The organism is Burkholderia sp. SCN-KJ (assembly GCF_024656005.1).
Classification (GTDB): Bacteria; Pseudomonadota; Gammaproteobacteria; order Burkholderiales; family Burkholderiaceae; genus Burkholderia.
The window spans coordinates 1-112,929 of the sequence record NZ_JANKOG010000005.1; the positions used below are offsets into that span (position 1 = coordinate 1).

Annotated in this window: 101 protein-coding genes and 1 pseudogene (1 of these 102 only partly in view); 61 read left to right on the plus strand and 41 right to left on the minus strand. The window is 68.0% G+C overall.

The features are described from left to right. Nucleotides 1–460 precede the first annotated feature (460 nt). The 3 genes from NQV17_RS09985 to NQV17_RS09995 all read left to right on the plus strand — a co-directional run bounded on the left by NQV17_RS09985 (nt 461) and on the right by NQV17_RS09995 (nt 3,531). Nucleotides 461–1,978 (plus strand): hypothetical protein, encoded by a 1,518-nt coding sequence (locus tag NQV17_RS09985; protein WP_124891799.1) that lies wholly within the window; start codon nt 461–463, stop codon nt 1,976–1,978. Between the two features lie 31 nt (nt 1,979–2,009). Next, complete coding sequence (locus NQV17_RS09990; RefSeq protein ID WP_044848119.1) at nt 2,010–2,336, plus strand: hypothetical protein; 327 nt, start codon at nt 2,010–2,012, stop codon at nt 2,334–2,336. 139 nt (nt 2,337–2,475) lie between these two features. Beyond that, nucleotides 2,476–3,531, plus strand: a complete 1,056-nt coding sequence (locus NQV17_RS09995) for an AraC family transcriptional regulator (protein WP_257771866.1) — start codon at nt 2,476–2,478, stop codon at nt 3,529–3,531. 53 nt (nt 3,532–3,584) lie between these two features. Here the strand turns inward: NQV17_RS09995 and NQV17_RS10000 are convergent, their stop codons facing one another. Both NQV17_RS10000 and NQV17_RS10005 read right to left on the minus strand, forming a co-directional pair. Then, on the minus strand, nt 3,585–4,991 hold the full coding sequence (locus NQV17_RS10000) for a 3-deoxy-D-arabino-heptulosonate 7-phosphate synthase (RefSeq protein ID WP_257771868.1): 1,407 nt from the start codon (nt 4,989–4,991) through the stop codon (nt 3,585–3,587). Between the two features lie 118 nt (nt 4,992–5,109). Next, nucleotides 5,110–5,871: a 2-keto-4-pentenoate hydratase gene (locus NQV17_RS10005; RefSeq protein WP_257771870.1), complete on the minus strand. Its 762-nt coding sequence runs from the start codon at nt 5,869–5,871 to the stop codon at nt 5,110–5,112. 264 nt (nt 5,872–6,135) lie between these two features. Here NQV17_RS10005 and NQV17_RS10010 point away from each other — a divergent pair, with 264 nt between their 5' ends. The 5 genes from NQV17_RS10010 (at nt 6,136) to NQV17_RS10030 (ending at nt 10,108) form a co-directional block, all read left to right on the plus strand. Continuing rightward, nucleotides 6,136–6,615, plus strand: a complete 480-nt coding sequence (locus NQV17_RS10010) for a universal stress protein (protein WP_257771873.1) — start codon at nt 6,136–6,138, stop codon at nt 6,613–6,615. 12 nt (nt 6,616–6,627) lie between these two features. After that, entirely contained in the window at nt 6,628–6,819 is a 192-nt protein-coding gene (locus NQV17_RS10015; protein WP_124485744.1) for a DUF2964 family protein, read from the plus strand. 149 nt (nt 6,820–6,968) lie between these two features. Further along, nucleotides 6,969–8,705 carry a site-specific integrase gene (locus tag NQV17_RS10020; protein WP_257771879.1) on the plus strand — a complete coding sequence of 579 codons (1,737 nt, stop codon included), beginning with the start codon at nt 6,969–6,971 and terminating at the stop codon, nt 8,703–8,705. Nucleotides 8,706–8,804: 99 nt separating this feature from the next. After that, nucleotides 8,805–9,128 carry a TfoX/Sxy family protein gene (locus NQV17_RS10025; RefSeq protein WP_044848126.1) on the plus strand — a complete coding sequence of 108 codons (324 nt, stop codon included), beginning with the start codon at nt 8,805–8,807 and terminating at the stop codon, nt 9,126–9,128. Between the two features lie 59 nt (nt 9,129–9,187). Beyond that, nucleotides 9,188–10,108 (plus strand): hypothetical protein, encoded by a 921-nt coding sequence (locus tag NQV17_RS10030; RefSeq protein ID WP_257771883.1) that lies wholly within the window; start codon nt 9,188–9,190, stop codon nt 10,106–10,108. A 175-nt stretch (nt 10,109–10,283) separates the two neighbouring features. On the opposite strand, the gene NQV17_RS10035 is transcribed toward NQV17_RS10030, so the two are convergent. The 6 genes from NQV17_RS10035 to NQV17_RS10060 all read right to left on the minus strand — a co-directional run bounded on the left by NQV17_RS10035 (nt 10,284) and on the right by NQV17_RS10060 (nt 23,272). After that, complete coding sequence (locus NQV17_RS10035; RefSeq protein ID WP_257771885.1) at nt 10,284–11,630, minus strand: hypothetical protein; 1,347 nt, start codon at nt 11,628–11,630, stop codon at nt 10,284–10,286. Beyond that, on the minus strand, nt 11,627–17,941 hold the full coding sequence (locus NQV17_RS10040) for an AAA domain-containing protein (protein ID WP_308235947.1): 6,315 nt from the start codon (nt 17,939–17,941) through the stop codon (nt 11,627–11,629). Before NQV17_RS10040 ends, NQV17_RS10035 begins: the two co-directional genes overlap by 4 nt. A gap of 17 nt (nt 17,942–17,958) precedes the next feature. Continuing rightward, complete coding sequence (locus NQV17_RS10045; protein WP_257771889.1) at nt 17,959–18,603, minus strand: 4Fe-4S single cluster domain-containing protein; 645 nt, start codon at nt 18,601–18,603, stop codon at nt 17,959–17,961. Nucleotides 18,604–18,606: 3 nt separating this feature from the next. After that, nucleotides 18,607–20,430, minus strand: coding sequence for an AAA family ATPase (locus tag NQV17_RS10050; RefSeq protein ID WP_257771891.1), 1,824 nt, complete (start codon nt 20,428–20,430; stop codon nt 18,607–18,609). A gap of 424 nt (nt 20,431–20,854) precedes the next feature. Beyond that, nucleotides 20,855–22,006 carry a branched-chain amino acid ABC transporter substrate-binding protein gene (locus NQV17_RS10055; protein WP_257771893.1) on the minus strand — a complete coding sequence of 384 codons (1,152 nt, stop codon included), beginning with the start codon at nt 22,004–22,006 and terminating at the stop codon, nt 20,855–20,857. A 36-nt stretch (nt 22,007–22,042) separates the two neighbouring features. Then, complete coding sequence (locus NQV17_RS10060) at nt 22,043–23,272, minus strand: FAD-binding oxidoreductase (protein WP_257771895.1); 1,230 nt, start codon at nt 23,270–23,272, stop codon at nt 22,043–22,045. Nucleotides 23,273–23,503: 231 nt separating this feature from the next. On the opposite strand from NQV17_RS10060, the gene NQV17_RS10065 reads away from it, so the two are divergent. Both NQV17_RS10065 and NQV17_RS10070 read left to right on the plus strand, forming a co-directional pair. Further along, nucleotides 23,504–24,916: a PLP-dependent aminotransferase family protein gene (locus tag NQV17_RS10065; RefSeq protein ID WP_044848130.1), complete on the plus strand. Its 1,413-nt coding sequence runs from the start codon at nt 23,504–23,506 to the stop codon at nt 24,914–24,916. Nucleotides 24,917–25,450: 534 nt separating this feature from the next. After that, entirely contained in the window at nt 25,451–26,875 is a 1,425-nt protein-coding gene (locus NQV17_RS10070; RefSeq protein WP_257771897.1) for a PLP-dependent aminotransferase family protein, read from the plus strand. 65 nt (nt 26,876–26,940) lie between these two features. On the opposite strand, the gene NQV17_RS10075 is transcribed toward NQV17_RS10070, so the two are convergent. Next, nucleotides 26,941–27,558, minus strand: a complete 618-nt coding sequence (locus tag NQV17_RS10075; RefSeq protein ID WP_257771900.1) for a LysE family translocator — start codon at nt 27,556–27,558, stop codon at nt 26,941–26,943. Nucleotides 27,559–27,625: 67 nt separating this feature from the next. Between NQV17_RS10075 and NQV17_RS10080 the strand changes: the two genes are divergently transcribed. Further along, the gene (locus NQV17_RS10080; RefSeq protein WP_257771903.1) at nt 27,626–28,549 is read left to right on the plus strand and encodes a LysR family transcriptional regulator; all 924 of its coding nucleotides are present in this window, start codon (nt 27,626–27,628) and stop codon (nt 28,547–28,549) included. 131 nt (nt 28,550–28,680) lie between these two features. On the opposite strand, the gene acnB is transcribed toward NQV17_RS10080, so the two are convergent. Beyond that, nucleotides 28,681–31,266, minus strand: coding sequence for a bifunctional aconitate hydratase 2/2-methylisocitrate dehydratase (acnB, locus tag NQV17_RS10085; protein ID WP_257771905.1), 2,586 nt, complete (start codon nt 31,264–31,266; stop codon nt 28,681–28,683). Between the two features lie 483 nt (nt 31,267–31,749). Between acnB and NQV17_RS10090 the strand changes: the two genes are divergently transcribed. Beyond that, nucleotides 31,750–32,130: a nucleotide pyrophosphohydrolase gene (locus NQV17_RS10090; protein WP_044848135.1), complete on the plus strand. Its 381-nt coding sequence runs from the start codon at nt 31,750–31,752 to the stop codon at nt 32,128–32,130. Between the two features lie 85 nt (nt 32,131–32,215). Here the strand turns inward: NQV17_RS10090 and NQV17_RS10095 are convergent, their stop codons facing one another. From NQV17_RS10095 to fdhD, 5 genes are all read right to left on the minus strand, one after another. Beyond that, nucleotides 32,216–32,473: a MoaD/ThiS family protein gene (locus NQV17_RS10095; RefSeq protein ID WP_044848136.1), complete on the minus strand. Its 258-nt coding sequence runs from the start codon at nt 32,471–32,473 to the stop codon at nt 32,216–32,218. A 61-nt stretch (nt 32,474–32,534) separates the two neighbouring features. Further along, nucleotides 32,535–33,098: a molybdenum cofactor biosynthesis protein MoaE gene (locus NQV17_RS10100; RefSeq protein ID WP_257771908.1), complete on the minus strand. Its 564-nt coding sequence runs from the start codon at nt 33,096–33,098 to the stop codon at nt 32,535–32,537. A gap of 45 nt (nt 33,099–33,143) precedes the next feature. Further along, nucleotides 33,144–34,262: a GTP 3',8-cyclase MoaA gene (gene moaA / locus NQV17_RS10105; protein ID WP_257771910.1), complete on the minus strand. Its 1,119-nt coding sequence runs from the start codon at nt 34,260–34,262 to the stop codon at nt 33,144–33,146. Nucleotides 34,263–34,452: 190 nt separating this feature from the next. Then, nucleotides 34,453–35,667 carry a gephyrin-like molybdotransferase Glp gene (gene glp / locus NQV17_RS10110; RefSeq protein WP_257771912.1) on the minus strand — a complete coding sequence of 405 codons (1,215 nt, stop codon included), beginning with the start codon at nt 35,665–35,667 and terminating at the stop codon, nt 34,453–34,455. Next, a complete protein-coding gene (gene fdhD / locus NQV17_RS10115) occupies nt 35,667–36,536 on the minus strand; it encodes a formate dehydrogenase accessory sulfurtransferase FdhD (protein ID WP_124485757.1) in 870 nt (289 codons plus the stop codon). The genes glp and fdhD overlap by 1 nt, the downstream gene beginning before the upstream one ends. Before the next feature lie 407 nt (nt 36,537–36,943). Here fdhD and NQV17_RS10120 point away from each other — a divergent pair, with 407 nt between their 5' ends. The 3 genes from NQV17_RS10120 (at nt 36,944) to NQV17_RS10130 (ending at nt 40,458) form a co-directional block, all read left to right on the plus strand. Next, nucleotides 36,944–38,344 (plus strand): cytochrome ubiquinol oxidase subunit I, encoded by a 1,401-nt coding sequence (locus tag NQV17_RS10120; protein WP_257771915.1) that lies wholly within the window; start codon nt 36,944–36,946, stop codon nt 38,342–38,344. A gap of 3 nt (nt 38,345–38,347) precedes the next feature. Then, nucleotides 38,348–39,355 (plus strand): cytochrome d ubiquinol oxidase subunit II, encoded by a 1,008-nt coding sequence (gene cydB, locus NQV17_RS10125; protein WP_257771917.1) that lies wholly within the window; start codon nt 38,348–38,350, stop codon nt 39,353–39,355. Between the two features lie 182 nt (nt 39,356–39,537). Continuing rightward, nucleotides 39,538–40,458, plus strand: coding sequence for a bestrophin family protein (locus tag NQV17_RS10130; RefSeq protein WP_124485759.1), 921 nt, complete (start codon nt 39,538–39,540; stop codon nt 40,456–40,458). Nucleotides 40,459–40,615: 157 nt separating this feature from the next. Here NQV17_RS10130 and NQV17_RS10135 read toward each other — a convergent pair whose 3' ends face one another. Both NQV17_RS10135 and NQV17_RS10140 read right to left on the minus strand, forming a co-directional pair. Next, a complete protein-coding gene (locus tag NQV17_RS10135; RefSeq protein ID WP_257771920.1) occupies nt 40,616–41,056 on the minus strand; it encodes a nuclear transport factor 2 family protein in 441 nt (146 codons plus the stop codon). 128 nt (nt 41,057–41,184) lie between these two features. Beyond that, nucleotides 41,185–41,538, minus strand: coding sequence for a DUF1493 family protein (locus tag NQV17_RS10140; RefSeq protein WP_257771922.1), 354 nt, complete (start codon nt 41,536–41,538; stop codon nt 41,185–41,187). Between the two features lie 98 nt (nt 41,539–41,636). On the opposite strand from NQV17_RS10140, the gene NQV17_RS10145 reads away from it, so the two are divergent. Continuing rightward, nucleotides 41,637–42,050, plus strand: coding sequence for a VOC family protein (locus NQV17_RS10145; protein ID WP_257771924.1), 414 nt, complete (start codon nt 41,637–41,639; stop codon nt 42,048–42,050). 114 nt (nt 42,051–42,164) lie between these two features. Here NQV17_RS10145 and trpS read toward each other — a convergent pair whose 3' ends face one another. Beyond that, complete coding sequence (gene trpS / locus NQV17_RS10150) at nt 42,165–43,178, minus strand: tryptophan--tRNA ligase (protein ID WP_124521659.1); 1,014 nt, start codon at nt 43,176–43,178, stop codon at nt 42,165–42,167. Between the two features lie 210 nt (nt 43,179–43,388). Next, nucleotides 43,389–43,544, minus strand: coding sequence for a hypothetical protein (locus NQV17_RS10155; RefSeq protein WP_257771928.1), 156 nt, complete (start codon nt 43,542–43,544; stop codon nt 43,389–43,391). Between the two features lie 534 nt (nt 43,545–44,078). Between NQV17_RS10155 and NQV17_RS10160 the strand changes: the two genes are divergently transcribed. The 5 genes from NQV17_RS10160 (at nt 44,079) to argE (ending at nt 48,967) form a co-directional block, all read left to right on the plus strand. Continuing rightward, entirely contained in the window at nt 44,079–45,023 is a 945-nt protein-coding gene (locus NQV17_RS10160) for a sel1 repeat family protein (protein WP_257771930.1), read from the plus strand. A 193-nt stretch (nt 45,024–45,216) separates the two neighbouring features. Beyond that, a complete protein-coding gene (locus NQV17_RS10165) occupies nt 45,217–46,563 on the plus strand; it encodes an NAD(P)/FAD-dependent oxidoreductase (protein ID WP_257771932.1) in 1,347 nt (448 codons plus the stop codon). A 124-nt stretch (nt 46,564–46,687) separates the two neighbouring features. Beyond that, the gene (locus NQV17_RS10170) at nt 46,688–47,125 is read left to right on the plus strand and encodes a RidA family protein (protein ID WP_124891813.1); all 438 of its coding nucleotides are present in this window, start codon (nt 46,688–46,690) and stop codon (nt 47,123–47,125) included. A gap of 8 nt (nt 47,126–47,133) precedes the next feature. Further along, nucleotides 47,134–47,811, plus strand: coding sequence for a DUF1028 domain-containing protein (locus tag NQV17_RS10175; RefSeq protein ID WP_257771934.1), 678 nt, complete (start codon nt 47,134–47,136; stop codon nt 47,809–47,811). After that, nucleotides 47,804–48,967, plus strand: coding sequence for an acetylornithine deacetylase (argE, locus tag NQV17_RS10180; protein ID WP_257771936.1), 1,164 nt, complete (start codon nt 47,804–47,806; stop codon nt 48,965–48,967). The genes NQV17_RS10175 and argE overlap by 8 nt, the downstream gene beginning before the upstream one ends. Before the next feature lie 168 nt (nt 48,968–49,135). Here the strand turns inward: argE and NQV17_RS10185 are convergent, their stop codons facing one another. Next, nucleotides 49,136–50,059, minus strand: a complete 924-nt coding sequence (locus NQV17_RS10185) for a LysR family transcriptional regulator (RefSeq protein WP_257771938.1) — start codon at nt 50,057–50,059, stop codon at nt 49,136–49,138. 405 nt (nt 50,060–50,464) lie between these two features. Here NQV17_RS10185 and NQV17_RS10190 point away from each other — a divergent pair, with 405 nt between their 5' ends. Then, nucleotides 50,465–51,886, plus strand: coding sequence for a cytosine permease (locus tag NQV17_RS10190; protein ID WP_044848152.1), 1,422 nt, complete (start codon nt 50,465–50,467; stop codon nt 51,884–51,886). Nucleotides 51,887–52,039: 153 nt separating this feature from the next. Here the strand turns inward: NQV17_RS10190 and NQV17_RS10195 are convergent, their stop codons facing one another. The 5 genes from NQV17_RS10195 to NQV17_RS10215 form a co-directional block, all read right to left on the minus strand. After that, the gene (locus NQV17_RS10195) at nt 52,040–54,319 is read right to left on the minus strand and encodes an FdhF/YdeP family oxidoreductase (protein ID WP_257771941.1); all 2,280 of its coding nucleotides are present in this window, start codon (nt 54,317–54,319) and stop codon (nt 52,040–52,042) included. Between the two features lie 125 nt (nt 54,320–54,444). Continuing rightward, complete coding sequence (locus NQV17_RS10200) at nt 54,445–57,276, minus strand: ATP-dependent Clp protease ATP-binding subunit (protein WP_257771943.1); 2,832 nt, start codon at nt 57,274–57,276, stop codon at nt 54,445–54,447. A gap of 552 nt (nt 57,277–57,828) precedes the next feature. Continuing rightward, the gene (locus tag NQV17_RS10205) at nt 57,829–58,098 is read right to left on the minus strand and encodes a hypothetical protein (RefSeq protein WP_257771945.1); all 270 of its coding nucleotides are present in this window, start codon (nt 58,096–58,098) and stop codon (nt 57,829–57,831) included. Nucleotides 58,099–58,196: 98 nt separating this feature from the next. Next, nucleotides 58,197–59,012 carry a family 1 encapsulin nanocompartment shell protein gene (locus NQV17_RS10210; protein WP_257771947.1) on the minus strand — a complete coding sequence of 272 codons (816 nt, stop codon included), beginning with the start codon at nt 59,010–59,012 and terminating at the stop codon, nt 58,197–58,199. Continuing rightward, nucleotides 59,005–60,084 (minus strand): Dyp-type peroxidase, encoded by a 1,080-nt coding sequence (locus tag NQV17_RS10215; protein WP_257771949.1) that lies wholly within the window; start codon nt 60,082–60,084, stop codon nt 59,005–59,007. Before NQV17_RS10215 ends, NQV17_RS10210 begins: the two co-directional genes overlap by 8 nt. Nucleotides 60,085–60,501: 417 nt before the next feature. Here NQV17_RS10215 and NQV17_RS10220 point away from each other — a divergent pair, with 417 nt between their 5' ends. From NQV17_RS10220 to NQV17_RS10245, 6 genes are all read left to right on the plus strand, one after another. Next, the gene (locus tag NQV17_RS10220; RefSeq protein ID WP_257771951.1) at nt 60,502–60,876 is read left to right on the plus strand and encodes a LysR family transcriptional regulator; all 375 of its coding nucleotides are present in this window, start codon (nt 60,502–60,504) and stop codon (nt 60,874–60,876) included. Continuing rightward, nucleotides 60,873–61,325: a phosphate-starvation-inducible protein PsiE gene (locus tag NQV17_RS10225; protein WP_044848158.1), complete on the plus strand. Its 453-nt coding sequence runs from the start codon at nt 60,873–60,875 to the stop codon at nt 61,323–61,325. The genes NQV17_RS10220 and NQV17_RS10225 overlap by 4 nt, the downstream gene beginning before the upstream one ends. A 355-nt stretch (nt 61,326–61,680) precedes the next feature. Continuing rightward, on the plus strand, nt 61,681–63,093 hold the full coding sequence (locus tag NQV17_RS10230; RefSeq protein ID WP_257771954.1) for a PLP-dependent aminotransferase family protein: 1,413 nt from the start codon (nt 61,681–61,683) through the stop codon (nt 63,091–63,093). Nucleotides 63,094–63,411: 318 nt separating this feature from the next. Further along, the gene (locus NQV17_RS10235; protein WP_257771956.1) at nt 63,412–64,947 is read left to right on the plus strand and encodes an FAD-dependent oxidoreductase; all 1,536 of its coding nucleotides are present in this window, start codon (nt 63,412–63,414) and stop codon (nt 64,945–64,947) included. Between the two features lie 396 nt (nt 64,948–65,343). Next, nucleotides 65,344–66,549 (plus strand): zinc-dependent alcohol dehydrogenase, encoded by a 1,206-nt coding sequence (locus NQV17_RS10240; RefSeq protein WP_257771958.1) that lies wholly within the window; start codon nt 65,344–65,346, stop codon nt 66,547–66,549. 29 nt (nt 66,550–66,578) lie between these two features. Then, the gene (locus NQV17_RS10245; protein WP_257771960.1) at nt 66,579–66,911 is read left to right on the plus strand and encodes a four-helix bundle copper-binding protein; all 333 of its coding nucleotides are present in this window, start codon (nt 66,579–66,581) and stop codon (nt 66,909–66,911) included. A 4-nt stretch (nt 66,912–66,915) separates the two neighbouring features. On the opposite strand, the gene NQV17_RS10250 is transcribed toward NQV17_RS10245, so the two are convergent. Continuing rightward, nucleotides 66,916–68,505 carry an ATP-binding protein gene (locus NQV17_RS10250; RefSeq protein ID WP_257771962.1) on the minus strand — a complete coding sequence of 530 codons (1,590 nt, stop codon included), beginning with the start codon at nt 68,503–68,505 and terminating at the stop codon, nt 66,916–66,918. 307 nt (nt 68,506–68,812) lie between these two features. On the opposite strand from NQV17_RS10250, the gene NQV17_RS10255 reads away from it, so the two are divergent. From NQV17_RS10255 to NQV17_RS10305, 11 genes and pseudogenes are all read left to right on the plus strand, one after another. After that, nucleotides 68,813–69,178 (plus strand): chemotaxis protein, encoded by a 366-nt coding sequence (locus NQV17_RS10255; protein WP_257771964.1) that lies wholly within the window; start codon nt 68,813–68,815, stop codon nt 69,176–69,178. A gap of 314 nt (nt 69,179–69,492) precedes the next feature. Next, entirely contained in the window at nt 69,493–70,329 is an 837-nt protein-coding gene (locus NQV17_RS10260; RefSeq protein WP_257771966.1) for a BON domain-containing protein, read from the plus strand. A gap of 180 nt (nt 70,330–70,509) precedes the next feature. Then, nucleotides 70,510–70,710 (plus strand): annotated as a pseudogene (locus tag NQV17_RS10265) (response regulator); the annotation flags it as partial. Then, on the plus strand, nt 70,652–71,179 hold the full coding sequence (locus tag NQV17_RS10270) for a hypothetical protein (RefSeq protein WP_257771969.1): 528 nt from the start codon (nt 70,652–70,654) through the stop codon (nt 71,177–71,179). The pseudogene NQV17_RS10265 and the gene NQV17_RS10270, both read left to right, overlap by 59 nt. 175 nt (nt 71,180–71,354) lie before the next feature. After that, nucleotides 71,355–72,107: an SDR family oxidoreductase gene (locus tag NQV17_RS10275; protein WP_257771971.1), complete on the plus strand. Its 753-nt coding sequence runs from the start codon at nt 71,355–71,357 to the stop codon at nt 72,105–72,107. Beyond that, nucleotides 72,098–72,709, plus strand: coding sequence for an HAD-IIIA family hydrolase (locus tag NQV17_RS10280; RefSeq protein ID WP_257771973.1), 612 nt, complete (start codon nt 72,098–72,100; stop codon nt 72,707–72,709). The genes NQV17_RS10275 and NQV17_RS10280 overlap by 10 nt, the downstream gene beginning before the upstream one ends. Continuing rightward, nucleotides 72,706–73,917 carry a glycosyltransferase family 9 protein gene (locus tag NQV17_RS10285; RefSeq protein ID WP_257771975.1) on the plus strand — a complete coding sequence of 404 codons (1,212 nt, stop codon included), beginning with the start codon at nt 72,706–72,708 and terminating at the stop codon, nt 73,915–73,917. Before NQV17_RS10280 ends, NQV17_RS10285 begins: the two co-directional genes overlap by 4 nt. Before the next feature lie 3 nt (nt 73,918–73,920). Continuing rightward, nucleotides 73,921–75,666 carry a carbamoyltransferase C-terminal domain-containing protein gene (locus NQV17_RS10290; protein WP_257771977.1) on the plus strand — a complete coding sequence of 582 codons (1,746 nt, stop codon included), beginning with the start codon at nt 73,921–73,923 and terminating at the stop codon, nt 75,664–75,666. After that, nucleotides 75,663–76,664, plus strand: coding sequence for a glycosyltransferase family 2 protein (locus NQV17_RS10295; RefSeq protein ID WP_257771979.1), 1,002 nt, complete (start codon nt 75,663–75,665; stop codon nt 76,662–76,664). Before NQV17_RS10290 ends, NQV17_RS10295 begins: the two co-directional genes overlap by 4 nt. After that, the gene (locus NQV17_RS10300) at nt 76,661–77,737 is read left to right on the plus strand and encodes a glycosyltransferase family 9 protein (protein ID WP_257771981.1); all 1,077 of its coding nucleotides are present in this window, start codon (nt 76,661–76,663) and stop codon (nt 77,735–77,737) included. The genes NQV17_RS10295 and NQV17_RS10300 overlap by 4 nt, the downstream gene beginning before the upstream one ends. Further along, entirely contained in the window at nt 77,727–78,677 is a 951-nt protein-coding gene (locus NQV17_RS10305) for a glycosyltransferase (RefSeq protein WP_257771983.1), read from the plus strand. Before NQV17_RS10300 ends, NQV17_RS10305 begins: the two co-directional genes overlap by 11 nt. Before the next feature lie 26 nt (nt 78,678–78,703). On the opposite strand, the gene NQV17_RS10310 is transcribed toward NQV17_RS10305, so the two are convergent. Then, nucleotides 78,704–79,786: a sigma-54-dependent Fis family transcriptional regulator gene (locus NQV17_RS10310; protein WP_257771985.1), complete on the minus strand. Its 1,083-nt coding sequence runs from the start codon at nt 79,784–79,786 to the stop codon at nt 78,704–78,706. Nucleotides 79,787–80,134: 348 nt separating this feature from the next. Here NQV17_RS10310 and NQV17_RS10315 point away from each other — a divergent pair, with 348 nt between their 5' ends. Continuing rightward, complete coding sequence (locus NQV17_RS10315) at nt 80,135–81,502, plus strand: sigma-54 dependent transcriptional regulator (protein ID WP_044843358.1); 1,368 nt, start codon at nt 80,135–80,137, stop codon at nt 81,500–81,502. A gap of 17 nt (nt 81,503–81,519) precedes the next feature. Here NQV17_RS10315 and NQV17_RS10320 read toward each other — a convergent pair whose 3' ends face one another. Both NQV17_RS10320 and NQV17_RS10325 read right to left on the minus strand, forming a co-directional pair. After that, complete coding sequence (locus tag NQV17_RS10320; RefSeq protein WP_257771989.1) at nt 81,520–82,443, minus strand: glycosyltransferase family 2 protein; 924 nt, start codon at nt 82,441–82,443, stop codon at nt 81,520–81,522. Beyond that, nucleotides 82,422–83,129 (minus strand): PIG-L deacetylase family protein, encoded by a 708-nt coding sequence (locus NQV17_RS10325; RefSeq protein WP_257771992.1) that lies wholly within the window; start codon nt 83,127–83,129, stop codon nt 82,422–82,424. The genes NQV17_RS10320 and NQV17_RS10325 overlap by 22 nt, the downstream gene beginning before the upstream one ends. A 103-nt stretch (nt 83,130–83,232) precedes the next feature. Between NQV17_RS10325 and NQV17_RS10330 the strand changes: the two genes are divergently transcribed. Continuing rightward, nucleotides 83,233–85,539, plus strand: coding sequence for an ATP-binding protein (locus NQV17_RS10330; protein ID WP_257771993.1), 2,307 nt, complete (start codon nt 83,233–83,235; stop codon nt 85,537–85,539). Between the two features lie 73 nt (nt 85,540–85,612). Here NQV17_RS10330 and NQV17_RS10335 read toward each other — a convergent pair whose 3' ends face one another. Both NQV17_RS10335 and NQV17_RS10340 read right to left on the minus strand, forming a co-directional pair. Then, complete coding sequence (locus tag NQV17_RS10335; protein WP_257772377.1) at nt 85,613–86,659, minus strand: UDP-glucuronic acid decarboxylase family protein; 1,047 nt, start codon at nt 86,657–86,659, stop codon at nt 85,613–85,615. Continuing rightward, nucleotides 86,659–87,975, minus strand: coding sequence for a glycosyltransferase family 1 protein (locus tag NQV17_RS10340; RefSeq protein ID WP_257771996.1), 1,317 nt, complete (start codon nt 87,973–87,975; stop codon nt 86,659–86,661). Before NQV17_RS10340 ends, NQV17_RS10335 begins: the two co-directional genes overlap by 1 nt. A 241-nt stretch (nt 87,976–88,216) precedes the next feature. Here NQV17_RS10340 and NQV17_RS10345 point away from each other — a divergent pair, with 241 nt between their 5' ends. The 7 genes from NQV17_RS10345 (at nt 88,217) to NQV17_RS10375 (ending at nt 92,964) form a co-directional block, all read left to right on the plus strand. Then, nucleotides 88,217–88,639 carry a BON domain-containing protein gene (locus NQV17_RS10345; protein ID WP_044843364.1) on the plus strand — a complete coding sequence of 141 codons (423 nt, stop codon included), beginning with the start codon at nt 88,217–88,219 and terminating at the stop codon, nt 88,637–88,639. Between the two features lie 25 nt (nt 88,640–88,664). Next, the gene (locus NQV17_RS10350) at nt 88,665–89,693 is read left to right on the plus strand and encodes an SDR family oxidoreductase (RefSeq protein ID WP_257771999.1); all 1,029 of its coding nucleotides are present in this window, start codon (nt 88,665–88,667) and stop codon (nt 89,691–89,693) included. Nucleotides 89,694–89,731: 38 nt separating this feature from the next. Next, nucleotides 89,732–90,031, plus strand: a complete 300-nt coding sequence (locus tag NQV17_RS10355; RefSeq protein WP_044843366.1) for a DUF2795 domain-containing protein — start codon at nt 89,732–89,734, stop codon at nt 90,029–90,031. A gap of 67 nt (nt 90,032–90,098) precedes the next feature. Continuing rightward, entirely contained in the window at nt 90,099–90,665 is a 567-nt protein-coding gene (locus tag NQV17_RS10360; protein ID WP_257772001.1) for a hypothetical protein, read from the plus strand. Between the two features lie 127 nt (nt 90,666–90,792). Next, nucleotides 90,793–91,650, plus strand: a complete 858-nt coding sequence (locus tag NQV17_RS10365; protein ID WP_257772003.1) for an SDR family oxidoreductase — start codon at nt 90,793–90,795, stop codon at nt 91,648–91,650. Between the two features lie 28 nt (nt 91,651–91,678). Beyond that, nucleotides 91,679–92,293: a DUF4142 domain-containing protein gene (locus NQV17_RS10370; RefSeq protein ID WP_257772005.1), complete on the plus strand. Its 615-nt coding sequence runs from the start codon at nt 91,679–91,681 to the stop codon at nt 92,291–92,293. Between the two features lie 59 nt (nt 92,294–92,352). Next, nucleotides 92,353–92,964 (plus strand): DUF892 family protein, encoded by a 612-nt coding sequence (locus tag NQV17_RS10375; protein ID WP_257772007.1) that lies wholly within the window; start codon nt 92,353–92,355, stop codon nt 92,962–92,964. A gap of 131 nt (nt 92,965–93,095) precedes the next feature. Here the strand turns inward: NQV17_RS10375 and NQV17_RS10380 are convergent, their stop codons facing one another. The 4 genes from NQV17_RS10380 to NQV17_RS10395 all read right to left on the minus strand — a co-directional run bounded on the left by NQV17_RS10380 (nt 93,096) and on the right by NQV17_RS10395 (nt 96,916). Further along, complete coding sequence (locus NQV17_RS10380) at nt 93,096–94,418, minus strand: NRAMP family divalent metal transporter (RefSeq protein WP_257772009.1); 1,323 nt, start codon at nt 94,416–94,418, stop codon at nt 93,096–93,098. Continuing rightward, nucleotides 94,415–95,074, minus strand: coding sequence for a UdgX family uracil-DNA binding protein (locus NQV17_RS10385; protein ID WP_257772011.1), 660 nt, complete (start codon nt 95,072–95,074; stop codon nt 94,415–94,417). The genes NQV17_RS10380 and NQV17_RS10385 overlap by 4 nt, the downstream gene beginning before the upstream one ends. 334 nt (nt 95,075–95,408) lie before the next feature. Beyond that, the gene (locus NQV17_RS10390) at nt 95,409–96,614 is read right to left on the minus strand and encodes an MFS transporter (RefSeq protein ID WP_257772013.1); all 1,206 of its coding nucleotides are present in this window, start codon (nt 96,612–96,614) and stop codon (nt 95,409–95,411) included. A gap of 41 nt (nt 96,615–96,655) precedes the next feature. Further along, a complete protein-coding gene (locus tag NQV17_RS10395; protein ID WP_257772015.1) occupies nt 96,656–96,916 on the minus strand; it encodes a hypothetical protein in 261 nt (86 codons plus the stop codon). A 222-nt stretch (nt 96,917–97,138) separates the two neighbouring features. Here NQV17_RS10395 and NQV17_RS10400 point away from each other — a divergent pair, with 222 nt between their 5' ends. The 3 genes from NQV17_RS10400 (at nt 97,139) to dctA (ending at nt 100,399) form a co-directional block, all read left to right on the plus strand. After that, nucleotides 97,139–98,032 (plus strand): LysR family transcriptional regulator, encoded by an 894-nt coding sequence (locus tag NQV17_RS10400; RefSeq protein WP_257772017.1) that lies wholly within the window; start codon nt 97,139–97,141, stop codon nt 98,030–98,032. Nucleotides 98,033–98,120: 88 nt separating this feature from the next. Next, nucleotides 98,121–99,080: a LysR family transcriptional regulator gene (locus NQV17_RS10405; protein WP_257772019.1), complete on the plus strand. Its 960-nt coding sequence runs from the start codon at nt 98,121–98,123 to the stop codon at nt 99,078–99,080. Beyond that, complete coding sequence (gene dctA, locus NQV17_RS10410; RefSeq protein WP_257772021.1) at nt 99,077–100,399, plus strand: C4-dicarboxylate transporter DctA; 1,323 nt, start codon at nt 99,077–99,079, stop codon at nt 100,397–100,399. Before NQV17_RS10405 ends, dctA begins: the two co-directional genes overlap by 4 nt. A gap of 24 nt (nt 100,400–100,423) precedes the next feature. Here dctA and NQV17_RS10415 read toward each other — a convergent pair whose 3' ends face one another. From NQV17_RS10415 to NQV17_RS10435, 5 genes are all read right to left on the minus strand, one after another. After that, complete coding sequence (locus NQV17_RS10415) at nt 100,424–101,206, minus strand: substrate-binding domain-containing protein (RefSeq protein ID WP_257772023.1); 783 nt, start codon at nt 101,204–101,206, stop codon at nt 100,424–100,426. A 56-nt stretch (nt 101,207–101,262) separates the two neighbouring features. Then, the gene (locus tag NQV17_RS10420; RefSeq protein WP_257772025.1) at nt 101,263–102,558 is read right to left on the minus strand and encodes an MFS transporter; all 1,296 of its coding nucleotides are present in this window, start codon (nt 102,556–102,558) and stop codon (nt 101,263–101,265) included. A gap of 284 nt (nt 102,559–102,842) precedes the next feature. Beyond that, nucleotides 102,843–103,319, minus strand: coding sequence for a PRC-barrel domain-containing protein (locus NQV17_RS10425; protein ID WP_257772027.1), 477 nt, complete (start codon nt 103,317–103,319; stop codon nt 102,843–102,845). A 91-nt stretch (nt 103,320–103,410) separates the two neighbouring features. After that, nucleotides 103,411–103,842, minus strand: coding sequence for a CBS domain-containing protein (locus tag NQV17_RS10430; protein ID WP_257772029.1), 432 nt, complete (start codon nt 103,840–103,842; stop codon nt 103,411–103,413). A 120-nt stretch (nt 103,843–103,962) separates the two neighbouring features. After that, a complete protein-coding gene (locus NQV17_RS10435; protein WP_257772031.1) occupies nt 103,963–104,217 on the minus strand; it encodes a hypothetical protein in 255 nt (84 codons plus the stop codon). A 181-nt stretch (nt 104,218–104,398) separates the two neighbouring features. On the opposite strand from NQV17_RS10435, the gene NQV17_RS10440 reads away from it, so the two are divergent. The 10 genes from NQV17_RS10440 to ligD all read left to right on the plus strand — a co-directional run bounded on the left by NQV17_RS10440 (nt 104,399) and on the right by ligD (nt 112,709). Further along, entirely contained in the window at nt 104,399–104,704 is a 306-nt protein-coding gene (locus NQV17_RS10440) for a hypothetical protein (RefSeq protein ID WP_044843382.1), read from the plus strand. Nucleotides 104,705–104,948: 244 nt separating this feature from the next. Then, nucleotides 104,949–105,305: a hypothetical protein gene (locus NQV17_RS38035; protein WP_374692687.1), complete on the plus strand. Its 357-nt coding sequence runs from the start codon at nt 104,949–104,951 to the stop codon at nt 105,303–105,305. After that, nucleotides 105,302–105,613, plus strand: coding sequence for a hypothetical protein (locus NQV17_RS10450; protein ID WP_044843383.1), 312 nt, complete (start codon nt 105,302–105,304; stop codon nt 105,611–105,613). The genes NQV17_RS38035 and NQV17_RS10450 overlap by 4 nt, the downstream gene beginning before the upstream one ends. Before the next feature lie 57 nt (nt 105,614–105,670). Continuing rightward, nucleotides 105,671–105,985 (plus strand): hypothetical protein, encoded by a 315-nt coding sequence (locus NQV17_RS10455; RefSeq protein ID WP_257772033.1) that lies wholly within the window; start codon nt 105,671–105,673, stop codon nt 105,983–105,985. 252 nt (nt 105,986–106,237) lie between these two features. Further along, nucleotides 106,238–107,668: an RNA polymerase factor sigma-54 gene (locus NQV17_RS10460; RefSeq protein ID WP_257772035.1), complete on the plus strand. Its 1,431-nt coding sequence runs from the start codon at nt 106,238–106,240 to the stop codon at nt 107,666–107,668. Nucleotides 107,669–107,742: 74 nt separating this feature from the next. Continuing rightward, nucleotides 107,743–107,931 (plus strand): DUF3008 family protein, encoded by a 189-nt coding sequence (locus NQV17_RS10465; protein WP_044843386.1) that lies wholly within the window; start codon nt 107,743–107,745, stop codon nt 107,929–107,931. A 54-nt stretch (nt 107,932–107,985) separates the two neighbouring features. Next, complete coding sequence (locus NQV17_RS10470; RefSeq protein WP_044843387.1) at nt 107,986–108,147, plus strand: DUF1328 domain-containing protein; 162 nt, start codon at nt 107,986–107,988, stop codon at nt 108,145–108,147. Next, nucleotides 108,144–108,530: a DUF3022 domain-containing protein gene (locus NQV17_RS10475; protein ID WP_044843388.1), complete on the plus strand. Its 387-nt coding sequence runs from the start codon at nt 108,144–108,146 to the stop codon at nt 108,528–108,530. The genes NQV17_RS10470 and NQV17_RS10475 overlap by 4 nt, the downstream gene beginning before the upstream one ends. Nucleotides 108,531–108,656: 126 nt before the next feature. Then, the gene (locus tag NQV17_RS10480; protein ID WP_257772040.1) at nt 108,657–109,703 is read left to right on the plus strand and encodes a Ku protein; all 1,047 of its coding nucleotides are present in this window, start codon (nt 108,657–108,659) and stop codon (nt 109,701–109,703) included. A gap of 24 nt (nt 109,704–109,727) precedes the next feature. Next, complete coding sequence (gene ligD / locus NQV17_RS10485; RefSeq protein ID WP_257772042.1) at nt 109,728–112,709, plus strand: DNA ligase D; 2,982 nt, start codon at nt 109,728–109,730, stop codon at nt 112,707–112,709. Nucleotides 112,710–112,717: 8 nt separating this feature from the next. On the opposite strand, the gene NQV17_RS10490 is transcribed toward ligD, so the two are convergent. Continuing rightward, nucleotides 112,718–112,929, minus strand: the 3' end of a protein-coding gene (locus NQV17_RS10490) for a sodium:proton antiporter (protein WP_257772044.1). 1,111 nt of this gene lie beyond the right edge of the window; the window shows 212 of its 1,323 coding nt (coding positions 1,112–1,323); its start codon lies off the right edge, out of view; the stop codon is at nt 112,718–112,720.

Here is a 112,929-nt window from a genome sequence, read left to right on the forward strand (position 1 = left end):
CCCCCCCCCCCCGCCCCCCGCCCCCCCCCCCCCGCCCCCCCCCCCCCCCCCCCCCCCCCCCGCCCCCCCCCCCCCCCCCCCCCCCCCCCGCCCCCCCCCCCCCCCCCCCCGCCGCGGCCGACGCGGCAATCCGCATCCGCGCATCACCGGCTCATGCGCGTGCCGACACCCGGCGAAATGCATCTCCACTCACTGTAGACGCAACCCCACCTTGATTCCGGATCGTATGAATTAAGATGCAGCCGGCACTTCGGGGTGTCCGGCGTTGGGCGACAGAGGCAGTAAGCAAGCCGTCGTCCGTACCGGAAGCAAAGGCCGTCCGCGCGATCGAACCGGGCGAGGCTCGACGAAAGCGCGGCATTCCATATCCATTGAATGGCACTGCTTATCAATATGCACGGCGGGTTCGACCTGCTGCGCATGCAAGCACATGCCGTCGATCCAGAACAAGAGGATTGTGATGAAACCCGTTACCTGGACGGCCATGGCCGTCGTTCTCGCGTTGACCGCATGCGGCGGCGACGACGTCTCGACCAAGAGCGGTGCGTCGCAGTCGACGCCGACCTCCCCCGGATCACCTTCCGGCACGACATCGCCCGGCGGCGGCTCGAACGGCGGCTCGAATGGCGGGCCGACGGGCGGCGGAACCACGCAGCCGCAGGCCGGCTGGTCGACGGCCGTCGCGGTGGACGGCAAGGGGCCGGAAGGCGACCCGAGCGTGACGATCGACGCGAGCGGCAATGCGCTCGCCACCTGGATGACCGTCGACCCGGCCAGTCCGTACGGCAACGAAATGTGGGGCGCGCGCTATGTCCCCGGTTCGGGCTGGCAAAGCGCGACGCGGCTCGACACGAGCGACGGTACGCATTCGATGAACGGGTTGACCGGCGTTCCGCCGCAGCTGGTCGGCAATGCGAGCGGCCAGGCGGTCGCGTTCTGGACCGAATGGATGCCGGGCCCCAACACGTACGCATTGTGGGCGCGCCCGTACAGCCCGGGCGCCGGCTGGGGCACGGCGTCCGAACTGGCAGCGGACATGAGTGGGTCGTCCTATACGGCCGGGATCGACAGCCAGGGCAACGCGCTCGTCGCCTGGACGCAGTCGATCAGCCTGCTCGATACGCGCATCGCCTGGACGCGCTATACGCAGGCGGGACAGTGGTCGCCCACGGCGCTGATCCAGATGCCGGTGCAGACCGGGCCGGGTGCGGTGACCGGCGATACCGACAACGTGAGGCCGATGATGTCGGTCCTGTCGTCCGGCCGCGCGGTGCTCGCGTGGCGGCAGACCAACCATACGCATTCGGCGCTGTGGACGGCCACGTACGACCCGACCAACGGCTGGACCGACGTCAACCAGGCCGTGTCGAACACGAGCCTGTTTACGACGATCATCTCGCCCGCGGCCGGCATGGACGCGAAGGGCAACATCACGCTGGTGTGGGGGCAGCTCGACGTGACCGGCGGGCATCTCGAGACGACCACGATGGCGCAACGCTTCGTCGCCGGCACCGGGTGGCAGCCGGCCGCGCCGGTGGCGCCGGCGATCACTGAGCCGACCGGCTTCATCGCGACGCCGATGCTGACCGTCAACGACAACGGCATCGCGGCCGTGATGTGGGCGGAGGGCGGCGCGGTGCTGCAGGCGAGCGTGTCCGATGCCGGCGGAAACTGGGGGCCGCTGCAGCGGCTGACGGAACACCTGAACGGGGCGGCCGCCCAGTACCCGCCGCTGGTGATCGACGCGGCGGGCCACGTGACGGTCGCATGGCAGGACACGGGCTTGCCGGGCGCGTCGGCCGTCATCGCGGCCCGCTACCGGGACGGGGCGTGGAGCGCGTCGACGGTGGCGCCACAGAGCGCATCGTGGCCGGCGCTGGCCGTCAACGCGACGGGGTCGATGGCACTCCTCTGGCAATCGTACGTCGCGAGTATCGGCAGCCAGCTGCAGTCCAGTTTCTATACCCCGGGCTCGTGATCGCGTTGCGCGGGAAACCGAAGGAGAAGCCATGAAGAAGACCTTGCTTTGCACCGTACGGACCGCGCTGGGCGCCGCGGCCGCCGGCCTCGCGCTGGCCGGTTGCGGCACGACGCAGATGAACATGACCGACGTGCAGACATCGACCGCGAAGACGATCGGCCTTGCGTCGTCGGACGAAATCACGATCGCCAACGTGCAGTACGGAAAGAAGAACGGGCTCGGCGGCCAGCAGGTGAGTTACGACGCGACCACCGGCAAGGGGCGGCGCTTCACCTGCACCGTGTTCATGATTCCCGGCCTCACGCCGATCGACCGGCCGACGTACAACGACTGGGAATGCCATCCGCGTCGCTGACGTCCGCGCTGCCCGCCGCGCGCCTGTCGATCGACGGCGCGGCGGGCACTGCGACGAACCCGCTGTCCACCGCCGCATTTTGGTCCGATAATCGACGAACCGATCCCTTCCTTTCCTGTCGGCTCGAATGAAAACTGCCATGGATCAAGCGGATGCCATCCCCGTCTTCAAGTTTCGTACCACCGACTATCCCGTTCGGGACCGATTCCACGTGTGGGTCAAGGACATGCTCTGCGACTACCGGCTGGACGACGTCGGCGGCTACGGCGCGTTCAACGCGGAAGCGACCGGCGCGGCGCTCGGCCCGCTGATCTTCTCGAGCCGGCGCTGGCGGTCGCGCGCGCCGACCTACTCGGTGCACCGCACGACGCGGCGGATCCGGCTCGACGGCCAGGATTCGATCCGCTTCACGCTGCTGCTGGGCGGGCATCTCACGTGCCGCACCGGCGGGCCGGAGCTGGTCAAGCGCGCGGGCGACCTGTTCGTCTATGACGTCGCGCAGGTCAATGACTGCCGGGTCGAGGCCGGCGACGTGATCAGCCTCGTGGTGCCGCGCTATCTGCTGCCGGCCCATGCGGCGAACGCGCACGGGCAGACGCTGGCGAGCGGTGTCGGGCGGCTGCTCGGCGACCAGATGCTGTCGCTGCACCGCAACCTGCCGAACCTGCGCACGCACGAATTGCCGAGCGTCGTGCAATCGTTGCTGCTGCTCCTGAGCGCGGCGGTCGCCCCGAGCGCACAGGCGTTCGACGAGGCGCGCGGCCCGATCGACACCGCGCTGATCGAGCGCGTGCGGCGCTATATCGACGCGCACCTGCTGGAGCCCGACCTCGCACCCGAGCGGATCTGCCGGGACATCGGCGTGTCGCGGGCGCGGCTTTATCAGCTGTTCAAGGAAGAGGGCGGCGTGATGCGGCAGCTCACGCGCAGGCGGCTGCGTCACGCGTACCACGTGCTCGGCGATCCGCAGCGCCGGCACCAGCGCATCGCGGAGATTGCATGGGCGCACGGTTTTCCGGACGAGAAGTACTTCCATCGGCTGTTCAAGGCCGAGTTCGGCCATACGCCGAAGGAAACGCCGGCATGCGCGGCGGCGCCGGTTCTGCTGCCGTTCGGCGCGGACGATGAAAGCCGCTGGGGAGACGGCGGGCGACTGAAGGGGTGGACGCTACCGTTCGGGGTACTCAACAACTGAGCGGATCACGCGTGATGATTCAACGCGAAAGTCGTGCCATTCGCGCTCGCACGTCACGCCTCGTTCGCAGCGCTGTCGTCCAGGTCGCCTTCGATCGCGGCCATCAGATCGTCGACGCTCACCATCAGCGCCCGAACCTGCCGCAGCGATTCGTACTGGTGCAGCACCGTGCGCCATGACGGTAGTTCCAGCAGCGCTTGCCAGACGGCGCCGAGGCCGTGCGGATCGGCATCCGTGCATTGCGCGAGCGCGCTCGCGTATTCGAGGCTCGCCGGCGCCGACAGCAACTGCATCCGGCTCGCGGCACCCAGCAGGCGCGGCGCCGGGTCTGCCGACGCATCGCAGCAGTACAGCACTTCGCGCTGCAAGGCCGCGTCGTCGATCGTCAGCGCGCGCAGCGACGCGCCGTGCAGGCGTACCGTGCCTTCGCGCGTGTCGAACGCATAGACGGTGTCCGGATCGGCTTGCGCGAGCAGGCTCAGGCCGCGCAGAAGGCGCGGCAGATCGGTCGTCGCGGCATCCGCGGACGCTTTCGCTTCGACGAGAAACACGACGTGCCACGCGGCCGACGGATCGTCGCCGCGCGCGCGCCCGAGCAGCACCGCATCCCACTCGGTTTTCGCGCGGTCGTGCTTGGCCGGTATCGAAGCCGGCACGCGCATCGACGTGACCACGCGATACGTGCGCTGCGCATCGCTCGCGTCGAGCTGCGCGGCCAGGGCGTCGAGCGCCTGCGCGGCCAGCGCTTCGACGGCCGCGCCCCGCTGTTGCGAGGTGACGCCTTGCGCGACGGCGAGCGCGCTGCCTTCGAGCGGACCCTGGCGGCTCCACAGCGTGCGGTACTGCCGGACGTCCGGATCCGGCGCCAGCGCATCGAGACGCCGCAGCCGCGCGAGCGCGGCGCTGTCCTTCAGTCTGGCGACGTCCTGTTCGAACGCGGTGTCGGTCGCCATCTCCGGCCGCGCGAGCAGCTGCCGCAGCGCGGCGTCGAGATCGTCCCACGACGCGCCGGCCGCGGCCGCATGCAGCCGCGCGAGCGGTTCGCGTTGCCATGCCTGCGCATGCCGTTCGAGCCGGGCCGGATGCGCGATCGTGTTGACGGCCGAACGCAGCGCGCGCCGGTCCTGCTCGGCATGCGCGGCGAGCGATGCGTATTCGCGCACGGCCGCCGCGCGATGCCGAAGCACCGCGGCCTGGAAGGCGGGGTCGCCGGATTGCGGGTCCATCGCGTCGCCGATCATTCGCGCGAGCGCATCGATGAAGCGGCGTTGCAATGCGGGGTCGGGCGTGCGGCCGTCGGCCTGCATCCGGCGCGCTTCCTCGATCGCGACGGCGATGACGACGGCCGGGTTCGCGGCGTCGGCCAGCGACGGCGCGCGCACGAGCGGCGGCAACCGGTAGCGGCGATCGACGGTGCGCAGGACTTCGTCCAGCAGGGCGGGCAACGGTGTCGGCGGCATGGCGAATGTCGGGAGGGCACGCGGTTCAAGCGTGACGGGCGTTGTGCAACGGTATCACGCAGCGTCGGCAGGCGGGGCAGGCGCCGCGTTCGTCACGAGCCGCACCCGCCGCTGAACGTCAGGCCGTCAGCGTCACCGACAGGCTGCCGAGTTCGCCGAAGCGCACCGTCAGCGCATCGCCGAGCGGCACGTCGATCGCACCCGCATACGAACCGGTCGTCACGATCTGGCCGGCCTGCGCGCCGTCGCCGCGCGATGCGAGGAAATTGACCAGCCATACCAGCGGCTTGAGCGGATCGCCGTCCGGATGACGGCCGTCGATCGTGCGATTCAGCGCACCCTCGAACGACAGCGCGAGCGTCTCGAGCGGCACGTTCAATCCGTCCGGCACGACGGGACCCACGCACAATCCCTGGTTGAACTGCCCGTCGGCGAGCAGTTCGAACTTCGATGCGCGCGCGGGCTCCGCATAGCGGCAACCCAGCACCTCGAGCACGATGCGCACTTCGCGGATCGCGCCGCGCACGTCGTGCTCGTCGTACGGCTGCGCGCGGGCGGGCAGGTCGCGATCGAGCACGAACGCGATTTCCGGCTCGATCCGCACGATCGGGCCGCCGACGACGCGGTACGGCGCATCGGCTGCGCGGATCGTCGACGCGAAGATCGGCGCGACGATCACGCGGTCGGGCGGCGGCAGCGCGCATTTCCATCCGCCGATGGATTCGCCGAGCAGGTCGGCGACGCGATGCTGGATCGCGAGTGCGGTATCGACGTTCTCGGGGCGCAAGGCGTCGGGCAGCAGCGGGCCGGGCGTGCCGGCATGGCGGGCGGCGACGAGATGCTGGGCGGCGCCGTCCACGCGTTCGGTAGTCGTTGTCATGTCGGTTGAGCGAGTTGAAAGTGAGCCGGCAAAAAAGGGCCGGACGAAGGTCGTAACGTCGATGATAGCGCCTTCGGCGGCATGGCCGCTCGGCAGCACGGTTCGGCCACCGGGACGACGCCCCGGCTTTTCGCGTGGCGCTTTGCCGCACGACCCGCTTTCGGGGAATCTTGATCGCCGTCAACCTTCGAACCGGCCGTCCGCCGATGATGGGCACATGACCGCGCGCGACCGCGCCCGGCAACTCACCCCAGCGAGGTTCGCATGTACAAGAAGATCATGGTGGCCGTCGACGGCAGCGCTTCGTCGAAACAGGCGCTTGCCGAGGCAGTGAAGGTGGCACTGGCGGGCGATACGCACGTCAGCGTCGTCTATGTGGTCGACAAGTCGGTGCTGTTCACGTACGCGGGCCGTTTCGACCCGCACGCGCTCATCGAGGAAATCCGCGACGACGGGCGCAAGGTGCTGCGTGAAGCCGAACAGATCATCGCACTGGCCGGCGCGAAGGGCGAGGCCGAGCTCGTCGAAACCGAGAGCATCGGCGAGGATGTCGCGGAACGCCTGCAGCGTTACGTGACGGAGCGCGGGATCGACCTCGCGGTGGTCGGCACGCACGGGCGGCGCGGCATCCGGCGCGTGCTGCTCGGGAGCGTCGCCGAACGCTTCGTGCGTGGCTCGAAGTGCCCGGTGCTGCTGATTCGCGGCGACGATGCCGGCGAGCCGGCGTCCGCCGCGGCAGCCTGACGCGAGCGCGCGATGATACGTCGCCAGTACCGGATCGTCGTCGCGGCGATCGCCGTGTTCGTGTCGCTCGCGGGGATGATGGCCGTCGTGACCGGGCTGCTGTTCGACACGACGATCGCGCTGCGCGGCGGCGCGATCGCGTTGATCGTCGGCGTGGCCTGCTTTGTCGTGATGCTCAACCCGGGGCCGAAGGGCGAGGGGTGACGCGCGGCCGGCGTCGGTTCTGTCCGTGCGGCGCACGCCTGTGACAGGCTGACCGTTCCCGCGCGAAGCCGCAGACCCCGGCATCGCGCGCGTGTCTCGCAGCGCTCGAGGCGTTTTCGAGCGTCGGCAGTTCTGTCAAACTGGCGCCCATGATACCGCGCCTCGCCTCACCGCCTTCCTCCGAATCCGCGCCCGCGCCCGCGGGCTTTCCCGATGCCGACGAACTGGCCGCGCTGCGAGCGTGGTATGCGGGCATGACCGTGCGCCAGGCCGTCGAGCGCTATCTGCCCGATCGTCTCGGCGACGGGCGGTCGGCGCGCGGCGTGATCGGCGCGATTCGTCGCGGCCTCGTGCGCGTCGCGCGGCAGGCCGGGCGACCCGACCTCGCGGAGCAGCTCGGGCATGCCGACAGCGCGCGCATCCAGATGGCGAAGGCCGCGACCGATGCGATCGGCGTGTTGCGCCATGCGCGCGCGCCGGTGCCGCAGATCAGCGACGACGTCGGCTTGTGGCTGCCGGCGCGCGCCGTTGTCGCGCTGCGTGCGCACGGGATCGTGACGCTGGCCGACCTGACCGTGCGGATTCCGCGGCGGCGTCAGTGGTGGCGCGCGATCGCGGGGCTCGGCATGGCGAGCGCGCGGCATATCGAGGCGTTCTTTTCCGCGCATCCCGACCTGACCGAACGGGCGCGCGCGCTGATCGCGGCGACCCCGCGCAGCGGCATCGTGCCGTGGGAGCAGCTGAAGCTGCCGCACGAAGTCGACGGATCGAACGGCACGTTCCGCGCGCCGCGCGCGACCAGCACGCTCGACGCGGACAACGATTACGCGGCCGTGCACGCGTGGCTGTCGCTGCACGAATCGGCCGCGACGCGCCGCGCGTACCGGAAGGAAGCCGAGCGGCTGATCCTGTGGGCGATCGTCGAGCGCGGGCGCGCGCTGTCGTCGCTGACCACCGAGGATGCGGTCGCGTATCGCGCATTCCTGCGCAACCCGGCGCCGCACGAGCGCTGGGTCGGGCCGGTGCGGCCGCGCGGCGCGCCGGACTGGCGGCCGTTTTCGGGCGGGCTGTCCGCGCGCTCGGCCGCGTACACGCTGTCGGTGCTCGGCGCGCTGTTCCGCTGGCTGATCGAGCAGCGCTACCTGCTCGCGAATCCGTTCGCGGGCGTCAAGGTGCGCGACACGCGCGGCGCGAATGCGCTCGACACGTCGCATGCGTTCACCGAAGGCGAGTGGCTGCTCGTGCGCACGATCGCGGACGGGCTCGAGTTTCGCAAGGACAAACCGTCCGGCGCGCCGCAGTCCGGCTGGACGCCGGCCGCCGCGCAACGGCTGCGCTTCATCCTCGATTTCGGCTATGCGACCGGGCTGCGTGCGAGCGAGCTGGTCGGCGCGACGCTCGGCGACATCGAAACGGACGCGCACGGCGATGCATGGCTGAAGGTGATCGGCAAAGGCAGCAAGGCCGCGCGTGTCGCGCTGCCGCCGCTCGCGCGCACGGCGCTCGACCGGCATCTGGTCGCGCGGCGGCTGCCGGTGACGCCGGTGCGCTGGCGCCCGGATACGCCGCTGATTGCGAGTCTCGCGGAAGACGGCGCGGCCGGCATCACGAGCGTGCGGCTGTGGAAGGTGATGCAGCGGTTCTTCGCGCAGACGGCCGCGCTGGTCGATGACGACAATCCTGCGCTCGCGCAGAAGCTGCGGCAGGCCAGCCCGCACTGGATGCGCCATACGCATGCGACGCATGCGCTCGCGCGCGGCGCGGAGCTGACGACGGTGCGCGACAACCTGAGGCATGCGTCGATCTCGACGACGTCGATTTATCTGCACGGGGACGACGTGAAGCGGGCGCGGCAGATGTCGAGTGCGTTTTCGGCTGACAAATGAGCTGGGGGAGCACGGTGCACGAGCGATTGCGCGACGATTGAACGGAACGACACCGCATCGGTGACGGTCAGAACGGTTATTCGATCACGGAGCGCATGAATGGCATCGAGTCAGGGAACCGTCGATTTCATCGTCGAGCAGATGGCTGCGGCGGGCGCCGTGTCGGCCCGCAAGATGTTCGGCGAATACGGCATCTACTGCGACGGCAAGATGGTCGCGCTGGTGTGCGACGACCGGTTGTTCGTCAAGCCGACGCCCGACGGGCGTGCGTTTCTCGGTGCGTGCGAGGAAGGTCCGCCGTATCCGTCGGCGAAGCCGCATCTCGTCATCGGAGGAGAGCGCTGGGACGACCGCGAATGGCTGTCGACGCTGATCCGGATCACTGCCGCGCAACTGCCGGTGCCGGTGAAGCGGAGCCGATAGCGGTCGGCGTATTCTGTGAACCATGCGCGCTTTCCCCGCGCCCCCGCTGGAGCACAAGAATGGAGACATCCACAAACCCGCAAGCCCCGCGCTACGCCCGCCGCGCCTGGCACGCGCTCGTCGCGGCGCTATGCGTCGGCTGGAGCGCGCTGTCGTTCGGCGCGGACGGCGCCGACGGCGCGGCGGCACTGCTCGACCGTTACCACAGCCTCGGCGAGCAACTGAAGAACAACCCGTTCCACCGCCCGCTGTACCTCGAATCGTCCGAGGCATCTTCATCGCTGAAGGGCGATATCTACGCGGTCGTCGACTATCCGTTCGCCGTGGTCAACGGCAAGCTGAACGATCCCGCGCAGGGCCCCGCGAACTGGTGCGCGGTGCTGATCCTGCACCTGAACACGAAGTACTGTCACGCGTCGACCGGCGGCAACGGTCCGGTGCTCGACGTGAACCTCGGCCGCAAGATCGAGCAGAAGCTGTCGGACACCTACCGCGTGCAGTTCCGCTACCGCGTGGCCGCCGCGACGCCCGACTACTTCCAGGTCGACCTGACCGCCGACAGCGGCCCGATGGGCACGAAGGATTACCGGATCGCGCTGGAGGCCGTGCCGGTCGGCGCGTCGCGCACGTTCCTGCACCTCACGTATTCGTACGGCTTCGGCACGGTCGGCCGCATGGCGATGAAGACCTACCTCGCGACGGTCGGCAGCGACAAGGTCGGGTTCACGGCCGCGAGCGGCGCATCGGCTGCGCAGCCGCAATACATCGGCGGCGTGCGCGGCTTGCTGGAACGCAACACGATGCGCTACTACCTCGCGATCGATACGTATCTCGCGACGCTCGACAAGCCGCTCGACCAGCGTCTCGCGCGCTGGTTCGACGCGACCGAGCAGTATCCGCAGCAACTGCACGAAGTCGAGCGCGGCGCGTATCTGCAGATGAAGGCGCAGGAGGTGCAGCGGCAGCAGACGGCGCGGTAGGCGGCGCGCATGCGTGGGGCGCGGTGGAAGGGTGCTTGGATGTGAGTTGTGGACACGATCAGACACCGTTTTTCAAGAGTCTGCCGGGGCGATCGTTCTCGACCACTGTCCGGAAATCGCCCGCCTCGCGCACGACCTGTTTTTTTCAGTGCCGGGACACCTTCTCCAGCATGACTTACCTCAGTGTGCGCATGGCTGCTTCCGTGCCAGACGTATGGTCCATGTCGGAAACAACCTTGAGCGGTACCTCGCCAACGCCCATCGCGCGTTCGATCAGCAGGTCGTCGCCGTGCTGTGCCAGCAGCGCCTGCAATCGACCGAACTCGCCACACCAGAGCGTTTCGACATCCTTGTCGCGGGCAACGTCACGATTCGCGACGAAGGATACGGCCCGAACCTGCAGGCGACCGGATTGCGCCGGACCGCCGACTTCGACACCATAATCCGGCATGGAAGGTTTCTTTACAACAACCCGGCCGTCCCTCGCCCATGCGGTCGTCATGCCCTCATGCACTTCATAGCCGAGTCGCGCCAAGCCGCTCAGAATTGCGTTGCGCCGAGCCTCCGCTGCTTGTTGCTGCCGCACCCGCACGATCAGGTCCTGTCCGGTTCGGGTCAGCTCGGCCACGACGTCAGGCGACGTGGCGATATCGCACTGTCGAGCGCGTTCGATAAAAATTGCCGCGTCTGCCGTATTGGAAGCCCGAATCTCCGCCGTCACTTCCTCCAGTACCGAGATGGCCGTGCGACGTGCACGGGCCGCCTCGATTGCACTCGACAGGTCGAGGATCAGGCTGTCGAGCAACAGGCTTCTTCGCGCGTCGCTCTCCTCGTCTTCGAGGGCGTCCAGTCGCGACAAGAATCCCTGGACCTCTTGTGGTTCCAGGAATACCCGTGCTTCGCCGATCCATCGATCGAGACGCTCGATCGACGGATCACGAGACGCAGCCAGTCGCGCTGCTTTCCAGGTCTGGAAGTCCGCCGATGCTTCCACTGGCAGCAGCCGATTCGCTAGCGCCCGTTGCGCATCGTTGAGTGTTCGTTCTACAGCAGGCGTTAGAAGGGCGAACCCTTGCGCTAGCAGGGCATCGGCATTTTCGGGCATGTTGCCCGAGCGCAAGCCCTCAAGCTGGCCATGGAGTTCAGCCGGAATTTCGATGCCTTTCGCTTTCAGTGCGCCGAGCAATGTCGTTGCGCTGTGCCGTCCTTGCCGTCGCCTTTTCGCTGCCTGCTCGGCCTGGTCTATCGCTACCTGTTGGCGCCGGGCGAGATCCGTCTTCAGGAAAGCGATCTCGTCGGGCACTTGCTTCTGCAAATCCATAAACGCGTCGGCGGCGATCAATGCTCCCAGCGCGTCACGGCGTGCCTGGGTCGCCGCGATCTCTTCGTCTGACAGCTTGCCGGTACCTCGACCTTCGGCAATCCATGTGGCGATTGTCTGGTCAAGGCGCTGCAGATGTCCCTCGCAGATCGCGACGATTTCCTCGCGCGTCACGATCCGGACCACTTTCGGGCCGCTCATGCCATTACCTCCTGGCTCAGGGCTAGCTCTACGGCTGTTTTCAGGCGTGCCTTCTCTGATTCCGGTTCGTGGTACCAGGCCTGCGATGAGACGCGATGCAGTGTCGGAATGGCTCGTCCCAGCACGGACGGCCGCCAGATTTCCCGGGCACGCGCATGTTCGAGCAACGGGTGACGCGGCGCATCGCACTCGATGCCGATCGCATAAAGACCGGTTTCCGGATTTGCGATCGCAAAATCAAGCCCGAAAGCATCGCCTTCCTGGGCCGGCACCGGTGATAGACCGAGGCCCTGCAGATATGCAAGCACATCTGCCGCGAATCCGTCAGCGACACCGGTCTGCCGCAGCTTCGCGTGCGCGCGTTCGCTACTCATGCGGCCAAGCAATGCACGCCCGGTGGACAGCTCACCGTTCGACATTGCGCGTGCGTATTCCATATAACCCTGAAGATAATCGCGTGGAATCGCCGGCTTGCGCTGTGTCGTGAGCATATCGGAGATCTCACGGATAGGCATCGACGTAATGAGCACAACTTTATGGCGGGCACGCGTCACTGCCACATTGAGCCGCCGCTCGCCACCGCTCTGGCCAAGCACGCCAAACATGCGCCGGAAGGTTCCCTGGCCGTTTCTCCCGAAGGTCGTGGAAAAGACGATGATGTCGCGTTCATCCCCTTGGACATTCTCGACGTTCTTCACGAATACGGCCATGTCCTCGCCACGATCGGTTCGGTCGAGTTCCTCGCGATAGGCATCGCGGAATGCTTCGTCCACTTCCGCCCGCTGCTCCAGGCGCTCGAGGATGAGGTCTGCTTGCTTGCGGTTGAACGTGACCACGCCGACGGAAGGGCGCTGATCGTAGGGCTGTTGCCACAGTTGCGCTAGATAGGCGACCACGCGATCTGCTTCGTCGCTGTTGGTCTGCTGCTCGTAAAGACCATTCACCTGGACGAGTTCTAGCGGCTTGATCTCGCGGACCGTGGCATCCGGATGGCGGACCGGCACGCTGAGGTTGTTCTCATAGAACGCGGCATTTGAATAGCTGATCAACTCTCGATACGACGAACGATAGTGAATCTGCAGCGTCGACACGGGTAGTGCGCTACGTGCCAGTTGCAGCAGGTCGGGGCAGTCCTTGATTTCGCGTCGGTTCCAGGTTTCCTCGAAGCGCTCGCGTTCGTCTTCCGTCGCCGCCTCGTCGGGTTGTTCGCCGTCGAAAATTTCCGTCTCGTCGCTATCCGTCCGGCTCGAAAAGAACGCCGTTGGCGGCATTTGCTTTTCGTCGCCGCTGACGATCGACAGGTTGCCGCGGAACAGGGTCGGAATTGCGTACTCCACCGGCATCTGCGATGCCTCGTCGTAGACGACGGAATCGAACAGCCCTGATTTCAGCGGCAGCACGCGGCTGGCGACATCGGGGTTCATCAGCCAGACCGGCCGCAGCGCCATCAGGCCTAGCCCCGTCCCGAGTTCGATGAATTCGCGCAGACGCCGAGAGCGCCGACCGGTCAAACGCGTAACGTCTTCCCAATCACGCGCTGAACCCAGTTTGCCGAGGTCGATACCGTTGCGAAGCGTCTCGCGGTTCAGACGACGCATTTCCGCGTCGGCAGCCGCGAGCGCGTCGATCTTTGCGGTCGTTTCGCTTTGGTCGAGCAGCAACTCGGGATTGTCCTGCTCCATGCGCCGCTTCCATCCTAGGCGCGCCTCGCGGTTGATCACGCGTCGCACTGCGTCGTCGAGATGTTCAGGAGGCAGGCACGTCAGCGCATCTTCGCGGTCGCGCATGATGGCAAACACGTCGAGTCCGTCGCTCGAGACGTGCCGGGCTCGGGTCCGGAATTGCTGATATGCGGCCAATGTCGGCAACGCATCGCTGATTCGGTTCAACGGTGCCTGATAGCTGATGTTCTCGGCAATCGCCTGTCGACAGGCGGCGACGAGTTCTGTCGAGAGCCACTCATCGAGCGGTCGCAATGCACGAAGACTATGCTGGCGTGCGTTGTGCCGCACGAACGCGGTTTCAAAACCGTCGAGCAACTGTTCGACGGGCGCTCGATCTCCGGTCATCACGGCCGAGTCGAACTCGTCGCCGCGTGGCGCGATCGCAAGATGCTGCGCGAGTTCGCGGATTTCCTCGAGTTGGCGCAAGCGGGTCAGGCAGGCATCGGCGAGTGCCGGCCCGCAGGTAGGCTCGACTGTCTCGAGATGCAATGCACGGCTGATCGTGTTCAAAGCGTCGCGTAGCGGCCTCCAGGCCTTTTCGAGCCGGGTAGCAGTCAATAGCTTGCGAAGCGTCTCGTCTGTCGCGGGAGCACCGCAGCCAGTGACGAACTTCATCAAGCGACCACGCCGCAGATACGTGACCGGGTTCAGGCGACCCAATAGAGAGGGGGCGCGAGTTGCCAACGTCGCCTGAGTCTCGAGCTTGCGGAGCTCTGGATCCGGCAAGCGCGCAACGGTATCCGACAGCACGGCATCAAAGCCGCTGGCCTCGACGGCCAACAGATCGCGATGTAGTCCGCAGAGCGCCGTGTAGTACCGATGGCCTTCAGCATCGGCATGATCGGCCGGTCGAAACAACGGCAGCCATTGTGCAAGCCGCTTGCGTTGCGTGTCGTCCAGCGTGACAAGGCGGGCGGCATTGGCTTCGAGCCAGGCCCGATACGGGGCAGGGTCGTCGACATCGAATCGCGCGGGATGCGCGGCGAGCGTCTCGATTCGCAGTCGCTCCGCCTCGCAGAAATCCGCGAAAATCGCATTGAACGTTTCGAGCGTGGCAGCATCCGTCGCGAAGGACTTCAATTGCACCAGCGCACTGCCCTCGAACTTCGCTGGTAACCAGTAGCGGGCGAGCGGTGCGCATTGTTCTTCCAGCGTTGTCAGCGCCGAAATATCCAGCGTGGCAAGCCGTGTACGCAATTGCGGCATGTTGACAGGCGGAGTGCCGGCTTCGAGCTGGATCAGCTCGCCGAGCAATGCCCGATAACTGAGACCGGTTGATTCATCGACGCGATGCAGTGCTGCATGCTGGCGATCGAGTTCGCCCTCGAGGGTCTCGATTCTCGCAGCCATGCGTTCACGCTGGCGTGCCAATCCGTGGTCGAACACGGTGCTGCGATAGATCGCATCCAGTTGCTCGCGGACTGCTCGGATGGTTGGCTCGCGGTCCTTGTTGACGTCGTTGAGCATCACGATGCGGTCGCCAAGGCCTTCCGCGACGAGACGTTTGCGAACGACTTCCAGTGCGGCATGCTTCTGGCAGACGATCAACAGGCTTCGCCCTTGTCCGATCGCGTCGGCGACCATGTTGACGATTGTCTGACTCTTGCCGGTACCGGGCGGCCCTTCGACCAGCAGTCCGGGACCCTGACGTGCCTGCAGGATTGCTGCTTCCTGCGATGGATCGCTTGCCACCGTCAGGAATCGGTCGAGTTCAGTCGGAGCCGCCTCAGATGCCTGGTAGGCGGATTTGTCCTTGAGCCGCAGCATCGATTCGAGCGCCGTGCCGGAAGGCGACAATTGCTTGAGCTGGCGCAGATCCTCGCCGATGGCTTGGCCGGCGAAGTCGACGTGAAAGAGTACGCCGGCGCAGGCGACACGCGCCGCGCCGACGGGGACGTCGACGGTCGGCAACGGTAACGCACCGAGTTTCCGACTTTCCACATCGGCCAGCAGACCGAACGCATCGACCACGTCGGCCGCTTTCAACGCGGAACGTCCGAGCACTTCGTCGGCTGCGACACGCCATGCCTTGACGGCCTCGCGTCCCAGCAGGCCCTCGAGTGCCGGATTCAGACGAACCTCCTCACGCTCGCCGTCGAAGGCCATCGCGACCTGGCCTCGCGTGCCGAGTTCCATCAGCAGTTTGACCGGCCACAACAGGACGGGGGCGATACGCGGGCGCGTCGTGCTGCGATGATCCTTGTAAAGCAGGAATGGGAAGCCGAGATAGAGGCCGTCGATACCGGTATCCCGCTTGTAGAGCGAGGTCTGCCGGTACAGCGTGTTTAATCGGCCTTCGAGCGTTCCGCTTGTACCAAACACGGCCGGGTCCACCGATACCGCCTGTACATTGCGCTGGAGCAGATGGTCGAGTAGCGCGGTGCTGGCAAATCGTTCGCCGTTCAGTTCGTGAAGATCGACCCGACCCGTGGTTTTGCCGATGGTCATCCGTACCAACGGGCCACGCAAAACAGCTGTGGCGACTTTTTTCTCGAAGAAGTCGAGGATTTGCGACACGTATTGCTGCTTCTGCGGCTCAAGCCACTGCTCTGCGGGCAGGGACAACAGAACGACCACTTCGTGCAGCGGCAAGCGACGTTCTAATCGGAACTGCTCCGCCCATTCATCGACTGTCTGGTTTCCGGTCCGAGCAAATCCGGCGATTCGGTCATCGATCGCGTGGAACAGCTCGACGCGTGGCAGTGCAAGCGCGGTCCGGGCAGCCTGGCGGTCGAAGACCTGAATCTGCTCTCGCTCTGCGATGGCCGCCGCTTGGTCGAGAATTGCATCGACCGAACGAAACTGTGAAATTGCCGCGCTCAGCAGAACGATCAGGTCTTCCTCGCTGAGGACGCGGCGCTCCGACAGCGACAACAGGCCGTGATGGTCCGAATCCGGCAACAGCAGGCGTCGCTCTTCCCATTGCGCGGCCAATTGAGCACGTGAGGTGGAAAGCAGCGCGATGCGCACCATGTCCTCGTCCAGTTCGATGCCAAGATGAGCGGCACGGTGTCGTACTTCATCGGCCCGAGAGCGTAGCCTGGATAGCCAGCTTTCCGTGCCCAGCCGTTCCAGGAGCGTTGGTACCGGCCCGGTCACCAGGTCGTAACCCTCCAGCGGGTTTTGCAGCAACCAACCGGGCGTGACAATATCGCCGCGCAGAATAAGCGGCATGTCAGGATTCAACAGCTTGAGCGCGATCATCAGACGGCAATCATCATCAACGCCGTCGAGTTGAGCAACCTGACGCAGGCCGGCCAGCGCTTTTGCACTGGCGCCGGCTTGTTCTGCCCATGTCAGCACTACGCCGCGATGCAGGTGGTCGCGTGCCGCTTCCCAATTCTCGCGCTCCGCAGCGGCGAGCGCGAAGACCGCCGGCTTGCGATATTGCCTGGCGCCCAATGCGATGCTGGCACCTTCGTTGCCATCTGAATCAACCATCACTGCCGACGGCGCATCTACCGGTTGGCCGTCCAGCCAGGCTTTGACTTGGGGCCATTGCCAGCGTTGATGTCGGTCACGCGCCAGCAGGCCTCGTAGTAAGAGGTGAAGCGACGGATCCAGATCGTCCGGCAGAGTGACGCCGTTGGCCAGCACGTGAATCAGAAACGCGCGCGGGTTGATGCCCTCGAAGCAGCGGCCGTCGGTCAGTTGCTCGAGCAGGATCATGCCGAGGCTCCACCAGTCGGACGCTGCAGCAACACCGCCTGCAATGGCTTCGGGCGCCATATAGCGCGTCGTTTCGAGCGGTGAGACGATATCGAGATCGAATTCGGACAGCCGTGCCGAACCGAAGCCGCTGATGACGAGGTCCAGAGGTTCGCGACTGCGCACGAGCAGCGTTCCGGGCCGCAGGTCCCGATGCCGAAGACCTGCGTCCGAAAACGCTTGCAGGGCCTGGCCAAGTTCATCGACCACGTGGCGAATCGTCTCGATATCGCGTACTGCCATGCCGAGATCCGCCAGCGTCCCGCCACTCATCTCTTCGGCAACTTCGTAAGCACGTTGATCCCAGCGTCCGGTAGCGATGATGTCCGGCACGTGCTCGCGCGGTAGGCGGCGGACCACATCGTAGACCGCCGGATCCGGTTCCGCGCCCGGTCGATAAAGCGTCAGGACTGCCGTCCGGCCGGTCTCGTCCTGCTGGGCCACGTAGCGTTCGCGCACACCGTCCGTGCTGGAAATCTGACGCAATAATCGCCAGCCGTCGATCCGCGTTTCTTCGACGGGCGCCGGAGGTGAACTCTCTGTCGAGCGATCTGCGGAAACCTCAACGTCGATACCGAGAAGCTGCGCGTCAATCGGCACGGCCGGATCCGCGCCACATTCGAGGCACATGAGGTCGCCGTCGTTCATCGGATGGCCGTTCGTGCACGACAACAATGTCCGCACGGTGGATTCGGGTGTCTCCGAAACCACTTGCTGGCTGACAGTCTCGACCGTGATCACGTCCTGGGGGCGCCAGCCGGTCGCCCGGATCGGGACGCTTGACAAGTCCCAGTTGCACATGGCCTCGCCGACAGAGCCGGCACAGAACCACTCGTCGACTGATCGCTCGGTTCGGCAATTCGGGCAAAAACGCATCATGGCTGACATTTCCTGTCTTATCTATTTCTCGCCTTGTCGGCACTGGTCAGGACGTGATGGCCCTGATCGTTCAATAGGTCTCTCAATCGGTGAAAATCGTCACGGTCCGGTATCCCCGCGAACCAGACGCTACCATCCTCGTCGAACATCACATCCAGTGCCTTGCCGTCGTTCCGTGGCATATGTTCGTACTGTGCAAAACGCGTGTGGCCGAGTGCCGTAAGGCAATGCAGCCGCTGATTGTCGCTGCCGCGCAGCGGGCGCGTCTGCGGGGCGTCGATGTCGAACGGATCAGAGATCAGCGCATCGATGAGGCCGTCGGCACGGGCCAGCGTGTCGGCCAGGGATTCGATCGTGTGGCCGCTATAGACGAGTATGTCGCCTGCCGATAGCCGCCGTAGGCCATGCAGAAGTGTAATCAGCGCATCGGCTTGATCGAACGGTTCTCCACCCGAGATCGTGATGCCGGTGGATTCGGGCAGCCAGATTCGGACCTGCGCCAATATGGCTTCTACAGTCGTTTCGCCTCCGGCGTTTACCCAGGTATCCATCGAAATGCAGCCTGGGCATCGGATCGTACAGCCCTGAAACCAGATGCCGATTCGCTGCCCCGGCCCGAGCGTCGTCACGGGATAGTGCAGGCGCGAAACGCGGATTTCCATGGCCTAGCGCTTTTGCAACTGGAACGAACCCGAGCCGATGCCCGAGATGACAAACCGATCGCCGGCGTTCGCATCCTGATCGAACAGGCCGCGTGCCAGCGGGTTGAGCAGGTGCGCTTCGATCTGGTTTCGGATGCCGCGGCCGCCGTTGGATAGATCGCTGAGGCATTTCGCTTGCAGCGCTATCTTGGAACTGTCGTCCAGATCGACGGCGATGCCCTGGGAGGCGACATCGTCGAGCACGGCGCGGACCATCTGCTCGAAAATTTCCGTCGCGATATCCTCGCGGATGAAGTCGAACACGATGATGTTTTCGCCGATGCGGTTCAGGATTTCGGGCCGGTTCAGGATCAGCTTGAAATGCTGCTGGATTTCCCCGAGTACTTTCTTCTGGATTTCCGCAAAGTCGTTTCCTGGTTGGACGTTCGCCACGCGCTGACCCGATTCGTCCTGGCGGTAAATGCCGAGGTTCGATGTGAAAACGATCAAGGCTTCGGAAAAGTACACGCGGTCGCCGCGCCCCGACGTCAGCACACCGTCATCCAGGATTTGCAGAAACTTGTCGAGAATGCGCGGATGCGCCTTTTCGATTTCGTCGAAGAGCACCACGCTGAACGGGCGTTCTCGAATCGCATTCGTCAATTCTCCGCCTACGTCGTAGCCAACGTAGCCGGGCGGAGCGCCGATGAGCCGCTGGTCGGCGTGTTCCGCGCTGAATTCAGACATGTCGAAGCGGATGTAGGCGCTTTCGTCACCGAACAATAGGCTCGTGATTGTCTTGGCGAGTTCCGTTTTCCCGACGCCGGTCGGGCCGGCGAGGAATGCGACGCCGCGCGGCCGGTTTCCTTTCCGCTGAGAACCCACACCGGTCATGGCACGCTTGACGAGGTCAAGCATGTGCGTGACTGCGTGCGCTTGCCCTTTGACACGTCGGCGGATGAAGGCGTCGGCGTGACGGATCTTGTCGCGGTCGATTTGCTGCCACGGATCCTCGGTGACGCCCACTTTATAACGCCGTACGGCATCGGCAATTTTATCGAGGGGAACTTGCTCGACGCGGGCGAGCGTGGCGATTGCATTCATGTCGGCGAGCAGCAATCCCTCGGAACCGTCGACGAATGCGGATTCTGCCTCGGAAAGACTTTCCGGTGTAGCGGCCTGGGCACCAGGTACGCCACGCAGCAATGCGCCGGCCAACGCCCGACGCGCGGCGCTATCGGGTTTTGACACGGGAATATGCCGTATGCGCGGATTGTCGATCAGCAACCAGTCTGGCAGATCGCCTTCCTTGTCGACGATCCAGATCACGGTATTGAAAAACGGACGTCGCAGTTCTCCCGCGGGGCGCGGTGCTGCCATATGCGCCAGCACCAGTGCGCGCGTGAACAGCGTGTGCTCGGCAGGGTTCAGCGTTTCGGTTCGAATCGCCAGTCGAGAAGCAAAATCGACGACGATGGCAATTGGCGGGCCGGGCAGCGTTACATGGCGTTCAAGGCATGCAGTGAGCACGTCGATGCCGCCCGGCACCTTGCCATCGACTGGTGTCAGACCAAGACGTCGCAGGGTTTCATCGGCAGGCTCTGTTGGTGGCACGCGACTGTCGGGTACCGTGAAGCCTGAAATCGGGTTCCAGACGACCACCTGCGCATAGCCCGTCTCCCGGAGATTATCGCCGAGCGTACTCACCAAAGGCTGCGCTGTAACGATTTCGGGGGCAACTTCACATGCCTGTAAATCGCGTACGTTTCCCGATAGCACGAACTGGCTTTTCAACGGAAGGAAACGAAGCAGATCCCGTAACCATCTTGGTTTGACGTAGGCAGGCATGTCGTGAAGGCTTGCAAAGAATGCGAAAGCAAAACGTTATCATAGCCGCCCAGTCGATATATGCCGAATGAATAGGGGTACCGGAAACGAATCGCGATATTTTTACCCGACGAGAAATGAATATCGACGATCACGCTTATTTTTCTGTTCAGCGCCCAACAAGTTCGCGGCGACATCGACGAACTGCAGCAGCAGTGCTTTGACATATGACAGTCACGGTACGCGCAGCGGCAATGGTGATGGCTCGCCTAGCGCGAGTTCGGTAGGTTTCAGGTTGCATGCGCGCTGGTTCGACGCGACCGAGCAGTATCCGCAGCAACTGCACGAAGTCGAGCGCGGCGCGTATCTGCAGATGAAGGCGCAGGAGGTGCAGCGGCAGCAGACGGCGCGATGACGCCGCCTGCCGCGCGCTGCTCGGCGTCGATCAGTTCGACGCGCCGCCGACCGTGCGAATGCTGTGCCACTGCCCCTGTTCGACGCGGAACAGCGTATAGGGCGGCTTGATCAGGTCGCCGCGCTCGTCGAACGAGATCTTCCCGGTCACGCCCGTGACCGACACGCCCGGCAGGCTCGCGACGATCTTGCTGCGGTCGAGCGAATCGGCCTTGCGGATCGCCGTGATCATCGCGAGCGTCGCGTCGTACGCAAACGGCGCATACAGCTCGACGTCCTGGTTGAAGCGCGCCTTGTAGCGCTGCGCGAACGCGATCGCCGACGGCAGCTTGTCGAGCGCCGGCCCCGGCTCGAGATCCTGCGTGCCTTCGCCCGCATTGCCGGCGATCTTCAGGAACGCATTGCTTTTCAGCGCGCCGGCGCCGAACAGCTGCGCGCGGATGCCGAGCGAGCGCATCTGCTTGACGAGCATCGCGCCCTGTTCGTCGAGGCCGCCGAAGAACAGCAGGTCGATGTTGTTGCTCTTCATCGTGGTCAGGATGCCGCGGAAATCGACCGCCTTGTCGTTCGTGTATTCGCGGCCGACGATGGTGCCGTGCGCGTCCTTCACGCCTTTCTCGAATGCGTCCGCGAGCCCCTGGCCGAATGCGGTGCGGTCGTCGATGATGCCGATCCGCTTGGCCTTCAGCTGCTCGACCGCGAAGCGTCCGGCGACCACGCCGCCGACGCCGTCGTGCCCCATCGTGCGGAACACGTTCTTGAAGCCCTGCATCGTCAGTTGCGGGTTGGTCGAGCCGGGCGTGATCATCGCGACGTTCGCCTGCTTGTAGACGGCCGACGCGGGGATGCTGCAGCCCGAGTTGTAGTGGCCGACCACGCCGACCACGCCGTCGTCGACGAGCTTCTGCCCGACCTGGATCGCGATGCGCGGATCGGCCTGGTCGTCCTGCACGTCGAGCACGAAGCGCACGGGCTTGCCGCCGATGGTTGGATGTTTCGCGTTCTCCTCGTCGAGCGCGAGCTGCGCGCCGTATTGCAGGTCCTTGCCGACGCGCGCGACCGGGCCCGTCAGCGGGCCGGCGAAGCCGATCTTGACGGTTTCCGGGTCCGCGGCCTGCGCGGACGCGGTGACCGTGCCGATCGAGCAGACGGCCAGCCATGCCAGCCAGTTACGACGATTCATGATGCCTCCTTGCAGTGGTGGAAGTGGCGGCGCGCGTCAGAATCGCGCGGCCCGGTAGGGGGTGAGATCCAGCGGCGGCGCGCGTTGCGCGACGAGATCGGCGACGATCCGCCCGGTGATGCCGGCGAGCGTGACGCCGAGATGCTGGTGGCCGAACGCGTGGATCACGCGCTCGCTGCGCCGCGCGCGGCCGATCACGGGCACGCCGTCCGGCAGCGTGGGCCGAAAGCCGAGCCAGCTGCGCGTCGGCGCGCCGAGCGATGGCAGTGCCTCGCGCGCGGAGCGGGTGAGCAGCGCGACCAGCGAGCGGTTCATGCCGGCGTCGAAGCCGCCGAGCTCGACGGTGCCGGCCGCGCGCAATCCTTCGTCGAGCGGCGTCATGTAGAACCCGCGCTCGGCCCAGCCGACCGGCCGCGTGACGATCTGCTCGTGCGCGGCGAACTGCACGTGGTAGCCGCGCTCGGTGTCGAGCGGCACTGTGTCGCCGCACGCGGCGGCGAATGCGCGCGAGCGGGCGCCGGCGGCAATCACCACATGATCGAAGCGGCGCACGGTGCCGCCCGCATGCAGGCTCACGCCGTCGCCGACGGGCTCGATCCGTTCGACCTGCGCGCGTTCGAGCGTCGCGCCGCCGGTTGCCAGGTGCGCGAACAGTTCGCCGAGGAACCCGCAGGGATCGGAGAAATGCCAGCTCCCGTGGAACAGCACGCCGCGCGTGAAGATCGGCGCGAGCGCGGGCTCGAGGCGGCGGATCGCGTCCGCGTCGAGCGTGTCGAACGGCACGCCGAGCCGGCGCCGCAGCGCGAGCGACGGCTGCGCGGCGTCGAACGACGCCTGCCGTGCATACAGGTACAGGCATTCGCGCGGCCGCACGAAAGCCGCGAGCCGCGACGGTGCGAGCAGCGGCGCATAGGCGTCGGCGGCGCGCGTCAGCAGCGCGGCCAGCGCGCTCGCGCTGCGCGCGTGACGCGCGGGCGTCGACGCGACGAGGAACCGTGCGAGCCACGGCGCGCCGCGCAGCAGGTAAGGCCAGCGGATGCGCAGCGGGCTGTCGGCGGCGAACAGGAAGTGCGGCATGTCGCGGAACACGGACGGGCCGTTGACGGGCACGCAGCCATACGGCGCGAACGTCGCCGCGTTGCCGAACGACGCGCCATGGCCGACGCCGGCCGGATCGAACAGCGTGACGCGGTGCCCGTCGCGCTGCAGCCAGGCCGCCGCGCCGAGTCCGATGAAACCTGCACCCACGATGGCGATGTTCGCCATGTCGCCTCTCCTCCGGCACGCGTGATTCACACAAAGATGGGATAAAGAATCACACAGTAATTTTTTGTGTGCAATCAAAAAGCGATTGTATGGCGCTAGCGTTTACCCGATTTTAACTGGCTGTTTTGACTGACCTTTCGGCTGACGTTTGACCGGAAGGGGATGTCATATACAATCGCTGGGCAGGCTTGAACGGCAGACAAACGCTTTTTGTGTGGATACAGGCGACGAATGGCAGCAGACAAATTTTCCGGTGAGCGCGACGGCGACGCGCCGGCGCAGGCGAAGCGGCCGACCTATGTCGAGGTATCGAGCTCGATCGAGGCGGAAATCCGCAACGGCATGTACCCGCCGGGTAGCCGCCTGCCGCCGCAGCGCCAGCTCGCGACCGAACTCGGCATCAACGTGTCGACCGTGTCGCGCGCGTACAAGGAGCTGCAGCTGCGCGGCCTCGTGATCGGCAGCAAGCGGCGCGGCTCGCTCGTCACCGGCGGCGCGATGCCGAGCATCGAGCCGGCCCGCGCGTCGCTCGCGGCGGGCAACGGGGTGATCGACCTGACGGTGAACCGGCCGGCGACCGGCGAGTTTCTGGCGTGCCTCGCGCAGACGTTCGGCACGCTGCCGGCCGATCCGCGGTTCGCCTCGCTGCAGGAATACCAGCCGCCGCAGGGCCCCGACTGGGCGCGCGCCGCGGGCGCGCAGTGGCTGGCCGCGCCGGGCTTCACGCCGTCGCGCGACCAGGTGGTCGTCACGAGCGGTGCGCAGCACGGGCTTTATGCGGTGCTGAACAGCCTGATCGGCACCGACGGCGTGATCGTCGCCGATCGGCTTACGTATTACGGCCTGAAGGCGCTCGCGCCGGTGTTCCAGTTCGAGATCGTCAGCGCGCCGGCCGACGACGACGGCCTGCTGCCCGACGAGATCGAGCGGATCTGCCAGCGCATGCCCGTCAAGGCGATCTTCGTCGTGCCGAACCTGCAGAACCCGACCGTGACGACGATGAGCCTTGCGCGCCGCATGGCGCTCGTCGACGTCGCGCGCCGCCATCACGTGACGATCATCGAGGACGACGTGTACGGGCCGCTCGTGCGCGACCGGCTGCCGGCGATCGCGGGCTTGTGTCCCGAGCTCACGTTCCATATCGGCGCGACGTCGAAGATCCTCGCGCCCGGGCTGCGCCTCGGCTACCTGAGCTGCCCGCGCGACAGCGTCGCGCTGTGCGCGGAAGCGGTGCGCACCACCGCGTGGATGCCCGCGCCGACGTCGATGCTGATCGCGACGGTGTGGATCGAGAACGGCACCGCCGAGCGGATCATGAGCGCGCAACTGGCGGAGATCCGCGCGCGCGTCGATCTGGCGCGGGAACTGCTGCCGGCCGGTCACCTGAAGTCGGATCCCGCGTGCATGTTCGTGTGGCTGCGGCTGCCGCCGCCGTGGCGGGCCGACGACTTCGCCGCGAACGCGAAGGCGCGCGGCGTGATCGTGATGCCGTCGTCGACGTTCGCGGTCGATCGCGCGGAAATCGAGCACGGCGTGCGCATCAACCTCGCGTGTCCGGCGACCCGCGACGAGCTCGTGAACGGGCTGCGGATTCTGGCCGGCACGCTGAAGGACCGGCCGCGCGCGCTGTTCGGGTCGATCTGACGCGCGCCGTTCGCGTCGAGCGAACCCGCGACGACTTCGACGATCCGCCGCGGCAGCGGCGCTGTGCCGTCATGCAGGCGCGACACCGCGTGCGGCGGTGGCGACTGGCGGTTCGCTGCGTGTACTGCATCGCAGGATGCCGCAGACGCAACCGCGAACTGCGCGATCACACGGTACCGCCCTCGAATCCCCGGCCACCGCATCAATTTCCCGGCCTCTGCACCAATTCATAAGACGTACAGTTCGCCCGGAATCGCCAATTCGCGCCGAACTGTACTCTTTTGCGCGTATCCGATGTGTGTACTCCGCGCCAACTGTTCTGCTTTTAAGATTCGTGCATCAAGTGCACAGTGCCGCAAGCCCAGACGTCACGGGCCGCCCGGCGCATCTTCAAAAGCGAGCCACGGCGATGGAAAAGGCAAAACCGGAGGGAGCAATCAGGCGTCACGACAGCCCGGTCGGCGGGCAGAACACGCGCGCTTCGGACGCGCACGGAGCAGCGGCGCGCATGCGCAGGCCGGCGGGGAGCATCCGATGAAGCTCTACGAAAAACTCGCGGACGACATCGAACGCCTGATCCGCCAGGGCGTGTACCGGCACGGCGACCGGATTCCGTCGGTGCGGCAGGCAAGCCAGCAGCACCGGATCAGCATCACGACCGTGCTGCACGCGTACCTGCTGCTCGAAAGCCGCGGGCTGCTGGAGAGCCGTCCGCAGTCGGGCTACTTCGTCAACCTGCGGCGCAACGACAACCATGCGCCGGTGCGCGAACTGCGCCCGTCGAAGCCGATCGCGATCTCGTCGTCGGTAGACATGAGCCGGCTCGTGCTGTCGACGCTGCGCTCGATCGGCACCGACGACGCGGTGCCGATCGGCTCGCCGTATCCGGACCCGAGCCTGTTCCCGTTCGAGAAGCTGAACCGCTACGCGTATGCGGCCGGCCGCGACAAGTCGCTGTGGGGCGTGACCGACGGGCTGCCGCCCGGCCATCCGCGCCTGATCCGGCAGATCGCACGGCGCTACCTGGAAAACGGGATGTCGGTCGATCCGAACGAGATCATCGTGACGGTCGGCGCGACCGAGGCGATCAACCTGTGCCTGCAGGCGGTCGCGAAACCGGGCGACACGATCGCGGTGGAGTCGCCGACGTTCTACGCAATGCTGCACGCGATCGAGCGGATGGGGATGAAGGCGATCGAAGTGGCGACGCATCCGGAATACGGAATCGACATCGCGGCGCTGGCGGCGATCGCGAAGTCTCAGCCGATCGCCGCATGCATGGTGATGCCGAACTTCCAGAATCCGCTCGGCTTCCAGATGCCCGACGAGCGCAAGCGCGAACTGGTGGAGTTCGCAACTAAAATCGACATGCCGATCATCGAGAACGGTGTGTACAACGAACTGTATTTCGGCGAGTCGCATCCGAGCACGCTGAAGTCCTACGACCGCAGCGGGATCGTGCTGCACTGCGCGTCGTTCTCGAAGAGCCTGACGGCCGCCTACCGGATCGGCTGGGCGTTGCCGGGCCGCTATCGCGATCAGGTCGAGAAGCTGAAGTTCCTGAACACGCTGGCGACGCCGTCGCTGCCGCAGCTGGCGATAGCCGAGTTTCTCGAACGCGACGGCTACGAGCATCATCTGCGGCGCCTGCGCAAGGCGTATGCGCAGCAGGCGAACCTGATGCGCGCGATGGTGTCGCGGTTCTTCCCGGAAGGCACGCGCATCTCGAGCCCGGCGGGCGGCTACGTGTTGTGGGTCGAGTTGCCGGCGCAGGTCGATGCGATGCGCCTGTACCAGCTCGCGCTGGAGCAGGGGATCACGATCGGTCCGGGTTACATGTTCTCGATCACCGACAACTACCGGAACTTCATCCGGCTGAACTACAGCAGCCCGTGGTCGCCCGAGATCGAGCAGGCGGTGATCGCGGTCGGCAAGCTCGCGGCGTCGTGCATGCGGTGAGGCGCCGGCCCGCTCGATGCCGATATCCGGGCTGAACCACGCGCCCGGGTGTCGGCGTGCGGCGATCAGCGGCTGCCGCGCGCGATGGCCAGCATCACGCCGAAGCCGACGAGCAACACGCCAAACGTGCGATCGATCCAGTGACGCAAGGACAGCAGGCGATCGCGGACGGCGTCGGCGGAAAAACAGAGCGCCACGAGACTGAACCAGCCCGCGTGCGCCAGCGCGATGAACAGGCCGTAGCCGATCTGCACCGGTAATGGCGTGTCGGGGCGGACCGCCTGCATGAACAGGCTGACGATGAACACGGTGGTTTTCGGATTCAGCGCGTTCGTCAGAAAGCCGGTGCGCAGCGCCGCCAGATCCGACAGGGGCGCGGCCTGCGTCGCGGGGCGGCCGTCCACGGGTTTGGCCGCGAGCATCCTCGCGCCGAGGTAGATCAGGTAGAGCGCGCCGACGAGCTTCACGGCATTGAAGAGCCACAGCGACTGGCGGATCAAGAGGCCGACGCCCAGCAGCGTGTAGCTCACGTGAACCGTCACGCCCAGCCCGATTCCCCACGCGGTGAGCAGGCCCGAGCGGCGCGACAGCATCAGGCTGTTGCGCGTGACCATCGCGAAATCCGGCCCGGGGCTGATGACGGCCAGCAGCGTGATGGTGACTACGACTATCCATTCCGTCATTGCATCGTCCTTTTGAAATTCATCGTGATGAGCGAATATTAGGGATCACGATTCGCGAGGAAAAGCGATGTTTTCTGACCAGGGTGGTGAGTTTGACTCACATGAAGTTAGAGCCAATCTGCCATCGTTGATGGCCCTGCGCTGCTTCGAAGCGGCGGCGCGCCATGAGCATTTCAGCCGCGCCGCCGATGAACTGCATCTGACGCACGGCGCCGTCAGTCGCGCGGTGCGTCTGCTCGAAGACGATCTCGGTGTGGCGTTGTTCGAGCGGCGCAGTCGTCGGGTCTTCCTGACCGACGCGGGCCGCAAGCTGGCGCAGGCCGTTCATGACGGCCTGCATCTGATGAAACAGGCCGCTCATGAATTGCGGACCGAGGCGGCCCGCGCGCAGCGTTGGGTGCTGTCGTGTGAACCGACGCTGCTGATGCGCTGGCTGATTCCGCGCTGGCCGGATTTTCAGGCGGCTTACGCGGGCGTCGATATCCATCTCGCCGCGGCGGGCGGCGCGTTCTCGTTCGACAACGGCATCGACATGGCGATCCGCCGCAATGACTTTGCGTGGCCCGCCGGCTATCACGCGGAGCGACTGTTCGCGGAGAAGGTCGGTCCGGTGTGCCGACCCGACAAGGTCGATGCGTGGTTTTCAGGCAGTCGGCATGACCGCGCGTTGAAGCGGGGCGCGCCGCGACTGCATACCCGGACGCGGCCGGACGCATGGAAGGAATGGGCGACGGCCGCGGATCAGCCGGCGGGAAGCGGACGCGGGCAGGTGTTCGACCATTTCTATTTCAGCCTTCAGGCGGCCGTCGCGGGGCTGGGTGTCGCGATCGGGCCGTGGCATCTCGTTCGCGACGACCTCGAAAGCGGCGTGCTGGTCGCGCCGATGGGTTTCGTCGAAGACGGCTCGCACTATTGCCTGCTGACGCCGGAGCCCGTGAAGGACGGAAGCGCACAAGCGGATCTGCTCGGCTGGCTGAAGGCGATGGCCTGACGTGTGAGCCGGACCGCTTTTAGCGCCGGCGACATCCAGAAATCCAAAAAAATGGCGCCGCGGCCATTCAGCCCGCGGCGCCATTGCGTATCGCCACGACGGGCATCACCCGCCGTAGCGCGACAGCATGCTTAGATCTGCACGGTGTCGGCGACTTCCTTGAAGTCTTCGATCTGGTCGAAGTTCATGTACTGGTAGATCTTGTCGCCGTTTGCCGTGAGCACGCCCATGTCGGCCATATACTCTTCCTTGGTCGGGATCTTGCCCAGACGCGAGCAGATCGCCGCCAGTTCCGCCGAGCCGAGGTACACGTTCGTGTTCTTGCCCAGGCGGTTCGGGAAGTTGCGGGTCGACGTCGACATCACCGTCGCGCCTTCGCGCACCTGCGCCTGGTTACCCATGCACAGCGAGCAGCCCGGCATTTCGGTGCGAGCGCCGGCCGTGCCGAACACGCCGTAGTGACCTTCTTCCGTCAGCTGCTTCTGGTCCATCTTGGTCGGCGGTGCGACCCACAGCTTGACCGGAATGTCGCGCTTGCCTTCCAGCAGCTTCGACGCCGCACGGAAGTGACCGATGTTGGTCATGCACGAGCCGATGAACACTTCGTCGATCTTGGCGCCGGCCACGTCGGACAGCGTCTTCACGTCGTCCGGGTCGTTCGGGCAGGCGACGATCGGCTCGTGGATGTCGGCGAGGTCGATCTCGATGACGGCCGCGTATTCGGCGTCGGCATCCGGCGCGAGCAGTTGCGGGTCGGCCAGCCACTGCTCCATCGTCGCGATACGGCGCTGCAGGCTGCGCGGATCCTGGTAGCCCTGCGCAATCATCCACTTCAGCAGCGTGATGTTGCTGTTCAGGTATTCGATGATCGGTTCCTTGTTCAGGCGCACCGTGCAACCGGCGGCCGAACGCTCTGCCGACGCATCCGACAGTTCGAACGCTTGCTCGACCTTCAGGTCGGGCAGGCCTTCGATTTCGAGGATGCGGCCCGAGAAGATGTTCTTCTTGCCTTGCTTGGCGACCGTCAGCATGCCTTGCTTGATCGCGTACAGCGGAATCGCGTTGACGAGGTCACGCAGCGTGACGCCCGGCTGCATCTTGCCCTTGAAGCGGACCAGCACCGATTCCGGCATGTCGAGCGGCATCGTGCCGGTGGCGGCCGCGAACGCGACCAGGCCCGAGCCTGCCGGGAAGCTGATGCCGATCGGGAAGCGCGTGTGCGAGTCGCCGCCGGTGCCGACGGTGTCGGGCAGCAGCATGCGGTTCAGCCACGAGTGGATCACGCCGTCGCCCGGACGCAGCGCGATGCCGCCACGCGTGCTGATGAAGTTCGGCAGCGTCTGGTGCGTCTTCACGTCGACCGGCTTCGGATAAGCGGCGGTATGGCAGAACGACTGCATCACCAGGTCGGCCGAGAAGCCGAGGCATGCCAGATCCTTCAGTTCGTCGCGGGTCATCGGGCCCGTGGTGTCCTGCGAGCCGACCGAGGTCATCTTCGGTTCGCAGTACGTGCCCGGGCGCACGCCCTGGCCTTCCGGCAAACCGCATGCGCGGCCGACCATCTTTTGCGCGAGCGAGAAGCCCTTGCCGCTGTCGGCCGGCTGGTGCGGCAGGCGGAACAGCGTCGACGGTGCGAGGCCCAGCGCTTCACGCGCCTTCGCGGTCAGGCCGCGGCCGATGATCAGCGGAATGCGGCCGCCGGCGCGCACTTCGTCGAACAGCACGTCGGACTTGACCTGGAATTCGGCGATCACGTTGCCGTCCTTCAGCGCCTTGCCTTCGTACGGACGCAGTTCGACCACGTCGCCCATGTTCATCTGCGACACGTCGAGTTCGATCGGCAGCGCGCCGGCGTCTTCCATCGTGTTGTAGAAGATCGGGGCGATCTTGCCGCCGAGGCACACGCCGCCGAAGCGCTTGTTCGGCACGAACGGGATGTCTTCGCCGGTGAACCACAGCACCGAGTTGGTGGCCGACTTGCGCGAGGAGCCGGTGCCGACCACGTCGCCGACGTAGGCGACCAGGTGACCCTTTTCCTTCAGCGATTCGATGAACTTGACCGGGCCGCGCTTGCCGTCTTCTTCCGGCGTGATGCCGGGGCGCGCGTTCTTCAGCATCGCCAGCGCGTGCATCGGGATGTCCGGGCGGGTGGTGGCGTCCGGGGCCGGCGACAGGTCGTCGGTGTTGGTTTCGCCCGTGACCTTGAACACCGTGATGGTCAGGCTTTCCGGCACTTCCGGACGGCTCGTGAACCATTCGGCGTCGGCCCAGCTCTGCAGCACGGCCTTCGCGTGCGCGTTGCCCTGGTCGGCGAGTTCCTTCACGTCATGGAACTGGTCGAACATCAGCAGGGTTTTCTTCAGCGCGTCGGCAGCGACGGCCGCGACCGCTTCGTCGGACAGCAGCTCGATCAGCGGCTGGATGTTGTAGCCGCCGAGCATGGTGCCGAGCAGCTCGGTCGCGCGCTCGCGCGAGATCAGCGGGCAGGCCGTCTCGCCCTTCGCGACGGCGGCCAGGAAGCCGGCCTTCACGCGCGCGGCTTCGTCGACGCCGGCGGGCACGCGGTGGGTGATCAGGTCGAGCAGCGTCTGCTCTTCGCCTGCGGGCGGGTGCGCCAGCAGTTCCACCAGTTCGGCGGTTTGCTGGGCCGTCAGCGGCAGGGGGGGAATACCGAGCGCGGCGCGGGCGGCCACGTGAGCACGAAAGTTTTCAAGCATGGGGGGACCTGCTGAGATTGCGTTTCAGGGGAAGGGCTTTCCAGGCACGCCGAGGCTGCTGTTCCGGACACTGCTTCACTGCTTGGACGGGATTCTAGTCGCAATATGGTCAGGCGTCAAATGTCTTATGTCTTATATAAGAGTTGCGGCGCATGGCGGCTGAGCCGTCTTGCCGGGTATCCGGCGGGGCGCATCGAAGCTGGATGCGAAGCGGGCGGAAAATCGCGAACTGCGTGGGCCGGAGCGGGACGGTTCGACGAAGGGGCGTGATCGTGAATTTGGGCCGTCGCTCCGATGCCCTGACGGCGGGACGGCATTTCGCTTGCCCTTGGTGCGACGCTTGCCGGGGCAGCTTCCAGCTCCTATATCATTCGGGTCTGTCCGTGCGGGGGCGCTGTACTTGCAGGCCGAAGGGCGGATTTCTCATGCCCGCATGCCGTCGAAGGCATCGATAGATTTTGGATATGCACCAGGAGTCGCTACGTGGAAAAGTCTGAGTTGCGGAATGATCTAGTGGAGTTGCGCGAACTCGTCCGCCAGTTTGTCGACGAGCGCGACTGGGACAAATTCCACACGCCGAAGAACCTGGCGACAGCGCTCAGCATCGAAGCGAGTGAATTGCTGGAGCCGTTTCAATGGCTCGTTTCGGGCGACAAGAGCGAACTTGGCGAAGCCAACCTGACGGCCGTTCGTCACGAGATGGCCGACGTATTGGTGTATCTGGTTCGCCTCGCGGACAAGATGGATGTCGATCTTTTTCAGGCGGTGCTTGAGAAGATGGAGCTCAACCGGGCAAAGTATCCGGCTGACAGAGTGAGGGGCGACTCGCGAAAATACTCTGAATATAAAAATCAGGAGAAATGAGGCTGGATGCAGGTCACGGCAAGCCGCGCGGCTTGATGATCCATTTGCCTGTTTCGTGGGCGGGTCGCCGCTCGATGCGAACGGATCACCCACCCGTCACCGGCGGGAAAAACGCCACCTCGCTATCCTCCCGCACGACGAACCCACCGGTCACCATCTCGAGATTCACGGCCGCCCGCACGGGCCGGTCCATCCGCAACGCTTCGCCGCTGCGCGCGTCGCGTGCGGCGAGCGTGCCGCGCAGCGCGTCGACGGTGACCTCGTGTGCATCGATCTCGACGACTTCCTGATCGATATGCAGCTGTTCGCGAATGCTCGCAAAGTATTTGATCGTCAGTTTCATTGAAATGTCCCGGGCGAAATCGGCGAAATGGGCGGAATCGGCAACGCATTGACCGGCACGCTCAACCCCACCGCCGCATCGCCTGATCGTCGTGCGCCTTCGGCTCGACCCAGCCGGCCACGCCGTCGTGCCGGATCTCCTTCTTCCAGAACGGCGCATGCGTCTTCAGGAAGTCCATGATGAATTCACACGCATCGAACGCCGACGCACGATGCGCGGCGGCCACCACGACGATCACGACCGGCTGGCCGAGCGGAATGCGCCCGACGCGATGCACGATCCTGACCGCTTCTAGCCGCCAGCGCGCGCTGGCTTCCTCGACGATGCTCCAGAGCGCCTGCTCGGTCATCGTCGGATAGTGCTCGACTTCGAGCGCGATCACGTCGTCGACGTCGCCTTCGTTGCGCACGACACCGATGAAATTCACGACCGCGCCGACATTCGGATTCCGAACGATCGGTGCGATCTCGGTGCCGGCGTCGATCGCCGCGTACTGCACACGCACCTCGAAGCCTGCGGCAATCGCCGGCGGCGGCTCGGCGTGCGGGTCGGCGGGTTCGGCATGGGTGGCGTCACGCGACGGATCGTCGGGTGACGCGGCACGGGATTCGGTGAAACTCGTCATGACGGTTCTCCAGTAAGCGGTGCGCGCCGCCAAACGCGGCAGCCGTCAGCCGCCGACGAGCGACATGCGCACGGTCGGATAGGTCTTGCCCGACGGCCGGGCCGCACACGTGGCGCGCCGCTCGGAATAGCGGTCGTCGCGCCGCGTCCATCGCGCGCGCACGGCGTCGGCGAGGTGGTCGACCGATGCGCCGTCGTCGAGCCACGGCCGCAGGTCGGTGCCCTGCATCGCGAACAGGCACGTATAGAGCTGGCCGTCGGCCGACACGCGGGCGCGCGAGCACGTGCCGCAGAACGGATGCGACACGCTCGCGATGAAGCCGACCTCGCCCGCGCCGTCGATGTGCCGGCAGCGAATGGCGGTGGCGTCGTGGCCCGGTTCGCCGACGAGCACGAGCGGATAGCTCGCGTCGATGCGTTCGCGCATCCGCGCGGCCGGCACGACCTTGTCGCCGGACCACGCGCTCGCGCCGCCGACGTCCATGTATTCGATGAAGCGCACGGCCACGCCGCTATGACGGAAGTGGCGCACGAGCGGCAGGATCTGGTCGTCGTTCGCGCCGCGCTCGATCACGGCGTTGACCTTCACGGGCGCGAGCCCGGCCGCCTGCGCAGCCTCGATGCCGGCCAGCACGCGCGCGACCGGCACGTCGGTATCGGTCATCCGGCGGAACACGGCATCGTCGATCGCGTCGAGGCTCACGGTCACGCGCGACAGGCCCGCATCGCGCAGCGTGCGTGCCTTGGCGGCGAGCAGCGAACCGTTGGTCGTCAGCGCGATTTCGACGGGCTTGCCGTCGACGGTCGTCAGCGTCGCGAGCCGTTCGATCAGCGCTTCGAGATTGCGGCGCAGCAGCGGCTCGCCGCCGGTGAGGCGGATCTTCTCGACGCCGAGCGAGACGAACGCGCGCGCGATCTTCTCCAGCTGCGCGAACGACAGCCGCTCGGACGACGGCATGAACGCGTAGTCGGGCCCGAAGCTGTCGCGCGGCATGCAATAGCCGCAGCGGAAGTTGCACTGGTCGATGACGGACAGCCGCAGATCGCGCAGCGGCCGCGCGAGCGTGTCGAGCGGGCGGGGGAAGGCGCCGGGCGATGCGCCGCCGGATGCAGTGGCGGCCGGTGCGGAAGCGATGGCATTCACGATCGGTTTTTCGACCTGCATGAAGTGAGCGGAACGGCGTCGCCGGTCGGCCGCCTGTGTGCCGACGTGTCGGCGCACGGGTCGTGACGAGCCTCTTCGTGAGGATAGTCCGCCGGATTTTCCCGACAGGGACACAATCCCGCCCGAAATGCAGGAATACAGTTCGTGCTCCTGCCTGCACGCAAGGCGGACATGACACGCATCGGCATGCTCACGCGAGCCAGTGCGCGAAATCGTAATACGGCACCGCGTCGCCGCGCGCGATGCGTCGGCCGGCCGGCAGCCGCGCGAGCCCGCTCGCCTGAACGAGCGATTGCAGCGTGCCGGCGCCTTGTTGCCGCAGCGTATCGAGTACGGGCGCGCCGTTGGCGTCGAGGGTGCGGCGCACGCGGACGAAGCGCTCGCGCTGCGCATCGGGTTCGACGTCGATGTCGATCGGCAGCGACGGCACGGCCGGCAGGCAGTCGTCGCGCCCCTGCAGGCAGCGGATCAGCGGCGCGACGAACAGCGCGAACGCGGTCATCGCGGCGCCCGGATTGCCGGGCAGCAGCACCACGGGCCGTTCGTCGAGCCGCGCGAGCGCGACCGGCTTGCCGGGTTTCATCCGCACGCCCGACACCACGAACGCGGCGCCGAGCGCGGTCAGCGCGGGACGCAGCAGGTCCTTGTCGCCGACCGATGCGCCGCCGACGCAGACGACCAGGTCGCAGCGCGCGGCCATGCCGCGCAGCGCCTGATCGACGGCGGCCGGCGTGTCGGCGGCATGCTCGCTCGCCGCGACGCTGGCCCCGGTTCCCGACACCAGCGCGGCGAGCATCGGCGCATTGCTGTTGTAAATCTGCTGCGGCGCGCGCGGCTGGCCGCACGGGACGAGCTCGTCGCCGGTCGTCAGGATGCCGACCCGCAGCGGCGGCCGCACGTCGATGCGCGCGCAACCCTGCGCGGCGGCGACGCCGACGTGCATCGCGCCGAGCCGCATGCCGGCCGGCATCAGCAGGGCGCCCGCGCGCACTTCCTCGCCGCGGCGGCGGATATGCGATCCGCGGCGCTGCGGTGTGTCGAACGCAACCCAGCCATCCTGTTCGTGCGCGTGCTCCTGCATTACGACGGTGTCGGCGCCCGGCGGAATCAGGCTGCCGGTAAAGATGCGCGCGGCCGTGCGCGGCGCGAGCGGCGACGGCGCGTCGCCCGCATAGCAGCGCTGCGCGACGCGCAGCGGCTCGCCGTGTTCGAGGTCCGAGTGACGGACCGCGTAGCCGTCCATCGCGCTCTGGTCGGCGGGCGGCTGGTCGAGCACGGCGGTGAGCGGCGTGGCGAGCACGTGGCCGGCCGCCTGCGCGACCGGGATGGAGACGGCCGCATGCGACGGTGCGAATACGCCGGCGAACTGCCGTTGGGCGGTGTCGAAATCGGTCAGGGGTTTCATCAAGCGGTGAGCGCCTGCGCTTGCGCAGGCGTCGGTTCGGGTAACGGGAGCGGGTCGGGCGACACGTATTCGACGAAGCCGTCGTTGCGGCAGAAGCCGAGCAGCCGCACGCCGGCTTCGCGGGCGACGTCGATCGCGAGCGAGGTCGGCGCCGAGATCGTCGCGATCATCGGGATGCCGACGCGTGCCGCCTTGCGCACGAGCTCGTAGCTCGCGCGGCTGGACAGGAACACGAAGCCCGCGCCCAGGTCGGCGCGGCGCCGCGCGAGCCGGCCGATCAGCTTGTCGAGCGCGTTGTGGCGGCCGACGTCCTCGACGACTTCCAGCACCGTGCCGTCGCGCTCGCACCACGCGGCCGCGTGGATGCCGCCGGTCGCGTGCATCAGCGGCTGCCGCTGCGGCAGCGCGCGGGCGGCGCGCGCGACGGCGTCGGCGCCGATGCCGGCCGCCGCGCCCGCGGCCGCGATGCGCGGCGGATGCAGGTCGAGCTGCGCGATGCTCTCGATCCCGCAGACGCCGCAGCCGGTGCGGCCGGCCAGCGCGCGCCGGTGCGCCTTCAGCGCCATGAACGCCTGCTGCGCCACGGTGAGCCGCACTTCGGCGCTGCCGGGCCGGCATTCGCTTTCGATATCGAAGACGTCCGACGCGCGCTCGACGATGCCTTCGCTCAGCGCGAAGCCGAGGCCAAACGCGTCGAGATCGATCGGCGTCGCCATCATCACCGTGTGCGCGATGCCGTTGAATACGAGTGCAACCGGCGTTTCGTCGACGACGCGATCGACGGTGTCCCGCGCGTCGCCGGCACGATGACGCGTCACATGACACGCGCGGGTGCCGGCCGGATCGTCGGGGCGGTCGCTGGGCTCCATGCGGGTTTCTCCAGGGGGAACGGCCGGCGCGGGCGCCGGGCGATCGAAACGGATTCTGCGGGGGCGGTGCGCGGGGTCGCGCTCGCTCGCCACGGGCAGGCCAGGAGCCGATGGTACGGGCGTTCGGCCGTGCCGCGGATGCACAGCGTTGCGGTGCGGAAAGCAGTACAGCTGAGGGCCTCGCGGCGCCGAAACGGGGTTTCCGTACACACATCTTCGGCCCCGGGGAAAGCACAGTTTCAGCGCACGTCCGCGCGATTGCGAGTATCGTCTGAAACGCGATATCGTCATTCACGCTTCGTTGTCGTGCACTGCGATCCGTCGTTGTGTGCACGTGCCGTCGCGAAGCCGTCGCGCGATTTCCTGCTTCGAGCTGACGTCCTCACAACCACGAGCAAATTACGGTCATGGAAATCTTCGATGCGTTCCATCTCGCCCGATTGCAATTCGCGTTCACGGTGTCGTTCCACATCGTGTTTCCGGCGATCAGCATCGGCATGGCGAGCTTCCTGGCGGTGCTGGAATGGCGCTATCTCGTCACCGGCGACGCCGCCTACAAATCCATGTTCCAGTTCTGGTCGAAGATCTTCGCGATCGGCTTCGGGATGGGCGTCGTCTCCGGCGTCGTGATGGCCTACGAGTTCGGCACGAACTGGGCGGGCTTCTCGCGCGTCGCGGGCAACATCACGGGCCCGCTGCTCACGTACGAAGTCCTGACGGCCTTCTTCCTCGAGGCCGGCTTCCTCGGCGTGATGCTGTTCGGCTGGCAGCGCGTCAGCCCGCGTGCGCACTTCTTCGCGACGCTGATGGTCGCGGTCGGCACGCTGATCTCGACGTTCTGGATCCTCGCGTCGAACAGCTTCATGCAGACGCCGCAGGGCTACAGGATCGAGAACGGGCTCGTCGTGCCGGTCGACTGGTTCAAGGTCATCTTCAACCCGTCGTTCCCGTATCGCCTCGTGCACATGACGATCGCCGCGTTCATCGTCGCGGGCTTCATCGTCGCCGCGTGCGGCGCGTGGCACCTGCTGAAGGGGCGCCGCGACGAGCCGGTCAAGCGCAGCTTCTCGATGGCGCTGTGGATGCTGCTGCTGCTCGCGCCGGTCCAGATCGTCGTCGGCGACGCGCACGGGCTGAACACGCGCGAATACCAGCCGGCGAAGATCGCGGCGATCGAAGGGCTGTGGGAAACCGAGAAGGGCGGCACCGCGCTGAACCTCGTCGGCCTGCCCGACATGCAGGCCGAGACGACGCGCTATGCGATCCAGGTGCCGCACCTCGGCAGCCTGATCCTCACGCACAGCTGGAGCGGCGAGATTCGCGGGCTGAAGGAATTCCCGCCGCAGGACCGTCCGTATTCGCCGATCGTGTTCTGGACCTTCCGGATCATGGCCGGCCTCGGGATGCTGATGCTGCTCACCGCGCTGCTCGGCCTGCTGCTGAGAAAGGGCGGACGCCTGTATGAAACGCGCTGGTTCCAGTGGTTCGTCGTGTGCATGGGGCCGTCGGGCATCGTCGCGCTGCTGGCCGGCTGGATCACGACCGAGGTCGGGCGGCAGCCGTGGACCGTCTACGGCGTGCTGCGCACCGTCGATTCGGTCGCGCCGCTCAGCGCGCAGCAGGTCGGCGTGTCGCTGCTGATCTTCGTGGTCGTGTATTTCCTGGTGTTCGGAACGGGTATCTACTACATGCTGAACCTGATGAAGCGCGGACCGGCTGCCCACGCCGGATACATCGAGCTGCACCGGCATCCGGGGCTGCGCAAGAGCGCGCTGTCCACGCCGCTGAACGTCACCGAAGCGGAGTAAGCCATGCACATCGATCTTCCTGTCGTGTGGGCCGCGATCATCGGCCTCGGCGTGTTCATCTACGTGATGCTGGACGGCTTCGACCTCGGCATCGGCCTGCTGTTTCCGTTCTTCGACGCAAAGGTCGAACGCGAAGTCATGCTGAATACCGTCGCGCCGGTGTGGGACGGCAACGAGACCTTTCTGGTGCTCGGCGGCGCGGGCCTGTACGGCGCATTCCCGGTCGTCTACTCGACCCTGTTGCCGGCGAATTACCTGCCGCTGATCCTGATGGTGGTCGGGCTGATTTTCCGCGGCGCGGCGTTCGAGTTGCGCGCGAAGGCGAACCGCACGCAACACCTGTGGGATCTCGCGTTCATCGGCGGCTCCGCGCTGGCCGCGTTCTGCCAGGGCGTCACGCTGGGTTCGCTGTTGCAGGGCATCCGGATCGTGAACAACCAGTTCGCGGGCGGGCCGTTCGACTGGCTGTCGCCATTCAGCCTGTTCTGCGGGATCGGCGTGCTCGTCACCTATGCGACGCTCGGCTGCGGCTGGCTGATCCTGAAGGTCGACGGCGAACTGCAGCGCAAGATGCGCGTGCTGATGAAGCCGCTCGCGGGCGTGCTGCTCGCCGTGATGGGCGTGGTCAGCCTGTGGACCGTGATCGGGCTGCCGGCCGTCGCGCACCGCTGGTTCGGCAGCGGCTACCTCGGCTGGTTCCTGCCGGTGCCGGTCCTCGTCGTCGCATGCGTGTGGGGCATCTTCCACACGCTGAAGCGCCGGCACGAGGCGACGCCGTTCCTGCTGACGCTCGCGCTCGTGTTCCTCGGCTATACCGGGCTCGTGATCAGCATCTGGCCGAACATCGTGCCGCCGTCGCTGACGATCTGGGATGCGTCGTCGAGCCATTCGAGCCAGCTGTTCGCGCTCGTCGGCACCGTGATCGTGCTGCCGATCATCCTCGTGTACAACGCGTTGCAGTACCGCGTGTTCCGCGGCAAGGTGCGCGAGGGCGACGCCGGCTATCACTGACCGGCGCGGCCGGTGACGGCGCGCGGTGTGCGGCGTGCGCGGGCGTATCATCTCGCGCAGCCGCCGTGCGTCTCGTCACCCGGCCCGGTATCGATCGGACAGCGGCCCGCCACGCGCGGGCCGTCGCACATCGGGCGGCGGCGCGCCGCATTGCGTATTCCCTTGGCAGTCGAGACAACACCATGATCGTCAGACCACGACAAAACTGGCTCAGGATGCTGTTCGTATGGAACGGCTCCGTGCTGCAGTCGATCATTCCGCAACTCGTGTTCATGGCGGTCGTCAGCACGCTGGCGGTCTTCACGAACGGGCGCATCTTCGGCGAGAAGATTCCGCTGAACACCGCGCCGTTCACGCTGTTCGGGCTCGCGCTCGCGATCTTTCTCGCGTTTCGCAACAACGCGAGCTTCGAGCGCTTCAAGGAGGCGCGGCTTCTGTGGGGCAACCTGCTGATCGCCGCGCGCACCGTCACGTCGCAACTGCGGCGCTACCTGCCCGACAGCGTCGGCGACGCGGAGCGCAACCGGCTCGCCGATCTGCTGATCGCGTTCACGTATGCGCTGAAGCATCAGCTGCGTCATACCGATCCGGCGCAAGACCTGCAGCGCATCCTCGGTGCCGAGCGCGCCGCCGCGTTCGCGCACAAGTGCTACCAGCCCGTCGCGATTCTCGACGAACTGCGCGGCGGGATCGTCCGCGCGCTGGGCCGCGCGCCCGGCAGCGATGCGACGTGCTGGATGTTCGATGCGCAGCTGGTCGAGCTGGGCAAGGCGGTGGGCGGTTGCGAGCGGATCCTGACGACACCGATTCCGTTCTCGTACAGCGTGCTGCTGCATCGCACCGTCTATGCTTATTGCGTGCTGCTGCCGTTCGGCCTGGTCGATTCGACGGAGTTTTTCACGCCGCTGATTTGCGTGTTCATTTCGTACACGCTGATCGCGCTCGAAGCGATCGCGAACGAGGTCGCGGAGCCGTTCGGCCTCGCGCCGAACGCGCTCGCGCTCGATGCGATGGCGCGCACGATCGAACGGTCGGTGCTCGAGCTGGGCGATCGCGCGATGCCGGAGGAATTCGTGCCGGCATCGACGTATCAGATCACGTGAGCGGCACGGCGACGACGCGCGCTCGGCGTGCGCTTCACGCTGGCGCCGATGGACGCGGGGCCCTTGCGCGTCGCGGTGCTCGACGATACGTGCGGCAACCTCGTGCAGCTGATGCAGATGAAGTGACGCGTGGCGGGCGCGGTGTTCGACGTGCCGATCAAAGCGCCGCGACGGGCGGCGCGTTCTGCGTCCAGCTGCGCTCCTGCATGCGGCTCTGGATGCGCCAGCCGCATTCGGTCCTGACCAGCAGGTCGCGATACCACAGCCCGACGAAGCACACGCGGTCGTCGCCCGATGCGTCGGCCGTGATCATCATCACTTGGCCGGCGGTGCGTGCTGTTGCGGCGTTGCCGTCGACGACCAGCAGCGACGTCGAGATCGTGTGCTGCGTGCCGCGCATCGCCGACGTCGCCTGTTTCAGATAGCGCGCGATGTCCGCACGGTCGCCGACCGGGCCGCCGAATGCGGCGTAGTCGAGCATCGCGTTGTCGGCGAACAGGCGTTCCAACTCGTTCCAGTCGCGCCGGTCGACGGCGTGGCAGTAACGCGTGAGCAGATCCTGGATTTCCAGCCGGTCGATCGTTTCCTGGGGTGTCATGATGGCGCGGACGGTGGGGATGGCGGGGAAACGATAGCGGGCGGGGGCGAGTGCGACATCGGCGGAGTGGACTAATCGAGCGCGAGTGTCGGGCTCGCACGTGATGTGTCGGTGACGCTGCGTGAGGATCAGTTCCTGATCGCATCCGCGTCCCACGCACCCAGCGCTATGGCTTTGCCCAGCATGCCGACGGTCAGCGCGTCTCGATCGAACGTATGGGGCTTCCTGAGAATGAACTTGCGAACCAGGTGATACAGGAGCCCTTCACCCTCCATCAGGAAGTAACGCCCGAAATCGTAGTCGCCGCGATCCACACCGAATCGCGCGAAGAAGCGCTCCATGAAGATGTCCGCGTCGTCTCCGGTTTGTCCGAGATCGTCGGCGATCGAGGTCTCCGCGGTAATCCGCTGTTTGCCCGATACTGCCGCCTCCTCGCGAACGAATGCTTCCAGTGCTTCCCAAATGTGGCGGTCGTCCGTCATGGAATCCTGTCCTCCGGTTTTGCGATCTGGTTGTACCGGTAGCCGGTTCGAAGTGACATGTGTGTGTAGACTCGTACTCGTTCAACGGAGCCAATCCCATGCAACTTCTCGACCACGTGTCCATCGGCGTTCCTGATATCGACCAGGCACGCCCGTTCTACGACGGCATCATGGCCGCACTTGGCGCGGCCAAGGTTTACGACCGGCCCGCCGCACTCGGTTACGGCGAACGCTGCCATGCAAACGACACCGCCTCGACTTTCCTGGCCGTGTATCTCGATCCCGCCGAAGTCGGGACGAGCAAGCGGCACTGGTGCTTCAAGGCCGCTTCTCGCGAACACGTACATGCATTTTTCGAGGCAGGGCTCTGCGCGGGCGGCCAGTCCGACGGCGATCCCGGATTGAGGCCGCATTATCACGCCGACTACTACGCGGCGTTTCTCGTCGACCCTGCCGGCAACCGGATCGAGGCCGTGTGCCACGCAGCGCCGTCGGCGCACGAGCGGTCGTGACGGTGCTTGCGGACGACTGACCGCGGCTTCGCGGTGTGCCGGTGGGCATCGGGGTAGGCGCGGCGCCGGCATCGCGCCACGCCACGCCGCCCGGCCGCGTTTGCCGCGCACGGCTCAATCGAAATACGTGAGCCCCATCGCGCCTTTCACCTCGGCCAGCGTCGCGCCGGCCACCTCGCGCGCATGCATCGTGCCGCGCTTCAGGATCGCCATCACCTCCGCCTTGTCCGCCTCGAATTCGCGGCGGCGCGCACGGATCGGCTCGATCAGCGCCTGCAGCCGCTCGTTCAGCACGCGCTTGACGACGCTGTCGCCGAGGCCGCCGCGGCGATAGTGCGCCTTCAGTTCGTCGACCTTCTGCACGTCGGGCTCGAACGCGTCGAGGAACGTGAACACGACGTTGCCTTCGACCTGGCCGGGATCGCTGACGCGCAGGTGGTTCGGGTCCGTGTACATGTCCTTCACGGCCTGCGTGATCTCGTCCGGCGTCGAGCCGAGCGTGATCGCGTTGCCGAGCGACTTGCTCATCTTCGCCTTGCCGTCGATGCCCGGCAGCCGCGTGACCGCCGACAGCACGGCCTCGCATTCCACCAGCACCGGCTTGTCGACCGTCGCGTTGAAGCGGCGCACGAGTTCGTTGGTCTGTTCGATCATCGGCAACTGGTCGTCGCCGACCGGCACGTGCGTCGCCTTGAAGGCGGTGATGTCGGCGGCCTGGCTGACGGGATAGGTCAGGAAGCCGGCCGGGATGTCGCGCTCGAAGCCGCGCAGGCGGATCTCTTCCTTGATGGTCGGATTGCGCTCGAGGCGCGCGACCGTGACGAGGTTGAGCAGGTATTGCGACAGTTCGGCGAGCTCGGGCACCTGCGACTGGACGACGATCGTCGAGATCGCCGGGTCGATGCCGACGGCCAGGTAGTCGAGCGCGACCTCGATCACGTTCTCGGTGACGCGCTGGCGACGGCCCATGTTGTCGGTCAGCGCCTGCGTGTCGGCGAGCAGCAGGAACTGCGTCGCGTCGTGCTGCATCTGCACGCGCGCGCGCAGCGAGCCGATGTAGTGGCCGAGATGCAGCGGGCCGGTCGTGCGGTCGCCGGTGAGGATGGTCGGTCGGGTCGGGTGCGTCATGGTGTGGATTGGCTCCGGGTTATCGAAGCCACCAGCCATGATTCGGGCGCAGAAACGACAATGCCGCCATGGCTGGCGGCATCACGTTCGGGACATGCAAAAGGAAACGGGCCGCCTGGGTCAGGCGCGCCACCAGCGATGCACGTTCGGCGAGGCAGGTTTGGTTTCCATTGCGCGAGTATAGCGTAGTGCGGGGACGGGCGTGCTGCGTCAGCGTATGACCGACTCCATCGCGAGGTAGGCGGTTTCGGCCGACGGCCACAGCAGGTACAGCAGGCCGGCCATCAACAGCAGCGCGCCGGCGCGTAGCAGCGGCGTGCGGTCGATCTCGCCCAAGATGCGGATGTGCTGCTTCAGTTTCTTCATGCTTGCAGGCGCAACGTGCGCTACTCCAACGGTTGCTGCAACGGGTCGGGTGGGGCCGACACCGGGGTGTTGCGGGGTTCGACGGGGGCTGAGCCGGTGGCTCGGCGCGGCAAGGGGATCGCGTGCGGGAGATCGAAAAGGGGAACGATCAGGTGCGCCGGATGCGTCTCGCCTAGTGACGCGCATCCTACCAGTTCGACGGCGTGCGCATAGTCAAGAATTGTGGGGTGCGGACAGGTTAAAGGGACGCAACGTAAAATCGGCGGCTTATGAACGGAGATGCTGTCCCGACTGCGGGCCATTGCCGACGGCCCATGAAATTGCCGGATGAGGGCCTTGTCAGCAGGCCGTTTGTGCCGTTCCATATTGCGCACGTGACCGTGCATTCATTTCTTGTCGTGCAAGGTATTCGATATCGTGCGAATTCGATTGCGTCTGATTACCGTGGACCGTGGCCGGCTGATCCGATTGGCTTCCGTTCTTCTGATCGTTGGATGTGCCGCCTGTTCAAGGAACGATTCGCTTCCTCGCAACATGTCGCTGACTGCGTTCAATCCGCACCGCGAAGCGTTCGAATGCAAGCATGAAGCCGACGTTGTTCCTCGGATCGATCCAGAGGCAGATCGTTGGAATACGCGAGCGATCGCGCTCACCAGTTCGTTGCTGTGGCCGAATCAGCGCGACTATAGGGGAGCCGTCGAGTTATGGGCGAAGGCCGCCGAGCGCAAACACTGGAAGGCGATGTTGAATCTGGCGAATGCGTACGCTCGAGGCGAAGGCGTGGATCGTGATTCCGAACATGCCGTTCAGATCACTGAACAGGCGATGAAACTCGGCATTCCGGAGGCCTACGATCTGATGGGCACGTATTACATGGACGGGGTCGGTGTGAAGCAGGATGCGAGTAGAGCCTATGCATTCTGGCAACTGGCTGCCGATAGGGGCAGCCCGAATGCGATGGCCTATCTGGGCGGCAAGATGGATGCGATTTATGACGATCCCAAAGCAGGCTTTTGGGGTAATCGCAAGATTGCGCTTCAAATGCTGGAATGCGGATATGCACAAGGTAGCGGGGATGCCGCCCATGCGCTCGGGACAACACTCGTGGGCGCGGACAAGTCGCTTGGCGAAGACAACGACCGAGCCCTCAAGATTCTGCATGATGGCGTGAAATACGGGAGCGCCAAGAGCGCCGGGTATTTGTTCGGCGCATTCGACGATGGTGATCCGGTGGTTGGTAACGTGAAGGATCGTGCTCGTGCCGAGCGTTACAGCGTACTCGCCGACCGCCTCGAGCGCGATCCGGACCTTCGTCTGCCAAACCTTGACAAGGTCGTGCCGCTGCCGCCGGCCAAACTGCCCAAGTGGGACGGCAACAAAGCGACATTGATCGATGCGGCGAAACCGACGCTGCCGATTTCGGACACGCTTCCCGTTTCCGATGGGCATCGCATCGACCGTGCACATACGCAGGAATAGCGTTGGGCAGTCTGGGCCGAACGCGGTGCTCTATGCCCGTTCCGCCAGCCATGCTCGATCGCCCCAGCTTTTTTCTCGTCAACAACCACAAAAATGATCGTTTCGCCCTAGCGAGCCTGTCAGCAGAATGTCTCCATTCCCCCTCGCGCGACGACACGAGCATCGCCGCGAGCCGCACTTCAAGGAGACAGCCGTGGCAGTGGAAACAACCTCAATCGATACGCTGGTCGTCGGGGCCGGCCAGGCCGGCGTGGCCATGAGCGAGCACCTGGGCAAGCTCGGCGTGCCGCATCTCGTGCTGGAGCGCGACCGCATCGCCGAGCGCTGGCGCACCGGGCGTTGGGATTCGCTGGTCGCGAACGGCCCCGCGTGGCACGACCGCTTTCCGGGCCTCGAATTCGACGGCCTCGATCCCGATGCGTTCGCCACGAAGGACCAGGTCGCCGACTACTTCGAAGCCTATGCGCGCAAGTTCGACGCGCCGATCCGCACCGGCGTCGAAGTGAAGAACGTCGTGCGCAACACGGGCAAGCCGGGGTTCATCGTCGAAACCTCGGAGGGCACGATCGAGGCGAACCGCGTGGTCGTCGCGACGGGCCCGTTCCAGCGTCCGGTCATCCCGCCGATCGCGCCGGACGACGCCAGCCTCGTGCAGATCCACTCCGCCGACTATCGCAACCCGGCGCAATTGCCGGACGGCGCGGTGCTGGTGGTCGGCGCGGGTTCGTCGGGCGTGCAGATTGCCGACGAGCTGCAGCGCGCGGGACGGCAGGTCTATCTGTCGGTCGGCCCGCATGACCGCCCGCCGCGCGCGTATCGCGGCCGCGATTTCTGCTGGTGGCTCGGTGTGCTCGGCGAATGGGACAAGGAAGTCGCGACGCCCGGACGCGAACACGTGACGATCGCGGTGAGCGGTGCGCGCGGCGGCCACACGGTCGATTTCCGCGCACTCGCGCACCAGGGCGTGACGCTCGTGGGGCTGACGAAGTCGTTCGACGGCGGCGTCGCGGTGTTCGAACGCGATCTCGCGGTCAATCTCGCCCGCGGCGACGAGAACTACCTGTCGCTGCTCGACGCGGCCGACGCATACGCGGCACGCAACGGCCTCGACCTGCCCGAGGAACCGGAAGCGCGCCGCATCCTGCCGGATCCGGATTGCGTCGCGCAGCCGATCCTCGCGCTCGACCTGGCCGGCGCCGGCGTCACGTCGATCGTCTGGGCGACGGGCTACGCGGTCGACTACGGCTGGCTGAACGTCGACGCGTTCGCCGGGAACGGCAAGCCGCAGCATCAGCGCGGCGTGTCGAAAGAGCCGGGCATCTATTTCCTCGGACTGCCGTGGCTGTCGCGACGCGGCTCCAGCTTCATCTGGGGCGTGTGGCACGACGCGAAACATATCGCCGACCACATCGTCACGCAGCGCAAGTACCTCGACTATCACGACGCGTCGCGACGCCGCGCCGAGACGCGCATCGCGCAAGACGACACGGCGCACACGGCGCGGGTCGACGCCTGCCCGCTCGTCGACGCGATCGACTGATACGCGCTCACGCCACGGCCCGCGCGCGGCAAGCAGCCCGGGCGCGGCGCCCTCGCTACAACCCGAACCCGCCGCGACCGCTTCCGCTGCGGCGGGCGCACACACCGTCAATCGAAGGACCTCGATGAGCCAGCCTACCCACACCCGTATCCGCATGTTCAACACGAAGGATACCTACCCGAACCAGACGCTCGACAACGACCTGTGCCAGGCCGTGCGCGCCGGCAATACCGTGTACGTGCGCGGCCAGGTCGGCACCGATTTCGACGGCAACCTGATCGGCCTCGGCGATCCGCGCGCGCAGGCCGCGCAGGCGATGAAGAACGTGAAGCAGCTGCTGGAGGAAGCCGGCAGCGACATCACGCACATCGTGAAGACGACGACCTACCTGATCGACCCGCGCTATCGCGAGCCGGTGTACCAGGAAGTCGGCAAGTGGCTGAAGGGCGTCTATCCGATCTCGACGGGGCTCGTCGTGTCGGCGCTCGGCCAGCCGCAGTGGTTGATGGAGATCGACGTGATCGCCGTGATCCCGGACAACTGGCAGCCGAACCGCGCATAGGAGCCGACATGACTTTCTCCATCGTCGGGCGCTGCCCGGAAACGGGCCAGCTCGGGATCGCGATCAGCTCGTCGAGCATCGCGGTGGGCGCACGCTGCCCTTGGGTGCGCGCGGGCGTCGGCGCGGTCGCGACGCAGAACATCACGCTGCCGGCGCTGGGCCCGCAGATCCTCGATCTGATCGAGCATCGGCAACTCGCGCCGGCCGCCGCGCTCGACCACGCGCTCAGCGCGAACGGCTGGAGCCAGTACCGGCAGGTCACGGTGATCGACGGGCAGGGGCAGACCGCGTGCTTCACCGGCAAGGAAGCGCTCGGCACGCACCATGCAGTGCAGGGCGAGCAATGCGTGGCGGCCGGCAACCTGCTGGCCGCGCCGGCCGTGATCGATGCGATGGCGCGCGCGTTCGAGCAGGCGCCCGGGCTGCTGCCCGATCGCCTGCTGGCCGCGATGCACGTGGCGATCGCGGCGGGCGGCGAGGCCGGGCCCGTGCATTCGGCCGCGCTGAAGGTGGCCGGCGACGTGACCTGGCCGATCGTCGACCTGCGCGTCGACTGGGCCGATGTCGATCCAATCGGGCAACTCGATGCGCTGTGGCACGCGTATCGCCCGCAGATGCAGGATTATCAGACGCGCGCGCTGAACCCGACCGCCGCGCCGAGCTACGGGGTGCCGGGCGATGAGTGACACGTCGAGCCGCGCACTGCTCGAGCGGCTGATCGGCTTCGCGACGGTCAGCCGCGATTCGAACCTCGCGATGATCGAATTCATCCGCGACTACCTGGGCGGCTTCGGCGTCTCGAGCGAGCTGTTCTACAACGCGGAACGCACGAAGGCGAGCCTGTACGCGACGATCGGGCCGCGCGATCGCGGCGGCATCGTGCTGTCGGGCCATACCGACGTGGTGCCGGTCGACGGGCAGGCGTGGACGGTCGAGCCGTTCCGGCTGACCGAACGCGACGGCCGGCTGTACGGGCGCGGCACGGCCGACATGAAGGGCTTCATCGCGTCGGTGCTCGCGGCGGTGCCGGCGTTCGTCGCGCGGGGATTGGGCCTGCCGGTGCATCTCGCGTTTTCCTACGACGAGGAGGTCGGCTGTCTCGGCGTGCGGCCGATGCTCGACGCGCTGGCCGCGCGCGCGCACCGGCCGCGCCTGTGCCTGATCGGCGAGCCGACCGAACTGAAGCCGGTGCTCGGTCACAAGGGCAAGCTCGCGATGCGTTGCCACGTGAAGGGCGCGGCGTGCCACTCGGCGTACGCGCCGCTCGGCGTCAACGCGATCGACTACGCGGCGAAGCTGATCGGTCGGCTCGGCGAGATCGGCGCGGCGCTCGCGCGGCCCGAGCATCGCGACAACCGCTTCGATCCGCCGTTCTCGACCGTTCAGGCGGGATTGATCAAGGGCGGCCGCGCGCTGAACATCGTGCCGGCCGAATGCGAATTCGACTTCGAGGTGCGGGCGCTGCCGGCGTTCGATGCGAACGACGTGCCAAGGAAGCTGCAGGATTATGCGGAATCCGAACTGTTGCCGAAGATGCACGCGGTGCAACCCGATACCGACATTCGCCTGGAGCCGCTCGGCGCGTATCCGGGACTCGCGACGTCGCCGGACAGCGAAGCCGCGCGACTGCTCGCGATGCTGAGCGGCTCCGACGCGTTCGGCACGGTCGCGTTCGGCACCGAGGGCGGTCTGTTCGGGCAGGCCGGCATTCCGACCGTCGTGTGCGGGCCGGGCAGCATGGACCAGGGGCACAAGCCCGACGAGTTCGTCACGGTCGAGCAGCTGCACGGATGCGACGCGATGCTCGCCCGGCTTGCGGCGTATCTCGCTGAAGCGGGTTGATTCGATCGATCCGCACGACTCAGCCGACTCAGCGGATTCAGTCGACTGAGTCGGTCGGGTAGTCGGGCCGCAAACCGCAAACCGCAAACCGCAAACCGCAAACCGCAAACCGCAAACCGCAAACCGCAAACCGTACGCCCCCCGGCGCGTGCGTCTTTCCCCGTCGTTCTACCGCACCGATTCCGTGACGATCTGCGCAAGTCGCTCGCGGCAGAACTCGACGAACGACTGCGCCTGCTTCGTCAGTTGCCCGCGCTTGAGCCGTGCGCTCACGAGCCCCGACGGGCTGACCGTTTCGCTGAGGGCGATCGTCACGACGCGCCGGCCGTCGTACGTGTATTCGGAATGCGGCCGCGTGACGAGCAGCGAGAAGCCGAACCCCTGGCCGACCATCCCGCGCACCATCTCGATCGACGGCGAAGCGAACACGATGTTCGGCGTGAGCCCGAGTTCGTGAAACAGGCTGACGAAGTATGTTCGGCTCGGCAGCACGTCGAGCAGGATCATCGGCTCGACGCAGAGGTCGCGCAGCGAGACGTGCGACTGGCCCGCGAACCGGTGGTTCTCCGGCAGCAGCACGTACGGCTGCTGCGCCGGCATCAGCGGCTCGGTTTCAATCGTGCCGTCGAGATCGTGATCGTAGAGGAACGCGAGATCGAAGGTGCCGGCCGTGAGGCCCTGCACGAGCTCCTGCTGGTCGCCGTCGCGCAGCCGGATGTTGACGCCCGGGTAGCGCTCGCGAAAGCCCGCGATCAGTTGCGGCAGGTAGAGCGGGGCGACGGTCTCGAAGCAGCCGATGTCGATCTCGCCGGTGACCACGTCGTTGTCGGCGAGCGCATTCTGTTCGAATTCATGCGCGATGCGCAGCAGTTCCTGCGCCTTCCGGTAGAAACGCGTGCCGCTCGGCGTCAGCGACACGCCCTGCGCGTGATGGCGGATGAACAGCTCCACGCCGAAACTCTCCTCGAGCCCCTTGATCGCGCTGGAGATCGACGGCTGCGCGATGAAGAGCTGGCGCGACGCCTCGGCGACGCTGCCGGATTCCACCGTCGTCACGAAATATTTCAGTTGCCGCAAAGTGTAGTGAGCCACGAGCACCCCTGTTACCGCTGTTACCCCTGATACCCCTGTTACTCGGCTCCGGCGCGCACGCGTCGCCGGCGCGCGCAACCGGGCCATCGTTTCGGGTAGCACCTTAACCGAAGAAAATCGGCGCCGCCGTTTCCGCTGCAGAGCTTTTTCGTATGTCCCGGAAATATTTTTAGTATTTTCCGGTCGCCGCATGCGTGGCGCACCATCGTCTCCAATCCGGATCGCGACAAAAGCGCGCACGCACCGGCGGGGCATGTCATCCGTCCCCGCGCGTAGTGGCGTAGTGGGTGCCGGCGCGCCGATCGGCGTCGCCCGCGTGTCCGGACCCGATTGCAGGCGCGCGCACGGTCGCGCGCCGGCTGAAACGGCACGCGCGCATCGCCGCGCAGCACAGGAGACTTCGCCATGACGACCGCGGACCGCAACGCGTCCCCCATGATAGAGAAACACACGATCGGCTACGTGCCGCCCGCAGAACGCCACGGCAAGGTGCGCGACCTGTTCACGCTCTGGTTCGGCGGCAACATCGCGCCGCTGCCGATCGTGACCGGCGCGCTCGGCGTGCAGCTCTTTCACCTGAACCTGATGTGGGCGATCGTCGCGATCGTCGTCGGCCAGGCGGTCGGCGGCGTGCTGATGGCGCTGCATTCGGCGCAGGGGCCGCAGATGGGCATCCCGCAGATGATCCAGAGCCGCGCGCAGTTCGGTTCGTGGGGCGCGCTGCTCGTCACGGTGATCGCGGCGGTGATGTACGTCGGCTTCTTCGCGTCGAACATCGTGCTGGCCGGCAAGTCGGTGCACGGCATCGCGTCGTCGGTGCCGGTGCCCGTCGGCATCGTGATCGGCGCGGTGGGGTCCGGGCTGATCGGGATCGTCGGCTACCGGTTCATCCACATCCTGAACCGGATCGGCACATGGGTGCTGGGCATCGGCATCGTGGTCGGCTTCTGGATGATCCTGTCGCACGTGAGCACCGCCGATTTCCTCACGCGCGGCGGCTTCGATTTCGCCGGGTGGCTGGCAACGGTGTCGCTGTCCGCGCTGTGGCAGATCGCGTTCGCACCGTACGTGTCGGACTATTCGCGCTACCTGCCGGAAGACGCCGGCGTCGCGTCGACGTTCTGGGCGACCTATCTCGGCTGCACGATCGGCTCGACGCTCGCATTCATCTTCGGCGCGGTCGCGGTGCTCGCGGTGCCGGCCGGCGCGGACACGATGGACGCGGTCAAGCAGGCGACGGGCCCGCTCGGCCCGCTGATGCTGGTGCTGTTCCTGCTGAGCGTGATCAGCCACAACGCGCTGAACCTGTACGGCGCGGTGCTCGCCGTCATCACGTCGGTGCAGACCTTCGCATACAAGTGGATTCCGACCGCGAAGACGCGCGCGGTGGTGTCGGTGGTGATCTTCATCGCGTGCTGCTACGCGGCGATCGGCGCGTCGACCAACTTCGTCGGCAATCTCGTCGATCTCGTGCTCGCGCTGCTCGTCGTGCTGGTGCCGTGGACGGCGATCAACCTGATCGACTTCTACGTGATCCACAAGGGCAAGTACGACATCCAGTCGATCTTCATGGCGGACGGCGGCGTGTACGGCCGCTTCAATCCGCAGGCGCTGCTCGCGTATGCGATCGGGATCGTCGTGCAGATCCCGTTCATGAACACGCCGATGTATGCGGGCCCGATTCCCGCGCATCTCGGCGGCGCCGACCTGTCCTGGCTCGTCGGGCTCGCGCTGACGTCGCCGCTGTACTACTGGCTCGCGACGCGCGACAGCGCATACCGTCGCCGGCAGACGGGCGCGGCTCTGCCGCCGTCGGCGGCGCGGTAAGCCGCGTGCCGTTCGCCACGTGAAAACGAAGCGGCCGCCGCATCGGTTGCGATGCAGCGGCCGTGAGAGCGGGGAGGCGGGGCGGCAGCCAGGTTCTCGGCGTCACGGCATGTCGCATGCGTGCCGGACGTCGCGAACCTGCCCGCCCGCGGATCACACGGCCGCGGAACGCGCGACCCGCACCGGCACCGACTTGTACGACGGCGTGCCGCTTTCCTTGTCGATGTAGTCGAGCGGCACGAGCACGTTCGCTTCCGGGTAATACGCGCCGACCGACCCCGGCGCGATGTCGTACTCGATCGCGGTGATCTTCTCGAGGCGCAGCGTGCGGCCCGATGCGGTGATCGTCTCGATGTCGACGAGGTCGCCGTGTTCGAGCCCGTACTTCGCGAGATCGGCCGCGTTCATGAACAGCACGTCGCGCCGCCCGAACACGCCGCGATAGCGGTCGTCGAGCCCGTAGATCGTCGTGTTGTACTGGTCGTGGCTGCGCAGCGTGATCAGCCGCAGCACCTGCTCGGCGCCGAGCACGTCCGCGTCTTCCTTCACGCCCGTGTAGACCGAGAACATCGCCTTGCCGGTCGGCGTGGGCCACACGCGCTCGGTGGGCGGCAGCGGCAGGCGGAAGCCGCCCGGCGTGCGGATCCGCTCGTTGAACGCCTCGAAGCCGGGCACCGTCTTGTCGATCAGGTCGCGGATGCGGTCGTAGTCGGCGATCAGGTCGAGCCACGCGACCTTGCTGTTCGACAGCGTCGCATGCGCGATCCCCGCGACGATCGCGGGCTCCGAGCGCAACGCGTCGGACGCCGGCTTGAGCTTGCCGGCCGACGCGTGGACCATCGACATCGAATCCTCGACGGTGATCGACTGCCGGCCGCTCGCCTGCATGTCGAGCTCGGTGCGGCCGAGCACGGGCAGGATGTAGGTTTCCTTCGCAACCAGCAGATGCGAGCGGTTCAGCTTCGTGCCGAGATGCACGCTGAGATCGAGCTTCGCCATCGCGGGGAACGACAGCTCGGGATCGGGCAGCGCGACCGCGAAGTTGCCGCCGAGGCACAGCAGCGCCTTGGCCTGGCCGTCGACCATCGCCTGCATGGCTTGCACGGCGTCGTGCCCGTGATGCGCGGGCGGCTTGAAGCCGCACACGTCCTCGATCTTCTGCAGGAACTCGGCCGACGGTTTCTCGGTGATGCCGACCGTGCGGTTGCCCTGCACGTTGGAATGGCCGCGCAGCGGGCACACGCCCGCGCCGGGCTTGCCGAAGTTGCCGCGCATCAGCAGCAGGTCGGCGATCAGGCGCACGGTCGCGGTGCCCTTGTTGTGCTGCGTGACGCCCATCCCGTACGTGACGATCGTCGCGTTCGATTTCGCATAGGCGAGCGCGACCTGCTCGAGCTGCGCCTGGCTCAGGCCGCTCGCGCGCTCGATGTCGTCCCACGACGTGGCCTGCAGGTCGGTGGAGAACGCGTCGAAGCCGCTGGTGTGCTGCGCGATGAAGTCGCGGTCGAGCACGTCGCCGCGCTCGGCCTCGAGCTGCAGCAGCGCCTTCATGATGCCCTTCAGCGCGGCCGCGTCGCCTCCCGCGTCGACCTGGTAGTACGTCGACGCGATGCGCGTCGAACCGAACGACGCCATCTCGATCATGTCCTGCGGATCGGCGAAGCGTTCGAGCGCGCGCTCGCGCAACGGGTTGAACACGATGATCGGCACGTTGCGGCGCGCGCACTCGTGCAGCGTGCCCATCATCCGCGGATGGTTCGTACCGGGGTTGTGGCCGATCGAGATGATCAGCTCGCAGTGGTCGAAATCCTCCAGCGAAACGGTGCCCTTGCCGATCCCGATCGACTGCGGCAGGCCGACGCTGGTCGGCTCGTGGCACATGTTCGAGCAGTCGGGGAAGTTGTTGGTGCCGAGCTCGCGCGCGAACAGCTGATACAGGTACGCGGCTTCGTTCGACGCGCGCCCCGACGTATAGAACTCGACCTGCTCGGGCGGCAGCGCACGCAGCACCTCGCCGATGCGCGCGAACGCGTCGTCCCATTCGACCGCGCGGAACGTGTCGGTCGCGCGATCGTAGACGAGCGGATGCGTGAGCCGGCCCATGTTCTCCAGCTCGTAGTCGGACATCCGCAGCAGCGACGACACGGTGTTCGCCGCGAAGAACTCGGGCGTCACGCGCTTGGTCGTGGCCTCCCACGTGACGGCCTTCGCGCCGTTCTCGCAGAACTGGAACGTCGACTTGTGTTCCTTGTCGGGCCACGCGCAGCCGGGACAGTCGAAACCGTCGGGCTGGTTGGTCCGCATCAGCACGATCGGCGCCTCGATGGTTTCCATCTGCGTGCGCACGGCCTCGGCTGTCGCGCGAAGCGCGCCCCAACCGCCGGCGGGCCCATCGTACTTCCTGATGCCTGGCACTTCGCGTCGATTTGTCATGTGAATCTCCATGAGCCGGGCCCGCTGCGGGGTGGCTCGGGTTGCGCCGCGTCGCGGCGTTGGGGCGGCGCCGTCCGGCGGACGGCGCCGGTCAAGCGGGCCCAGGCATCCGGGCCCGCGTGGTATCAGTGCGCGTCCTTCTTCGCACCGGACGATTTCTTGCCGGATGCCTTCGCGACGGGCGGCGGCGTATCGGCCTTTGCTTCGTCATCCTTTTCATCGGCCGATGCCTTCGCGGCCTTGCCGTTCGGCCTGGCCTTGCCGTCGGCGTCCTGCTTCGCGTCCTTGGCTTCAGGCGGCGCCAGCTTGTTGAACGTCACCGTGTCGCCGGCCGTGTCGTAGTCGACTTCGACGCGGTCGCCCGACTGAAGCTTGTCCGCGAGGATCTCCTTCGCGAGCTTCGTTTCGATGATCTGCCGAACTTGCCGTTTCAGCTCGCGCGCGCCGAACTCCGGCTGGTAGCCGGCTTCGGTCAGGTGTTCGACGAGCGAGTCGCCCATCACGAGCGTGATGTCCTGCGCGGCGGCGGTGCGCACCACGCGGTCGAGCTGGATCTGCACGATCGAGCGGATGTTCTCCTTCGACAGCGCATGGAACACGATCACCTCGTCGATCCGGTTCAGGAACTCGGGGCGGAAATGGCCCTTCAGCACCTGCATCAGCTGCTCGCGGATCGCCTTGTCGGTCTTGCGCGCGGCTTCCGGCTGCGTGAGGTTGTCCATGATGATCGCGGCGCCGAGGTTGCTCGTCGCGATGATGATCGTGTTGCTGAAGTCGACCACGCGGCCCTTGCCGTCGGTCAGCCGGCCGTCGTCGAACACCTGCAGCAGCACGTTGTAGACGTCCGGATGGGCCTTCTCGATCTCGTCGAGCAGGATCACGCTGTACGGGCGGCGCCGCACGCGCTCGGTGAGCTGGCCGCCTTCGTCGTAGCCGACGTAGCCGGGCGGCGCGCCGATCAGCCGCGCGACCGCGTGCCGCTCCATGTACTCGGACATGTCGATGCGGATGATCGCCTGCTCGTCGCCGAACACGGTCTCGGCCAGCGCCTTCGCGAGCTCGGTCTTGCCGACGCCGGTCGGCCCGAGGAACAGGAACGTCGCGATCGGCCGGTGCGTCTGGCCGAGCCCGGCGCGCGACAGCCGCACCGCGTCGCTGACGGCGACCACCGCGTCGTTCTGGCCGACCACGCGCTCGCGCAGTTGCTCTTCCATCTTCAGCAGCTTCTGGCGCTCTTCCTGCGTGAGCTCGGACACCGGAATGCCGGTCAGCCGCGACACGACTTCGGCGACCGATTCGACCGTCACCTCGAGCGTCTCGGAACCGGTCTTGCGCTGCCACGCTTCCATCTTTTCGTCGAGCGACTTCTGCTTCTCGTTGATCTGTTCTTCGAACTGCTTCGCTTCGTCGAAGCGCTTGCGTGACGTCGCGTAGTCCTGCTCGCGCTTCAGCTGCGCGATCTGCGCTTCGCCTTCCTGGATGTCGACGGGGCGCGACGTCGCGCCGATCCGCACGCGCGCGGCGGCCTGGTCGATCAGGTCGATCGCCTTGTCGGGCAGGAAGCGCGCGGTGATGTAGCGGTCGGCGAACTCGGCGGCCGCGACGAACGCGTCGTCGGCGAACGTCACCTGATGGTGTGCCTCGAGGCTGTCGCGCAGCCCGCGCAGGATCACGATCGTCTGCTCGACGCTCGGCTCCGGCACGAACACCGGCTGGAAGCGCCGCTCCAGCGCCGCATCCTTCTCGATGTGCTTCTGGTATTCGTTCAGCGTGGTCGCGCCGATCAGGCTCAGCTCGCCGCGCGCGAGCGCCGGCTTCAGCACGTTCGCGATGTCGAGCCCGCCTTCGCCGCCGCCCTGGCCTGCGCCGACGATCGTATGCAGCTCGTCGATGAACAGGATCAGTTCGTCGTGCTTCGCGGTCACTTCGTCGATCAGCTGCTTCGCGCGCTCCTCGAATTCGCCGCGATACTTCGCGCCGGCGACCATCGAGTTGATGTTGACTTCGACGAGCCGCTTGCCGCGCAGCACTTCGGGCACGTCGCCGTTCACGATCCGCTGCGCGAGGCCTTCGACGATCGCGGTCTTGCCGACACCCGGCTCGCCGATCAGCACCGGGTTGTTCTTCTTGCGGCGCGCGAGCACCTCGATCGTGCTTTCGATTTCCTGCGCGCGGCCGAGCACCGGGTCGAGCTTGCCCTGGCGCGCGATCGCGGTGAGGTCGCGGCCGAACTTGTCGAGATTCGGCGTGCCGGTCGGCGCATCGACGCGGCCGTCTTCCGCGCCCTTGCCGACGACCTTCACGACCTTCTGGCGCAGCGCCTCCGGCGTCACGCCGTACTTCTTCAGCAGCGTGCCGGCGATGCTGTCCGGCACCGACGCGAGACCGATCAGCAGGTGCTCGGGGCCGATGTACGAGTGACCGAGGTCGCGCGACGCCTGGAACGCGTACTGCACGGCCTTCTTCACGCGCGGCGAGATCGACAGCTTGTCGAGCGACGCATCGGGGGAGGCCGCGCCGGTGTGCGCGTGCTCGTCGATGTACGACTTGATGTCCTGCGGCGACAGCTTCAGTTCCTTCAGCAGCGCGGCGCACACGTCGGTGTCCGCGAGCGCGTACAGCAGATGTTCGGTGTCGAGTTCGCCGCGGCGCAGCTCGTGCGCCTTTTCGGCCGCGCGCTGCAGCAGTTCGAGCGTCTGCTCGCTGAACGCGTCGGTCGGGTCGACCGACTCGCGCGGAATCTCCGCGGCGAGCGGTGACGTGTCGCCGGACTCGCCGAACAGCGACGACGCGCCGCCGCCCAGCAGCGAGTCGAACGGGTTCAGCATGCTCTGATGCCGCATCAGCTGACGGAAGTGGTAGTCGCAGATCGAGATCGTCTTGCGCTCGCCGTCCTGCATCACGGTGGCGCGCGCGACGGCCGGCCGGGCGTGACAGATGTCGCAAAGTGCGGGCATGGTGGTCTGGCTCCTGTCAATGAACGTGAATCGAAACGGAAGTCCCGATGCGCGAGGGCGCCGGGGCGTGCCTGCCGCACGACGCGACCGGCCGTGCTCGACGCCCGCAATACCGCTGCTTCGCGGCGCCTGCGCCATCACTTCGACTGCGTTCAAAAATAGCGAATCGGCCGGGGGCCTCCAAGACACAGTTCCGCATCGGCCCGGCCGGGAATTGCACCCTCACAAGCGTGCGAGCACGGGACGCAAGGAGTACAGACGAGCGAGCATGCGGGTGCGGCGTGCGGGCTGCGCAAACGTGGCGGCGTGCGACGCGCGCGAAGCGCGGTGCGACATCGGCGCGCAGGCGCCGGCAGCGAGCAAACGGGAAGGGAGGCGCGCGACGCAACACGGCGCGCGCACATCGGCGCGAGCGCGCAGCGCGGCAGCGTGCGCGCACGGGTCAGGCCGGGCCGCGCGCGCACCGCAACCGGTGCGCGGCGCGCGGCCGCTGGCGAAGCGGGCGGGTTGCACGGTGCGGGCCGGACATCGTGCAACCGTGGCAAGGCGGCGTCAGTCGGAGAGTGTCATCGCAAGTTTCTGCCGTGCGATCTGCTTCACGTCGGTGGACAGTGCCGCATTCTGCAGACCATTGGCCCAGACGGAGAATGAATCCTCGATCAGGTTGCGGGAGTCGGGCGGCAGTTCGGCCAGCATCAGCGCCACCACGGTGAACAATACGGCGGTGTCGCCGGCCTGGCGGCTCACGTTCGCATCGACGGCCTGCTTCAGGCTGTCGATCGACGCTTGCAGTGCCTGTAGTGCTTCATTCGATTCGCTCATTTCTCGCTCCATGCAGGATGGTTCGATCGGCGACGAACGTGCGGCCGGCCATGCGGCCGGTGGGCGCGATGCCCGTCGGGCATCGCGCGGGCGGAACGTCAGGTCGCCGGGTTGCCCTGCGGCGCCACGGCCACCGATGCCTCGCTCGTCAGCATCAGGAACGTGAACGTTTCGCGCAGGTAAAGGCGAACGATCTTGTCGGTATGGCTCGTGTAGCCGATCGACACGTCTTCGCCGAGGTGCAGTTCATAGTCGCCGCCGCGGGTGGACAGCACGCAGCCGCCGCTGATCGCCGGCGCCCAGATGATCTCGCCGCTGACGATGCGCTTGATGTGGCCGAGGACCGGATAGCCCTGGTCGCGCGCTTCGCTGAGTGCCGTGTAGGCGTCCGAGCCCAGCACCACCGAGTACGGGCCATCGACGCCGGCGAGCCGCAGCGCTTCCAGCGCGTCGCTGATCGCGTCCGGATACGCGCTGACGTCGGCCGGCAGCGTGAGCTTGCGGTTCGACGTGCCTTCGCGGATGCCGACGATGTCCGCGGCCAGATAGCCGTCGAAGATCGCGCCGTCTTCCGCGAACGCGAGGCGTTGCGCCGCGTCCTTCGCCGGCTGCCAGTCGGCATCGCGCGCGCCGCGCTCGACGCTGTCGATCGCATCGCGGCTCAGCTCGAACGGCACCGTCAGCTCGACGATCGTGCGGACTTCGCGCAGCCGTGCGCCGACCAGCTCGCGCGGCGCGGCGACCTCGCGCAGATGCCCGGTGCCGACGGCCGACAGCTCGGGGCCGGCCGGGCCCTCGACGTCGACCACGCGGCGCCCGGCCACCGAGCGCTTGAAGGTGCGTGCGACTTCTTCCTCGATCTGCTCCCAGGCGGACGAGGAAATCGGCGCGAGTTCGCGGTGCAGGTTATTCATAGGCTTTGGCTCCTTTCAGCGATCCGATGTTCAGCGAGCCGTCACGACGCGACTCGGGCGATGCGGGGGCCGGCTGCGCGGCGGTGGCGGTGGCTTCGGCGCCCGGTGCCGGGCGATCGGCGAGCGCCTCGAGCAGGTCGGCCGACGGCACGAAGAACAGCGAGCCGGTGACCGCGCGGCTGTAGTCGAGCAGCCGGTCGTAGTTGCCGGGCGGGCGGCCGACGAACATGTTCTCGAGCATCTGCTCGATCGGCGCCGGCGAGCGCGCGTAGCCGATGAAGTAGGTGCCGAATTCGCCGGAGCCGGGGCGCCCGAACGGCATGTTGTCGCGCAGGATCTTCACTTCCTGGCCGTTCTCGTCGAGCGTGGTCAGCGAGCTGTGCGAGCACGACGGCTTCACGTCCGGCGCGAGTTCGATGTCGGACAATTTGGTGCGCCCGATGATGCGCTCCTGCGTCTCGACCGCGAGCGCATTCCAGCCGGCCATGTCGTGCAGGTACTTCTGCACGATCACGTAGCTGCCGCCCGCGAATTCGGCATCTTCGTCGCCGATCACCGTGAAGTCGACCGCCTCGCGGCCTTCCGGGTTCTCGGTGCCGTCGACGAAGCCGATCATCGCGCGCTGGTCGAAGTTGCGGAAGCCGTGCACCTCGTCGACGACCGTGACCGCGTCGCCGAGCGCGCCGAGCAATTGGGTCGCGAGTTCGAAGCACAGGTCCATCGCGTCGGCGCGGATGTGCAGCAGGATGTCGCCCGGCGTCGCGATCGCGACGCGCTGGCCGGCGCCGAATTCGCGGAACGGATGCAGCGACGCGGGGCGCGGATCGCCGAATAGCGCATCCCATGCGTCGGCGCCGAAGCCGCATACGCAGGACAGGTTGCCGTCCGGCACGCGCTTGCCGACCGAGCGCACGAGCGCGGCGATGTCGCCGCACCACGCGCGGATCGTGTCGGCGCGCTCGGCGCCGGGGTTGACGGTGGCAACGAGGAAGATTGCGCTGCGCGTGACCGGGCTGTGAACGGCCTGGGAAAGCGGGGGACGGGTTTGCATCGCGGCCTGCCGGTCAGTCATGTCGGGACGGACGGGCCGCGGATGCCGCGGCGCGCGAAGACGAACGGTTGGACTGTGTCATGCGACTGTTCTCTTTGTGACATGCGGATGAAGGACGTTGCGCGGGCATCGCGCAACGGGCCGCAGCGGCGGCGGCCTGCCGCCCGGGCGCGCAAGGGGGAGGCAGGCTCGGTGGCCGCGCGTTCGCCCGGCGCGCGACCTCGCCGCACCGCGTAACGTCGTCGAGCATGCAATCTAGCAGCTTCGGCGGGTCTTTGGAACACGTATCGCCAATCTGTCATTCGAATGGGTTGATCGGGGTCCGATTTCGCGTCGCGGGCGTGCAGCTGTACTCCTGAAACCCGCGGCGCTGTGCTCTTGAGCGGGCGTGGCGCGTGCAGTAGATTAGGTTCGCTCCGCCCGCCGACGAGGACCATCATGATGAACCTGCTGGAAGCGATGCGTATTTATGTCGCGGTGGTCGAGCATGGCGGGGTGTCCGCCGCGGCGTCCGAACTGAAGCTCGGCCGCGCGCAAGTCAGCGAGCGGCTGGACCGCCTCGAACGGTATCTCGGCTGCCGGCTGTTGCTGGCGCGTGCGGGCGGCGACGTGGCGTGTACCGATGCGGGCGTCGCGTTCCACCAGTGCTGCCGGCGCACGCTGTCCGCGGTCGCGCAGGCCACCAACGCGGCCGGTGCGTGCGCAACCTTTCCCGATGCGCGCGTCGCGGGCTTTCCGCCGCCCGAAACCATCCGCCGTGTCGACGGAGCGTCGATCGCGGCACAACCCTCATTGCACCGGTCATCGCCTTGAATACGTCCACTGTTTCCGCCGATACGGCCGCCGAGCGCATCCGCCGCCGCTTCGGACACTTCCTTCACGCGGCCGAGCTGGCCGGGCTGATCGTGATCGGTCTCGCGACCGCGTTCGCGATGACGCAGGAAGCGTGGAAGGTCGTGCTCGCGGGCGAGGTATCGCTGACCGACCTGCTGCTGATGTTCCTCTATCTCGAAGTGCTCGCGATGAACGTGCGTTACCTGCGGCTCGGCCGGCTGCCGGTGCGCTTTCCGCTGTTCATTGCGATGACGTCGCTCGCGCGCGACCTGATCCTGCGCGGCGCAACCGACAGCCCCGAGCGGATGCTGATGACCACGTTCGGAATCGTGCTGCTCGCGGTAGGCGTGCTGATCCTCAGCTTCGGCCAGCATCGCTTTCCGGCGGAGGTCGACGACGTCGAGGACGATGTGCATGCGCGTCGGTGATGCGTGTGTGTGCGGGGCCGATCGATGGGGGTGTCGGTTCGGCAGTTCATTTCGTTATACCGAGATTGATTCGGTGCGGCGCCGACTCGCGGCTGCCGCGTTTCCATCTGTTCACCACACGTGTGCGATTTGAGGTTTGATCGCCAAACTGTCACTTACATTCGCCGAAATGACGCAGTAGGATGCCGATCCTTCTCATGATGGATTTCGCATTGCTATCCGCCTTCAATTTCGGTAATGGACGTGGCTCGCCCCGGAACGCCCGCGGCCGGACACGGCTATGCGGCTTCGTGCAGCGGCACGGCACGCGCACCTGTGCGTCGCAGGCTGGTTCACCGCTGGCGGGGCGAGGCGGATGAAGCTCTACGAGAAATTCGCGAACGACATAGAGAGACTCATCCGGCAACGCGTGTATCGACATGGCGACCGTGTGCCGTCGGTGCGGCAGGCGAGCCAGCAGCACCGGATCAGCATCACGACCGTGCTGCACGCGTACCTGCTGCTCGAAAGCCGCGGGCTGCTGGAGAGCCGCCCGCAGTCGGGTTACTTCGTGAACCTGCGCAACGACGACGGGCACGCGCCGGTGCGCGAGCTGCGCCCGTCGAAGCCGATCGCGATCTCGTCGTCGGTCGACGTGAGCCGGCTCGTGCTGTCGACGCTGCGCTCGATCGGTACCGACGACGCGGTGCCGCTCGGCTCGCCGTATCCGGACCCGAGCCTGTTTCCGTTCGAGAAGCTGAACCGCTACGCGTACGCGGCCGGACGCGACAAGTCGCTGTGGGGCGTGACCGACGGGCTGCCGCCCGGCCATCCGCGCCTGATCCGGCAGATCGCACGGCGCTCCCTGGAAAACGGGATGTCGGTCGATCCGAACGAGATCATCGTGACGGTCGGCGCGACCGAGGCGATCAACCTGTGCCTGCAGGCGGTCGCGAAACCGGGCGACACGATCGCGGTGGAGTCGCCGACGTTCTACGCGATGCTGCACGCGATCGAACGGATGGGGATGAAGGCGATCGAGGTCGCTACACACCCGGAATACGGAATCGACATCGCGGCGCTGGCGGCGATCGCGAAGTCGCAGCCGATCGCCGCGTGCATGGTGATGCCGAACTTCCAGAATCCGCTCGGCTTCCAGATGCCCGACGAGCGCAAGCGCGAACTGGTTGAGTTCGCAACGAAAGCCAATATGCCGGTGATCGAGAACGGCGTATACAACGAACTGTATTTCGGCAATGCGCACCCGAGTGCGCTGAAGGCGTTCGACCGCAACGGGATCGTGCTGCACTGCGCGTCGTTCTCGAAAAGCCTGACGGCCGCGTACCGGATCGGCTGGGCGTTGCCGGGCCGTTATCGCGAACAGGTCGAGAAGCTGAAGTTCCTGAACACGCTGGCGACGCCGTCGCTGCCGCAGCTGGCGATCGCCGAGTTCCTCGAACGCGACGGTTACGAACATCACCTGCGGCGGATTCGCAAGGCGTATGCGCAGCAGGCGAACTTGATGCGCGCGATGGTGTCGCGGTTCTTTCCGGAAGGCACGCGCATCTCGAGCCCGGCGGGCGGCTACGTGCTGTGGGTCGAGTTGCCGGCGCAGGTCGATGCGATGCGCCTGTACCAGCTCGCGCTGGAGCAGGGCATCACGATCGGGCCCGGCTACATGTTCTCGATCGCGGACACCTACCGCAATTTCATTCGGCTGAACTACAGCAGCCCGTGGTCGCCGGAGATCGAACGCGCGATCGTCACGGTCGGCAAGCTCGCGTTATGACCTGAATCGCGTCGCGCACGTCATGCGGCGGATAGCCGTCGACCGGGGCGGGATAGAGCACGCATAGAACGGTCGCCATCGGGTCGTTCCTCGTGACGGGATGGAAGCGGGGCGGTACGCGGATTGCTCGGCTCGCCGGCCCCCCGCGCACGCGCACCCCGCGTGTTGCGCCGCAACGTCGATGACGTTCTACGCCGGTCGCGGATCACGTACAAGCCACAGTCCGTGCTTGCGTGCGCTGCGGGGTCGTCCGTACCTGTTCTTTTCGGCAAGGACGCCGATAATGGGATCGTTACCCCACCCCTCGGGAGCCACGCCATGTCCGGAAGCGACGCCTCGTCTTCACGTCCCGATCTCGCGCAGGGGATCGCGCTCGACGACATCGCCGACGGCGCGATGATCGAGGGCCAGGTCGGCGATGCCACGGTGCTGCTGGTGCGCCGCGCCGACGAACTGTTTGCCGTGGGTGCGCAATGCCCGCACTACGGCGCGCCGCTCGCCGACGGGCTGCTGGTCGGCGATACGATCCGCTGTCCGTGGCATCACGCGGCGTTCTGCCTGCGTACCGGCGCACTGTTGCGCGCGCCGGCGCTCGACGGCCTGACGTGCTGGCGCGTCGAGCGGCGCGACGGCCGCGCGGTCGTGCTCGATGCGCGGCCCGCCGCATCGCCGCCCGCGCTGAACGCGGCGGGGCTGCCCGCATCGGTGGTGATCGTCGGCGGCGGTGCGGCCGCGATCGCGGCGGCCGTGACGCTGCGCCAGGAAGGCTATCCGCATGCGATCACGCTGCTGAGCGCGGACAGCGAGCCGCCGTACGACCGGCCGAACCTGTCGAAGGACTATCTGGCCGGCACGGCCGAAGCCGACTGGCTGCCGCTGCGCGGCGCGTCGTTCTATACCGAGCAGCGCATCGACGTGCGCTGCGGCACGCGCGTCACGCGGATCGACGCCGCGCAGCACGCGGTCGAGCTCGCGGACGGCAGCCGCGTCGGCTACGGCGCGCTGCTGCTGGCCACCGGCGCCGAGCCGAACCGGCTGACCGTGCCGGGGGCGGATCTGCCGCACGTGTGCGTGCTGCGTTCGCGCGCCGATTGCGATGCGCTGATCGGCAAGTTGAAGACGGCGCGGCGCTGCGTCGTGATTGGCGCGAGCTTCATCGGCCTCGAAGCGGCCGCCGCGCTGCGCACGCGCGGGCTCGACGTGCAGGTGGTCGCGCCCGACGCGCATCCGATGGTGCGCGTGCTCGGCGAAGCGCTCGGCGACACGATCCGCGCGCTGCACGAAGCGCACGGCGTGGTGTTCCATCTCGGCGCGACGCCCACGCAGATCGCGCCGGACCGCGTGACGCTGTCGAACGGCGACACGCTGCCGGCCGATGTGGTGGTGGTCGGCATCGGCGTGCATCCGGACCTCGCGCTCGCGCAGGATGCGGGGCTCGCCGTCGATCGCGGCGTGACGGTCGACCGTTTCCTGCAGACGAGCGCAGCGGACATCTATGCGGCCGGCGACATCGCGCGCTGGCCCGATCCATTGACGGGCGAACGCATACGCGTCGAGCACTGGGTCGTCGCGGAGCGGCAGGGCATCGCCGCGGCGCGCAACATGCTCGGCCAGCAGCGGCCGTTCGACGCGGTGCCGTTCTTCTGGAGCCAGCACTACGACCTGACGGTCCGTTATGTCGGACATGCGGAGCAATGGGACCGCGTCGAGATCGACGGCGACCTGCGCGCGCATGACGCGTCGGTCGCGTTCTGGCGCGGCAACGCACGGCTCGCGGTCGCGACGATCGGCCGCGATCTCGACTGCCTGCGCGCGGAAGCGGCGCTCGAGCAGCAGGGCACGACGCGCGCGTGAACGGGCTGCCGACTGTGCGCTGACCGGTACACGCTCTGGAAAAATAGTTGCGCACACAACCGTCATCGCATCGTCGCGACTTGCGCAGAGACCGCCGAACCTGACAGGCGCCCGTGACTCTCGACTGCGGTTTCTCGACCGAGGTGATCGCGGCGCTGTTCGTGATCGTGAACCCGAGCGCGAACAATCCGGCATTTCCGGTGCCGACATGGAGGTGCAGTCGACAGGATGCGCCGCACGGCCGCGCTGCCGGCCGCGATCGGCATGTCGATCGACGACGACGCACCGGCCGGCTGACCACGCACCGCACCGACCCCTGCGCGCACGGGCGCGCGCCTTGCTCGAACTGTGCGACGGTACTTGCACCGTTTCCGCTTTCGACAAGGAGGGCCTGACATGAAAGCAGTCGTATTTCACGGCATCGGCGACATTCGCATCGATACGGTACCCGACCCGCAAGTCGTCGACGTGACCGATGCGGTCGTGCGCCTGACGGCCAGCGCGATCTGCGGCACCGACCTGCACATGGTGCGCGGCACGCTCGGCGGGATGAAGCCGGGCACGATCCTCGGGCATGAGGGTGTCGGTATCGTCGAGACGGTCGGGCGCGACGTGCGCAACCTGCGGCGCGGCGATCGCGTGCTGATTCCGTCGACGATCGCGTGCGGCAGTTGCGTGTACTGCCGCGCGGGCTACACCGCGCAATGCGACGTCGCGAACCCGGGCGGGCCGCGCGCGGGCACCGCGTTCTACGGCGGCCCGGCCGACACGGGGCCGTTCGACGGGCTGCAGGCCGAATACGCGCGCACGCCGCTCGCGAACGCGAGCCTGATCCGCTTGCCGGACGCGATCGACGACGACCGGGCGATCCTGATGTCCGATATTTTTCCGACCGGCTATTTCGGCGCGCAGCTCGCGGAAGTGAAGCCGGGCGACACGGTGGCCGTGTTCGGCGCCGGGCCGGTCGGCCAGTTCGCGATCGCGAGCGCGAAGCTGATGGGCGCCGGGCGCGTGATCGCGATCGACCGTATCGCGTCGCGGCTCGAGATGGCCTGCGCGCAAGGTGCCGAGACGATCGACTTCTCCGAGGAAGACCCCGTCGACACGGTGCTGCGTCTCACCGGCGGGATCGGCGTCGATCGTGCGATCGACGCGGTAGGCGTCGACGCGATGCGCGCGACGCATGGGCCGGCCGCCGCCGACTACGACGCGGCACGTGCGTTCGATGCGGAAGTCGACGCCGTCGCGCCGCGCCGCAAGCCGGACGGCCGCTACTGGACGCCCGGCGACGGGCCGTCGCAGGTACTGCAATGGGCGGTGCGCGCGGTCGCGAAGGCGGGCACGGTCGCGGTGATCGGCGTGTATCCGCCGCAGGCGCGCGTGTTTCCGGTCGGCGAGGCGATGAACCGGAACCTCACGATCAAGCTGGGCAATTGCAATCACCGGACCGTCACGCCGCACCTGATCGAGCTCGTGCGCAGCGGTGCGTTCGACCCGGCGTCCGTGCTGACGCGCTGCGAGCCGCTGACGAACGCGATCGACGCGTATCGCGCGTTCGACGTGCGCGAGCCGGGCTGGCTGAAAGTGAAGCTGACGCCATGACGATCCGAACCGCAACGAGGAGTGCTGCCATGAACGAGTTACATGATCTCTACGACAACTGCATGGCCGCGTGCGATGCGTGCGCGCATGCATGCGATGCATGCACCGCCGGGTGCCTGGCGGAACCCGGCTCACACGCGCTGGCCGCTTGCATCGCGCTCGACATCGAGTGCGCGCAGCTGTGCCGCTTTGCATCGGGCGCAATGGCGCGCCGCAGCGTGCTCGCGCCGCAGGTGTGCGCCCTGTGCGCGCATGCGTGCGAGTTGTGCGCGGCCGAGTGCCTGCTGCACGCGCACGACCATTGCCGGCGCTGCGCGCTGGCATGCGATGCGTGCGCGGCGATGTGCCGCGCGATGGCATGAGCGGCTACGGCGCGCCGTGAACCTTGCGCGCGACGCGCTCCAGCAGCGCGTCGAGCACCGCCATCTCGACGGGCTTCACGAGGTGATCGTCGAAGCCCTCGCTCGCGGTGCGTGCGAGATCGGCCGGGCTCGCATGACCCGACAACGCGACGCAGGTCGTGCCGGCCAGCGCGTCGATCGCGCGCAGTTCGCGCAGCAGCGCGAAGCCGTCGACGTCGGGCATCGACAGGTCGACGAGCATCAGGTGCGGAACCGTGTCGCGCGCGAGCGCCAGCGCGTCGTCCGCGTGGTACGCGACCCGCGGCGCGTGGCCCTTGATCCGCAGCAGCACGGCGAGCGTGTCGGCGGAGTCGCGGTTGTCGTCGACGACGACGATGCGCAGCGGCGCGCCGGCCGGCTGCTCGGTGATGCGCGCCGCGGGCGCGTCGACGGGCGTCGGGCGCATCGCGCACTCGAGCGGCAGCCGCACCGTGAACGTCGCGCCGTGGCCGGGGCCGGCGCTTTCCGCGGCGATCATCCCGCCATGCAGCTCGACGAACGACCGGCAGATCGCGAGGCCGAGCCCGAAGCCGTCCGACGGGCGCCGGCCCGGCACGCCTTCCTGCTGGAACAGGTCGAAGATCGATTCGAGCGAGCCCGGCGCGATGCCGACGCCGTGATCGGTGATGCGAATCGCGACGACCGACCCTTCGGCGCTCGCGCTGACGTCGATGCGCCCGCCCTGCGGCGAGAATTTCGACGCGTTGTCGAGCAGGTTGTGCAGCACCTGCACGAGCCGCGCGGCGTCGCCGCGCACCACCAGCGGATCGGCCGGCAGGTCGACGCGAATGTTCTGCTCGCGTGCGGCCAGCTTCGGCTGGACGCTTTCCACGCCGCGGCAGACGACGTCGCGCACGGTCACCGGCGCATGGTCGAGCTCGACCTTGCCGGCGGTGATGCGCCCGACGTCGAGCAGGTCGTCGACCAGCCGCGTCAGCTGTCCGACCTGGCGATGCACGGCGTCGCGGCATTGCGCGAGCGCGGGCGCCGGATCGGGCAGGCTCTGCAGCACGCCGACCGAATTGCGCAGCGGCGCGAGATGGTTGCGCAGCTCGTGCGCGAGCATTGCGATGAACACGCTGAGCCGATGCGTCGACACTTCGAGTTCGGCGAGCCGCTTGCGCTCGGTCATGTCGCGCGTGATCTTGATGAAGCCGGCCAGCTGGCCCGCATGGTCGTGCACGGCCGTGATCGTCACGCTGGCCCAGAACAGCGAACCGTCCTTGCGCACGCGCCAGCCTTCGTCCTCGAAGCGGCCGTGCGCGACGGCTTCGTCGAGCGCGAACGCGGGCCGGCCGGCCGCGATCGCGTCGGGCGGATAGAAGCGCGAGAAATGGTGGCCGACGATCTCGGCCGTGCGATACCCCTTGATGTGCTCCGCACCCGCGTTCCACGTCGCGACGTTGCCGTGCGCGTCGAGCATGAACACCGCATAGTCGGTGATCGCACCGACGACGGTCTCGAAACGGAACTCGGCGAAGCGGTGCAGCAGGTCGCGCGCATCGGCGGGCCCGAGCGGCGGGTGGAGATCGGAAATGGCGTCGTCTTTCATCATCGGAACGGCACGTTGGGTGCGGGCCGAGGAGCACCGCCCCGCCGCGGCCGGACGCGCCGGCTGCGGCCATTCAAATCGGATTGACACCCCCGAAAGCATAAGGGAGGTCGAATCACCTGAGCAATGGGGGCGCATGGCCTGTGCCGCGTGGCGCCCGCCGTGCGAAATTCTGCCGGTGGCAGTCTGGCGACGGCGGCGCGGCATGCCGATTGCGTCGCCCTCCGGTCCGCACGCCGCGGCCGGCCCGGCCAGAGAGCCCGGCCTCCGGCGGCCGCGCGCCGCTTCACGGCTACCCGAGGGCATCGACATGAACAGCACCCTGAACCCCGACAACGAACCGGCCGGCCCGGACGACGAGAACGCACGGCGCGGCCGCGACGGCCGCGCGCTGGGGCCGAGCGATTCGTCCGACAGCGGCAGCGACACGGCCGGCGCGCGGCGCCATCCGTTCGACGTCGATTCGCCGCTCGACGAGCACGCGCTGGAGCGCGGCGATGCGGCCCTCGACAGCGATACGGACCGCGCGGGCACCGGCGAGCGCGCGTCGGCGGACGGCGATGCGGGGCTCGAGGAAGGCGCCGATATCGAGCCGGATCGCACGGAACGGCTGAGCGAGCCCGGCGGCACCGAGGATCCGGATGCGCCGGACGAACCGGGTGCGGGCGGCGCATAGGGTCGCTGCACGGCGACCCTCCGCGCAAAAACTGCAATTGCGTTGCAGATAGGGGCGCCCGGCCAGGGATACCCGGCGACCCGCGACGATCGGCTTTGCCCCCGTCAGCGCGCTGCGCGGCGATCACGACGTGGACCGCGCTCGTCGGCGCGCGCCTGCCGCCAGGAGCTTCGGCGCGCCGCCGCGGTGTGCTGGCCAACGGGCGGCACGCGACTTGCATCAACCTGACCGACGTGCGCCGCGACGCGACATGGGTCCGGGTCCGCACGCGCCACACGCGCGATCAGGCACAGGCGCGATCAAGGAGGGACACGATGCAACGACGATCTCCCGGACGGCAAGCCGAACGGAGCGGCCCGCCCGACTGGCAGGAGCGCGGCGAACGCGCGTACCGGGACACCGGCGAGCGCGATTTTCGCGGCGACGAATCCCGGCGGCACGATGCCGACTACGAATCCGCGTACCGGCGCTTCGTGAGCGAGGACGTCGGCCCGGAAGACTGGGGCAGCGAATGGAGCGAGCGCTCGGCCCGCTCGTCGGCCGAACAGCGCGGCGCAGACGCCGGCGCCGACTGGCGCAGTGCGCCGGGCGGGCCGGGCGGGCCGGGCGGTTCGCGCGATCCGGCGTGGGAGTCCGAGCGCGGCTACGGCAATCGCGGCCGCAGAGCGGAAGGCAGCCAAGGACGCGAAGGCGCCCATGGCGATCAGCCGGGGTTCCGCGGCCATCACCGGATGGGCTGGTATGGCGGCGAAGGCGACTACGAAGCGCAACGCGAGGCCATGCGGCATCGGCGCGGCCCGAAAGGCTATACGCGCTCGGACGAGCGGATTCGCGAGGACGTCTGCGAGCGGCTCGCGTATGCGCTCGACATCGATGTGAGCGATGTCTCCGTGCAGGTGCGCGACGGCCGCGTCGAACTCGACGGCACCGTGCCGCAGCGCTGGATGAAGCACGACATCGAGGACATCGCCGACGGCTGCATGTGCGTGCGCGACGTCGAGAACCGCGTGCGCGTGCGCCGCGACGGCGAACAACCGGATACGGGCACGGTGCTGCATCCGTCCCAACGCACGGTCACGCCGACGCAGCCCGCGGCGCGCGATCCCGAACCGGGTAGCGGCGCCGGCCGCGAGCGCAATCCGCGCCGTTGACGCGCGCGATCGGGCATTGCCGCGCGCGTGCTTTCTTTCATTCGCAGCGCGAGACCGGCGCCGTCGTGCGCGACTCGAGAAAGGCACGGCCGGGATCGGCCCCTTGGTCGGCGTCGCGGTATTTAACGTCGTGCCGACCGCGATCGGGACCGGCTCTGTGCTGGTGATCGAGATCGGCACGTCGCGTTGCCTGGCCATGCCCGCGAGCGCGACCGCACGCGCGCGGTCGAAGCGGGTTTCCACGCCTATCTGACCAAGCCCGCGGCAGCGGCCGACCTGATCGCGACGCTGCGGGCACTCGCGCTTTCCTCCGGAGATATCCATGCCGAACCTTTCGAACTCGACGCCCCCCGAAGTCCTGACCGAGCGCCGCGCCGGTAGCGCGTTCGCCGACCGCCAGGCCGCAGTCGCCGCCGTCGAGCTGCTGCTGCCGACGTTGTCGGCCGCGTTGCAGAGCGACTTCGTCGGCGACAGCGGCTGCCTCCACATCGTGATCATGGATCCGGCGCTCGGGCCGCGCGACGCGGCGTTCGAGGATGCGATCCTGTACGAGTTCTCGCTGCCCGATCCGAAGGACTGGGATGCCGATTATCGTGCGTACGCACGCGCGAAGGCGCGGCTGTCATGGGAAACCGGCTGCGACGGCCACGTCGTGCAGGCGCTCGAGCCGTACCGGCTGCGCGCGGGCGACACGAACCTGTGGGGCGGCGTCGCGCAGCACGGCATCGTGGTCGGCGTGTCGGGCGCGCAGCCCTGGTTCGACGAGGCGTTCGCGGGCTGCATCGCGCACTGCCTGCGTGCGCTCGCGAAGCACCGCGCGCAGGCGACGCCGGACGCGCTCGCGATCTGAGCGCAGGCGAGCGGGCCCGTTTTTACAGCCGGTTATAAAAAAGCCAGCGCGCGCGCGGGGCAGCGCGAGGTCGCGCGGGCGTCCGCGCAATGGCACGGTTTTCGCTGTACCTCTGTACGACGTTTGTCACGACAAATGTCATCGCCGCGATCTTTCGGACGCTTGCAGGAGGTGCATGTTGAACCCGACTCACGATCCAGCCCGACCGTTGCTGGCCGGTCGCACCGCGCTCGTGACGGGCGGCGGTCGCGGCCTGGGCGAGGCCATCTGCGAGGAACTGGCGCAACACGGCGCACACGTGATCGTTGCCGATCTCGACGGCGATCGCGCGGCGGCCGTCGCGCGGCGCCTCGAGCGGCACGGCGGCCGCGCGGTCGGACGGCCGCTCGACGTGCGCGACGAGGCGTCGGTGCTGCAGGTCATGCACGACGCGCGCGAGGCGCTCGGCGACGTCGACGTGATCGTCAACAACGCGGCGATCGACGTGACCGCGCCGATCGACGACGTCAGCGTCGCCGCCTGGCAGCAGGTGATGATGACCAACCTGTTCGGCCCGTACCTGATGTGCCACGCGGCCGTGCCGATGATGAAGGCCCGCGGCAGCGGCCACATCGTCAACATCGCGTCGACCGCATCGAAGCGCGCATGGCCGAATGCGTCCGCGTATCACGCGACGAAGTGGGGGCTGCTCGGGTTGTCGCATGCGCTGCATGCGGAGCTTCGGCCGGCCGGCGTGAGCGTGTCGGCGATCGTCGCGGGCGGGATGCGCACGCCGTTCCTGCTCGATCGCTTCCCCGACATCGACGTGGACACGCTGCAGCCGCCGGAACACGTCGCGGCGGCCGTGCGTTTCGTGCTGACGCAGCCGCCGGGCACCGTCGTGCCGGAACTGATGGTGCTGCCGATGAAGGAGACGTCATGGCCGTGAGTCGCACGCGACGGCTGCCCGGCGCGGTGCTGCTCGACAAGGACGGCACGCTGCTGGAGGACCTGCCGTACAACGTCGACCCCGCGCGGATGCAGCTTGCACCGGGCGCCGCGCGCGCATTGCGCACGCTCGGCGCGACCGGCATGCCGATCGCGGTCGTGTCGAACCAGCCGGGCGTCGCGCTCGGCTACTTTGCCGAATCGAAGCTTGGCGCGGTCCGTCAGCGTCTCGCCGAATTGTTCGAAGCGAACGGCGCGGTGCTGGCGGACTTTTTTTATTGCCCGCATCACCCGACGGGCAGCGTGCCGCGCTACACCTGCGACTGCATCTGCCGCAAGCCGCGCCCGGGGATGGTGCGCCGCGCGATCGCCACGCTCGGCGCGGTCGCCGAATGGAGCTGGATGATCGGCGACATTCTCGACGACGTCGAGGCCGGCCGCGCCGCGCGCTGCGGCACGATACTCGTCGACCGCGGCAACGAGACGCAATGGCGGCTCGATGCCGCGCGCACGCCGCACCATGTGGTCGACCGGCTCGACCTCGCCGCCGACCTCGTCGCGCGCGAGGCCGTGCGCCGCCACGGCTCGTGGGTGCGGCGATGAGCGCCGCCTGGGATCGCGCGCGGCGCATTCTGTGCGTGCGCCTCGACAGCCTCGGCGACGTGCTGATGACGACGCCCGCGCTGCGCGCGCTGAAGGAGAGCGGGCGCGGCCGCCGGCTCACGCTGCTGACGTCGCGCACCGGTGCTGCGCTGGCGAAACACCTGCCGATGGTCGACGACGTGTGGACGTACGACGCGCCGTGGGTCAAGCATCCGGACGTGCGCGGCGATCCGGTCGTCGATCTCGACATGATCGACCGGCTGCTGGCCGGCCGCTTCGATGCGGCCGTGATCTTCACCGTGTACAGCCAGAGTCCGTTGCCGGCCGCGATGATGTGCTGGCTCGCGGGCATCCCGCTGCGGCTCGCGCATTGCCGCGAGAACCCCTACGAACTGCTGACCGACCGCGTGCCCGAGACCGAGCCGGATTCGCGCGTGCGCCACGAAGTCGCGCGCCAGCTTGCGCTGGTCCGCGCGATCGGCGCGAAGACGTGCGACTGGCGGATGGCGTTCGAGCCGGGCGATGCGGCGCGACGCGCGCTGCACTCGCGCTTGCGCGCGGCGCTGCTGCGCATCGGCGGCCCGCGCCGGCCGGCGCCGGCGCACACGCGCTGGCTGGTCGTGCATCCGGGCGCGAGCGCGGCGTCGCGGCGCTGGCCGGCCGAGCGCTTCGGCGACGTGGCCGCGCGGCTCGCGCCGCTGTTCGACGGCATCGCGGTGACGGGCGGCGCCGACGAGCGCGCGCTCGTCGATGCCGTGTGCGAACGCGCGGGGCCGCGCGCCGTGCCGCTCGCCGGCGTGCTGCCGCTCGGCGAGCTCGGCGCGCTGATCGAGACGGCCGACCTGCTGCTGACGAACAACAGCGGCCCCGTGCATCTCGCGGCCGCGCTCGGCACGCCGGTCGTCGATCTGTACGCGCTGACCAATCCGCAGCACACGCCATGGCGAGTGCCGCACCGCGCGTTGAACGTCGACGTGCCGTGCCGCAACTGCTACCGCAGCGTCTGCAACCAGCCCGGCCATCCGTGCCTGCTCGGCGTGAGCGTCGACGATGTCGTCGAGGCGACGCATGGGCTGTTGCGCCGTAGCGCGCGCCATGCGCAACACGCGGCCGCGCGCGCCCCCCTGCACGATGCCGAGCCGGTCGCCGCGAACGCGTCGAGCGGGTCGAACGTGATTCCGTTCGCGCAAGTCATCACGAGGACCTGACGCATGCCTGCTCCGACCTATACGCTCGGCATCAATGCCGCCTTTCACGACAGCGCCGCGTGCCTCGTGCGCGACGGCGCGGTGATCGCGGCGGCCGAGGACGAACGCTTCACACACGTGAAGCACGCGAAGCGGCCCGTGCCGTTCTCGACTTGGGAGCTGCCGTTTCACGCGATCGACTATTGTCTGGCGGAAGCGGGCATCGCGCTCGCGGACGTCGACCATGTCGCGTATTCGTACGATCCGTGGCTCGAACTGGACCGTCACGGCGACGCGCCCGAGCTGACGCTGCCGCTCGCACCGTCCGCGCATGCGCGGCGTGCCGACGGCGCATCGCCGTGGCATCCGTTGTTCCTGTCGTCGATCGTGAACGCACCGCGCCAGCTCGCGGGCGGCGCGCCGCACCACCTGCAGCGGCGCTTTCGCGGCGTCGCGCACGACGGGCCGTTTCGCTGGCATTTCATCGAGCACCACCTCGCGCACGAGGCGAGCGCGTTTCTCGCGGCGCCGTACGAGCACTGCGCGGTGATGACGATGGACGGGCGCGGCGAACGCGCGACGACGAGCTACGGCGTGTTCGACGGCCAGTCGTACCGGCGGCTCGGCCAGGTCAACCTGCCGCATTCGCTCGGCCTGCTGTACGAGCGCGTGACGCGCTACCTCGGCTTCCTGCATTCGTCGGACGAGTACAAGGTGATGGCGCTCGCGTCGTACGGCAAGCCGGTGTTCGCGGACGCGATGCGCAAGCTGGTGAGCTACAACGGCGACGGGCGCTACGAGGTTGCCGACGGCGACCTCGTCGCGCTGTTCGGCGCGCCACGCGAGCGCGGCGGACCGATCGAGCCGCATCACTGCGACATCGCGCATGCGCTGCAGCTGGTGCTCGAGGAAACGGCGCTGCAGGCGGTCGACTGGCTCGCGGCCGAGAGCGGCGAGCAGCAGCTCGCGATGGCGGGCGGCGTCGCGCTGAACTGCGTGATGAACGCGAAGATCCGCGATCGCGGCCCGTTCGACGACGTGTGGGTGCAACCGGCGGCAGGCGACGCGGGCACCGCGCTCGGCGCCGCGCTGTGGACCGATTTCCGGATGCGCGGGATGCGCGGCGACTGGCGGATGGATCACGCGTATCTCGGGCCGTCGTACGGCGACGATGCGATCGAGGCGTTCCTGAAGGAAGCGCGGCTGCCGTACCGGCGGCTCGCGGACGTCGCCAGCCAGACGGCCGCGCTGCTCGCGGCAAACCGCGTGATCGGCTGGTTCCAGGGCCGCATGGAGTTCGGGCCGCGCGCGCTCGGTGCGCGCTCGATCCTCGCGTCGCCGATCGATCCGGACATGCAGCGCAAGCTGAACCGGATCAAGGATCGCGAGGACTTCCGGCCGGTTGCGCCGGTCGTGCTCGAAAGCCACGCACACCACTGGTTCAACGGCGGGCGGCGCACGCCGCTGCGCGCGCCGTTCATGCTGTTCGTGTACGACATCGCGCCCGGCGCCGAGGCGACGATTCCGGCGGTGCGCCACATCGACGGCACCGCGCGCGTGCAGACCGTCGACACACACCAGCATCCGCTGCTGCATGCGCTGCTGTCCGAGTTCGACGCGCTGACCGGCGTGCCGGTGCTCGTCAACACGTCGTTCAACACGCGCGGCGAACCGATCGTCTGCACGCCGCGCGACGCGCTCGAGTGCTTCTGGACTTCGCCGCTCGACGCGCTCGTGATCGGTTCGTTCCTGCTGGAGAAGCCGAGATGAACATGCGCGCCACGCAACTGCCGCCGGTCGTGTCGGTCGTCGTGCCGACGTACCGGCGGCCCCGCCTGCTCGAACGCTGCCTCGACGCGCTGTGCGCGCAGGTGTTCGATCCGACCACCTACGAGATCGTCGTCGTCGACGACGACCCGGCCGGCAGCGCATGGGAAACCGTCGACGCGTGCCGTGCGCGCATGACCGACGTGCCGGTGATCCGCTACATGACCGCGCCCGATACGCAGGGGCCGGCGGGCGCGCGCAACATCGGCTGGCGCAGCGCGCGCGGCGCGCTGATCGCGTTCACCGACGACGACACGATTCCCGATCCGACCTGGCTGCGCCACGGCGCGGCCGCGCTGCTGGCCGAACCGTCGGCGGCGGCCGCGGCGGGGCGCATCGACGTGCCGCTGCGAGCGCGCCCGACCGACCACGAGCGCGACGCGGCCGGCCTCGCGCATGCGGAATTCGCGACCGCGAACTGCTTCGTGCGGCGCGCGGCGCTGGAGCGCGTCGGCGGCTTCGACGAGCGCTTCACGCGCGCATGGCGCGAGGACGCCGACCTGATGTTCGCGCTGCGCGAGCACGCGGGGCCGATCGTCGGCGTCGATGCCGCGCGGATCGTGCATCCGGTGCGTCCCGCGCGCTGGGGCGCGAGCATCGGCCAGCAGTCGAAGGTGTATTTCGACGCGCTGCTGTACAAGAAGCATCGCGCGACCTACCGGCGTCATATCCGCGCGATGCCGCCGTGGAATTACTACGCGGCCGTGTTGTTCGCGCTCGGTGCGCTCGGCTGTTTCGCGGCCGGATGGCGCGTGCCGGGCATCGCATGCGCGGCGGCCTGGGCCGTGATCACGGCCGCATTCTGCGCGAAGCGGCTGCGCGGCACGCGGCTCACGCCGTCGCATGTCGCCGAGATGATCGTCACGTCGATCGCGATCCCGCCCGTGTCGCTGTACTGGCGCGTGCGCGGTGCGCTCCACTTCCGGGTGTTCTTCCTATGATGCTCGAATCCGTTTCGTCGTCCAGTCCGATGCGCATCGCGGTGTTCCGCGCGCTGCAGCTCGGCGACATGCTGTGCGCGGTGCCGGCGCTGCGCGCGCTGCGGCGCGGCGAGCCGGATGCGCGCATCACGCTGATCGGCTTGCCGTGGGCGCGCGAGTTCGCATCGCGCTTCTCGGACTACATCGACAACTTCATCGCGTTTCCCGGCGCGCCGGGCCTCGGCGAGCAGCCGGCCGCCGAGCCGGCCGCGCGCGAGGCGTTCATCGCGGAATGCCGCGCGCGCGACTTCGATCTCGCGATCCAGCTGCACGGCAGCGGCGTGCAGACCAACGCGATCGTCGCGTCGCTCGGTGCGACGCGCACCGCCGGTTTCGTGCCGCCCGACGGCGGCACGACCGCGCTCGACTGTGAACTCGTCTGGCGCGACGGCGAGCCCGAGGTCACGCGCTACCTGGCGCTGACCCGCAAGCTCGGCTATCCGGACTGGGGCGACTACCTGGAATTTCCGCTGGGCGGCCTCGACTATGCGCTGTGGCACGTGCTGTGCGACGAGCATGCGCTCGATCCGGGCCGCTACGTGATCGTTCATCCGGGCGCGCGGATGGCGTCGCGGCGCTGGCCGGTCGAGCGATTCGCGAGCGCGGCACGGCAGCTCGCGGACGACGGCTGGCAGATCGTGTTGACCGGCACGCGCGCGGAACTCGCACTGGCCGGCGCGTTCGTCGAACATCTCGCGCGGCCGTGCGTGAACCTGTGCGGGCGCACGCCGCTCGGCGCGCTGGCCGCGCTGATCGGCCGCGCGCGGCTCGTGCTGTGCAACGACACGGGCGTATCGCATGTCGCGGCGGCGTTCGGCACGCCGAGCATCGTCGTCGCGTGCGGCAGCGACACGGCCCGCTGGGCGCCGCTCGACGCCGAACGCCATCGCGTGCTCGCGCACTATCCGGCCTGCCGGCCGTGCGCGTTCGACACCTGCCCGTACGGGCACGAGTGCGCGACGGCGATCGGCGTCGACGACGTGATGGAGCGGGCGGGCAAGCTGCTCGCGGAGGAGAGACGTCATGTCACGTAAGCGCTTGCGCGTGCTCACCTGGCACGTGCATGGCAACTATCTGTATTACCTGTCGCAGGCGCCGCACGATTTCTACATCGTGACGAAGCCGCAGCATCCGCCCGGTTACGCGGGTCGGGTCGGGCACCTGCCGTGGGGCGACAACGTGTACGAGGTGCCCGTCGAGTGCGTGCGCGACACCGAGTTCGACTGCGTGCTGTACCAGCATCACAATCACTACGCGCACGACCGGTTGCGGCTCCTGAGCGACGCGCAGCGTGCGCTGCCGGCGCTGTTCGTCGAACACGATCCGCCGCGCGAGCACCCGACCGACACGCTGCACCCGGTGCAGGACCCGAACGTGTTGCTGGTGCACGTGACGCCGTTCAACGCGCTGATGTGGGACAGCGGCGTCACGCCGACGCGCGTGATCGAGCACGGCGTGCTGCTGCCCGACGGTGTAGAGTATCGCGGCACGCTGCCCAAGGGCGTGACGGTCGTGAACCACCTCGCGCGACGCGGGCGGCGTCTCGGCGCGGACTTGTTCGAGGTCGCGCGTCAAAGCGTGCCGCTCGACCTGGTCGGGATGGGTTCGGCCGAACTCGGCGGCATCGGCGAAGTGCAGAACCCGGCGCTGCCGCAGTTCCTGTCGCACTACCGCTTCTTCTTCAATCCGATCCGCTACACGAGCCTCGGGCTCGCGGTGATCGAGGCGATGATGATCGGGCTGCCGATCGTTGCGCTCGCAACGACGGAGATGGCGCAGCTCGTGAGGAGCGGCTGCAACGGGGTCGCCGATACGCGGCCTGCCGTGTTGATCGACGCGATGCGCATGCTGCTCCGCGATCCGGATCTCGCGCGCGAGTGGGGTGCGGCGGCGAAGCGCGACGCGTGCGAGCGGTTCGGGATCGACCGGTTCGTGCGCGAGTGGGACAGCGCGTTGTGCGACGTCGCGGCGTAGACCGTGCGGCCGCCGAGGCGGCCCGCTTACGGGTTGGTTGCGCTCGGCGGCATGCCCGCACTCGTGCTGCCGGCGGCACTGGCGGCACCGGCGGTGGCCGTGGCGTCGCTTGCGCTGCCCGCAGCGGGCGTCGGCGCAGCCGCGCCGCTTGCCGCGTTGCGCTCGTGTTCGGGCAATAGCGCGAGCCGGTTGTACAGCGTCTTCAGGCTGATGCCGAGCGCTTTCGCGGTGCGCGGCTTGTCGCCGTTGAAATGGCGCAGCGACGCGACGATGAAGCGCTGCTGCGTATGCGCGAGCGTCGTGCCGATATGGAGCGTCATCGCGTTGTGACGCACCTCCTCGCGCGGCGGCTGGCGGCGTGGCAGCTGCAGTTCGATCTGCTCGTCGGCGAGAATGAACGCGCGCTCCAGCGCGTTGCGCAGCTCGCGCACGTTGCCGGGCCACGTATAGGCACGCAGCGCCTTCATCGCCTGCAGCGACAGACGCTTGCGCGTGCGATGCCGTGCATTCAGCCGTTCGACGATCTGCAGCGCGATGTCGCCGACGTCGTCCTCGCGCTGCCGCAGCGCGGGCACGTGCAGCGCGATCGTCGCGATCCGGTAGAACAGATCCTCGCGCAGCCGGCCGCTGCGCACGGCCTCGACCGGATCGTGATGGGTGGCCGCGACGATCCGCACGTCGAGCGGAATCGCTTCGTGACCGCCGACGCGCACGATCGTGTTCGACTCCAGCGTGCGCAGCAGTTTCACCTGCAATTCAGCCGGCATTTCCGCGATTTCGTCGAGAAACAGCGTGCCGCCGCGCGCGGCTTCGAACATGCCCACATGTTGCGCGATCGCGCCGGTGAAGCTGCCTTTTTCATGTCCGAACAAATGGGATTCCGCGATGTCCTTCGGAATCGCCCCGCAGTTGACGGGCACGAACGGCCCGCGCCGGCGTGGGCTCATGTCGTGGATGAGCCGCGCGACGATATCCTTGCCGGCGCCGCTCTCGCCGACCACCAGGACGCTGACGCGCGTCGCGGCGACACGCGCTACCTTCAGCAGCAAGTCCTGAATCGTTGGCGAGCGGCCGAACAGCCGCGCGCCGTCATCGTCGGATTTCGACATGAGTGTATCGAGTTGGAAGTATTGACCGAAACCGTCGAGGAGCAGGCGAAAAAATGACCGCCACGCATCATTTTTTCATGTGGAAAGCATACCTTTTATGCCCGTTTCGCCGGATTGAATCTGGCAATGCGCTCGCCGCGGACAGATAGATTTATTCGATGATCGGCGAAGGCACGACGCACTTCTTCTATACTTCTAAGCACGCGTTTGTCACTGCAGGACAGCTAATTTGCTCATTCGTGTGCGGTGCGGATGTGCCGCCGGGTTCCGGCGTCGTACCCCGCATCGCACGCCCGCCGCGGTTTCGGCCGACGCCTTGCGCCCGGGCCGCACCCACCAGGAGCTTCGATGCCTTATGTCCTGATCGTCGAAGACGACGCCGATACGCGCACGATGCTCGCGACCCTCGCGCAAGCGCAGCAGCTTGCATGCGACACGGCCGCGACGCTCGAAGAAGCGCGCACGCTCGTCTCGACGCACACCCCCGATCTCGTGTTGTGCGATCTCGTGCTGCCGGACGGCAACGGCATGGATCTGTTCGACGCGTTGCCGAAGCGCGCGCATTGCGAAATGGTGCTGACCACCGGTCACGCGAGCCTCGAAACCGCGATCGACGCATTGCGGCGCGGCGCGACCGACTATCTGGTGAAGCCGATCAACATGCAGCGGCTGAACAGCATCTTCGCGCGCGTGCCGCGCACCACCGCACTGCATGAGGAAATCGCCGAACTGCGCTCCGAACTGAAGCGTCTCGGCCGCTTCGGCCGGATGCTCGGCAGCTCGCCCGCGATGCAGGCCGTCTACGATGCGATCGGCCGCGTCGCGCGCACCGAGGCGTCGGTGCTGCTCACCGGCGAGTCGGGTACCGGCAAGGAGCTCGCCGCGCAGACGGTGCACGACCTGAGCTTGCGCCGCCGCGGCCCGTTCCTCGCGGTCAACTGCGGCGCGATCGCCGCGAATCTCGTCGAGAGCGAGATGTTCGGCCACGACCGCGGCAGCTTCACCGGCGCCGAGCGGCAGCACAAGGGCTTCTTCGAACGCGCGGACGGCGGCACGCTGTTCCTCGACGAAATCACCGAGATGCCGGTCGAATCGCAGGTCAAGCTGCTGCGCGTGCTGGAAACCGGGCGGCTCACGCGGCTCGGCTCGACGCGCGAGATCGACGTCGACGTGCGCATCGTCGCGGCGACCAACCGCGATCCGGAAGCCGCGATGGCCGACGGCAAGCTGCGGCCCGACCTCTATCACCGGATCAACGTGTTCCCGATTCCGCTGCCGTCGCTGAGCGAGCGCGGCGACGACATCCCGATGCTCGCCGACGCGTTCCTGCAGCACTACAACGAGGAAAGCGGCCGCAATCTGCGCTTTGCGCCCGCCGCGCGCGAAGCGCTGAAGTCCTACGCATGGCCCGGCAACGTGCGCGAGCTGCGCAACTTCGTGCAGCGCGCGAGCATCTTCGCCGACGCGGACGTGATCGACACGCTGCCGCCGCCGATCATGGACGAACTGTCGAACATGGTCGACGCGCACGAGGATCGCGTGACGGTGCCGTTCGGCACGCCGCTCGAGGAAGTCGACCGCAAGCTGATTCTCGGCACGATCGCGAAATGCGGCGGCGTGAAGGCGCAGGCGGCCGAAGTGCTGGACGTGAGCCTGAAGACGATCTACAACCGGCTCGCGCAACTGGAAGACGAAGCGGAAAAACCGGACTCCTGATCTCGTGGCAGGCGCGCTCATGCGCGCCCGTCCGCGCGGCGACGCGCGTCGTCGTCGAGCCGGCGGCGCATGCGTTCGACGTGCGGCGGCAGCGCGCACCGTTCGCGCAGGATCCACGGCAGGCCCGCGAAGGCGGGCACGATGCCGCGTTCGCGCCACAGGCGCGGCAGCATGCGGACGGTATGCGCGAGCGCGGCGCGGGCCGGCCATCTGAGCCACGCGGTCCACACCGCGTTGCGGGCGGACACGCTCGCACGCGTCTGCACGTCGCGTTGCTTCGAAGGGTAGTGATGAACCGTCAGACGCGGTGCATAGACGAGCCACGCGCCCGCGCGATACAGATCGAGCGCGAGCAGCGCTTCCTCGCCGCCGAGGAAGTAGCGCGGATGATAGCCGCCCGCGGCCACGAACGCGTCGCGCCGGAATGCGCTCGCACCGGCCAGCAGCCCGAGGATCGGGCGCCCCGGCAGCGCGACGGGCGCATCGAGCGGGCTGTCGGCCATCAACCGGCAGGTCGGGTCTTCGCGCCGGTCGGGGCCGACCAGCACGCGCGCGGTGACGGCCGCGACATGCGGGTACGCATCGAGCAGGTTCGCGGCTTCGGCGAGCGAGCCGGGCGCCCACCACGTGTCGTCGTCGCAGAACGCGACGTGGCGCGTGCGGGCGACGGCCGCGCCGAGGTTGCGGCCGGCGGCCCCGAGATTGGCCGGCGCATGCACCAGCGTCGCATGAGGAAAGCGGCTGTGCATGAGCGCCGCGGTCGCGTCGTCCGAGCCGTTGTCGACGACGACGATCGCCGGCCGGTCGGGCAGCGCGGAGAGCCGCGCCAGCGTGCGCGCGAGCTCCATCGAGCGCCGGCAGGTCAGCACCACCGCGGTCACGCGTGGTTCGCGCGGCGGCAGCACGACACGCGCGGGCGTCACGCGGACGTGCCGTCGCATTCGAGCCGCCAGTATGTTTCGGGTTCACGGAGATCGGCACGCATATGAGGCTCCAACAGCGCAATCTGGCTCGCATACGCGGCGACGGCGGCGGCCTTCGCAGCCGCCGTGTCCATGCTGTTGCCGGCCGGCGCGCCGACCGGGTGGCCGATCCAGCCGTGCTCGCGCCAGCCGGTCACGCGCCGGGCCATCAACCCGTCGATCCGCCGGTACGGCACATCCTCGTAGAAGCGCCACACGCGCGCTGCGTCGCCGGCCCGGTCGTGATCGCGCAGCAGCGCCAGCACGGCCTGCTGAACCTGCAGGTGATCGCGATGGAACAGGCCGGCCGGCGCCAGCACGCCGAAGCCCGGATGCGCGTCGATCACGTCGGCCACGCGCGCGGCGATTGCAGCCGACGCGGCCGGCGTGCCGTACTGGTCGTCGAGGAAGTCGAGCCAGACGGGCCGCGCATCGAGCAGCGCGAGCGCATGACGGTCCTCGTCGCGGCGCGTGCGCATCGCGTCGTCGGCCGTGCGGAATCCCGCGCGACGGTCCCACGGCGGCGCGGCCGTACCGTGTTCCGGAATGCCCGCGAACACCGTGACGACGACCGAGCCCGGTGCCTGCGCGAGCAGCTGCCCGCAACTGAATACGGCGTCGTCGAGATGCGGCGAGACGACGAGCCAGCGTGTCGGAGCGGTCATGGTGTGAAGGTCTCCCAGGTCAGCACAGGCGGCCGAGCAGGTGACGTGCCCGTCCGGCTGCGCGTGGCCGGCTGCCGCCGGTGGGTCGGCAGGAGCGTGTCCGATGTTTGAATTTGCACGGCCGCAGGTCGGAAATTACGCAACCGCCGTGATGTTCGTCGCGATCGCCACCGTGCTGCAGGCGCTGGCGATCCGCTTCGGCGGCGTGAACCTGTCGCTGATCCTGTACTACCCGATGCTGGCCGGCGCGGCATGGGTGACGTCGTTCCTGTTCGGGATCGTGTCGACCGTGGTCAGCGGGCTGCTGATCTGGACGCTGTTCCTGTCCGATCCGGCCGCGTACACCGGGCCGTTGTCGGCCCGGCTCGTGCAGCTCTTCGTCTTCCTGCTGGTCGGCATGCTGGTCTGCGCGGGCGCGGCGATGCTGCACCACGCGCGGCTCACGAACGACGTCGCGCGCCGGCGTGACACGGCCGCGCGGCGGCAACTCGAAGGCGTGCTGCAGTCGCTGCCGCACGGCGTGATCGCGACCGACGGGAAAGGCCGGGTGACTTACCTGAATGCGGTGGCGGCCGAGCTGGCAGGCTGCGGCGTGGACGAGGCGACGGGCCGGCCTGTGCGCGACGTGCTGCGCCTGTTCGATCACGACGGCCGGCGCGTGCAGGCGACGCCGCTCGAGCGGGCGCTCGGCGGCGCGCATGCGTTGTCCGACCGGCACTTGCTGCACGGCGCCGCCGGCAGCACGCCGGTGCCGATCGCCGAGGCGGCGGCGCCGATCGCCGATGCGGACGGCAACATCGACGGCGCGGTGCTGCTGTTCTGCGATGCCGGCGTGGCGCGCGCGCGCGCCGACAAGTCGCGGCTGCAGCTCGCGGTCGTCGAGGCATCGCCGGACGCGATCGTCGGCGTCGACGGCGAGGGCCGCATCGTCAGCTGGAACCCGGCCGCGCAGCGGATCTTCGGGTACGACGAGTCCGAGGCATACGGGCGCCCGTTCGAATCGCTCGTCGCGATGCGCTGGCTGCAGCGCAATCCGTTGGCCGACACGTTCGACGCGATGCGCGAACCGGTCGGCCCGCTCGAACTGCTGTGCGTGCGCCGCGACGGCCGGCGCTTTCGCGCAACGGTGTCCGCATGCCCGGTGCGCGGCGACCTGCGCGGCAGCGTCGCGCTGTCGCTGACGCTGCGCGAGACCGGCGCGCAGCGCCGCCGCGACCTGCGCGCGCACCGCTCGCTGCAGGGCGCGCGCGACGCGCGCGACCAGGCCGATACGTCGAACCGCCTGAAGGACGAATTGCTCGCGACCGTGTCGCACGAACTGCGCACGCCGCTGAACGTGATCTACGGGTGGGTCGAGGTGCTGCGCAATTCGCGCGAAGACGGATTGCAGCAGCAGGCGATCGACGCGATCGATCGCAGCGCGCGTTCGCTCACGCGCATGGTCGGCGACATCCTCGACGCATCGTCGCTCGCGACCGGCAAGCTGCGGATCGATTCGATGCCGGTGGACGTGGTGCGCCTGTTCGCCGATGCGACGGGCACGTTCCAGACGGCCGCGTCGTCGGCCGGCATCGCGCTCGAATTCGACTGCGCCACGTTCGCATGCGTGGTGTCGGGCGACGCGGAGCGCTTGCGGCAGATGCTGTCGAACCTCGTGTCGAACGCGCTGAAATTCACGCCGGCCGGCGGCGCGGTGACGGTCACGCTGTCGCGCGACGCCGGGCACGCGATGCTGACCGTCGCCGATACCGGGCAGGGCATCGCGCCGGATTTTATCCCGTACGTGTTCGACATGTTCCGCCGCGCGGAAGAGTCGCCTGCCTCGTCGCGGCGCGGGCTCGGGCTCGGCCTGTCGATCGTGCGGCATATCGCCGAGCTGCACGGCGGCACGGTCAGCGTCGCAAGCCCGGGCCGCAATCGCGGCGCCACGTTCACCGTGACGTTGCCGGCCGGCTGGCAGCCGGCGGGGGCGATGGCGTGGAGCGTCACGCCGGACGACGTCGCGCGCGGTACGCCGATGCTCGAGTCGCAGCGCATCCTGATCGTCGACGACGACCCGACCACGCGTGCGAGCCTGACCGCCGCGCTGGCGACGCTCGGTGCGGTCGTCGCGGTCGCGTCGTCGGGCCGTGACGCGCTCGCCATCGTCGCGGACGTGAAGCCGACCGTCGTGCTGTCCGATCTCGCGATGCCCGACGGCGACGGCTTCTGGCTGCTCGATGCGTTGCGCCGCGGCGGCGCGAACGGCGGCAGCCCGCCCAACCTGCGCGTGCTCGCGGTCACCGCGCACGCGGGCCTCGGCGACGAACGCCGCGCGCTCGAAGCGGGCTTCGACGGCTATCTGTGCAAGCCGGTCGACGTGCGCGAGCTGGCCCGCCGGATCGCGCGCGTGACGAAGCGCGACGGCTGATGCGCGGTGGCCGGTGCGCGCCGGCCGTCGCCCCCGACACGCGACGACGCGGCGTCGTGTCACGTCGTGCCGTTCACGTTGCCGCCCCCGACCGGTTTCGTGTGCTGATCTGCGCGAGCATGTGCGACGCGATCCGCGTGCTGCGCACGAGATCGCCCGGCGTGTGATTCGCGACCTGCCGATGGATGAAATACCGCGCGGTATGCGCGAGCCCGCTCGCGAGCGGCGTCGTCGCGCGCCAGCCGAGGCGCCGGTGCGCGGCGTCGAGATCGGGCCGGCGCTGACGCGGATCGTCGGACGGCAACGGACGGAACTCGATCGCGACCGTCGCGCCGACGATCCTCACGACCTCGCGCGCCACGTCGATCATCGCGATCTCGTCGTCGCTGCCGAGGTTCACCGGCTCGCAGGCGTCGCCGGGCTCGTCCATCAGCCGGATCAGCGCATCGACCATGTCGTCGACATAGCAGAACGAGCGCGTCTGCCTGCCGTCGCCGTAGACGGTCAACGCTTCGCCGGCCAGCGCCTGCGTGATGAAGTTCGACACGACGCGCCCGTCGGCCGGATGCATGCGCGGCCCGTACGTGTTGAAGATCCGCGCGATCCGCACGTCGACGCCGTACTGGCGGTGATAGTCCATGAACAGCGTTTCCGCGCAGCGCTTGCCTTCGTCGTAGCACGCGCGGATGCCGATCGGGTTCACGCGGCCGCAGTAGCGCTCGTCCTGCGGATGCACGTCGGGGTCGCCGTACACTTCGCTCGTCGATGCCTGCAGGATGCGCGCCTTCACGCGCTTCGCGAGGCCGAGCAGGTTGATCGCGCCATGCACGCTGGTCTTGGTCGTCTGCACCGGGTCGCGCTGATAGTGCACGGGGGACGCCGGGCATGCGAGGTTGTAGATTTCATCGACCTCGACGTACAGCGGAAACGTCACGTCGTGCCGCATCAGCTCGAAGTTCGGCGCATCGCGCAGGTGCGCGATGTTGTCCTTCGCCCCCGTGTAGAAATTGTCGACGCACAGCACGTCGTGCCCGGCCGTCACGAGGCGTTCGCACAGATGCGAACCGAGAAACCCGGCGCCGCCGGTGACGAGTACCCGTTTGCGATCGTAGCCCTTCATCATGCATTCTCCTTGCGGTGGGCGAGTACGCCCGGCGTGGTCGCGACGGGCGTGCGGCGGCTGCCGGCCGCCGTGCCGGCACGTTGCGGATGCGCGACGTCGCGGTAGATGTCGACGAGGCGGTCGGTCACGCCGCGCCATGTGTAGAAGCGGTGGGCGCGCAGATAACCGGCCCGGCCGAGCGCATCGCACAGCGCCGGTTGCGCGCGCAGCTGCACGAGCCGCCCGGCGAGCGCGGCCGGGTCGCGCGGCGGCACCAGGTAGCCGGTGACGCCGTCGTCGACCGTCGTGCGGATGCCGCCGACGTCGCTGCCGATCACCGGCGCGGCACATGCCATCGCCTCGACCGGCGTGATGCCGAACGGCTCGTACCACGGCGTCGTCACGAAGACGTCCGCCGCGCTGTAGTACAGGTGCAGCGCGTCGCGCTCGCGCCGGCCCACGAACGTCACGCGTTCCGCGATGCCGGTGGCGTGCGCGAGCGCGGCGAGGCGTGCGAGTTCCGGATCGCGCGCCGGGTCGGGCGTCGCGTGGCTGCCGCCGACGATGTAGAGCCGCGTCGGCCGGTTCGGGTCACGTGGCATCCGTGCGAGCGCGTCGATCACGGTGTCGATTCCCTTGCGCGGCACGAGCCGCCCGAGCTGCAGCACGATGAATGCATCGTGTGGCCAGCCGAGCCGCGCACGCGCATCGACGCGCGGCACCGGCCGGAATTCACCCGCATCGAACCCGCAGGGCACGATCTCGATGCGCGCGGCATCGGCGCGATAGTGCGTGGTCAGGTCGAGCGCGTCCTGCGGGCACTCGGCGATCAGCCGGTCCGAGCGGCGCGCGAGCGTGTCCTCGATCGCGAAGCGTTCGTCGGGGAAGCCGTCGGCCGCGCCCTGATGCAGCCGGCGCACGCGGCCGAGCGCATGGAACGTCGTGACGAGCGGAATCCCGAGACGCCGCTTCACGCGCAGCGCGGCGTCGCCCGACATGAAGAAGTTCGCGTGCATCACGTCGACCGGGTCGGGCTCGCGCCGCATGCGCGCGGTCATGTAGTCCGCGAACGCGCCCATGTACGGCAACAGCCGTTCCTTCGGCACGGCGGCGGGCGGCCCAGCCGGAACGTGGATCACGCGCATGCGCGGGCCGATCTGCACGACTTCCGGCAGGTGCGGATCGTCGCAGCGCGTGTAGACGTCGACGTCGAGGTCGCGCTCGGCCAGCTGCTTCGCGACGTTCGCGACGTAGATGTTCTGGCCGCCCGCGTCCACGCCGCCGATCACCCCCAGCGGTGACGCATGTTCACTGATCAACGCAATTCTTTGCATGGTATTGCTCCCGAGGTCGGGGCCGCGCCGGCGAGCCCCGTTGCGTCCCTCTTCGGCAATCGCCATGCCCGTCACTTTGCGGGGGGCACGCCCTGCCCACGTGCCGCAAAAATTACAACGGGTTGGATGAAAGGGCGTCCGATCGGCGGGCCGCGCGCGCATGCGGCCGGTTGCGCGCGGCACGCGATTTGCGACACCCGGACGTCCGCCGGCCACGCCGGCCTCACGATAGGAGGTCACGATGAAGGTATTCCCGCTGCAAGCCCGCGCACCGCGATTCCGCCGTCATCCCGCCAGCCGTCTCGGCATGGCGGTCGCGATCGCCGCGGCCACCGCCTGTATCGCCGTCGCGCCGAACGTGTTCGCCGCCGGAGACGACGGCTCGGCATCGTCATCCATGTCGTCATCGTCGTCGTCGTCGATGACGCATTCGAGCACCGGCACGAAGATCCGCGACGCGACCATCACGACCAAGGCGAAGGCCGAGCTGGTCGGCACGAGCGGCCTGTCGGCCGGCGACATTCACGTGAAGACGCGTCACGGCGTCGTGATGCTGACCGGCAGCGTGCCGGACGAGCAGCAGCGCACGCAGGCCGTCGGTGTCGTCAGGCAGATCGACGGCGTGCAGGACGTGCGCGACCAGCTGACCATCCGTCCGAAGTAACCGGCCCCGCAGAAGGAGTCCAGTGATGAACTGCATGCTCAAACCGGTCGGCGAGCAGACGATCGTGATCACGGGCGCCACCAGCGGCATCGGCCTCGTCACCGTGCGCAAGGCGGCACGGCGCGGGGCGAAGCTGGTGCTGTTCGCGCGCAACGCGGACGCGCTGAACACGCTGTGCGAGGAAATCCGCCAGCACGGCGGCCTCGCGGTGCCGGTCGCCGGCGACGTCGGCATTCTCGAGGATCTGCAGCGCGCGGCCGCGACGGCGGCCGATACCTATGGTGGCTTCGACACCTGGGTCAACAACGCGGGCGTGTCGATCTTCGGCACGGCGGCGGCGGTGCCGCTCGAGGATCAGCGCCGGCTGTTCGACACCAACTACTGGGGTGTCGTGCACGGCTCGCTCGTCGCGTCGGACCATTTCCGGCGCAAGAGCGATTTCCACGGCGGCGCGATCATCAACATGGGCAGCGAGGCGTCCGACGCGCCGGTGCCGCTGCAGAGCGCGTATGCGGCATCGAAGCACGCGGTGAAGGGTTTCACCGATTCGCTGCGCCTCGAGCTCGAGTCCGATCGCCTGCCGGTGTCCGTCACGCTGATCAAGCCGGCCGCGATCGACACGATGTTCGTGATGCACGCGAAGAACTACATGAACGTCGAGGCGCGGCTGCCGCCGCCGATCTACGACCCGGAGCTCGTCGCCGACGCGATCCTGTTCGCGGCGGCGCACCCGCGCCGCGCGCTGTTCGTCGGCGGTGCCGCGAAGCTCACGTCGGCCGGCGCGTATCACGCGCCGCGCCTGTTCGATCGCATCGCGGCCACGCTGTTCTCGCGCGGCCAGCGCACGGTGCGCCCCGCGCGGCCGCGCGACGACAACGCGCTGTACGAGTCCCGCCATGCGCTGCACGAGCGCGAAGGGATGGACGGGCCCGTGCTGCGCGCTTGCGCATACAACGCGGTGGTGCAGCGGCCGAAGGTCGCGGGCGCGGTCGCGCTGGGGGCGGCGGCGCTGATGGTTGCCGCGTTCGCGCGGTCGCGGCGCAGCCCGACGTAATGGCGTGCCTTTCCGTTTTTCAATCGAAGGAGGTTTCCATGTCATCCCGACAACATACGGGCCACGAATACAGCCACGCGCGCGCGCATGAAGGCGAGCGCGAGCAGCAGGATCACGACAAGGGCGGCCACCAGAGCGGGCACGGCAAGGCGCCGAGCCCGGTCGACGTGCAGAAGGCGCTGAAGGGGATGGACTATCCGGCGAGCAAGGCGGAGGTGGTCGAGTGCGCGGAGCGCTCGCACGCCGACCCGCGCGTACTCGACATGCTCAGGCAGATCCCCGATCGCGAATACGGCACGCCGGCATCGGTATCCAAGGAGCTCGGGCGGCTGATGTGAGCGCACCCGCGTCGCGTCGCGCCCGCGCTCGCGTGCGCGGCACCTTACGGCCACGAGGAGCACGACCATGGCGATGATCGTCGCAGGCCGCTTCACGACGTTCGATGAAGCGGAAGGTGGGGCGCGCCACCTTTACGAGCGCGCGTTCGGCCCGGACGACGTGTCGATCTTCTTCCTGAACCCGGGCGGCCAGCACGCGCGCTTCCCGATCGGCGGCGACGTGTATGCCGATACGGCCGCGAAGCCCGGCGGGCGCGGCGCGCTGGTCGGCGCGCTGCGCGGGCTGCTGATCGGCGCGATCGTCGGGCTGATCGTCTATGCGTTCGGCGTGCGCTACTGGTTCGTGCCGGCCGCCGGTGCGCTCGCCGGTGCCTATCTCGGTGCGTTCGGCGGCGCGCTCGGCCGGATGCGCGGCGAGCAGGCCGAAGGCAAGGGCGCGCTCGCGAAGAGCGAAACCGGCGTGATCCTGGCCGCGCGCGTGACGTCGACGACCGCGGCCACCGCGGAAGACGTGCTGCGTGCGACCGGCGCGCAAGCGATCGAACGTGTCGAAGGCGACTGGCAGGACGGCGAATGGCGCGACTTCGATCCGGTGCGCCGGCCGGACGGCACGACGCAGGGCACGCCGCGCTGAGCATGCCGTTTCTGAACGCGCTTGCAACGCGGCGTGCGGCGCGCGGGCATCGCGCGTGCACCGGGCCGGGCCGCCGCGCGGCATGCCGCTTGCGACGTCTCGCCGACACCCGTTCAAGGAGGAACCCATGACGACGGCAAAGACCCTGCCACCCCAGGAACAGGCCCGGCAGCCGGGCACCGAGCGGGACATGCATCCGAAGCCGCGCGACGAGGCGGCCGACTACGTCGGCAGCGGCAGGCTCGCCGGCAAGGTCGCGCTCGTGACGGGCGGCGACAGCGGGATCGGCCGCGCGGTCGCGATCGGTTTCGCGAAGGAGGGCGCGGACGTCGCGATCGTCTACCTGAACGAATCGGACGATGCCGCGCACACGAAGCGCCTGATCGAGCAGGCGGGCCGGCGCTGCGAGGCCATCGCTTGCGACGTCGGCGACCGCCGGCAGGCGCGCGACGCCGTCGCGCGCACGGTCGAGCGGCTGGGGCGCCTCGACGTGCTGGTCAACAACGCGGGCGAGCAGCATCCGCAGCCGGGCATCGAGTACGTGACCGAGGAACAGCTCGAGCGCACGTTTCGCACGAACGTGTACGGCATGTTCTTCTGCACGCAGGCCGCGCTGCCGCACATGAAAGCGGGCGGGCGCATCGTCAACACCGCGTCGGTGACCGCGTATCACGGCAGCCCGAAGCTGCCCGACTACTCGGCGACCAAGGGCGCGATCGTCGCGTTCACGCGTTCGCTGTCGATCGAGCTGGCCGAGCGCGACATTCGCGTGAACGCCGTCGCGCCGGGGCCGATCTGGACGCCGCTGATCCCGTCGACCTTCACCGCCGAACAGGTCGCGACGTTCGGCTCGAACGTGCCGCTCAAGCGGCCGGGGCAGCCGGACGAACTGATCGGCTGCTATGTGCTGCTCGCGTCGGACGGCGCGAGCTACATGACGGGACAGACCTTGCATCCGAACGGCGGCTCGATCGTCGGCGGGTGACGACTCCCGCAACACCAGGAGAAAGCGCATGAAACAACCCAACTGGACGATCGCGGCGCTCGCCGCGGGCGTACTCGCCGTAGCGGGGCTCGCGCAGGCACAGGCGCCGAGCGAGCCGCCCGCGTCGAATTCGCATGTGCCGGGCGGCGTGATCAACCCGTCGTCGGGCGCCGCCGGCGCGGGCGATCCGGGCATCGCGAAGGCGCCGCAGCGCGGCGATGCGGAATTCGTCGACAAGGCCGCGCTGGCCGGCAAGGCCGAAGTGCAGGCGAGCCAGCTCGCGTTGAAGCAGGCGCAGTCGCCGGACGTGCGCGCGTTCGCGCAACGCATGGTGGCCGACCACGGCAAGGCGAACGCGAAGCTCGACGAGGTCGCCGCGCGCGCGGGCATGAAGCCGCAGGTCGAGCAGATCCACGACCCTGACGTCGAAGCGCTGCGCGGCAAGAGCGGACACGACTTCGACACGGCGTATGTGGCAGCGGCCGGCCCGGACGCGCACAAGAAGGCGGTCGCGCTGTTCGAAGACGAGGCGCGCGGCGGCCAGGACGCGCAGCTGCGGGCGTTCGCGACCGCCGCGCTGCCGACGCTCAGGCATCACCTGAGCATGGCGGAAGCACTCCAGCGCAAGGTGGGCGCGCAGTAACGCGTGCCCGGTTCAACCCCAGGGCCGCGCGGGCGGCCCGTTTTTTCGGAGAAGCAGTCATGGGCCAACGGCAATCGAAGCACGAAGGCATCCTGGCGTTGCTGTGCCAGGCATACGAAACCGAGCTCGGCGGCGCGAAGATCTACGAGGCCGCGCTCAAGTGTGCGACCGACGAGGACCTGCACAAGGAATGGGAGAAGTACCACCGCGAAACGATGCATCACCAGGAAGTGCTGCGCAAGGTATTCGACACGCTCGGCCTCGATCCCGATACGCAGTCGCCGGGGCGCGCCGCCGTGGCGGCGACCGGCAAGTCGCTCGTCCAGGTGATCGAGCAGGCGAAGAAGCAGGCCGACCCTGCGGTCGCGCAGATCGTCGCGGCCGAGTGCGTGGTGCTCGCCGAGACGAAGGACCACCTGAACTGGGAGCTGATCGGCTATGCGGCCGAGCAGTTGCGCGATCGCGACGCGGCGAAGGCGCTGAAGGCCGCGCACGATGAGGTGGAGGCGGACGAGGACCATCACCTGTATCACACCCGCGGCTGGGCGCGCGAGATGTGGATCGACTCGATGGGCTTCAAGGCGGTGCTGCCGCCGCCGGAGGAAGTGAAGAAGGTCGAGTCGGCGGCCGATGCGGCGCGGGCCGAAAAATCGCGCGGCAAGATGATGTGACGCTGCCGGTCCGGCAACCGGGCGATGCCGCTCGCGCGGCGTGCCCGGTTGTCACCCGATCGTCGGGGTCGTTCGCTGTCCACGCCGTCCGTGTCGCCTGAACGGTTGCAGGCGCAACCATGTCGTGCAGATCAGCTCAGCATGTCAGCGGCCATCACGACCACCGATGCCGCCATCAGCGCGACCGCCAGCCACCCGAACACCTTCGACGCGATGCCGCTGCCCGGCTGGCCGGCCGCATCGCGCCGCTGCGACAGCAGCATCACGAGCACCAGCATCGGCACTGCCGCGACGCCGTTGAGCACCGCGCTCCAGTACAACGCCTTGATCGGATCGACCGGGCTGAAGCAGATCGCGATGCCGACGATCACGCAGCCGGCCAGTACCGCATAGAACGCGGGTGCGCGCCGCACCGGTTCGTTCAGCCCTTCGCGGAACCGCCACGCCTCCGCGCAACCGTATGCGGCGCTGCCCGCGAACGCGGGGATCGCGAGCAGCCCGCAGCCGACGATGCCGAACGCGAACACGACGAATGCCGCCTCGCCGGCGATCGGGCGCAGCGCCTCGGCAGCCTGCGCGGTGGAGCCGATGTCGTGCTTGCCGTGCGAGAAGAACACCGCCGCGCCGATCACCATGATGCAGAACGATACCGCGTTGGTGACGATCATCCCGGTCCAGGTGTCGAACGTGATGCGCCGCCCGGTTTCATGGCGCGCGCCGGGCGTGCACGCGGTGTCGCCGTTGCGGCGCTCGGCCTGGGTTTCCTCGACTTCGAGCGCGGCCTGCCATACGAACAGGTAGGGGCTCAGTGTCGTGCCGAGCACCGCGACCGCCGTGGTCGCATAGTCGTGCGTGAACGCGATGTGCGGCAGGACGATCGCGTGCAGCAGGCCGCGCCAGTCGATGTGCACGAAGCCGAGTTCGAGCACGTAGGCGAGCAGGCCGAGCGTCATCCATTTGAGCCAGCGCGCGTAGCGTTCGTAGGACAGCAGCACCTGCAGCGCGAGCGACGCGATGCCGTAGACGGGCGCATACCAGTAGCTGCGGCCGCCGGCGACGAGCGCGGTCGCATCACCCATCGCGGCGAGGTCGGCGCCGACGTTCACGACGTTGACGATCACCACCATGACGATCAGGGCCTTGGCGAGGCGGCCGGAGAACTGCTCGCGGATGCCGGCCACGAGGCCTTCGCGGTTGGCGCGCCCGATGAATGCCGCCGCGAGCTGCACGGCCACCATCATCGGCAGCGTGATCACGATCATCCACAGCATGTGGAAGCCGAACTGGCTGCCGGCCTGCGCATAGACGGCGACGTTGCTCGGATCGGCGTCGGACGCGCCCGCGAGCAGGCCGGGGCCGAGCCGACGGTACCAGGGCTTCGCGGCGGTTGTGGGGGTTGCGGTGGTTGCGGCAGCCGGGGTATCGCGCGACGCGCCGCCGCGCAGGTCGCTCATTCGCCGTCTCCGGATGCCGCGTGCGCGCCGCCGTTGCCGCGCGCGAGGCGCGACGCGGTGCGCAGCGCGTCGACGAGCGTCCGGTACGCGTGCTCGCGCGAATCGGCGCCGCGCGTGCGCAGCACGTAGGACGGGTGATAGGTCGCGACGACGAGACAACCGTCCGGCGAGCGCACCGGCTTGCGCGTACGCTCCAGCGTCGCGTCGTTGTCCTGCAGCACCGCGCGCAGCGCCGTCGCGCCGAGCGCGACGATCACGCGCGGGCTCACCGCGTCGAGCTCGCGTTCGAGCCAGTAGCGGCAGGCGGCGACCTCGCGCTGCGCGGGCGTCTTGTGCAGCCGCCGCTTGCCGCGCGATTCCCATTTGAAGTGCTTGACCGCGTTGGTCAGGTAGACGCTCGTGCGCGCAATGCCGGCCTCGTCGAGCGCGCGGTCGAGCATGCGGCCCGCCGCGCCGACGAACGGGATGCCCGCGCGGTCCTCCTGGTCGCCCGGCTGTTCGCCGACCAGCATGATGCGCGCGTCGGCGGGCCCGGCGCCGGGCACCGGCTGTGTCGCATGTTCCCACAGCCCGCAGCGGCGGCAGGCGTCGAGCGTGGCCGGTGTGTCGTCGGCGGCCGGGACCGCCGCCGGTTTCGTGCTCGCGTGGCGCTTCATGCCAGTCCTCCGGTGCAGGCCGACGCCGCGCGCGCGAAGCGGCATGCTCGGGCGCGCGCGACAAGCCGATCGAAGGCGTTCCCGGGACGGAACTTCGGCAGTGTGTGCATCGGCGGCTCCCGTATCGACGATATCGACGACATGCAGCAACCGGCATGCCGCGTGCGGTCGCGATGGACGCTTCGTGGGTCGGGGCCGCATCCGGCGATGGCGGGGGACTGGGGATGCAAGCAGCCCCGGCGATGCTCCAGCCGCCTTGCACGGTACGACTTGCAAAACGGCATCGAGCGGCCCGGAGCGGCCTAGAGCGGCCTAGAGCGGCGTCGTGCGGTGCTCAGCCGCCTGCCGTGCGCGCCGCGGCGGCGCGTCCCGCCGCGAACGCCGCCACGCCGGCGCAAACGAGCAGCGCCGCACTCATCGCGAAGGTCGCGCGATAGCCGTGCAGGTCGTACAGCAGGCCGCCCGTCGTCGCGCCGAGCGCGATCGCGAGCTGCACGACCGCGACCATCAGCCCGCCGCCGGCTTCCGCGTCATGCGGCAGCGTGCGCGCGAGCCAGGTCCACCAGCCGACGGGCGCGGCCGTGCCGGTCAGTCCCCACAGGGCAAGCAGGCCCGCGGTGGCGGCGGTCGACGCGCCGCACCACACGAGCGCGACGGCGATCGCGGCCATCAGCAGCGGGGTGACGCCGAGCGTGCGGTACAGCCCGTTCTTCAGGCACGCACCGATCAGGATCGTCCCCGCGACCCCGGCCACGCCGATCGCGAGCAGCATCAGCGACAGCGTGGCATTGCCGACGTGCGTCACCGTTTCGAGGAACGGCCGCAGGTACGTGAACAGCGTGAACTGTCCCATGAACAGCAGGCTGACGGCCGCCATGCCGAGCGCGACCGGCACGCGGCCGAGCAGCGCGAGCGCATTGACGGGCGCCGCGTGCGATGCGGCTTTCATCGGCGGCAGGCTGACGAGTTTCCAGCCGAACGCGGGCGCCGCGACCGGCACGACGCAGAAGAATGCCCAGCGCCAGCCGACGATGCCGCCGAGAAAGCTGCCGAGCGGCGCCGCGACGACGGTCGCGAGCGCGTTGCCGCCGTTCACGATCGCCAGCGCGCGCGGCACCTGGGCATCGGGCACCAGCCGCATCGCGGTCGCGGCCGACATCGACCAGAACCCGCCGATCGCAACACCGATCAGTGCGCGCCCCGCGATGAAGGCAACGTAATTCGGTGCAAACGCAACGATCGTGCCGGAGACGATCGTCAGCAGCGTCAGCACGAGCAGCAGCCGCTTGCGATCGCGCCGTCCGGCCAGCGACGCGATGAACAGGCTCGTCACGAGCGCGAAGGCGCCGGACACGGAAATGGCCTGGCCCGCCTGGCCTTCGCTGACGTGCAGGTCCGTGGCGATCGGCGTCAGCAGGCTGACCGGCATGAATTCGGACGCGACGAGCGCGAACGCGCCGAGCGCCATCGCGAGGACGGCGCCCCATGCGGCGGTTTGAACGGGCGCGGGGCGCCGGTCGGAAGTGGCAACGGCTTGCATCGTCGAAGCGGTGCGGATCGTGGGCGAAGGGGCGGCGTCGGTCAGTCGCAGCGCGCGGCGGCCGCGCCGCGATCGGCCAGATGCGTGCGGCCGTCGGCATCGTTCACGGCCATGACGCGTGCGGACGCGGCCTGAGCATCGTCCACCCACGTGCGAGGATTCGCGCGTGCCGGATTGAAGCGGGCGGCTTCGTAGCGAATCATGTCCTCGCGCACCTGCTCGCGCGTCAGGCCCTGCGCATGGGCGAACCACGGGCCGGAGACGGCAAGTGCGGCGACGAGAAGGCGAAGAGCGGATTTCACGAGACGGACTCCGGAAAGGAATGCAGGGGAGATCCCCAAAGTCGGCTACGGCCGCAGGGGACCCGAAGGCTTCGCAGTCTATCGACCCACGATCGATCGATTAAGTAGCGCACTGCGCTTGGACTTATAAGTCAGGCTAATGAATAGACGGAAGCCGTACCGGGTGGCGCGGGGCGGCGTCGGTGCTAGGATGGGCGTCCGTTTCGACAGGAGCCGCCCGACATGCCCCGCGAAAACCTCAACGATCTGCTGGCGTTTCTCGCGGTGGCGCGCGACCGGAGCTTCACGCGCGCGGCGGCGCGCCTCGGTGTGTCGCAATCGGCGCTGAGCCAGACGGTGCGCGATTTCGAAGCGCGGCTCGGCGTGCGGCTGCTGACGCGCACGACGCGCAGCGTGTCGACGACCGAAGCGGGCGAGGAACTGTTCCGGACCGTCGCGCCGCGCATCGACGAGATCGAAACGAAGCTCGCCGCGGTGGCCGATTTCCGCGACAAGCCGGCGGGCGTCGTGCGGATCACGGCCACCGAGCATCCGATCGACACGATCATCTGGCCGAAGCTCAGGAAGGTGCTGCCCGATTACCCCGACATCCGCGTCGAGTTCTCGGTCGACTACGGGCTGTCGAACATCGTCGAGGAGCGCTACGACATCGGCGTGCGCTACGGCAACCAGGTCGCGAAGGACATGATCGCGGTGCGCATCAGCCCGGACATCCGGATGGCGATGGTTGCGTCGCCGGCCTATCTCGACGGCCGCAAGCCGCCGAAGACGCCGCAGGACCTGCTCGATCACGATTGCGTGACGCTGCGGCTCGCGACCGCGAAGGGCATCTACGCATGGGAGCTGAAGAAGGGCAGGAACGAGATCCAGGCGCGCGTGAACGGGCGGATCACCTGCAATACGCAGCCGCAGATGCTGCAGGCGTCGCTCGACGGATTCGGCATCGCGTTCGTCACCGAGGACATCGTGCTCGACCACGTGCACGCCGGCAGGCTGCGCATCGTGATGCCGGACTGGTGCCCGGTCTTTCCCGGCTATCACGCGTACTACCCGAGCCGCCGCCAGGCGTCGCGCGCGTTTTCGATCGTGATCGATGCGTTGCGGCATCGCGCGTAGCGGGCGTCGGAGCCGGGCATCTCCGGGCTGGGTGTGGCTGCCCGAATCATGCAAAATACCGGGCATTCGAGATGCGGAGACACGGCCCGTGGGAATCAACTTCGATTTGACCGATTTGCAGGCGTTTCGCGCGGTGGTGGAGCTGGGCAGCTTCCGGAAGGCCGCCGAGGCGATCAGCATTTCGCAGCCCGCGTTGAGCCGCCGGATCGACAAACTGGAGGAAGCGCTCGGCGTGCGTCTGTTCGAGCGCACCACGCGCAGCGTCTCGCTGACCACCGTCGGCCGCGTGTTCGCGCCGAGCGCCGAGCAGTTGCTGGACGATCTCGACGTCGCGCTGCTCGGCATCCGCGACGTGTCATCGAGCCGGCTCGGTCACGTGACGATCGCGTGCGTGCCGTCGGTCGCCTACTACTTTCTGCCGAACGTGATCGCGAGCTATCACCGCCGCTTTCCGCGCATCCGGGTCAAGCTGCTGGACGCGAGCGCGAACGAGGTGCTGAGCGCCGTCATCAGCGGTGAGGCCGATTTCGGCGTGAGCTTCATGGGCAGCCAGGAGCCCGAGGTCGAATTCAAGCTGCTGCTGCAGGAGCGGTTCGTCGCCGCGTGCCGGCGCGACCATCCGCTCGCGCGCAAGAAGCGCGTGACCTGGAACGAGCTTTACGAGTACGAGTATGTGTCGGTGGACAAGACGTCCGGCAACCGCCTGTTGCTCGACCAGGCGCTGACGAGCGTCGCGCCGCGGGCGCCGAGCGTGTGCGAGACGCGCCACGTGACGACCATGCTCGGGCTGGTCGAGGCAGGGCTCGGCGTCGCCGCGGTACCGTCGATGGCGATGCCCGGGCACGACCATCCGCTGCTCACGAGCGTGCCGCTCGTCGAGCCGGCGGTCAAGCGCCGCGTGGGCATCGTGAAACGGCGCGGACGCCCGCTCACACCGGCCGCGGAAGCGTTCCACCAGGCGGTCGTCGATGCGAAGCGCGGCGATGGATCGAAACAGGGGGCGCATGCGGCGAATACGGCCGGAACATCGGGAAAGACCGCATCGTGACGCTGGCAAGACCGCTTCGTTCGCTCTACGTGCAGGTTCTGCTGGCGATGGTGCTCGGCGTGAGCGTCGGCCATTTCTGGCCGTCGGCGGGCGCGATGCTCAAGCCGCTCGGCGATGCCTTCGTCGGCCTCGTGCGGATGATGATCGCGCCGGTCGTGTTCTGCACGATCGTGTCGGGCATCACGTCGCTGGCGAACGGGACCGCCATCGGTCGCACGATCGTCCGCGCGCTGGTGCTGTTCTATCTGCTGACCGCCGCAGCGCTCGCCTTCGGGCTCGTCGCCGCGTTCGTGCTGCAGCCGGGCGCCGGCATGCACGTGGACGTGCGCCATCTCGATGCGAGCGTCCTTGCGCCCTATACGCGGCATGCGCCGCCGCGCGGCTTGGTCGAGTTTGCGTTGAGCGTGATCCCGGACACGATGCTCGGCGCGTTCCAGCAGGGCGAGGTGCTGCCGGTGCTGCTGCTGGCGCTGCTGTTCGGTTTTTCGCTCAATGCGGCTCCGCAGGCCGGCCGGCCCGTGCTGGCGCTGATCGACGGCGTCGCGCAGATCGTCTTTCGCGTGCTCGCGATGATCATGCGGCTCGCCCCGCTCGGCGCATTCGGCGCGATGGCCTTCACGGTGGGCCGCTTCGGCATCGGCTCGGTCGGCTCGCTCGCGCGGCTGATGTTGTCGTTCTACGTGGCCTGCGGGCTGTTCGTCGCGCTGGTGCTCGCACCGCTCGCGCGGTTGCACGGATTCGCGTTGTGGCGGCTGCTGCGCTACCTGCGCGAGGAGCTGCTGATCGTCCTCGCGACCTCGTCGACGGAGCCGGTGTTGCCGCGGCTGATCGTCAAGCTGGAGTCGCTCGGTTGCGACAAGGGCGTGGTGGGGCTCGTGCTGCCGGCCGGCTACTCGTTCAACCTGGACGGCACCGCGATCTATCTGACGCTCGCGGCATTGTTCATTGCGCAGGCGTGCGACGTGCCGCTGTCCGCGCCGCAGATCGCGGCGATGCTGGCCGTCATGCTGCTGACGTCGAAGGGCGCGGCCGGCGTGTCCGGCAGCGGGCTCGTCGCGCTCGTCGCGACGCTCGCCGTGATGCCCGACCTGCCGGTCGCCGGGGTCGCGCTGCTGGTCGGCATCGATCGCTTCATGTCCGAGGCGCGTGCGCTGACGAGCGTGATCAGCAATGCGTGCGCGGTGATCTTCGTATCGTCGTGGGAAGGGGCGTGCGATCGTGCGCGTCTCGTGCGGGTGCTGAACGCGGCCGGGCCGGAAGGCCCGAATGGCGCCGACGATGCCGGGGCCGGCGCCGGGCGCGACGGGAAGGCGGTCTGACGCGCGCCTTCCCGGGTTGCGGGCTCAATGCGCGGAGACGGAATCCAGCCCGGTCGATTTCACTTCCGCCTGCACGTCGGGCGACGCGAGATAGTCGAGGAGCGCCTTCGCTTCCTCCGGGTGCTGCGCGCCGACCGGGATGCCGGCCGCGAAGCGCGTGACGGACTGCAGCGCTTCGGGAATCTTGCCGACGAAGGTCGCGCCCTTCACGGGCAGCAGTTCGCTCACCTGCTGAAAGCCGATTTCGTAGTCGCCGTTCGCGACCACGGAGGCGACCGGGATCCGCGGGACCATCTTCGCCTTCGCTTTCACCTGGTCTTCGATGCCGAGCTTCTTGAACAATTCCCGCTCGATGTAGACGCCGCTCGCGCTGTCCGAGTACGCGATCGACTTCGCGTGCAGCAGCACTTCCCTGAGGCCGTCGGCCGAGCTGATGTCGGGTTTCGCCGCGCCGTCGCGCACGACCATGCCGATCCGCGAATCGGCCAGCTCGACGCGCGATCCGGGGATCACCTTGCCTTGCTTGATCAGGTCGTCGAGCGCGTAGCCGACCATGATCACCGCGTCGGCCGGCTCGCCGCGCGCAAGCCGGTTCGGAATCGCTTCGGGCGACTTGCCCATCGACGGGCCGAGCGCGGTGTCGAGCGTGTTGCCCGTGCGGGCCGCGAACTGCGGGCCGAGCCGCTTGTAGGCGGCGGTGAAGCCGCCCGAGCTCATCACGTGCAGCTCGGCGGCCTGCACGTTCGCGGCGATTGCGGAGGTGGCGACGAGTGCGGTCGCGCACAGTTTCAGGAGCAGGTTCTTCATGGTCGTGGTCGTGGCCTGGGTCGTGCGAAGTCGGGGCAGGGGTTCGGAATGCGGCGTCAGTGCGCCGGTGTCAGCGTCGCCGGATGGCGGCGATAGAGTACGAACGTCGCGAGCAGCGCGCACACCGCGGCGAGGCTCATCCAGTAACCGGGTGCGGCCTTGTCGCCCGTCATGTGAATCAGCGCCGTGGAGATGGCGGGCGTGAAGCCGCCGAACACGGCCGTCGCGAGGCTGTAGGCGAGCGAGAAGCCAGCCACGCGCACCTCGACGGGCATCACTTCCGTCAGCGCGACGACCATCGCGCCGTTGTAGATCCCGTACATGAACGACAGCCACAGCAGCACGAGCAGCATGTTGATAAACGACGGCGCATGCGCGAGCAGCGACAGCGCGGGGTACGCGGTGGCGATCGCGAGCAGCGTCATGCCGACCAGCAGCGGCCGGCGGCCGATGCGATCGGACAGCGCGCCGCCGATCGGCAGCCACACGAAGTTCGACACGCCGACGCACAGCGTGACGAGCAGGCTGTCGGCGGTGCTCAGGTGCAGGACCGTCTTGCCGAACGTCGGCGCGTAGACGGTGATCAGGTAGAAGCTCGTGGTCGTCATCGCGACCAGCATCATGCCGGCGACCACGACACCCCAGTTGTGCGCCAGCGTGCCGAACACTTCCTTCATGCTCGGACGGTGCCGGCGCGCCTTGAACTCCTGGGTTTCCTCGAGGTTGCGGCGCAGCACGAAGATGAACGGCACGATCATGCAGCCGACGAAGAACGGCACGCGCCATCCCCACGCGGCGATCGCCGATGCGCTCAGCCATTGATTGAGCGCGAAGCCGAGGCCGGCCGCGACGACGATCGCGACCTGCTGGCTGGCCGACTGCCAGCTCGTGAAGAAGCCCTTGCGGCCGGGCGTGGCCATTTCGGCGAGATAGACCGACACGCCACCGAGTTCCGCGCCCGCCGAAAAGCCCTGCAGCAGTCGCCCGATCAGCACGAGCGCGGGCGCGAGCAGGCCGATCGTCGCATAACCGGGGACGAACGCGATCAGGATGGTGCCGCTCGCCATGATCGCCAGCGTGACGATCAGGCCCTTGCGGCGGCCGACGTCGTCGATGTACGCGCCCAGCACGATCGCGCCCAGCGGCCGCATCAGGAAGCCGGCGCCGAAGACCGCGAAGGTCATCATCAGCGAGGCGAACTCGTTCGCGGTGGGAAAGAACACGGCGGCGATCTGCGTCGCGTAGAAGCCGAACAGGAAGAAGTCGAACTGCTCGAGGAAGTTGCCGGCCGTCACGCGGAATACCGCGGCGGCCTTCGAACGTCCGGTCGAAAGGCTGGGCGAGGGGTGCATCAGGGTGTCTCCAGAGAATGCGGGAATGGCGCGGGGCGCGACCGATTGTCGTTTTGGCAATGTTCGCCCGGAGACGGGAAAACGTTAAGTGCGAATTTTGGAAGGATTGATGTTGTATGGTTATCAATCGGGCGGCGCGCCGTGACCGTCGCGCGCCCGGCCGCCGGCCGGCGACGCCGGCTTCACAGGACCGGGCCGGCCCGGCGATCCGTCACGAAGAAAGCCCAAAAAAAGCCCCGCTTTCGCGGGGCACGTCGGCTAATACACCGGCAAATCGAGAGCGATCAATGCTGGTCGCGCGCGCGCGGATCGTTCAGTTCCTCGGTCGGATCGGTCAGCCCGAGCTCGTCGCCCGCGCTCCAGTACGGCGTGCTGCCGTAGTACTCGTGCAGCGGCTCGGCCCATTGCGGGTCGGCCATCGCCGGCCAGTGATCCTTGTCGAAGCCCGGCGCGTTGCGGATTCGCTCGGATGAGACCGACAGCAGGAAACACTTGCGCTCGGTATCGAGCGTAAGCGCGCTCCACGGAATTGCAAGCAGCTTGTCGCCGATGCCGAGCAGGCCGCCGCTCGACAGCACGGCGTACGCGACGCGGCCCGAGCGCACATCGAGCATGATGTCCTTGATCTTGCCGACGTCGTCGCCATCGGTCGTATAGACCTTGTCGCCTTCCAGCGTGTCGGCCGCCATCACGTCCGGGCCGGGCCCGGCCGCGGTTGCGGCCCCCTTGCCGACGATGCGGGTCTGTCCTTGAGTCTGCATGGTTGTCCTCCTGGCTGCGTGGAGCGCGACCGTGCCCGGGATGGGCCCTGCGGGTCGCGCGGGTAGTCGGGGCGGAGCACGAATGGCCCCGTCACGTCTGCTTCGGTTGCGACACGCCTTCGAGCGTGTTCGCGACGTCGTCGCGTGCGGCGCCGGCCGTGCGCGTCGCGATGTCCGCGAGCGACAGCATGCCGACGAGCCGCTTGTCGTGATCGACGACGGGCAGGCGGCGCAGTTGCGCGTCGGCCATGTAATGCTGGATCTCTTCCAGCGAATCGTCCTCGAAACACCATTCGATCGGACCCGACGCGACTTCGTGGATCCGCGTTTCCGGCGGCTTGCCGGCCGAGATCGCGCGCACCGCGAGATCGCGGTCCGTGACCATGCCGATCAGCCGGTTGTTGTCACATACGGGCAGCGCGCCGATGTCATAGCGCTCCATCAATTGCGCCGCATGACGGATCGAGTCGGTCGGCGCGATGCGCACGACGTCCTGCGACATGATTTCGTTGACGCGTTGCATGAAGTCCTCCTTGCGGGTTGAATCCGGGCCGCGTGAGTCGGCGAGTCCGGTCCGTGCCGGGCAACAAGCGGGCAGCAAGCGGCGTGCCGTTCGGCAGCGGTGTCCGTCGAGTGCCGGCCGTCATTCGTCGCGGCGTCGGGCGGGGTCCTGCCACGGGCCGTCGTCGTGCGTGCCCGGCGGCGTGTCGGGCTCGATGCGCGTGACGCCGCCGGTCGCGGGCGGATCGCTCGCGGGAAACGTGTCCTCGAGTTGCTTGTCGATATGGCGCTCCGAGTGGCGCGTCTTCGTTTGATCCTGGTTCTTCAACGGCGGCGACGGATCGCGCTTCGGCTGGTGCGCCGGCGCGTCGCGGCCGGTTCGGGTCGATTCCTTCATGGCGGGGCTCCGAGGCGATGACGATGACGCGGTGATCGCGCAACGGCCGTGCCTGTCGCGACCGGGCGGCACGGGACTTGCCGCTTCTTCGATGGATGACGACGCAGGACGACGACGCAGGATGCCGGCCACAACGCGCGGTGCAATGCTCCGCACACACGCAAATCAAGCGGGAGGCACGATGACGATTCCCAAACGGCGGCCAGGGGTGCGCTATGAGATCAACGTATGCGGCGGCGGGTTCGAGTCGGTGAAGAGCCATTTCAGCGCGTGGAAACAGGAGCCGCTGATCTACCGGCCCGATCGCCGGATGTTCGAAGGCAAGGCCGACGTGCGGCCGCTCGGCGACGAGACGTTCGGCTCGACCGAGCCGGCGCGGTTCGCGCTGCAGCGCGCGTGCGAGCCGGCCGATCCGTATGCGCTCGCCGCGCGGGTGCGCGACGACGACCACGAGCTGTGGCTCGTGATGGCCGCGTACGACGCGTAGCGCGCTGCCCCTTGAAAGAATTGCAGCGCGCGGTGTAGCGAAGGCACGGCGTACGGCGGGTGGCGCGCGCGGCCGCGCGCCGGCGCGCGCAAAGGCGGCGTGCAAGACGGCGTGCAAGCCAGGCGCAGGACGGCACGCAGACGGCACGCAGCTTGCGGCCCTGCCTTTCGTAGACGATCGAGCGGCGCGCGCCGCGCCAACCGATCGGGCCCCGCGAGGACGACGCAACGATCGAATGCCCCCAATGAACCGAGACGCCTCCCAGTCGCTGCACCGGCCCGAACCGCCGATACCCGACGTCGAACCGGACCCCGAGCCGCCCGCGCCGGACGACCTGCCGCCCGGCACGCCGGAACCGTATCAGGATCCGGAAGGCGACCCGCCCGGGCATCCGCCGCCGGAGCGCGAGCCGCCGACGCGGGCGCCGCCGATCCACGCGCGGCCGATTCATGCGAGGCCGATTCATGCGGCGCCGATCCACGCGCAGCCGACCTACGCGCAGCCGATCCACGTGCCGCCGACCCGCGTGCCGCCGACCCGTGTGCCGCCGACCCGTGTGCCGCCGATCGCGTCCATCCCACCCACGGAGAGCCCACGATGAGCATCAGCGTGAAACCCGGCATGCTGCGCGACGTGGCCGAGACGCTCGGTCGCCATTTCGAGGCGCGCGCGATGCCGTTCCATGCCGAGGAGCAGCCGGCCGGCGCACTGCATTTCGGCTTTCGCGTGGACGGTCATCCAGCGTCGCTGACGGTGACCTTCGATGCCGACGCGTTCGCGGCGCTCGAGCAGGCCGGTATCGAGCGGCAGCGCGGCGCACTGATGCGCGTCGCGGCCGAATTCGACACGATGATGGCGCGCCGCGCTCCGAATGCGTATGCGGGCGATTTCCATTTCAACCGGCTCTGAACCGTGCCGTCACGGCCGGCCCGGTGCCGCGCACCGCACTTCACGAAGGAGGTTCCGATGAAACCGATCCAGACGATCCGCGTGTGCGCCTGTGCGTTCGCCGCTGCGTGCGCGCTGGGCGCATGCACGCAACCGCAGGGCACCTACGGCACGCGTGGCGGCGCACCGCCGGCGCCGCCGGACGGCCACGGCGCGTCGCCGACCACGACGATGCCGGACGCGAATACGCGCTACGACACGCGCCCGTCGCCATACAACACGCTGCCGCCGGGCGCGACCGGCGGCGAGCCGGTCGACGTGCCGCCGCCGGGGCCCAACGGCACGCAGGGCGGTCGAACGCTGCCGGGCACGCCGCCGCCGATGCTGTACTGACGACGCGCGGCATGCGGCACGAATGCCGCGCAACGATTCCCGCCTGCGACGGCAGATTCGTGCGACGGCATATCCGCGCGGAGCGAATGCCGTGCCCCTAACTTGCTGGCGCTTGTAAAAAAGGGTGCGCCCGGGCCGCGGCCGACAGGGTACGAACCCTCGGGAGCCCCGCCGCACGGCGCTTCGCGTCCCTGGCACGGTAGCTGCGTGAATTCGCGTATACGCATTCCGCACACCGTCAGGAGGGCATCGATGTCCGTCACGCTTGCGCTCCAGATGCGACAGCATCTGGCACTCACGCCGAGGCTTCAGCAGTCGCTTCGCCTGCTGCAGTTGTCTTCGCTCGAATTCCAGCAGGAATTGCGACAGGCGCTCGACTCGAATCCGTTTCTCGAAGACGGGCAGGGCGACGAAGAAGCCGCCGACGCGCCCGAACCCGAGGCCGAAGCCGCACCGCCCGAGCTGCCACCCGAGCACGAGGAAGTGCGCCCGCCGGACGGCGAGGTGTCGTACACGGCCGCGCCGACCACGCGCGGCACGGGGCGACAGGCCGACGACGCGGGCGACCAGTCGCCCGGCGAGTGGATGGCCGCCGAGCCGTCGCTGCACCAGCAGCTGCACGACGCATTGCGGCTCTATCCGCTGAACCGGCGCGACCGCGAGGCCGCGCGCATCGTGATCGACGCGCTCGACGAGGACGGCTACCTGCGTCAGGAGCTGGGCGAACTGCTGACCGCGGCCGATCCGGCGCGGCTGCTGTCGGAACAGGATCTCACGGTCGCGCTGCGGCTCGTGCAGATGCTGGACCGGCCGGGCATCGCCGCGCGCTCGCTGTCCGAATGCCTGCTGCTGCAGCTCAACGCGATTCCGGCCGGCACGCCGGCGCTCGCGGAAGCGAAGGTCATCGCGCGCGACCATCTCGAACGGCTCGCGCGCCGCGAGACGGCGGAGATCCAGCGGCGCCTCGGCTGCAACCAGGCGACGATGCAGGCCGCCTGCGCGCTGGTGCGCGCGCTCGATCCGCGCCCCGGCAACCACTACGGCAGCACGCGCGGCGACTACGTGATACCCGACGTGATCGTGCGCCAGGTGCGCGACGAATGGATCGTGACGATCAACCCGGCCGTGCTGCCGCGCGCGCGGCTGCACGAGCGCTACGCGACGCTGTTCGCGCAGTCGAGCGGCGAGCGCGATTCGCCGCTGGGCCAGCAGCTGCAGGAAGCACGCTGGCTGATCCGCAACGTGCAGAAGCGCTTCGACACGATCCAGCGGGTCGGCGAATGCATCGTCGCGCGGCAGCGAGACTTCTTCCGCTACGGCGAGATCGCGATGAAGCCGCTCGTGCTGCGCGACATCGCCGAGGAGCTCGACCTGCACGAATCGACGGTCTCGCGCGCGACGGGCAACAAGTACATGGCCACGCCGCACGGCACGTTCGAGTTCAAGCATTTCTTCCCGCGCAAGCTTGAGGCGGCCGGCAAGGGCGTGTGCTCGGCATCGGCCGCGAAGGTGCTGATCCGCGACATGATCGCCGCCGAGCGCCATAACGATCCGCTGTCCGACGTCGCGCTCGCGCAGAACCTCGCGGGCCGCGGCATCCTTCTTGCGCGTCGTACCGTCACGAAGTATCGCCAGGCGATGAAGATTCCGCCGGCCGACCTGCGCCGGCGCGACGCCGCATGACGATACCGTCCGAACCGCGCGCGGCCCGCCCGTGAGCCACACGGACGTCGCGCGCCACCGAGAGGAGGAAAGCCATGCCAGCCAAGTCCCAGGCACAGCAACGCGCCGCAGGAGCCGCCCTGTCGGCCAAGCGCGGCGACACGAAAATGAAGGACCTGAAGCCGCCTGCGAAGTCGATGGCCAAGTCGATGAGCGAAAAGGAACTCGAAAAAATGGCTTCGACGCCGGTCCACGGCAAACCCAGGCACAAGCACGATTCGTGATCGACGGCGACACGCATCGGCGATCACCGTTCTTCAGGACTCCAGGAGGCATTCATGCTGCGTTACGCCATCATCTTCCTCATCATCGCGCTCGTCGCTGCCTTGTTCGGCTTCGGCGGCATCGCGGCCGGCGCGGCCGAGATCGCGAAGATCCTGTTCTACATCTTCGTCGTGATCTTCCTGGTCACGCTGCTGCTGGGCGTCGTGCGACGATGACGACCGCCCCCGACCGTTCGCAGCGCATCGCGGAGATCGAGCATGCGCTCGCGAACGGCTTTCCGTCGCAGTCGACCGTCGTCGTGCATGCGGACGACGCGTCCGGGCGGCTGACGATCCAGGTGTCGTGGGTGCGCGTGCCGTCCGATGAAGACGCGCGTCAATGGCGCTGCGCGGTCGACCTGCGCTTCGATCCCGACGTGCTCACACGCTATGCGTCGCTCGGCGCGGCCGACCGGCTGCGCGTACGCACGCAGCTGTGCGACCTCGCGCGGCGCGCGGTGGACGAGCACAAGCCGCGCGTCGAGGACGCCGAGATCGAATGCAGCGTCGCGCTCGACGTGACGCGCGCCGAACTCGACCGCGCGTTGCGCGCGCCCTGACGGACGCAGCCCGCATCGACGTCCCGGCCGGGCCGTCGCGGCGCGCGCCGTGCGGCGCGTCCATGCCCCCGACGGTTTCTGGTGTGTGCCGCCACGCGCTCGCGCACCCGGCAAAGGAGGACACTCATGGCATCGCGGATGATCTGGAAAGGCGCGATCAGCTTCGGGCTCGTTCACGTGCCCGTGCAGCTGTTTCCCGCGACGCGCACCGTGAAGCCGTCGTTCCGGCTGCTCGACAAGCGCTCGATGGACCCGGTCGGCTATCGGCAGATCAACAAGCGCACCGGCAAGGAGGTCGCGCGCGAGGACATCGTGCGCGGCTACGAGTACGAGAAGGAACGCTACGTCGTGCTGACCGACGAGGAGATTCGCGCGGCCAATCCCGAATCGACGCAGACCGTCGACATCCTGACGTTCGTCGACGCGGACGCGGTATCGTTCCTGTATCTCGACACGCCGTACTACCTCGTGCCGGACCGCAAGGGCGAGAAGGTCTATGCGCTGCTGCGCGACGCGCTGAAGGACAGCGGCAAGATCGGCATCGCGCTCGTGGTGATGCGCGACCGCCAGCATCTCGGCGCGCTGATTCCGGTCGGGCCGCTGCTCGCGCTCGACACGCTGCGCTGGCAGGAAGAGTTGCGGCCGCTCGACGAACTGACGGTACCGGCCGAGGACGCGAAACACGCGGGCGTGACCGCGCGCGAGCTCGGGATGGCGAAGAAGCTGATCGACGAGATGGCGGGCAAGTGGACGCCGGACGAGTATCACGACACGTTTCGCGACGACATTCTCGAGCTGGTCGAGCGCAAGGTGCGCGCGGGCAAGATCGAGGAGATCGAGGAGCGGCCACCGCAGACGGGCCGCGCGGCGACCAACGTGGTCGACCTGACCGAGCTGCTGAAACGCAGCCTGAAGGGCGGCGGCGGCGCGCGCGCGGCGGGCTCGCGCAATGCGGGCGAAGACGAGGGCGCGGAGGCGGACGCTTCGTCTTCCTCCGCGTCGTCTTCCCCTGCGTCGTCGCGCGGCGGCGCGCGACGCAAGCCGGCTTCGAAGGCCGCATCGACGGGCTCCGCCGAGAAGACGCCGGCGGCGAAGCGGCCGGCCGCGAAACGTGCCGCGACCGGCGAGCATGCGGCGAAGAAAACCGCCGCGCGCCGCAAGCACGCCGCATGATGCGCGGCGACGCGAGGTGACACGATGGCCGGCAAGCTCGATCCCTATCGCCGCAAACGCCGCTTCGACGCGACGCCGGAACCCGAAGGCGCGCACGGGCGGCGGCGCGCGAAGGCGAACGCGACACCTTCCGCGCGGGCGACCCGGCGTGCCGGCCACCCGCTGCGCTTCGTGATCCAGGAGCACCACGCGCGGCGCCTGCACTACGACTTCCGGCTCGAACTCGACGGCACGCTGAAGTCGTGGGCCGTGCCGAAGGGGCCGAGCGTCGATCCGTCGGTGAAGCGCCTCGCCGTGCAGGTCGAGGATCATCCGCTCGAATACGCGTCGTTCGAAGGCGAGATTCCGGCCGGGCATTACGGCGCGGGGGCGGTCATCGTATGGGACGAAGGCACTTGGACGCCCGACGGCGGCCTCGCGCAGGCACGCGACGGCTATCGCGCGGGCAAGCTGACGTTCCGGCTCGACGGCGAAAAGCTGCACGGCGGCTGGGCGCTCGTGCGCAGCGGACGGCAGGAGGGGCGGCAGGTGCAGTGGCTGCTGATCAAGGAGCGCGACGACGACGCGCGCAGCGAGGCCGACTTCGACGTCGTCGGCGAGCGGCCGGGGAGTGTGCATGACGGGGCGGCGTCGGCGACGCGTGCGGATGCCGTGGGCCGCTCGACGCGCGCGCGCGGAGCGCAACGCGGCCGGCGCGACTCGACCGACACGCGCGCCGCAGCGCATGACGGTCATGGCCGCGATAGCCGCGATGGCCGAGAAAGCCGAGAAAGCCGAGAAAGCCGAGAAAGCCGAGAAAGCCGAGAAAGCCGAGAAAGCCGAGAAAGCCGAGAAAGCCGAGAAAGCCGAGAAAGCCGAGAGAGCCGCGCCCGCCGGCCCGCCGATCCGTCCGCGATCGACGGTGCGGTACGCGCGCCGTTGCCCGAGCGCGTCGCGCCGCAACTCGCGACGCTGGTCGACGGCCCGCCGACGCAGGGCGACTGGCGCTACGAACTGAAGTTCGACGGCTACCGGATCCTCGCGCGCATTTCGGGCAAGGGCACCCGCCGGCATGTGAAGCTGATGACGCGCGAAGGCCGCGACTGGACCGCGAAGCTGCGCGCGCAGCGCGACGCGCTCGCGGCGCTCGACGTCGACGACGCCTGGCTCGACGGCGAGGCCGTCGTGCTCGGCAGGAACGGTCTCCCCGACTTCCAGGCGCTGCAGAACGCGATCGGCGCCGGAGATTCGGATGCGATCACGCTGTTCGTGTTCGACCTGCCTTGTCTCGACGGTTACGACTTGCGCGACGCACCGCTCACCGCGCGCCGCGCCCTGCTCGAACCGCTGCTCGCCGACAGCGACCCCGCGCGGCTGCGCTTTTCGCCGGATCTCGGCGACGACGTCGCATCGCTGATCGCGAGCGCCTGCGATACCGGCCTCGAAGGGCTGATCGGCAAGCGCGCGGAATCGCGCTATCGCGGCGGGCGCTCGCCCGCGTGGATCAAGCTCAAATGCCGGCGCCGGCAGGAGTTCGTGATCGGCGGTTACACCGAGCCGTCGGGCAGCCGGCATGGCTTCGGCGCGCTGCTGCTCGGCGTGCACGAGCCGGCAGCGGCCGGCAAGCGGCGGCGCGGGCCTGCGCCGCTGCGCTATGTCGGCCGCGTCGGCACCGGCTTCGACACGCGGATGCTCGACCGGCTCGCACCGATCCTGCGCAAGCAGCAACGCGATACGACGCCGTTCGATCCGCCGCCGCGCGAACGCTCGCGCACGCGCGTGCACTGGATCGAGCCGACGCTCGTCGCCGAATGCGAATTCGCGGAATGGACCGGCGACGGCATCGTGCGGCAGGCCGCGTTCATCGCGCTGCGCGAGGACAAGCCGGCGTCGCAGATCGTCCGCGAAGTGCCGAAGCAACCGGAAACGGAGGGGGCGATGGAGCGACGCCAGACCACGCATCACGAAAAGCACGAACGCAAGCACGCGGAGCACGTCGATCGCACGTCGCATACGTCGCATACGTCGCACGCCGAGCATGCCGATCACGCAGATCTCGCCGAGCACGATGCAAGCGGCCGCAAGCACCACGCACGTTCACGCCCGTCCCCCCACGCAGCACGCGACGATACCGGTTCCGACGTGCTCGGCCGTGTGCGCATCACCCATCCCGAGCGCGTGCTCGATCCGCAGAGCGGCACGCGCAAGATCGATCTCGCGCATTACTGGCAATGGGTCGCGCCGTGGCTGCTGCCGGACCTGAAGGGCCGGCCCGTGGCGCTCGTGCGCGCGCCCGGCGACATCGCGGGCGAGCTGTTCTTCCAGAAGCATGCGGAGCGCCGCGAGATCCCGTTCGTCACGCAGCACGCAGGACTCGATCCGGGCCACGGTCCGCTGCTGTCGCTCGACAGCGTCGACGCGCTGCTCGGCGCCGCGCAGATGGGCACGATCGAGCTGCATACATGGAACGCGCACGCGTCGAACATCGAGCGGCCGGACCGGATCGTGTTCGACCTCGATCCCGATCCGGCGCTGCCATGGAGCGCGATGACCGACGCCGCGCAGCTCGTGCGCGGGCTGCTCGACGAACTGGGCCTCGCGTCGTTCTGCAAGACGAGCGGCGGCAAGGGGCTGCACGTCGTCGTGCCGATCGCGCGGCACCTGGGCTGGGACGACGCGAAGGACTTCTCGCGCGTGCTCGCGCAGCATGTCGCGGGCGCGCTGCCCGACCGTTTCACCGCGACGATGGGCGCGCGTCACCGGCGCGGCAAGATCTTCATCGACTACCTGCGCAACGGCCGCGGCGCGAGCACGATCGCCGCGTATTCGGTGCGTGCGCGGCCCGGGCTGGGCGTGTCGGTGCCGCTGCGCTGGGACGAGGTGCCAACCACCACGGGCGGCGCGCAATGGACGATCGACACGCTGCACGAGCGGCTCGACCGGCTCAAGCGCGACCCTTGGGAAGACTATGCCGGCACGCGGCAGCGGATCACCGCGCAGATGCGTGCGCGTCTCGGCATGTCATGACGGCGCCGTCAGCGCCGACGCTGCTGCAGGCGGTGATACCAGTCCATCAGCGGCGTCGCGGACACGCCGTGCACGATCACCGATGCCGACACGACGGCCAGCACCGGCGCCGCGAGCGGCCGCACCGCGCTCGACGGCCCGTGCTCGAGCGCGAACAGCAGGTAGTAGAACGAGCCGATCCCGCGTATCCCGAACCACGCCAGCAGCCGGCGCTGCTCCT

Excerpts from the sequence above, each read along its gene's own strand:
- NQV17_RS09985 (WP_124891799.1), top strand. The coding sequence starts at position 461 with ATGAAACCCGTTACCTGGACGGCCATGGCCGTCGTTCTCGCGTTGACC.
- NQV17_RS09990 (WP_044848119.1), top strand. The coding sequence starts at position 2,010 with ATGAAGAAGACCTTGCTTTGCACCGTACGGACCGCGCTGGGCGCCGCG.
- NQV17_RS09995 (WP_257771866.1), top strand. The coding sequence starts at position 2,476 with ATGGATCAAGCGGATGCCATCCCCGTCTTCAAGTTTCGTACCACCGAC.
- NQV17_RS10000 (WP_257771868.1), bottom strand. The coding sequence starts at position 4,991 with ATGCCGCCGACACCGTTGCCCGCCCTGCTGGACGAAGTCCTGCGCACC.
- NQV17_RS10005 (WP_257771870.1), bottom strand. The coding sequence starts at position 5,871 with ATGACAACGACTACCGAACGCGTGGACGGCGCCGCCCAGCATCTCGTC.
- NQV17_RS10010 (WP_257771873.1), top strand. The coding sequence starts at position 6,136 with ATGTACAAGAAGATCATGGTGGCCGTCGACGGCAGCGCTTCGTCGAAA.
- NQV17_RS10015 (WP_124485744.1), top strand. The coding sequence starts at position 6,628 with ATGATACGTCGCCAGTACCGGATCGTCGTCGCGGCGATCGCCGTGTTC.
- NQV17_RS10020 (WP_257771879.1), top strand. The coding sequence starts at position 6,969 with ATGATACCGCGCCTCGCCTCACCGCCTTCCTCCGAATCCGCGCCCGCG.
- NQV17_RS10025 (WP_044848126.1), top strand. The coding sequence starts at position 8,805 with ATGGCATCGAGTCAGGGAACCGTCGATTTCATCGTCGAGCAGATGGCT.
- NQV17_RS10030 (WP_257771883.1), top strand. The coding sequence starts at position 9,188 with ATGGAGACATCCACAAACCCGCAAGCCCCGCGCTACGCCCGCCGCGCC.
- NQV17_RS10035 (WP_257771885.1), bottom strand. The coding sequence starts at position 11,630 with ATGAGCGGCCCGAAAGTGGTCCGGATCGTGACGCGCGAGGAAATCGTC.
- NQV17_RS10040 (WP_308235947.1), bottom strand. The coding sequence starts at position 17,941 with ATGATGCGTTTTTGCCCGAATTGCCGAACCGAGCGATCAGTCGACGAG.
- NQV17_RS10045 (WP_257771889.1), bottom strand. The coding sequence starts at position 18,603 with ATGGAAATCCGCGTTTCGCGCCTGCACTATCCCGTGACGACGCTCGGG.
- NQV17_RS10050 (WP_257771891.1), bottom strand. The coding sequence starts at position 20,430 with ATGCCTGCCTACGTCAAACCAAGATGGTTACGGGATCTGCTTCGTTTC.
- NQV17_RS10055 (WP_257771893.1), bottom strand. The coding sequence starts at position 22,006 with ATGAATCGTCGTAACTGGCTGGCATGGCTGGCCGTCTGCTCGATCGGC.
- NQV17_RS10060 (WP_257771895.1), bottom strand. The coding sequence starts at position 23,272 with ATGGCGAACATCGCCATCGTGGGTGCAGGTTTCATCGGACTCGGCGCG.
- NQV17_RS10065 (WP_044848130.1), top strand. The coding sequence starts at position 23,504 with ATGGCAGCAGACAAATTTTCCGGTGAGCGCGACGGCGACGCGCCGGCG.
- NQV17_RS10070 (WP_257771897.1), top strand. The coding sequence starts at position 25,451 with ATGAAGCTCTACGAAAAACTCGCGGACGACATCGAACGCCTGATCCGC.
- NQV17_RS10075 (WP_257771900.1), bottom strand. The coding sequence starts at position 27,558 with ATGACGGAATGGATAGTCGTAGTCACCATCACGCTGCTGGCCGTCATC.
- NQV17_RS10080 (WP_257771903.1), top strand. The coding sequence starts at position 27,626 with ATGTTTTCTGACCAGGGTGGTGAGTTTGACTCACATGAAGTTAGAGCC.
- acnB (WP_257771905.1), bottom strand. The coding sequence starts at position 31,266 with ATGCTTGAAAACTTTCGTGCTCACGTGGCCGCCCGCGCCGCGCTCGGT.
- NQV17_RS10095 (WP_044848136.1), bottom strand. The coding sequence starts at position 32,473 with ATGAAACTGACGATCAAATACTTTGCGAGCATTCGCGAACAGCTGCAT.
- NQV17_RS10100 (WP_257771908.1), bottom strand. The coding sequence starts at position 33,098 with ATGACGAGTTTCACCGAATCCCGTGCCGCGTCACCCGACGATCCGTCG.
- moaA (WP_257771910.1), bottom strand. The coding sequence starts at position 34,262 with ATGCAGGTCGAAAAACCGATCGTGAATGCCATCGCTTCCGCACCGGCC.
- glp (WP_257771912.1), bottom strand. The coding sequence starts at position 35,667 with ATGAAACCCCTGACCGATTTCGACACCGCCCAACGGCAGTTCGCCGGC.
- fdhD (WP_124485757.1), bottom strand. The coding sequence starts at position 36,536 with ATGGAGCCCAGCGACCGCCCCGACGATCCGGCCGGCACCCGCGCGTGT.
- NQV17_RS10120 (WP_257771915.1), top strand. The coding sequence starts at position 36,944 with ATGGAAATCTTCGATGCGTTCCATCTCGCCCGATTGCAATTCGCGTTC.
- cydB (WP_257771917.1), top strand. The coding sequence starts at position 38,348 with ATGCACATCGATCTTCCTGTCGTGTGGGCCGCGATCATCGGCCTCGGC.
- NQV17_RS10130 (WP_124485759.1), top strand. The coding sequence starts at position 39,538 with ATGATCGTCAGACCACGACAAAACTGGCTCAGGATGCTGTTCGTATGG.
- NQV17_RS10135 (WP_257771920.1), bottom strand. The coding sequence starts at position 41,056 with ATGACACCCCAGGAAACGATCGACCGGCTGGAAATCCAGGATCTGCTC.
- NQV17_RS10140 (WP_257771922.1), bottom strand. The coding sequence starts at position 41,538 with ATGACGGACGACCGCCACATTTGGGAAGCACTGGAAGCATTCGTTCGC.
- NQV17_RS10145 (WP_257771924.1), top strand. The coding sequence starts at position 41,637 with ATGCAACTTCTCGACCACGTGTCCATCGGCGTTCCTGATATCGACCAG.
- trpS (WP_124521659.1), bottom strand. The coding sequence starts at position 43,178 with ATGACGCACCCGACCCGACCGACCATCCTCACCGGCGACCGCACGACC.
- NQV17_RS10155 (WP_257771928.1), bottom strand. The coding sequence starts at position 43,544 with ATGAAGAAACTGAAGCAGCACATCCGCATCTTGGGCGAGATCGACCGC.
- NQV17_RS10160 (WP_257771930.1), top strand. The coding sequence starts at position 44,079 with ATGTCGCTGACTGCGTTCAATCCGCACCGCGAAGCGTTCGAATGCAAG.
- NQV17_RS10170 (WP_124891813.1), top strand. The coding sequence starts at position 46,688 with ATGAGCCAGCCTACCCACACCCGTATCCGCATGTTCAACACGAAGGAT.
- NQV17_RS10175 (WP_257771934.1), top strand. The coding sequence starts at position 47,134 with ATGACTTTCTCCATCGTCGGGCGCTGCCCGGAAACGGGCCAGCTCGGG.
- argE (WP_257771936.1), top strand. The coding sequence starts at position 47,804 with ATGAGTGACACGTCGAGCCGCGCACTGCTCGAGCGGCTGATCGGCTTC.
- NQV17_RS10190 (WP_044848152.1), top strand. The coding sequence starts at position 50,465 with ATGACGACCGCGGACCGCAACGCGTCCCCCATGATAGAGAAACACACG.
- NQV17_RS10195 (WP_257771941.1), bottom strand. The coding sequence starts at position 54,319 with ATGACAAATCGACGCGAAGTGCCAGGCATCAGGAAGTACGATGGGCCC.
- NQV17_RS10200 (WP_257771943.1), bottom strand. The coding sequence starts at position 57,276 with ATGCCCGCACTTTGCGACATCTGTCACGCCCGGCCGGCCGTCGCGCGC.
- NQV17_RS10205 (WP_257771945.1), bottom strand. The coding sequence starts at position 58,098 with ATGAGCGAATCGAATGAAGCACTACAGGCACTGCAAGCGTCGATCGAC.
- NQV17_RS10210 (WP_257771947.1), bottom strand. The coding sequence starts at position 59,012 with ATGAATAACCTGCACCGCGAACTCGCGCCGATTTCCTCGTCCGCCTGG.
- NQV17_RS10215 (WP_257771949.1), bottom strand. The coding sequence starts at position 60,084 with ATGACTGACCGGCAGGCCGCGATGCAAACCCGTCCCCCGCTTTCCCAG.
- NQV17_RS10220 (WP_257771951.1), top strand. The coding sequence starts at position 60,502 with ATGATGAACCTGCTGGAAGCGATGCGTATTTATGTCGCGGTGGTCGAG.
- NQV17_RS10230 (WP_257771954.1), top strand. The coding sequence starts at position 61,681 with ATGAAGCTCTACGAGAAATTCGCGAACGACATAGAGAGACTCATCCGG.
- NQV17_RS10235 (WP_257771956.1), top strand. The coding sequence starts at position 63,412 with ATGTCCGGAAGCGACGCCTCGTCTTCACGTCCCGATCTCGCGCAGGGG.
- NQV17_RS10240 (WP_257771958.1), top strand. The coding sequence starts at position 65,344 with ATGAAAGCAGTCGTATTTCACGGCATCGGCGACATTCGCATCGATACG.
- NQV17_RS10245 (WP_257771960.1), top strand. The coding sequence starts at position 66,579 with ATGAACGAGTTACATGATCTCTACGACAACTGCATGGCCGCGTGCGAT.
- NQV17_RS10250 (WP_257771962.1), bottom strand. The coding sequence starts at position 68,505 with ATGATGAAAGACGACGCCATTTCCGATCTCCACCCGCCGCTCGGGCCC.
- NQV17_RS10255 (WP_257771964.1), top strand. The coding sequence starts at position 68,813 with ATGAACAGCACCCTGAACCCCGACAACGAACCGGCCGGCCCGGACGAC.
- NQV17_RS10260 (WP_257771966.1), top strand. The coding sequence starts at position 69,493 with ATGCAACGACGATCTCCCGGACGGCAAGCCGAACGGAGCGGCCCGCCC.
- NQV17_RS10270 (WP_257771969.1), top strand. The coding sequence starts at position 70,652 with ATGCCGAACCTTTCGAACTCGACGCCCCCCGAAGTCCTGACCGAGCGC.
- NQV17_RS10275 (WP_257771971.1), top strand. The coding sequence starts at position 71,355 with ATGTTGAACCCGACTCACGATCCAGCCCGACCGTTGCTGGCCGGTCGC.
- NQV17_RS10280 (WP_257771973.1), top strand. The coding sequence starts at position 72,098 with ATGGCCGTGAGTCGCACGCGACGGCTGCCCGGCGCGGTGCTGCTCGAC.
- NQV17_RS10285 (WP_257771975.1), top strand. The coding sequence starts at position 72,706 with ATGAGCGCCGCCTGGGATCGCGCGCGGCGCATTCTGTGCGTGCGCCTC.
- NQV17_RS10290 (WP_257771977.1), top strand. The coding sequence starts at position 73,921 with ATGCCTGCTCCGACCTATACGCTCGGCATCAATGCCGCCTTTCACGAC.
- NQV17_RS10295 (WP_257771979.1), top strand. The coding sequence starts at position 75,663 with ATGAACATGCGCGCCACGCAACTGCCGCCGGTCGTGTCGGTCGTCGTG.
- NQV17_RS10300 (WP_257771981.1), top strand. The coding sequence starts at position 76,661 with ATGATGCTCGAATCCGTTTCGTCGTCCAGTCCGATGCGCATCGCGGTG.
- NQV17_RS10305 (WP_257771983.1), top strand. The coding sequence starts at position 77,727 with ATGTCACGTAAGCGCTTGCGCGTGCTCACCTGGCACGTGCATGGCAAC.
- NQV17_RS10310 (WP_257771985.1), bottom strand. The coding sequence starts at position 79,786 with ATGTCGAAATCCGACGATGACGGCGCGCGGCTGTTCGGCCGCTCGCCA.
- NQV17_RS10315 (WP_044843358.1), top strand. The coding sequence starts at position 80,135 with ATGCCTTATGTCCTGATCGTCGAAGACGACGCCGATACGCGCACGATG.
- NQV17_RS10320 (WP_257771989.1), bottom strand. The coding sequence starts at position 82,443 with ATGCGACGGCACGTCCGCGTGACGCCCGCGCGTGTCGTGCTGCCGCCG.
- NQV17_RS10325 (WP_257771992.1), bottom strand. The coding sequence starts at position 83,129 with ATGACCGCTCCGACACGCTGGCTCGTCGTCTCGCCGCATCTCGACGAC.
- NQV17_RS10330 (WP_257771993.1), top strand. The coding sequence starts at position 83,233 with ATGTTTGAATTTGCACGGCCGCAGGTCGGAAATTACGCAACCGCCGTG.
- NQV17_RS10335 (WP_257772377.1), bottom strand. The coding sequence starts at position 86,659 with ATGAAGGGCTACGATCGCAAACGGGTACTCGTCACCGGCGGCGCCGGG.
- NQV17_RS10340 (WP_257771996.1), bottom strand. The coding sequence starts at position 87,975 with ATGCAAAGAATTGCGTTGATCAGTGAACATGCGTCACCGCTGGGGGTG.
- NQV17_RS10345 (WP_044843364.1), top strand. The coding sequence starts at position 88,217 with ATGAAGGTATTCCCGCTGCAAGCCCGCGCACCGCGATTCCGCCGTCAT.
- NQV17_RS10350 (WP_257771999.1), top strand. The coding sequence starts at position 88,665 with ATGAACTGCATGCTCAAACCGGTCGGCGAGCAGACGATCGTGATCACG.
- NQV17_RS10355 (WP_044843366.1), top strand. The coding sequence starts at position 89,732 with ATGTCATCCCGACAACATACGGGCCACGAATACAGCCACGCGCGCGCG.
- NQV17_RS10360 (WP_257772001.1), top strand. The coding sequence starts at position 90,099 with ATGGCGATGATCGTCGCAGGCCGCTTCACGACGTTCGATGAAGCGGAA.
- NQV17_RS10365 (WP_257772003.1), top strand. The coding sequence starts at position 90,793 with ATGACGACGGCAAAGACCCTGCCACCCCAGGAACAGGCCCGGCAGCCG.
- NQV17_RS10370 (WP_257772005.1), top strand. The coding sequence starts at position 91,679 with ATGAAACAACCCAACTGGACGATCGCGGCGCTCGCCGCGGGCGTACTC.
- NQV17_RS10375 (WP_257772007.1), top strand. The coding sequence starts at position 92,353 with ATGGGCCAACGGCAATCGAAGCACGAAGGCATCCTGGCGTTGCTGTGC.
- NQV17_RS10380 (WP_257772009.1), bottom strand. The coding sequence starts at position 94,418 with ATGAGCGACCTGCGCGGCGGCGCGTCGCGCGATACCCCGGCTGCCGCA.
- NQV17_RS10385 (WP_257772011.1), bottom strand. The coding sequence starts at position 95,074 with ATGAAGCGCCACGCGAGCACGAAACCGGCGGCGGTCCCGGCCGCCGAC.
- NQV17_RS10390 (WP_257772013.1), bottom strand. The coding sequence starts at position 96,614 with ATGCAAGCCGTTGCCACTTCCGACCGGCGCCCCGCGCCCGTTCAAACC.
- NQV17_RS10400 (WP_257772017.1), top strand. The coding sequence starts at position 97,139 with ATGCCCCGCGAAAACCTCAACGATCTGCTGGCGTTTCTCGCGGTGGCG.
- NQV17_RS10415 (WP_257772023.1), bottom strand. The coding sequence starts at position 101,206 with ATGAAGAACCTGCTCCTGAAACTGTGCGCGACCGCACTCGTCGCCACC.
- NQV17_RS10420 (WP_257772025.1), bottom strand. The coding sequence starts at position 102,558 with ATGCACCCCTCGCCCAGCCTTTCGACCGGACGTTCGAAGGCCGCCGCG.
- NQV17_RS10425 (WP_257772027.1), bottom strand. The coding sequence starts at position 103,319 with ATGCAGACTCAAGGACAGACCCGCATCGTCGGCAAGGGGGCCGCAACC.
- NQV17_RS10430 (WP_257772029.1), bottom strand. The coding sequence starts at position 103,842 with ATGCAACGCGTCAACGAAATCATGTCGCAGGACGTCGTGCGCATCGCG.
- NQV17_RS10435 (WP_257772031.1), bottom strand. The coding sequence starts at position 104,217 with ATGAAGGAATCGACCCGAACCGGCCGCGACGCGCCGGCGCACCAGCCG.
- NQV17_RS10440 (WP_044843382.1), top strand. The coding sequence starts at position 104,399 with ATGACGATTCCCAAACGGCGGCCAGGGGTGCGCTATGAGATCAACGTA.
- NQV17_RS38035 (WP_374692687.1), top strand. The coding sequence starts at position 104,949 with ATGAACCGAGACGCCTCCCAGTCGCTGCACCGGCCCGAACCGCCGATA.
- NQV17_RS10450 (WP_044843383.1), top strand. The coding sequence starts at position 105,302 with ATGAGCATCAGCGTGAAACCCGGCATGCTGCGCGACGTGGCCGAGACG.
- NQV17_RS10455 (WP_257772033.1), top strand. The coding sequence starts at position 105,671 with ATGAAACCGATCCAGACGATCCGCGTGTGCGCCTGTGCGTTCGCCGCT.
- NQV17_RS10460 (WP_257772035.1), top strand. The coding sequence starts at position 106,238 with ATGTCCGTCACGCTTGCGCTCCAGATGCGACAGCATCTGGCACTCACG.
- NQV17_RS10465 (WP_044843386.1), top strand. The coding sequence starts at position 107,743 with ATGCCAGCCAAGTCCCAGGCACAGCAACGCGCCGCAGGAGCCGCCCTG.
- NQV17_RS10470 (WP_044843387.1), top strand. The coding sequence starts at position 107,986 with ATGCTGCGTTACGCCATCATCTTCCTCATCATCGCGCTCGTCGCTGCC.
- NQV17_RS10475 (WP_044843388.1), top strand. The coding sequence starts at position 108,144 with ATGACGACCGCCCCCGACCGTTCGCAGCGCATCGCGGAGATCGAGCAT.
- NQV17_RS10480 (WP_257772040.1), top strand. The coding sequence starts at position 108,657 with ATGGCATCGCGGATGATCTGGAAAGGCGCGATCAGCTTCGGGCTCGTT.
- ligD (WP_257772042.1), top strand. The coding sequence starts at position 109,728 with ATGGCCGGCAAGCTCGATCCCTATCGCCGCAAACGCCGCTTCGACGCG.